Origin of the sequence: Alienimonas chondri, assembly GCF_013036045.1 — a bacterium.
Taxonomy (GTDB): domain Bacteria; phylum Planctomycetota; class Planctomycetia; order Planctomycetales; family Planctomycetaceae; genus Alienimonas; species Alienimonas chondri.
The window spans coordinates 1-85,164 of the sequence record NZ_WTPX01000001.1 but is presented as its reverse complement, the minus strand read 5'-3'; the positions used below and the strand labels follow the sequence as shown (position 1 = coordinate 85,164).

Here is an 85,164-nt window from a genome sequence, read left to right as displayed (position 1 = left end):
ATTGGGTTCTGTGGGGTACGACGCGCTTCGGGCGCCAAGGGTCGTCCGCTTGGGGGCGGCGCGACGGACCTCTACCGTGCGTCGCCCCCCGCCGCCCGCCCCGTCGTCCTCTCCGACACGCCGCCCGTAGCCCGCCCAGAAAAGCGCCCGATGGCCGACCCCGAACGCAAGCTGCTGTATCTGATCGACACCTACTCGCTGGTGTTTCAGAACTACCACGGCATCCCGATGATGACGGGGCCAAAGGGTCAGCCGACGAACGCCGTGTTCGGCTTCACCCGCGACCTCCGGGCGCTGCTGGACCGCAAGCCGTCGCACCTCGTGATGTGTCTCGAAGGCGGGAAGACCGACCGCAGCACGCAGTTCGAGGCGTACAAGGCGACCCGCAAGGAGACGCCCGACGACCTTCAGACGCAGATCCCGCTGATCCTGGAGATGGCGGCCGGCCATGGCGTCCCCTGCGTCTCCTTCCCCGGGCAGGAAGCGGACGACGTGATGGCGACGCTCGCCGTGAAGGGCGCCGCGGCGGGGTTCGAGGTCCGCATCGTCACCACGGACAAGGATGCCCGGCAGGTCGTTTCGGAGAGCATCCGTCTGTTCAACTGCCGCAGCGGCAAGACGATCGGTCCGGAGGAACTCCTTGAGGAGTGGGGCGTGCGGCCCGATCAGGTCACGGACTTTCAGGGACTCGTCGGCGATACCTCCGACAACATCCCCGGCGTGCCCAAGGTCGGCCCGAAGGCGGCGACCGAACTGCTGACACGCTACGGCACGCTCGAGGGCGTTCTCGAAGCCGCGGCGCCGGGGCCGGACGCCATTGAGAAGAGCCGCGTGCTCAACAAGACGGTCCGCGCGAACCTCGCCGACCCGGAGCATCGCAAGAACGCCGTGCTCTCCAAGGAACTGGCGACCCTGCGGACGGATCTCGAACTCCCGATGACCTGGGAGGACGCCGAGATCAGCGTCCCCGACCACGATCGCCTGCTGACGCTCTATACGGAATTGGGTTTCAAGCGGCTCTCCGAGGAGGCCCGGGACAATTCGTCCGACGCCCCCAAACAGATCACCGGCGCCGGCGGATACGTCCGCCGCAAACGGGGCGAGCAGGACGACGGGGCGAAACTCGACGCGATTCTCGTGGACACGCCGGAGAAGTTCGACGCCTTCCTCGACGACCTCCGCGAACAGCCGGCGTTCTGCCTCGATCTCGAAACGACCAGCACCGACGCCTCCCGAGCCGACATCGTCGGCTGGGCCGTCTGCTGGGAGGATCACAAGGCCTACTACATCCCGGTGAACGCCCCGGAGGGCACGCCGGCCCTCGAACCGATCGCCGTGCTGGAGGCGATGCGGCCGATCCTCATGGACCCGGCGAAGACGGTTCACAACCAGAACCTGAAGTACGACCTCACCGTGCTGCTGCGGGCGGGCGCGGACGTCGCGACCGTGGGCGTCGATCCGATGGTCGCCGACTATCTGCTGGCCGCCGGCGAGCGCAGCCACAGCCTCGACGCCCTCGCCCGGCGTCATCTGGACCGCCGCACCACGCCGATCTCCGACCTCATCGGGAAGGGCAAGGACCAGAAGCTGATGTTCGAGGTCGAGGTGGAGGAGGTCACCGCCTATGCCGCGGAAGACGCCGACGTCGCCTGGCAACTCGCGAAGCTGATGCGGGAGAAGCTCGAAGCGGAGCACCTCTGGGAGCTGTATGAAACCGCGGAGCGGCCGCTGATCCCCATCCTCGCGCATATGGAGCACACCGGCATCGCCTTGGACGTGCCGGAGTTGGAACGCCAGTCCGCGGAGATCACGGCCCGGTTGGAACAACTGGAAGCGGAGATCCAGGATCTCGCCGGCCGGGAGTTCAACGTCCGCAGCAACAAGCAGTTGCAGGTGGTGCTGTTCGAGGAGTTGGGGCTGCCGATCGTGAAGCGGACGAAGACCGGCCCCAGCACGGATGCGGAGGTGCTCGAAAAGCTCGCCCCCAAGCACCCCTTGCCCGCGAAGGTGCAGGAGCACCGCGGGCTGACGAAGTTGCAGGGCACCTACGTCGACGCCTTGCCGAAACTCGTGCATCCGGACACGGGCCGCATTCACTGCTCCTTCAATCAGGTGGTCACCTCGACCGGCCGCCTGAGCAGCTCCGATCCGAACCTACAGAACATCCCGATCCGCACCGAGGAGGGCCGCCGCGTCCGTAAAGCGTTCGTGCCCGGCGAACCGGGTTGGAAGCTGCTGGCGGCGGACTATTCGCAAATCGAACTCCGCTTCCTCGCCCACTACAGCGGTGACGCGGCGTTGGTGGACGCCTTCACGGAAGACCGCGACGTGCACGCCTCCGTCGCTGCGGAGATCTTCGGCGTGCCGCTCGACGAGGTCACGAAGGAGCAGCGGGCGATCGCCAAGACCACGAATTTCGGCGTGATCTACGGCCAGAGTTCGTACGGTCTGAGCGCCACTTTGGGCATCCCGCAAGACGAGGCTCAAACGTTTATCGACGCCTACCTCGCCACCTATCCGGGCGTGCGGACGTTAATCGAGAAGACGCTGTCGAACGTCCGCAACAGCGGCTACGCCTATACGATTCTCGGTCGGCGGCGCGAGGTGACGGGCCTACGCCCCAAATACATCGGCCAGATGAACCTCGCGGAGCGCACGGCGTTCAATGCGGTCATTCAGGGGTCCGCGGCGGACCTGATCAAACTGGCGATGATCGCCGTGTCGAATCGTCTCAGCCAGGAAGGGCACCCGGCGAGACTGTTGTTGCAGATCCACGACGAATTGCTGTTCGAGACCCCCGCAGATCGCGTGGACGACTTGGCGGCGCTGGTGACCGAGGAGATGACCGCCGCGATGAGCCTCGACGTCCCGCTGCGGGTCGACGTGAATATTGGGGAGAATTGGCTCGACGCGAAGTGACCCGAGGTTCCTCGTCAGCGGACTGATTAGGCCGTTGACAGGGTGGATGGGCGGCAGGACGATGGGCCGCGCCCGTTTCGGGTTCCCTCCCTGCCGCAGCCCGCGGCCCCCTCCACCCCTGCCCACCCTGTGTCTACTTCTGCGCCTGCCCCCGTGTTCGGGGTCGTCGGCGGCGTCGGATCCGGTAAGAGCGCCCTCTGTTCCGCGGTGGCGGAGCGATGGGATCTTGCCGTGCTCGACGGCGACGCCGCCGGCCACGAGGCGCTGCGCGAGGATGCGGTGAAGATCGCTCTGCATGATCGATTCGGCGCGGAGATCTTCTTCGCCCACGGCGATCTCGCACATCGTGAGATCGATCGATCCAAGCTCGCGGCGAAAGTGTTCGGCCCCGGCAAGCAGGCGGCGCTCGCAGCCCTCGAAGCGATCGTGCACCCGGTGATCCGACGCCGCTTGCTGAGCGAGGCCGAGGATCTGCTCGCCTCTGGATACGAGGCGGTCTTGCTGGATGCCGCGGTCCTGCTGGAGACCGGCTGGCGGGATCTCTGTGAGAAGGTCGTCTTCGTGGACGTGCCCCGGTCCGAACGGCTGCGACGGGTCGCCTCGCGCGGCTGGGATGCGGCGGAGTTAGACCGGCGGGAAACGAGTCAGTGGTCGCTGGACCGCAAACGGGCCGCCGCCGATGCGACGGTCGACAACGGCGGCTTGCTCGCTGATGCCGTTCGCTCCTTCGACGACCTCCTTCAGGCATGGGGCGTCGAACCCTCGCCCGCCGCTCCGGTGCGTGCCGCCCGGCCGGATCTGTTCGCCCAGCCCGCCGCCGCGGTCACGAATTGACGTGTCATTGATGCCCGTACCCTCCCCCACCCCCCGCCCCGCGCCCGCGATGTCTTCCTCGTCCAATTCGTCGAAGAAGAAGCGGGCCAGCGTCCGCGACCGGATGGCGAAGAGCCAGGCGACGCTCAATCCGCCCAGCGGGACCGCCCCGTCGGAAGTGCCCGTCAACGCCGCGGAGGAGTCCAACCCGCTCCCCGTCCCGCCCCCTTCGGCGCCGAAGCCGAAGGCCGAGGAGCCGCGGACGTTGTCGATGCTGACCGAGGAGGACGATCCGCCCTCCCTGGGGCCGCGCCCGGCGGAGCAGATTCACATCTCCGAATTGCAGCGGATGAGCATGCGTGAGCTGCTCGCCATGGCGGCGGAAGCCAGTCTTGAAGAGTACGGCGGACTGAAGAAGCAGGATCTGATCTTCAAGATCCTCAAGGAGCGAACCAAGCTCTCCGGCTTGATGTTCGGCGAGGGCACGCTGGAAATCCTCCCGGACGGGTTCGGCTTTCTCCGCAGCCCGGACTACCACTACCTGCCCTGCCCGGACGACATCTACGTCTCGCCGAGCCAGATCCGCCGATTCGGTCTGAAGACCGGCGCCACCGTCGCCGGTCAGATCCGCCCGCCGAAGGAGAACGAACGCTACTTCGCCCTGTTGCGGGTCGAGGCCGTCGGCGGGAAAGACCCCGCGGCGGTGCATGGGATGGTGCCGTTCGACGATCTAACCCCCCTGCATCCGCAGGAGCGCTTGCAACTGGCCGCGGACGCCCAGCAACTCAGCACGCGGGTCGTGGATCTCGTCGCCCCGATCGGGCTGGGCCAACGCGGTTTGATCGTCAGCCCGCCCCGGGCCGGGAAGACGGTGCTCCTGCAACAACTCGCCCAGGCGACGATCGCCGGGCACCCGGACGCCTACGTGATCGTCCTCCTGATCGACGAACGGCCGGAGGAGGTCACGGAAATGGAGCGACAGGTGAAGGGTCGGAACTGCGAGGTCGTCTCCAGCACCTTCGACGAGCCGCCCAGTCGGCACATTCAGGTGTCTGAGATGGTGATCGAGAAGGCCAAACGATTGGTCGAGTTCGGGCAGGACGTGGTGATCTTCCTCGACTCGATCACCCGCCTGGCTCGCGCCTGGAACACGGAGACGCCCCACAGCGGCAAGGTGCTGACCGGCGGCGTCGACGCCGGCGCCCTGCAACACCCGAAGCGCTTCTTCGGCGCCGCCCGCAATGTCGAGGAAGGCGGCAGCCTGACGATCGTCGCCACCGCGCTGGTCGAGACCGGCTCGAAGATGGACGAGGTGATTTTCGAAGAGTTCAAAGGCACCGGCAACACGGAGCTGCATCTGGACCGCAAACTGGTCGAGAAGCGCATCTGGCCCGCGATCGACGTGAACAAGTCCGGCACCCGTCGTGAAGAACTGCTCCGCGAGCCGGAGGAACAGCGCCAGGTCGATCGGATGCGCCGCACGCTTTCCGGCATGAACCCGACGGACGCCATGGACCTGCTCGTCAATCGGCTGTCGAAGTCGAAATCCAACGCGGAGTTCCTCGACGCGATGTCGCTAAACTGACCTCGCTCGATTCCAGGCCCAGCGACGCGATGCACAGCCCCTTCCCCGGCATGGACCCGTTCCTGGAAAGGAGTTGGTCGAATTTCCATGGTTCCTTCTCCGCATACGCGATTGGGGCGCTGAACCCATCGATGCCGCCGGGATTCGTCGCTGAGGTCGAGACGGACATCTACATCCACGAGCTGTCCGCTGAAGCGCGAGAGATCGGTCGACGGAGGAAGATCGCTGAGGGGGACGCGGCGATTTACGTGACGAACGTGGACGGAGATCGGGGAGAGGGCGAATCGGGCCAGGTCGTCGCCAAGCCGACGGCGGTGGGCATCCTCCCCGGGGTCGTCGAGGAACGCGTTCGTAGAGTGGCGATTCGCACGGTGGAGGGCGCAGAACTCGTCACCGTCATCGAATTACTCAGCCCGACGAACAAGATCCGACATCGTGACGCCTACTTGGTAAAAAGAGCGGCGCTCCTGGACTCGCCGGCCCATCTCGTCGAGATCGACCTGCTGCGGGCGGGGCGGCGGCTTCCCGTGGACGACGAGCCGGACAGCGACTTCTTCGTCACGGTCAGTGTCGCTGAACGCAGGCCGACCGTGGACCTGTTCGCCTTTTCGCTGCACGACCGAATGCCGACGCTGCCGATTCCTTTGCGGGACGGGGATTTCGTGCCGTTGGACCTGCGTCTCGTGACGGACCGAGTGTTCGAAGCATCCGCCTACCATCCTCGAATCTACGCTCGCCCGCCGGAACCGCCGCTCTCTCCCGAGGACTCGGTGTGGGCCGCTGACCTGCTGGAAAACGCCGGCATCCCCCTTCCCCCGCAGTTCCCGACCGCTGAATGATCGAACACGACGCCCCCCCCGTGCTGCCCGGCGGCCGCTACGCGGTCGCGTGCGCCCGCTGGAATCCGCTGATTACCGATCGACTGCTCGAAGGGGCGCTGGGGACGTTGCGACGGCTCGGCGCCGACGAGGAGGCGCTGACCGTGGTGCGGGTGCCGGGGACGTTCGAGTTGGGCGGCGTCTGTCACGAACTCGCCAAGAGCGGCGGGTTCGACGCCGTGCTGGGTCTGGGCTGTGTGGTGAAGGGCGAGACGGAACATGACCGCTTCATCAACGCCTCCGTGGCGAGCAGCTTTCAGTCCAGCAGTCGCGAAACCGGGACGCCCGTGCTGTTCGGGGTCGTGACGACGAATGATTTTGAGCAGGCCTTGAGCCGCGCCGGGGGCAAACACGGCAACAAGGGCGCGGAGACCGCCGCCGCCGCCGTTGAAACGGCGGGCCTACTGCGTAGCATCCGGGCCGGGGCGAGCTGATTCGCGGTCCGTCCCCGCCGCCCCGTCCTTCACGATGCAAGCTCTTCCGGTAAGGAATGGGCGGGCGTGTTCACTCTCTCCCACGGCGATTGCTCCGCCGTCTTCCGCGACGGCTTCCGTTTCATGTCCCGCCGCAGTCATCAGGATTCCTCCGCCGCTCGCGGCGACGGCCGCGCCGCTCGGGAGATCGCGCTTCAACTCTTGTACGAAGCCGACCTGAACCCCGCCCTCGACCGCCAGCACGCGAAGTCCGCGTTGGAAGAACGCACCGAGGACGTCGAGCTGCGCCGCCGCGCGTGGCGGCTGTACACCCGAGTAATGGAGGTCCGGGACGATCTCGATGCGAAGCTCTCCGGCGTCGCGCGGAACTGGTCGCTGAAGCGGATGGCGGCGACGGACCGCAACGCCCTGCGGCTCGGTCTATTCGAACTGTTGCACACCGACCTTCCCCCGAAGATCGTGTTGAACGAAGCGATCGAACTGGCCCGGACGTTCGGCGACAAGAACAGCCCGCAGTTCGTCAACGGCTTGCTCGACCGACTCCTGCCCGAAACGAAACGCCCCGACCGTTCGTCTGAAGACGCCGCGCCGGTCTCCTAACAGGATTCGGGCGTCAGGAAGGACGGACCCGCGGCGGCCGGGCGGCGATCTGAGCCGCGGCGGCGTCAATCGAGAGGCGGGCACCCTTCATTTCGGCCAGCCGGGCGGCGAAGTTCTCGACGTACGGGATGCCACGGAGCGTCAGCAGCCGCGTGCCGGCGCCGTCTCGAAGCGTCAGATCCCCCGCGCGGAACCAACGCGAGACGGCCGGCAGCGACACGTCTGCCGCAGCGACGTCGCTCAGCAGCGCCGCATCCAATTGGCGACCGGTCAGCGGGGTCTCCGCGATCAGTCGGCGATCCGTCAGTCGGTAGCGGATGCCGAACGCCTTCTGCCACAGGTAGACCGCGGCGCCGAGCGGTGCGAGCGGTAGCCCGAGGACCCATTGCGACAGCGTCGCGGGGCCGATCGGAATCGGCACGCAATTCAAAACGCGGCCCAGCAGCCGGCCCGGACCGGTCGCCGAGACGCCCGGGTAGGCTACGAGCACGTCGCGTTCGGAGTCCTTCTCCGCCGGGTCCGTCGCCGGGTCCGTCATCGTCCGGCGCCGCCCCCGACGCTCGGCAGCGGATCGCCGCCGGGCGTGCCGTCCACGGTCAGGCGAAACACGCATCGGAAGCCGACCTGCTTCACCTCCTCTGTTCCTTCGAGCCCTGCCCGACGGTCGGCGTTCCACCCCTCGCCGAGTCCACGCACGGCCTTCGTTCCCCCGGCCCCGCTCCCGCGATCCGGATTACGATAGACGCCGGCCGCATCGGTTCGCTCTCCGCGGAGCGGATCCTCCGCGAAGGTCTGAACCGTCCACTCTCCGGCGTTCCCGGCCAAGTCGTAGATGCCGAACGGGCTGCGATCGATCCGAAAACTCATCACGGGATCGATCTGTCCCGGCTCACGGGAGACCCCAAACACCGCTTGAGCGTTGCCCCACGGGTACTGGAAGTCGTCGTCGCCGCGGGCGGCTCGCACCCATTCGGCCTCGGTCGGCAGCGACCGCCCGGCCCATTTGGCGTAGAGGAACGCGCTCCGCCACGGAACGCCGAGGGCGGGCAGGTCGTCGTCCCCGTCGATGTTGATCGGCGGCGCGGTCCGCTCGCCGCTTTCCTCAAGGAACCGACGGAACTGGCCGACGGTCACCTCGTGCTGATCCATATAGAACGCGCCCACATAGACTTCGGGCCGCTGCTCGTCGTCGGGTGAACCAAGACGCACGATCCCGGCCGGAACGAGGCAGACCGGCATGTCATCCTGCACGTCGCGCATGCGCCGCGGGAGTCCGCCCGGTCCGGCGCCGCGGGCAGGGATCGCTTCGAATCCCTCGGGCGTGCTGCCCGGGGCGCCGCCGGGGGGCGCGGGGATCGACTCGATCGGAAACCGACCGTCGGGGCCGGCCGTCTCCGCTAACACCGGTCGACGGACGGCGTCGACCGGTCCGCGGACGGCGCCGGTCACGACGAAGTTCGCGCGATCGGCAGGAGTTTCGTCGGCCCCTTCCGCAGGCGGAATGATTGCATAGCGGGCGGCGCCCTCCGGCAGCGCCCGCAACGGGGCGGGGCTGCGGGTCGGTTTCCGGCGTGACGGAGCGTTATTCCGGGCCGGCGCCGCGGGAGCCGGTCTTGCCGGAGCACGATTGATGCTCGGAGCGGCGGGCGCGGCGACGGTTTGGGGGTCTTCTCCCCCGCAACCGGACGTCGAGATCGCCCCCGCTCCCACGGCGCACGCGGCAAGCAGTGCGCAAAGTGGTTGGCGGCGAGGGGCGCGGCGCGTCATCGTGGCCGATCGTACAGCGGTTCCCGCGGCCCCGTCTACCGGCACAGCGGCCCGCCGATCCGAACCGGTCGGAGAGTTCCTGCAGAATCTCTCTTCCGCCGGCCGCGTATTCTGTGCGAGAACCGCCCTGTCCCCTCCCCTCGGCCCCCGCCCGCAGGTCCGCGCGATGATGTTCGGCGCCCACGTCTCCCCGCGCGATTACCTCACCCGCATCAGCGAGGTGCAGGATCAGCTTGATTTGTCCGAGACGGAAGCCCTCGCCGATGCCGTGCATCGGGCTTACGAGAACGGCAATTTCGTCTTCATTTGCGGCAACGGCGGCAGCGGCTCGAACGCCAGCCACCTTTGCGAAGACCTCGGCAAGAGCAGCCTGACCCGCGATAAGTTCACGGACGACTCCGTGAAGCGGCTCAAGGTGCTCAGCCTGACGGATAACACCCCCTACATCCTCGCCTGGGGCAACGACGAGGGGTTCGACCGCATCTTCGTCGAGCAGCTCAAGAATCTCGCCTCCCCCGGCGACGTGCTGATCGCTATCAGCGGCTCCGGCAACAGCCCAAACATCCTGAACGCAGTCGAGTGGTCGAACCGGAAGGGTCTCGAAACCTACGGCATCACCGGCTTCACCGGCGGCAAGCTGCGGGTGCTCGCCCAGAACAACGTCCACATCCCCTGCGATGACATGGGGATCGTGGAATGCCTGCACCTCCAACTGTTCCACTGGGTGCTGGACGACTTGCACGGCCGCATCAACGAAGTCGGCCGCTACGCGGCGAAGGGTGAATTGCGCAAGGCGGCCTGAAGTTGATGCGAGCCGACAGCCAGGGATTGGCTAAGCTGGTCCCATGGCTTATGGCAAAAAACAGTTCCGTTATATCCGCGTTGGGGAGCGGACCTACGCTTGGCAGGTCTGCTTCTCCGACGATTACTGTCATCTGTGGCTTGTTGTTACGGAGAAGGACGGGTGCTTTGAAGCTGCCTACCGTCTCCGTCAGCGTGACGATCGTCGCTGGATTGCGTTAGGCGGCGATGGTTTCGGCAAAGTTTTGAAGCTGTTTGGCGGTGGAACCTTCCGGTGCCCAGAATTTGCTCCGGGCGGAATTGCGAAACCTAGTGGCGTCCGTGAGTTGATCGAATGGTGTTTGAGGCCAAACCCGTACTGGGAATGGGTCGATCGAGACGGTCTGCCGATCCCACCCGGAGAGATCTGTCCGCAGTGCGGAGAGCGTGTCAGTTTCTACCCTTTCTCCAATCACACGACGGACTGCAAAAACTGCGGACATTATTTCGCCGTCCGAGCCGCCGCTATCGAAAGTACGAGTCCGCGCTAACGCATATTCAGCGGGTCCATGTCGACGACGAAGTCGACGTCCCCGCCGGTGGGGAACTCCGGTTCGACCGTTCGCCACAGACTGCGAACGTCGGCCGGGTTCTCGGCGCTCAGTTGAAAGTGAAAGCGCCAGTTCTTCTGCAAGCGGGCCACGGCACAGGGGGCCGGGCCGAGGATCTGCACGGGCAGATTGCGTGATTTCGCGGCGGCCGAGAGCGCATTGGCCATCTCATTCGCCCGCCGCTTCACCGCCGCTTCGTCCGGACCGCGGAGGATCACCCGGCAGAGCCGACGATACGGCGGGTAGCTCATGTCCCAGCGGTCGCGGAGTTCGTCCGCGACGAACCCCAGATAGTCGTGCCCCGCCGCCCGGCGGATCGCCGGCTCGGCCGGGTTGCTGCTTTGCACGTAGACGCGTCCGCCGCGGGAACTGCGGCCGGTCCGGCCGGCGACCTGAGCGATCAGTTGGAAGGTCCGTTCGCCGGCCCGCGGGTCGGGCTGGTGCAACTGGGTGTCGGCGTCGACCACGCCCACCAGCGTGACGTTGGGGAAGTCGAGACCCTTCGCGATCATCTGCGTGCCCAGCAGGATGTCGATCTCGCTGTGACGGAAGCGGGTCAGCACTTCGTCGTGGCTGCCGGGTTTGCGCATCGAATCGCTGTCCATGCGGGCGATCGTCGCGTCGGGGAACACCTGCTTCACTTCTTCTTCCAGCTTCTGCGTGCCCACGCCCACGTACTTCAATTCGTGGGCGCCGCAGCCGGGACAGGCCCGCGGGACGGTCTGCTCGTGGGCGCAGCTGTGGCAGACAGCCCGGCCCTTGTCGCGATGCCAGGTGAGGGAGACGTCGCAGTCCGGACACATCAGGCTCGCCCCGCAGGCCCGGCACCAGACCGCGGGCGAGAAACCGCGGAGATTCAGGAACAGGATCACCTGTCCGCCGTCCTCGATCGCCGCCTTCACCGCGTTCGAGAGCTGCCGGCCGATCGCCCTCCCCTTCCTCACCTGGGGGTCGTTGCGCACGTCCACCGTCACCACCGGCGGCAACGGCAGTTTGCCCACGCGACGAAGCAGCGAGAGCAGCCGGTAACGCCCCTCCTGAGCGGCGTGCCAGCTTTCGAGCGTCGGCGTCGCCGAACCGAGAATCAACGGCACGCCGGCTTCGCGGCACCGCTTCTCCGCCACTTCCCGGGCGTGGTAACGGGGCACGCTGTCCTGCTTGAAGGTCGACTCGTGCTCCTCGTCGATGATGACGAGGCCGAGGTGCTGACAGGGGGCGAAGATCGCGCTGCGGGCGCCGACCACCACCTCGACTCGCCCCGCGGCGATGTCCCGCCAGTGCTTGCTGCGTTCGGCGTCGGAGAGGTGCGAATGCAGCACCGCGACCCGCTCGAAGCGTTGGCGGAACCGACGGATTGTCTGCGGAGTGAGAGCGATCTCCGGCACCAGCACGATCGCCTGACGGCCGTACTCGACGACCTCTTTGATCGCCCGAATGTAGACCTCCGTCTTCCCGCTGCCGGTCACGCCGTGCAGCAAGAACGTCGCATATTCCTGTCCACGTAGGGCGGCGAGGATCGTGTCGAGCGCCGCCTGCTGCTCGTCCGTCGCCACCAACTCTTCCCAGGGTTCGATCGCCACGTCGTCGAACTCCGTCACGTCGGTCCGTTTGCGGACCTGCTCCGCAAAACCCTTGTGCTTGAGGGAAGTCACGACGCCCACGCCGCAGTCCGCTTTGCTCGCGACGTAATCGGCCCGGACCGGCTCGCCGGCGTCGATGATCGCCGCCATCGCGGCCCGCTGCTTCTTCGTGAGGCTGCCGGCGTCCAGCGCCGCCCGGCCGGTCTCGGTGGGGCGGTAGAAGACGAGTTCGCGGGTGCCGGCGTTCCGCTTCACGCCGGCGGGAACGACCGACGAGAGGACCTGCCCCCAGCCGCAGAGGTAGTACTCCGCGATCCACCGCGACAGTTCGAGCATCTTCGCGTCGACCAGCGGCGCCTCGTCCAGCACGCGATCGATCGTCTTCAGCCGCTCCGGCTTCGAGCCGCGTTCGTTGGCGTACTCCTCCACCGGCCGCACGGCGACGACGAACCCGGTCTCGCTCCGCCCGCCCCGCGGCCCGCGGCCGAACGGCACCCGGACGCGGCGGCCCGGCGCGATCTCATCCCGCAGGTTCTCCGGGACGAGGTACGTGTAAGCGTCCATCAGCGGTTTGTTGAGGACGACATCCGCGACGACGCGATCCTCCGCAGCGGCGATCTCCCACGCCATCGCGGCGCCGGCGGCGATCTCCTCGGCGGTCGGCTCCGGCGGGTCGAACAGTGCCCCCTGCTCCTTCCCGGCAGACGAGCCGGTCTCGAGAGGCGAGCCGGGGGCGTCAGCCTCCGGAGGGTGCGGCGGGGACGGCTCCATGCGGTCCATCTTGGCGTCCGCGGCGTCAGTCGAAAGCGTGGCGGTGCGGGCGACCATCTCGAAGATCTCGGCGAGCGGCGGGGCGTCAGCCCCCCGAGCCTTCAGGCTCGAAGCGCCAACAGAATAAGTGTACACGTAGACATCATTCGATCAATCCGTGTTTGCACGGTTGACGGAAGGGATGCGGGCGACAGGATTTGCGACGACGTCGTTCCCCCGTCCCCGCGCCCGTTCCGACTCGGAGGGCTGACGCCCCCGCTCGCCTGCCCTGATTGTCATGAAGCTTGGACTGTTCGGCGGCACCTTCGATCCGGTCCATCTGGGGCATCTGCTGCTCGCGGAGCGGTGCCGGGAGGAGCTCGACCTCGATGAAGTGCGGTTCCTCCCCGCGGCTTCGAACCCGCTGAAGGAGAACGGCCCCGTCGCGGACGGCAAGCAGCGCTGCGAGATGGCGCAGTTCGCGATCAGCGGTCACCCGCAGTTCAAGGTCGATCGGCGGGAGGTCAAACGCGGCGGGCCGAGCTACGCCGTCGACACCCTCGCCGAGATCGCCGCGGAGAACCCCGGCGCCGAACTGTTCTTCCTGATGGGAGCCGACGCGCTCGCCGACCTGCCCGATTGGAAGGAGCCGCAGCGGGTGCTGGAACTCGCGACCGTCGTCGCCGTCAATCGCGGGGACGATACGGCGGTGGTCCCCGCCGCCCTGAACTTAGGGAACGCGAGCCAGGTGCGGTTCGTCGCGATGCCGGCGTGCGACTACTCCGCCACCGACCTGCGACGCCGAGCCGGCGCGGGGATGAGCCTGCGCTACCGGACGCCCGCGGCGGTGATTGCTTACTTATACGATAAGAACCTTTATCGCGCCGACGAAGGCGCCTGACTTATGGCCGAAACGCACGAGTTCCAATCCGATATCGCCAAGCTGCTGCGGCTGCTGTCGCAGAGCCTTTACCAAAACCGCGAAGTCGCGGTGCGGGAGTTGGTCTCCAACGCCAGCGACGCCCTCGACAAATATCGCCTGCTGAGTCTCCGCGAAGAGGACGTGCCGACGGCGGATGATCTCCAGATCGTCGTTACGCCGGACGCCGAGGCGAAGACGCTCACGATCGCGGACAACGGCGTCGGCATGACGCACGACGACCTGATCGAGAATCTCGGCACGATCGCCCACAGCGGAACCGAGGGGTTTTCGCAGGGGCTGGAAGGGAATGACGCGGACTCCCTCATCGGGCAGTTCGGCGTCGGGTTCTACGCGGCGTTCATGCTGGCGGAGTCAGTCGAGGTGCGGACGCGGTCTTACCGGGAAGAGGGCGGCTGGAAGTGGACCAGCGCCGGGACCGGTTCGTTTGAAATCGATCAGATCGCCATGCCGGAGCACGGCACGGAGGTCGTCCTGCACCTCCGCGACGACGCCAAGGACTTTGCCGATCCGCAGCGGGTCGAATACGTCCTCAAGCGGTACAGCAGCTTCGTCCCGCATCCGATTCGCTTGGCGGGCCTGTCGTCCGACGGGGAGCCCGGGGAGACGCTGCACGTCAACGATCAGCCGCCGATCTGGGTCGAGCCGAAGGGGAGCGTCACGCCGGAACAGCACCGGCAGTTCTTCGGATATCTGTCCGGGCAGGTCGGGGCGAACCCCCTGTGGAACCTACATCTGTCGCTCGATTCGCCGCTGGAGATCAAATCGATCCTCTATTGCCCCCCGATGAACCCGGAGCTGATGGGTCTCGGCCGGGCGGAGCACGGCCTGCACCTGTGCGCCCGGCGGGTGCTCGTGCAGAGCGACTGCGACAAGCTGCTGCCGGAGTACCTGCGGTTTCTGTACGGCTTGGTCGACAGCAGCGATCTGCCGCTGAACGTGTCCCGGCAGGCGCTGCAGGACGACACGGTTTTTCGCAAAATCCGTCAGGTGCTCACCGGCAAGGTGCTCAGCCGGTTGTCGAAGCTCGCTGAGAACGAGCCGAAGACCTATCAGGAGTTCTACGAGCAGTTCGGCACGACGCTTCGCGAAGGCGTCGCGACGGACAACGTGAACCGGGACAAGATCGCCGAGCTCTTGCGGTTCCGCACGATCGACGCCCCGGATGAGATGTCCGGCCTGAAGGCGTACGTCGAGGGAATGAAAGAGGGTCAAACGCAGATCTTTCACGTCGGCGGCCGCGACGCGGAGGCGGTCAAACGGCGGCCGACGCTCGAAGCGTTCACCGCCCGCGGGCTGAACGTCCTGCTGCTGACGGACCCCGTGGACGAGATCGTGCTCAGCACGTTGGACGAATACGACGGCAAGAAATTCGTCTCCGTGGAGAGCGCCGAGGCCGACCTGCCGCCCCTGCCGGAGTCGGACGACGAGAAAGACGACCGGCCCGAACCTGCCGCCCCGGCGGGACTCGAAGCGGTTCTGGGCCTCTTCCGCGAAGCCCTCGGCGACGAGACGGAGGAGATTCGCCAGACCGACAAGCTGACCGGCAGCCCCTGCCGGCTGGTCACCCCCGGCGGCGGTTTGAGTCCACAACTTCAAAGCGTGTTGGGGGCGAACGACAAGAACTTCAAGCCGCCCAAGCGGATCTTGGAAGTGAACCCCCGGCACCCGCTTGTTCGACGGCTCGCGGACCTGTCGGTAAACGCCCAAAACGGCGACTTCATCAAGTCCTGCGGCCGTCAGTTGTTCGACAACGCCCTGTTGATGAGCGGCATGGTCCCCGATCCGACGGAACTCGCCGCACGGGCGGAGCGGTTCATGACGGATGCCGCCGGGGCGAAATCGAGCGTGATCCTCTGATGTCGACCCGCAACGCAAAACCTCCCGCGACCCACACCGACCTTGCTGAACACCTCTGCTGGAGCCTCCGCGGCGGGTACGCCCACTGCGGCGTCGAAACGGCGTTCCGCGAAGTCGATGGCGGCGTGCAGGGGCGACTGCTCGACCGGTTCGAGCATTCGCTCTGGCAGTTGCTGGAACACCTGCGGCTCTGCCAGCGAGACCTGATCGACTACAGCGTGCGGCCTGACCACGTCTCGCCGGAGCATCCGGTCGGCTACTGGCCGGCGACGCCGGAGCCCCCGAGCCTCGTCGCCTACGACGAGGCGCTGGCCGCCTATCTCGCCGACCGCGAGGAATTGTGCGGCTCGATCGCTGGCGGGGATCTGCTGACGCCGTTCCCCCATGCGGCGGGGCCGGATGGGGAGCCGCGCACGCTGCTCCGCACGGCGACGATCGCGCTGGACCATCAGGCCTATCACATCGGCCAAGCGGTGACGCTGCGGAAGGCCCTCGGCTGCTGGCCCGGCTGACGTGTTCCGACGAAGGCGTCGCCGCGGACGGCGGGGCCGAGAGTTGTTCCGGGGGCGGCGTCGCCTACTCTTCCGGCTCTCCCGTTCCGCTTTCGCCGCCCTTTCGAGCGACCCCCGCCCGCGTGTTCGGCTTCGCCTTTCGCAATTTGCTCAGCCGTCCGGCCCGCTCCGCGCTGGCGCTGGCGGGGTTGACCGTGGCGATCGCCGGGATGGTCGGCCTCTTCGCGGTCAAAGGCGGGTTGGAATCGGCGGCGGAGGACGCGTTCGGCAAGGTGACCGGCCTGACGGCGATTCAGCCCGGCGCCCCGGTGCCGCTGCTCTCCCGCCTGCCGGCCGATTGGGAAGCGAAGATCGACGCCGTCGAGGGCGTGGAAACGACCGTCACCGACGTCTGGAATCGGGCGAACGTCATCGAAGGCAAGACGGTCGTCTCCCCGCCGCGGTTCCTGCTCGGCACCAGCATCCTGGAGCGAGCACGACTGCGGAACGGCGTGTATCGCGAGGCGTTGAAGCAGGGGCGGTTTCTCGACGAAACGGATCTCGGCACGACGAACGTCTACGCCGCCGTGTCGATCCTGGAGGAGCACGAGAAACAGGTCGGCGACTCCCTGACGATCGACGGCGTGGAGTGCAAAGTCGTCGGCGCCTACGAGGTCGGCAGCTTGTTTCTCGATGCCGCCATCCTGATGGATCTGCCGACGATGCGGCAGATCACGCGGTTCGATCCGAACACGGTGTCGAACTACTACATCGAAGGCGATCCGTCCGTTTCGCAGGAGGTCTTGAAGGAACGCATCCTCGAGGTGTTGCGGGACGAAACGACGACGGACTGGAAGCCGACGAACATGGCGCTACTCGGGCAGTCGGAGCCGCCGTTCGCGGCGCTGTTCAACGCCCTCGACGCCGCCGCCCGCGGAGGCGAACCGCCGGCGCCGGCGCCGGACACGAGAGCCAAGCCGGCGCCCGCAGCCGCCCCGCTCGGCGACGACGGCAAGCCTCGCGATCCGGTCGAATTGCGCACGATGGAGGAGTGGCTCGACCAGTTCGCCACCTTCACCGCAGACCTCGACCTGTTCCTCCAGATCCTCGGGGCGACCGGCGTGTTGATCGCCGTGTTCGGCGTGGTGAACACCATGCTGATGAGCGTTTCCGAACGGATCATCGAGTTCGGCATCCTTAAGGCGAACGGGTGGAGCAAAGGCGACGTGCTGCGGCTCATCTGCTCCGAAAGCCTGATCCTCGGCATTGTCGGCGGCCTGCTGGGCGCGGCGATCGGGTGGGCCGCGACGGGGGTGTTGAACGCCCTGTTCCCGGATCGACTCAACCTGTATGCCGGCCCCGGCCTGCTGGGCTTCGCCGTGGCGTTCAGCACGTGCGTCGGCACGCTCGGCGGACTCTATCCGGCGTTGTGGGCGATGCGGATGCAGCCGATGGACGCGATTCGCCGTGGATGATTCCCTGCCCCCCGCATCGCCCGGCCACGCCGGCGCCATCGCCCTCCACGAGGTGACGAAGACCCACCAGCGTGGGCAAACGGAGGTGCACGCCCTCCGCGGCGTCACGGCGGAGATCCCCGCGGGGTCGTTCGCCTTCCTGCTCGGCCCGTCCGGCAGCGGGAAAAGTTCGCTGCTCTATCTGATGGGCGGCTTGGACGACGTCACCGGCGGAGAGATCGCCATCGACGGCCGACGGCTCTCCGCATTCACCGATGCGGAGCGAGACGCCTTCCGCCGCGAGCGCGTCGGCTTCATCTTTCAGGCCTTCAACCTGCTGGGGAACCTCGACGCCGTCGACAACGTGCTCGTCCCCTTCCTCCCGAAGGGCGTGCCGGCGGAACTGCGGGCGCGGGCCGTGGCGTTGCTGGAACAAGTGGGGCTGGGCGATCGGCTCGACCATCGGCCGCATCAGCTCTCCGGCGGGGAGCAGCAGCGAGTCGCGATCGCGCGGGCCTTGTTGAAGAACCCGCAGATCGTGCTCGCCGATGAACCGACCGGCGAACTGGACACCGAAACCGGCGCCGAGATCTTCGCGGAACTGCGTCGCCTCCACGCCGCAGGCGGGACCACCGTCGTCGTCGTCACGCACGATCGCGCGTTAGTCACCGAGGGCGATCTCGTGTTCAACATCCGCGACGGCCGGATCATCGATCCGTAGGCCGGCCGTGCGTCAGCGGGCGCCGTTCCGGCGGCCCGGCTCGTTCGGGCCCCAGCGCGGCTCTTCCATCTCGGACTCCCATTCATCCAGCGCAGCGATCATTGAGGCCACCCGGTCGGGATGACCCGCGGCGAGATCGCTCGACTCGGAGATGTCGGCGTCGAGGTCGTAGAGGGCCGCCGCGGCGCCGGGCGAACGTTCGTCGTACAGCTTCCATTGGCCCAGTCGCATCGCGCGAGGGCCGTTTCCCCCGTGGTGGCGCCAGTAGAGCGGCCGCAGCGGAGCGGAGTCGTCGCCGCCGGTCATCGTGGAGAGGAAGCTGCGCCCGTCGAGCTTCCAAGCGGGATCGACCGCGGCCCCGGCCGCTTCGACCACCGTGGGCAGGAGATCGAGCGCGATCACCGGCTCCTCCACCACCGATCCGGCGGGCGCCCGCCCCGGCCATCGCACGGCCCACGGCACTCGGATCCCGCCCTCGTGCAATTGCCCCTTCCGGCCCCGCAGCGGCGTGTTGACGGCGCCGGTTTGGGTCTGGCCGCCATTATCGTTCGTGAACAGCACCAGCGTGTCGTCCGTCAGTCCCTGCTCCTCCAGGCAGTCCAGGATGCGGCCGACGTTGTCGTCCAACGAGACCACCAGTCCCGCGTACTTCCGCCGCCGATCATTTTTAATATGCGCGATGCGGGCGGCGTCTGCCTCCTTCGGCTGCAGCGGACCGTGCGGGGCCGTGAATGAGACAAACAGATAGAACGGCTCCTCGTCTCGCTCCTCGATAAAGCGACAGGCCGCGGCACCGAGTCGGTCGGTGACGTAGCCGGACTCCGGCGTCGGTTCGCCGTTCTTCTGGATCACCCGATGTTCGGAGGGCTTCTCAATGGGGTAGTACGGGCGCGATCCCTGCAGCAGACCGTAGAAGTGATCGAAGCCGCGTTTGTTCGGATGGTAGGCGGACGGGTAGCCGAGGTGCCACTTGCCGATCAATCCGGTGCGATAGCCGAGCGATTGGAGCCGCTTCACGCCGAACGTCTCCGTCAGCTCCAATCCGTCCTGCCGACCGGGCGGGAGGTTGTCGTCGAACCCGAAGCGTTGCTGATACCGGCCCGTCATCAGGCCGGCTCGCGACGGGGAGCAGACGCAGCCGCTCATGTAGGCGTTCGTGAAGCGGGCGCCGTCGCGGGCGATCGAGTCGATTCGCGGCGTGAGGTTCCGCATCTCCTCGGTGCAGTTCGGCTGGAAACCGAAGTCGGCGTACCCGGCGTCGTCGGCGTAGAGAACGACCACGTTCGGCTTCTCCCCCGCCGAGGCGGCAGCGGTCAGCAGGACAAGCGATGCGAGGCTGAAGAACGAGCGCATACCGGCGAAGCGGATGGGGGAGGGAGCGTGGGGACGGTGAAGCGACCGAGGTATCGCGGCGCTTAGCGTTGCGAATGGGGGCCGAGCTTCCAGATCGGATGCGGGCTGTGCTCTCGCCGCATCACGGCTTCCATCTCCTCGACCAGTTCGGGGTGGGCGGCGGCCAGGTCGTCGGACTCGTCAACGTCCTTCGACAGATCGTACAGCTCCGTGGTGCCGTTCCATCCGCCGCGGCGATAGGCCTTCCAGTCGCCCTTGCGGACGGACTGTTGCGCCCCGGTTTCGTAGAACTCGAAGTAGAGATACTCGCGTTTAGTCTGTGCCTCGGGGCGTCCCCGCAACGTGGGGGCGATCGAGAGGCCGTCCATCGCCTCGGTGACGGGCTGCCCGCCCAAGTCGGCGAGCGTCGGCATCAGGTCCCACTGCGTCGTTTGCAGGTCGGACGTCGACCCGGGCGGGATCGTCCCGGGCCAGCAGGCGATCAAAGGGACGCGGATCCCTCCCTCGTAGAGCGAACGTTTTACGCCGCGGAACGGACCGTTGCCGTCGAAGGTGTCCGTCCGCTTGTAATAGGAATCTTCGTCGCCGTTGTCCGAGGTCCACACGATGATCGTGTCGTTCTCCAGCCCCAGCTCTCGCACCGCCTCCCGAATGCGGCCGACGTTGCGATCGTGACGGGCCAGCAGGGCGCAATACACCTGCTCGTACCGCGTGAGGCCTGGGACCTCGTCGTAGCCTTCGAGACTGGGGACCCGCATCCCGCCCGGCGGTCCGCCATGGGGCACCGTGCTGGCGTAGTAAACGAAGAAGGGCCGGTCCTGCCGCTCCGTCATGAACTCGATAATCCGGTCGGCATAAAGATCTTCGATAAACGTGCCTTCGCCTTCTCCGACGACCCCCGTGCCTCCCTTGCTGAGGACCGTGCCCTTCAACGTCTCCGGATCGTTCGCCGGCAGCGTGATGCGCTCGCCGTCCTTCCAAATATAGTTGGAGTAATAGTCCCGGCAGTCGACGTGGCCGAGGAACCCGAGCCAGCGGTCCCACCCGCAGGCGGTGATTTCTTCCGGCGTCGCATGGCCGCCGAAGCTGACCTTTCCGAACGCCGCGGTCGCATAGCCGGCCGAGCGGGCGACTTCGCCCAGCAGCGGGGATTCCGGCGGCCAGACCCCCTCCGGCATCGCTCCCCGGTTCGCCCGCCACGCGGCGTGCCCCGGGTGCTTCCCGCTGATGAGAGAACAACGCGACGGTCCGCACACCGCATTGCCGGCATAGGCGTTCGTGAATCGCATCCCGTCCCGCATCAATTGATCGAGGTGCGGAGTGCGGATGATCCGTTCCGACGCCTCGTCCATCCCGTACGGAGGCACCTTCCCCATGCCCCAATCGTCCGTATTGATATAGATGACGTTCGGCGCCCGACGCGTCGCCACGCCAGTCTCCTCATCGCCCAGTGGATCGTCGCCGCGAGTTGACGGAACGGCGACGAGCAGCGTCGCGACGAGGGACAGAAACGCAGTGGGGCGGACGATCCAGTTCATTCGCAGACTCTGGCCTTCCGTCCCTCTCAGTTCAAACGGCCTCAACGTCCGTCGGCGGCATCAACGTTCATTCGTCACCGCTTTCCGGCGGGCTGTCGCTGCGGAGATAGGCGACGAGGTTCCGCACCTGCTCGGTCGACAGCGGCGTGAGCAAGCCGTCCGGCATCATCGAGGTGTCGCTCTCCGTGCGTTCGAGGATGTCCGCGACCGGCACGATCGCTTCGCCGTCCGCGGTGGCGAGCGTCACGACGGCGTCGGTTTTGGCCTGAATCAAACCGGTCAGCACGCGACCGTCGGCAAGCAGGAACACGGTCGGCCGGTAGTCCTTTGCCATCACGGCGGACGGGGCGAGGATGTTGGACAGCAGGTAATCGAGGTCTCTGCGGTTCGATCCGGTCAAGCCGGGGCCGACCTTCTCCCCCTCGCCGTACAACTCGTGGCACTGCCCGCAGGTCTTCTTGAACAGCGCCCGGCCGGCGACGAGGTCCGGCGTCACGTCGCTGTCGTTGTTGCCCGCGGCGACCTTTCGCTTCCACGAGTCGATCAGACGAAGGCGGTCCGCATCCGTCTCCGCGACCGTGCCCCAAACGTCTCGCAACCGGGCGGTCAGCCCCTCATCGTTCAAGCTGCGAATCTGTCGAGCCAGGTCGGCGGTGAGGTCGACCGTGGGAATCTCTTCGTTCGCCATGGCGGTCAGAAGCAGGTCGGCGCCGACGGGGCGAGCGACCAATACCGCGAGCGCCGCCCGTTTCGCGGCGGGGGCGAAGCGGGGGTAATACTGCCTCAGGAACGGAGCGTTCGCCGGGTCGTTCGTGCGGCCCAATCCGCGAATCAGATCCGCCGCGAACGGGCTGGCCGGCTCGGCGCTGATCAGGCGCCGTAGGAAAATCGGTAACTCCCGGGGCGATACGTCCAGCAGGTCCGCCAGCGCCCCGCGGCGACGTTCGAGGGAAGCGGCCTCATCGGCGAGGACCGCCTGCCGTTCCTGTCCCGCCTCCGCGGTGCCGAAGCGGTAATCCAGTCCCTGCGCGCGATCCAGAACTCGCAGATCGTCGCTGAGCGCCAGAGCCGTGAGCGCCGCATCCCAGCCGGCCGGCCGCTCGACGTCACGACCGGCGATCGCGGATCTCAGCCCCGCCAGCGCTTCGAGGGCGCGCTCGGGGCGCTCGGCCGAATCGGAAATCACCGACACGATCGCTGCACGCGATTCCGCCGTGCCCAATTCGCCCACCCGCCGCAACGCCAGCCGCCGGACAGTCGGGATCTCGCCCGCCAACGCGACCGACAACGCGCGTTCAGCGTCCGCCGGCACCAACGGTTCGAAGGCGTACCACAGCATCAGCGGCAAGTTGTGATCGTCCGCGTCTTCGCCCCGCGCCAGCAGCGCTTCAAGCAGTCCCCACCGCTGGTCGACCGGCAACCGCTGAGCCAGGGAGGCGAGTTCCAGCCGTACCGAAGCGTCGTCGTCCGACTTCGCCATCTCAACCAAGACGTCCAGCCGATCGCCGAACGCCGGCAGCGGGGGCAAGTCGCCGATCGCGCGGGGGATGCCGCCGCTCATCGGCAGCGCCGGGAGCGATTGGCCGGTCAGCCGGACGCCCCACAGTCGGACGTCAGCGTCTTCGTCGCCCAAGGCCGCGTCCAGTTGTTCGCCGGTCAGCGTCGCGGTCGCGGTCAGCGCCCACAGGGCCCGCAGACGGTCGAGGGAGTCGGCGGAAGAGTACATTTTGCCTAACGCTTCGACCGCGGCTTCGTCCGGGCCGCGTTCTTGAAGCAACCGCTGAGCCTGTCGGCGTTGGAAGACGTTCTCGTGCGTCAGGAGATCGACCAGTTCCTCGCTCGTCCCCTGTAACGCCGAGGCCCCGCGGGGCCTCGGCGTTACAGGGTTCTCGTGGACAATCTTCCAGATCCGGCCGTTCGAGCGGTCGTGGTTTTCGATCCCGCGGTGGTGGCACTGGTTCGTGTCGTACCAGTCGATTACGAACACGTTCCCGTCCGGGCCGGTTCGCAGGTAGAGCATCTGACTGGCGAGATCGTCCGTCAGGCAGAAGTCCGGCAGGCGATCGCCGACGAATCCGCTGCCGGACGGCGTGAGCGAATCGGCGTTCAGCCGCGCGCCGTGAATGTTATTCATCAGCAGTTGGCCACGAAACTCGGCCGGCCAGGCGTCCCCCTGATAGATCATCGCTCCCGCGTGGGCGTGTCCGCCGCCGAAGTCGAGGCTGGCCTCCCTGTCCGCCTGCGTCCACTGGTGCCCGACGAAGTGTCGGTGTTTGGCGATCGTGGGGATGTCTTCGTAGACGTGCGGATCGAAATGCCGGCCCGCCTGACGGAAGTAGCGGGCCCCGGGGATCACGTGGAACAGGTGCGGGATCACGCAGCAGGTCAGAAAGCTCTGGCCGCGTTCGTCGAAGTCCACGCCCCACGGGTTGCTGGTGCCGTGGGCGAAGACCTCGAACGCCCGGCTGGTCGGGTGATACCGCCAGATGCCGGCGTTAATCGGCACCCGCTGATCGTCCGGCGTGCCTGGCGGGCCGACCCGCGAGTGGGTGAACACGCCGTGGCAGCCGTAGAGCCAGCCGTCCGGTCCCCAGATGAAGGAGTTCAGCGTTTCGTGGGTGTCTTCGTCGTGCCAGCCGTCGAGCAGCACCTCCGGCGGGCCGTCCGGCACGTCGTCGCCGTCGGCGTCCGGGATGAACAGCAGGTGCGGCGCCTGCCCGACGAACACCCCGCCGAAGCCGACTTCCAAGCCGCTGACGAGGTTCAGCCCCTCCGCGAAGACCTTCCGCACGTCATGCCGGCCGTCGCCGTCGGTGTCCTCGAAAATCAGGATGCGGTCCTTCCCCTCGCCCTCCGGCCGTTTGACCGGGTAGCTGTGCCCCTCGGCGACCCACAGCCGGCCGCGGTGGTCGATCGTCATCGCGATCGGCTGCACCACGTCCGGTTCCGCCGCGAACGGCACGACCCGGAAGCCGTCCGGCAACCGCATGACCGCCGCCGCCTCTTCGGCCGGCAAGCCGGCGTATTTCAACTCCCCGGCCGGCAAGAACGCCGGGCCAGCTAACAAGATCAGGGCGAACGACAGACGACGGAGAGACATAGCGGCTACGATGGATGCGTACGACGGCCGGCAGCCTACGCACCCGCGTCAGTCGATCCCACCGTCGCCCGCCCCGGGGCCGATCCCCTCAGCGCTGGGGGACCGCAGAAACTCGTAGCTCAGGGCGCCCAACAAGCGACCCTCCTCGACGGCGTGACAGTCCGCGCAGGCGGTCGCGGCGGTGAGGGCGCCGACGGCCCGGAATCGTTCGGCATCGGCCTCGGCGTAGACCCACTCGCCCATCGCGAGCCGGGCCAGCCCCTTCGCTTCAAAGTCGGTCAGCGGTCGGATGTTGTGCGGGGCGTTCGGCCCGGCGATCGGCAGGTAGTCGGACTGATAGGCGACCGGTTCGTCGTGGAGGATCAGACCGATCAACTCGAACCCGGTCAGCGACCATCCCGGTAACGGTTCCTCGTCGGCCGCGGTTTGTGCGGCGTGCGATTCGAAGCCGATCAGGAACGGTCCCTCGCCGCTGGCGGGATCGAAGTCTTTCGGGAGCAAGTCCCCGTATCCCGGTCCTCGATCGCCGAACGCGCCGAAGCCGGCTTCGTTCGCGAAGTCGATCCCCCGCTCCCTGTGCCACGCGGCGATCGCCGCCCGCTCCGTGCCGATGACCGCCGTCGCAGCCTTCGGGTCTTCACCGCTCACGCCACTCGGCTGCCGGATGCGTTCGCTGCCCGTCGGGGCGGCGGGGAAGGTTTTGAACTCGCGTAGCTCCCATTGCACCTGGGGCATGCGGTGGATGCCAAACCCCATTCGCTGGGCGAAGCGATCGGCGAAATCGGTGTGCACTGAGTGCAACCGCCCCATCACCCGCCGGAAGCCGTCGCCGGGGCGTTCATCGCTGTGCCACGACGGTTCAGTTTCAGAGAAATACTGGTCCCACTTCTCGTCGCTGCGGTAGGGAGCCGATTGTGCGACGACCGGTTCCGTCCGCGGCAGCCGGGTCGATCGGGGGACGGCGGGGTGGGCCTCACGCTGTTCCGTCACCTCCGCCAGCCAAGGTCGATATTCCGACGCGTAGAAGCGTCCCGCGTCGACGGCGCAGGCTGCCATGAACGTCGCGCCGACGCCCGCCGCGGCCCATTTTGGCTTCACCCCGCAGGCCCGCAACATCGCAACGGCGAACCCGCACGACAGCGCCCCTAACGTGTGGGGGATCGCGCCGAGACCCGGATTGAAGCCGCAGAGGAGCAGCGCCACGCCGAACGTCGTCGCTGCCGTCCAGCCGAAGTACGCCGACCTCACCCGGGCCGCAATCCAGATCAAGACGACCGCGGCGATGCCGGCGGGCAGATACAGCAGGAACGCGGACATCGGTGAGCCTTCGACGCAGGCAAGCAGGGCGACCGTAGTCTACTCCCCCGCGCCGCCGGGCGGCGGATCGAGCGTCGCGATGAATTCGTACGGAAACACGCGGCCCTGCCCCGGGATGTCGCGGCCGCGGATCGTGAAGCCGGCGGCGGTCCGGGGGATGCAGAACAGCAGGTCGCCCGACTCGGTCTCCCGACAGCAGGGGACGACGCGGCCGTCGGCGACCGCCTCGACGCTCCAGCCCAACGCCTCCGTCGCCACGTTCAAGGCGACGGAATTGCGGTACTCCGCGGTCTGCTTCCCCGCCGGGACGGCGGCGAAGAACTCCCCGCGGGCCTTCACGAACGCGAGCTGTTTTTCGCCGTACAGCCCAGTGTTCGCTTCGATCCATGCCGCGACCTCCGGGCGCTCGCGGGGGGAGACCCGAACCAATCGGCCGGCGGATCCGGGGCGGATCTCCACTCGGATCGATCCCTCTTCGATCGACGGCGCCCCCGCCGGCGGATCGGCGTTCGGCTCAGCCGCGTCGTCCCTGTCCGCGGCCATCTCGCCGTCGCTGGCCTCTTCGTCCGCGGGGTCGTCGTCCGGTTCTCCGTCCATGGGAGCGGCGTCGGACATACCGCCGCGGTCCGTCATGCCGCCCGCGTCAGGTTCCGGTTGTCGGCCACCGCCGCCGCCGGACCGGGATCGCGTCCCGGTCAGCAGCACTTCGAGGACCGGGCTGTTGAACGGCACGCCGGCTTCGACCTTCCGCAGCGCCTCCTGATCGACGCCGGCGGGGGGGCGGAAGGAAGCGGGCGGAACGGCGTCCGCGGAGAGTTCCGTCGCCGCCAACCCGACCGGCGGGGGCCCGGCGAGCCGGTCGTACATCACCCACCCGGCCGCCCCGATTCCGCCGAGCAGCAGGAGCAACACCACGCTCGCCAAGACCGGATTCCCCCGCTTCCGGCGGCGCGTCCCACGTCTCGGCGCCGGCCCCCTGGCGGCCGCGGGGGCGTACTCGTCGTCATATTTGTCCGGCGCCGCGTCGTCGCCCGGCAGGCCGTCCGAGTCGTCAGCGGATTCGAACGTGACAGGCGCCGCGTCGTCCCCGTCGGCCGGTGCGAACACCACTCCGCCGTCAGGCGCCGCGGCGTCGGGCGAGCGCTCCGCGGTCGCGATCGGCGTCTTGGCCGGTTCGCCCTCCTCCTTCGCGGAGCCGGACTTTGCCGAGTCGGAGACATCGGGCGTGCGCTCCGGCGCCGACTGCTCGATGGCGGCCTGCACCGCCTCGTGATCGAGGGGGGCGCCGACGGGAATGAACGCCAGCGGATCCGCGGCCTCCGGCGCCGCGCCACCGGGGATGCGGGCTTCCTTTTCGCAGTGGGGGCAGTCGCCGAGGGCGCCGGCGGCGTCATGCGGCGCGCGCAGAATGGCCCGGCAATGCGGACAGGCGAACTCGATCGGGGCGGGGCGGGCGATCGACCGCGGGCGTGTGAGCGGAACGGCGGAAGCGAAGTCCAAAATGGACCGGGCAGGGTGCCCCCCCGAGGCCCCGGACGCAAACGGTCGGGGAGCGATCAGCGGCTCGCGGGACGTTCCCCGGGAGGATCATCCGGGTCAGACTGGGATCGGGTGTCAATCCGTGGCCGGACGACGCGGCTTGCCCCGGGAGCGGTCGGCCCCACGCTCCTGCGATCTAGGATACCCGCCGGCATTCGCCGCTCCGCCGCAGTTCGTCTCGTTCGCCCCCCATGCAGCCTCGCCGCGACGTCTTTCCGCACGTCCTTGAACTCAACAATCAAGCCGGCCGTCGACTGGGCTGCGCCGTTTATGTCGTGCACGACGGGGCCGACTGGCTGATGATCGACGTCGGGTATGAAGACACCGTCGCGGAGGTCATCGACATCGTCCGGTCGGTCGACTTGCCGCTGGCGAACTGCCGGGCGCTGGTCGCCACGCATGCCGACGCCGACCACGTGCAGGGGCTCGCCGCGGCGAAGGCATTGTTGCCCAATGCGGAAGTGATCGGCCACCCCCGGACCAAGGCGGTGCTGGAAGCGGACGATCGGATTACCAGCTATGCGCTGATCCCGGCTCAGGGGATCGACGAACCGATGCCGGCGGTCACGTTCGACCGCACGATCGACGAGGGCGACGAACTGACGGTCGGTTCTCAGACGTTGACCGTCTGGAGCACCCCCGGCCACACCGACGGGCAGCTGTCGTTTCGCATGAACGACCTGCTGTTCAGCGGCGACAACATCTACCGGGACGGCGGAGTCGGCAACATCGACGCCCACCACGGCAGCGAACTGCCCGCGTTCATCCAGAGCTTGGAACGCATCCGCGACTGCGACGCCGCCTGGCTGCTGCCGAGCCACGGCCCCATCTTCCGCAACGATCCGAAGGTCTTGCAGGGAGCGATCGACCGGCTGCGCGGTTATCTGCACCTCTCGGACTTCGGCACCTGCGCCGTCGATTGGCCGCTGCTGGAAGAATGGGACGACGAACTGGCCCGCGGGTTCGATCCGAAACGGGCTGCTTAGCACCGGTCGTCTGCAATCGTCGCCGGGCGATTACGAGGCGAATTGATGCTCGTAGCCGGCCGTGCGGAACGACAGCGGTTCTCCCGTAGCGTCACGGACCGTCACGCCGGCGCCTGCGCCGATGCGACCGACTCGGGTTAACCCGCAGTCGACAGGGGGATCGGCCAGGAGACGCACCGCATCGGTCTCCGCGACGGCGAACAGCAATTCGAAATCTTCGCCGTCCGTCAGAGCCGCCCGTAGCCCCGCGGCGCCCTCGGCGACGGGGATCGCCTCCGCTGTCAGCTCTGCGGACACGCCCGACGCTTCGCAGAGCCGTCCGCAGTCAGCGAGGAGACCGTCCGAGAGATCGATCATGGCGTGCAGGTTCGCCGCCGCGACCAACGCCTGGGCTTCGGCGACCCTCGGTGGGAACGTCAGATGGCGACCGGACGGCAAACTGCCGCCGAGCGAACCGGTGACCAGGAGGGCGTCGCCCGGCCTGGCCCCGGTGCGTCGCACTTCCCGTTCGCACGTTCCGACGACCGTCACGCACACGCTGGTCGGCCCGTCGTGCGTGGCCGTATCGCCCCCGGCGAGCGTCACGTCGAACTGCTCGGCCAGCTCGGTCAGCCCTCCCATGATCGCTTCGGCATAGGCGAAGCCGCGGCGACGATCCACGAGCAGTCCGACGAACGCCGCCGTCGGCGTTGCCGCCATCGCGGCACAGTCCGACAGGTTCACGGCCAATGCCTTCCGACCGACGAGGTCCGGCGGGGTCTCCGCCGGGAAGTGCGTCCCCTCGGCGATCAGATCGCAGCAGACGACGGGACGTCCGGCGAGGTTCAGGACCGCCGCGTCGTCGCCGATTCCCAACGGCGTCCGCGAGTCCGGTCGAGCGGCGCGTTGGAGCGAGCGGATCAGGTCGAACTCGGCGGACATCTCCGCACCGTAACGCAAGCACGGCGGCGAGACTCTCGTCCCGCCGCCGTGCTTCGTTTTGAACCTGCGGGGTCTCGCATCGAACCTGCAATCCCCCCCGGGAGCCTCAAGCAGCCTTCCGTTCAGTCATCTTCGAGGATGGTCGAGATCTCCACCGAGGCGTTCACACGCTCGTAGCCGATCGCGCGAACGACCTCCAGCACTTCGCTCCAGGTCGGGAACTGTCGGCCGGCGAGGCGTTTGTATTCGTCCATCGCCCGCATGAAGTCGACTTCGTCATCGCTGTAGTCGCGTTCGCAGGTCGTCGGATCGATCTGCTTCCGACGTTCGACCGTGCGGCGTTCGACCGGCGGCGGGGTGTCTTCGGCGAGCGCTTGGCGGCGGGCGCGGGCCCGCCGATCGACGACCGCCAATCGATTGACGTGTGCGGTTCGCTTCTTGGAAGAGGCGGGAGCGTTCAAGGTGGCGGACATCGGGCTGTTCACTGGGGGGAAGAAAACCGAGTCCGTCCGGTCGCGGCGGCCTCCCGCCGCACAAACTTCATCGGCCCCCAACCACCGTGAACCTGACCGTTCGGGCAAGAAGTTCCGGCTCGCGAAGGGGCGCCGGTCCGGTCGCGCCGGCCGATCCGGTTCTGCCTGCGGATCGCTTCGAATATGACGACGGCGTCGCCCTGACGGGCGCTGCCCCGCCCCGCCGCCGCTCGATCAGTACGGCCGGCGGGCCGGCGGGAGCGCTTCGGCGAACAACGTCGCGACGGTCTGGGCGCCGTCGCGGAAAGGCTGCACGCCGTCCCGAACTTCGTCCCGCCACGTCCTGTTCGGGTCCGGCAGGGCGGCCCACGCCCCCGCTAACCGATCCGCGGAGAAGAGATCCTTGGGGAGCAAGTTTTCTCGCAATGTGAGCCGATCTGCCGGGAAGGCGCGCGGCTCGCGAATGTTCTCGTCCGTATCTTCGGGCGGCGTCTCCACCCGAACGACCGTTGTTTCGGAACCGTCCAGCGGCTGCAAGTTCGTGCCTGAGGGCGCCGATATCGGCTGCGCTTCCACGATCGCGGATTCCGCATCTTGATCGACGCCTTGGCGGAAAGCGTTCGGCACAAACGACGAGGCGATCAACAGCCCTGCCGCAAGCGTCGCCCAGCCGACGTGCGCCCAATTCCGCGGCGGCGGTTCGACGGTCGGGGTCGACCTCAGACGACGGACGACGCCCGGCGCAAGATCCGGCACGTCCAGGTCCGCCCGCCACGCCGGCAGCGTCAGACGGAGCGACTCGGGAAGCGGTTCGATCTCCGGGGGGGAATTAGGCACGGATAGGCTCCCGGGTCAGGGAACGGGGGGAATCAGAGCGACGTTGGTCCGGCTGGATACCGCGCCGGGAGAGCGTTTCGGAGAGCTGTTTGCGGGCACGATGCAGCCAGGTCTTAATCGTCCCGTCCGGGCGTTCAAGCGCTTCGCCGACCTCCTGCAAGCTCATTTCCTCGTAATGAAACAACACGAACGCGGCCCGATGATCGTCACGCAAACCGTCGACGGCCCGTTGCAGCTCCTCCGCGAGCGCCGCGTCCGTCAGCGGCACGGACGTGTCTGTCGGATCCAGATCGCCCGGCAGCAGCGGCTGCTTTCTCGCCCGGCGGCTGAGAGCCGTACGACAGCGGTTCACGGTGATCGTCATGAGCCAGGGGCGAAGCGGGCGGGACGCATCCCAGCGATGGAGGTGCTTGAACAGCCGCAGAAAAGCTTCCTGGGCGACATCTTCGGCGTCCTCCCGACGCCCCAGCATCCGTAGGCAGACCCCGAAAACCGACCGCTGATACCGTCGCACGAGGGCGGCGGCAGCGGCGTCGTCTCCGTCGATGGCGCGACGGGCGAGGGCGGCGTCCGAGTCGTCGCTCATGCGGGTTGTGTGCGGGAGGCCGAACGGAGGTCCGGTCACGGGGATATACCCGCCCGGCCACGAACGGGTTTCGACGACGTGCGAAAAATCTTCGCTCGTTCCTCGGTCCGGCGAAAAACTACTTCTGCAGACACTCCCGCGTGGTCTGCCGGGCGAGACGCCAGGCGGATTTGATCGTGAACGCGCGGCTTTCGATCTGCTCCTCCGTGTAATAGCGACCCGATTCGCTGGTCGGCAGGCCGGCGAGCGACAGCGTCAGCGGAAGCAGATCGAGGAACTCCCGGTAACGACGCTTCACGTCCTCCGGATTAGCGCCGGCGGGTTTGACGGGGTTGGCGGGGTCGGCCATCGGGCGGTTCGGGGGCAAACGAAAGGCGAACGGAACGCCGCGAGTATGCGATCCCCGTCGGACGCCCACAAACGCCTGCCGCCGACGGCAGCCGACTCAATCGCGTTTCGGCGGGGGCGGAAGCTTCACGGGGGGCGCCGAGGACTTGGAGTCGCCTCCCTCCTGCTGCGGCGCCGGCGTCGGGCCGCCCTGGGGCGGATATTGCGGGTACTGAGGCGGATACCCCGGATACTGCGGCGGATATCCCGGATACTGCGGCGGATAGCCGTATCCCGGCGGCGGATAGCCCGGGTTCGCCGGGAACATCGCCGTATCGTTCGGGTTCGGCCCGGGGACCGGCATCGTCGCTCCCTCGGCCTGAGAATCGGACTGACCGGGATTCACCGGTAGTTCATAGGACGTATCCGCGCCGTCGGTCGGCAGGGACATCTCTTCGGACGGCCCCTGCTCGGCCGCGGCCTGCTCGTCTGCGACCTCTTTGAGCGCGACCTCGAAGGTCAGTTTCCCCACCGTCACGCGGTCGCCCGCGACCAGGGTTCGTTCCCCGCTGAGCCGTTCGCCGTTGACCAACGTCCCGTTCGTACTGCCGAGATCTCGCAGCCGGACCGTAAAGTCGTCGACGTGGAAGACACAGTGATGCCGACTGACGAGATCGCTGCTGGGACGCAGATTGCAGTCCTGTTCCCGGCCGATGAGGAATCGACCGCGTTCCAGGACGATGCGTTTCCCCTCATGCTTGCCCCCACGGACGACCAGTTGGGCGGACAGCATGTTCGTTCAATCTTAGTTGAGAAGCGGAATACCGCTCGTCGGGCGCTTCCGGGGCCCATGAAATCTAGAGCGGCTTCGGGAGGTCGTCAATAAGGCTCGGACCCCCGAACGGTCCGCTCGCGGAGCCGGCCGTGAGTAACCGGCCGAAGCGGACGGCGGCGTCCCGCACGATCGCTGCCGCCCGGGCGTCCGTTATCCCTTGCGTCTCACGAAGCCCCGGCACATGCGGAGCGTACGGCGAGGCTGTGATCAGCAGCGAGCCGTGCTGCAGGACCGCCCCCTTGCGCCGGCGCTGGGCGCTCCCGACGATCTTCCGCTCCACGCCGTCGGCGTCCGTAATCACCACGTCCCGTGGGTCGCTACGGCGGAAGCAAAGCGCCGGATCCGGTCCTTCCGTCGGCCGCTCGCCCCGCAATCGGGCCGCGACTCCGGATGTGCCGAGCGCCGCGATTAATTCTCCGTGAACCGCTTCGTAAAACTGTTCCGGCCGCGCGGCGAGGGCATGACCGCGGGGCACCGCGAGCGCATACGTCCACTCGTGATGGTGCACGATCGCCCCGCCCCCTGAGAGTCGCCGGACTAGCGGCAGGTCTGGGGGAACGACGCAGTCGAGATCGGTTTCCTCCTGAAAGTGGCCGAGCGAGACGGTCGCCTCCGTCCACCGATACCAACGCCCCGCGGCGACGCCGTTTGCGGCGGCGTCCAGCATCGCGGCGTCCGCGGCCATGTTCGCCGCCCCGCTCCGCGGAGTCGTTTCGATGGGAACCGAAATCACGCGGAGACCGTGACCTCGTCCACCGGCACCGTTCCGCACCCCTTCGCGACGCCGCACAGGACCGGCTGGCGGGCGGCCTTCACCTCGTCCGGCCGCCGGACCGGCGTCGTGTGGGGAGCGGTCTTCACCGTCTCGGCGTCCTCCTTGGTCAGGATGTCCCGGACGATGTCGGCGAACTGATCGAGCGTCGCCTTGGACTCCGTTTCGGTCGGCTCGATCATCAACGCCTCCGGCACGTCGAGCGGGAAGTAGACCGTGGGGGCGTGCACGCCGTAGTCGAGCAACCGCTTCGCGACGTCCATCGCGGAGATCTGTCGGTTCTTCTTGCTCCGCGAGGCGCTCGCGACGAATTCATGCATGCAGGGCGCCGGATGCGGGATCTCCAGCACGTCCTTCAGCTTGCTCCGCAGGTAATTGGCATTGAGAACGGCCCGCTCCGAGACGTCGCGCATGCCCGCCGCAGCTAACGTCCGCAGATAGAAATAGCCCCGCAGCAGGATGCCGACGTTCCCGAAGTGGCTGCGGACGCGGCCGATGCTTTTGGAGGGCGTGTGCAGGGCGAATTCCGGCCGCTCCGGCGTGCCGCCGACCTTCTTCACGACCGGACCGGGCAGGTACGGACCGAGGAAATCCCGGACCGCGATCGGCCCGGCGCCGGGGCCGCCGCCGCCATGGGGGCCGGTAAATGTCTTATGCACGTTGTAGTGCATCATGTCGCCGCCGAAATCGCCCGGCCGGGTCAGACCGAGGATCGCGTTCATATTCGCCCCGTCGATGTAGACCAGCGCGCCATGATCGTGCAGCAGGGCAGTGATCGCCTCGATGTCCTTCTCGAACAGGCCCAGCGTGTTCGGGTTGGTGATCATGAAGACGGCGGTGTCCTCGCCGACCTTCGACGCCAGCTCGTCCAGGTCCGTCAGGCCGGTCTTCGTCGGCTTGAGCTGGACCGTGTCGAACCCCGCGAGCGCCGCGCTGGCCGGGTTCGTACCGTGCGCGGAGCTGGGGAAGATCACTTTGCGACGCTGCTCCCCCTCGCCGCGGTCGCGGAAGTAGGCCGCGGCCGTCAGCAGCGCCGTCAGCTCGCCCTGAGCGCCGGCCGCCGGCTGCAAGCTGACCGCGGGGAGGCCGCTGATCTCCGCCAGCATCCCCTGCAATTCATGCAGGATCTGCAGCATCCCCTGCAGGTCCGCCTCATCCCGATAAGGGTGCGGGTCGCCAATGCCCGGCAGCCCCGCGAGGCGTTCGTGCCGCTTGGGGTTGTACTTCATCGTACAACTGCCGAGCGGATAGAAGTGGGTGTCGACGCTCATGTTAAGCGTCGACAGATTCGTGAAATGACGAATCACGTCCGGCTCCGTCAGCTCCGGCAACTCGGGCGGAGCCGCGGCGAGGGCGCCGGCCGGCAGGACGTCGGCGGGGGCGTGGTCGGGCACGTCCGGGGTCGGGAACCGCGCGGCGCGGTAGCCGGGCCGGGACATCTCCGTCAGGGGACGGATGGCGAGAGTATTCCGCATGGCAAGCTCGGGGTGAGGCCGAAAACGTCGTCGGCCGGGCGCTGTTCGGGGGAGGTGCGAAGCGAGTCAGGCGACGGCGAGCACGGGTTCGCCGCGGTCGAGCGGAGTCGCGGCCGGATCGTCGGAGAGCGCGGCGGCGAGCAGGTCGATCTCCTGCTTCGTCCGCCGTTCCGTCGCCGCGACGAGCACCAGCTCCTCCGCCCGCATCTCCGCGGGGAACAACTCGGCCGGGAATCGAGACAGCGCCGGCCCCAAATCGAATCCGGCCGCCCTCGCGGTTCCCAACAAGCCTCGCGCCCCGCCCTCCACGCGCAGACAGACCTCGCGAACGAACGGAGCGTCGAACGCCTTCGTCACCCCGGGCGTTTCGCACAGACGATCGGCGAGGTAATGCGTCTTCCGCACGGACAGATCCGCGACCTCGCGCAGCCCCTGCGGGCCGAGCAACGCCAGATGCACCGTCGCCCTCAGCGCCAGCAACCCTTGGTTCGAGCAAATATTGCTGGTCGCCTTTCCGCGGCGGATGTGCTGCTCGCGGGTTTGCAGGGCGAGGACGTAACACTCGCGTCCGTCGGCGTCCTCCGTGCGACCGATCAAGCGCCCCGGCGTCTTGCGGAGGAACTCCTCACGACAGGCGAACAGCCCGAGGTAGGGGCCGCCGTACTGCATCGGAATGCCCAGCCCCTGCCCCTCGCCGACGGCAATGTCCGCGCCCAATTCTGCCGGAGACTTCAACAGGCCCAGCGTGACCGGGTCGAAGACCTGCACGGAGATCACGCCCTTCGCCTTCGCGGCGGCGAACAGGCGTTCCGCGTCTTCCAGATTCCCGAAGAAGTTCGGGTGCTGGACGATCAGCGCCGCGGTGTCGTCCGTCAGGGCCGCCTCGACCGCGGCGACGTCCGTCACGCCGTTCGGGCAATCGACCGTCACCACGTCCGCGGGCAGGTATTCCAGCAGCGTGGAGAGCGTCTGGCGGTACTCCGGGTGCACGGACCCGAGGACCACCACGCGGCCCTCCCGTTTCGTCTCCCGAATGGCCAGCAGCGCCGCCTCGGCCGCCGCGGTGCCGCCATCGTACAGGCTGGCGTTGGCGACGGTGAAGCCGGTCAGGCGGCAGACGAGCGTTTGAAACTCGAAGAACGCCTGCAGACTGCCCTGCGACGCTTCCGCCTGATAGGGGGTGTAGGCCGTGTAGAATTCGCCGCGGCCGGCGATTTCATCGACCGCGGCCGGAACGAAGTGGTCGTAGACGCCGCCGCCGAGAAAGCAGACGCGGTCTCCTCCGCCGTGCACGAAGTTCGCCGCGTCGCGGGGACGGTTCCGCTCCGCGAGCGCCGCGACGTGCCGTTGCAACTCCGACTCGCACAGCCCCTCGGGGAGGTTCAGGGGGCGATCGAGCCGGACGGACGCGGGGATCTGCGCGAGGAGATCCTCGACGGACTCCGCCCCGACCTCCGCCAACATCGCGGAGACGTCGTCGGGTGAATCAAAGAGGTACGCCAAGACGCTGCGGGGGGATGTGGTGCTGAAGGGAGGCGGCGAGCCGTCGCAGTGTAGCCACGACGGATCGTCTCGCCCGGCGTCAGACCGACGCGGCCGGGTCGTTCGCCGGACTCACTGGTCCGATGTCTTACAAAACTCGCGATACGCGGGACCGTCCATCAACCCCTCGACGCTGTCGTCGGACGGCTTCACCTTCATCAACCAGCCCTTGCCGAACGGATCTTCGGACAGCGGGCTGGTGTCGTCTTCCAAACCGGAGTTCACCTCCAGCACCTCGCCGGTGACCGGCGAGTAGAGATCGGAGACCGCTTTGACGCTTTCGACTTCGCCGAAGGTCTCGCCGCGGGTCACGGTGTCGCCGACCTTCGGCAGGTCGACGTAGACAAGATCGGTCAGTTGGTTGACGGCGAACTCGCTGATGCCGACCACCGCGACGTCGCCGTCGCGGCCGACCCATTCGTGGCTCTCAAGGTAGTGCAGTTCGTCGGGCGACATCGTGGAAACGATCTGGGGGCGGAGTCGAAATCGGGACCATAGCCCCCCGCGACGCTGCGGGCGAGCTAATCCTCGGGCGGAAGACCGGCGACCTTGCGTTCCAATGCGGCGATCTTCTCCAGCCGACGGGCGTGCCGGCCGCCTTCGAAGCCGGTCGACAGCCAGAGCTCCAGCATGCGGTCGATCAACCGCTCGCCGAGCAGATCCGCCGACAGGCACAGCACGTTGGCGTCGTTGTGCAGCCGGGAGACTTCCGCGCTGAGGTCGTCGTGACAGGGGACGGCCCGGACGCCGGGAAACTTGTTCGCGACGATGCACATCCCCAGCCCGGACCCGCAGATCAGGATCCCGCGATCGAACTTGCCGGAGCCGATCGCTTCCGCGACCCGGGCGGCGAAGTCCGGATAGTCGACGCTCGTCTCGTCGCCGGGGCCGAAGTCTTCGGTCGTGTGCCCCAACTCCCGGATTCGATCCAGGATGCGGCCCTTCACGTGCTGACCGCGGTGGTCGCTCGCGACGGCGATTCGCCAGGGCCCTTCGTGGCCGCTGGCCACGTGGCCCGGGATGGGGTGCAGCATCGTGTCCGACTCCGATAGGTCGTCGGCGCCGGATGATTCGTCATTTTTGGAGGGATTGGACATCGTATGATCCCGATCCTTGGGGAGGATGTGAGTAGGAATCCGGCGGTCGGGCTAGCTGCGACCGGGCGGCGGATCGTCCGGTTCGGGGGCGAGTCCGAGGTCGGCCATCAATCGATCGAGGCCCCGATCGATTGCCAGCCGGCAGGCCTCGTAGTCCGCCATCTCTCCACCAATCGGGTCCGGAATATCGTAGCCGGCGGCGTCCAGCAGCGTGACGCGATCCCGCACGTCCGGCCGATGCCGCAGGATGGCGTCGCGGTGCCCCCTGGTCATGCACATCACGCGATCCGCGGAGTCCAGCAGGTCTTCGGTGAGGGGTTGTGAACGGTGGGCGTCCAGATCGGCCCCGGCTCTCCTCGCCAGATCGACGGATTCCGGGCTCGCCGCGGAGCCGTATCCGGCGGAGAGTCCCGCGGAGACGACGCGGACGGCCGGGGCTTCAACCTGCGAGAGACGATGTCGAAGCAATGCCTCGGCCAGAGGGCTTCGGCAGGTGTTGCCGGTGCACACGAAGACGATCGTCTCGCCCTGCCTTTCCGCGAGATCCCGCTGGCTCATCGTGCCTTCCACAAGAATCTCCCAGCGGCCGTCGTCGTCGAGGCGAACGAGCGTCTCCGTCGCCTGTCCGCCGACCTGCACCAGCGGCGTCGGACTAAGTTCCAGAACCGCGGCGACGGCCGGATCGTCTGGACAACGGGTGCGGGTGCGAGCGGCGGATTCGGGAGTCTGGCCGTAGAGCGAACGGGCGAGCCCTTCCGCGGAGCCGCTGACTTCGACCGTCACGGCCCCCGGCCACCAGCGGGCCGTGGTGCGGGACGCCGCCGCCGCCAGACGCGGGAAGTAGTCGAGGAACTCCGATGGATCGCGGAGCAGCAGGATCGGCCCCGTCTCTCCGTCGCTCCAGTCGGGCCGCGTGAGTAAAGAAACGACCCGCACCGGCCCCTCGGCCGTGTCAATCTCCGCGGCGCCGCCGGCCGCGAGGGTGCGGACCTGCTCGTGGATGCGATCCCTGGCCGCGCCGGGCGAGGCTGGAGTGGTCATACGGGGGATCGGGCCGGGTGGGAGACCGAGCGAGTATCGTGCGGCCGGCGCCGCGCTTCAACCCTTACCCCATCGGTCGAACCGTCCCCGGGTCGGCCCCAACCGCAGACACGGGCATCGGTTACGTTGCCCCGCTCCCCCCGCCCCGTCATAACGGTGCAGTTCCGTCGGTTGAGGTACGCCTTGCTTCCCCCCCCGCTCCCCGTCGCTCCGCCGCCTGGTCAGTCCGGACTCGACAACGAAGCCGATCGTATCGGACCTCCGAGTCCGGCGGACCGCGTCGTTCGTCAACTGCGGCGGCTCCCTCGTCGGTTCGCGGCCCGGCGGCGCCTCGCCAATCGGGATCGGCGTGCGGGGCAGGCTCCGGTCGTGGAGCGTTCGGAAGGTCAGAACCGCGATCTCACGCGTCGCTTGTACGACGGACCGGCCGGCGCCGTGCTGGCGTTGGCGAGCGCCGTCAGCCTGCACGAGCCGTTGATCGGCCAACTGCTCAAGGCTCCTCCCCCGGGGCGTGGCGAAGAGCGGCGGCCGCCCCGATTTGACGTGACGCGGTTCCGCGACGTGCTGGACGTGGGCAGCGGGGCCGGGCAGATCCTCGGCCATCTCATTCGCGAAGCCTCGCCGGACGCCCGCTTGACGGCGTTCGATCTCTCCAAGCAGATGCTGCGACGGTCGCGGCGTCGGATGGAGGCTCGCTCCGTCCGCCACGGTCACGAGCCGGGGTACGTCGCCGGCGATATGCTGCGGATGCCGTTCGTCGACGGGGCGTTCGATTGCGTTACGGCCGGATGGGTGTTGGAACACCTCCCCGATCCGGCGCCGGGGTTGGAAGAGATGGCCCGCGTGCTGCGTCCGGGCGGTCGCCTGCTGCTGCTTTGCACGGCGGACAACGTCACCGGTCAATGGAACAGCCGGACCTGGAAGTGCCGGACCTACAACCCGGACGAACTCGCGGCGGCGTGTGCCGCCGCCGGGCTGCCGTGGGTGCGGCGCCACCACCTCAGCCCCGTCCACAAGGCGTTGAAGTTCGGCGGGATCATCGTCGAGTGTGAACGCGTCGCCGATGAACCGAGTCCGCCCCAACCGCGGTAGCAGCCGGACCGAGACACGAGACCTCCCGCCACAACGCCGCCTCAGTTGCGGTATTCGCCGTGACAGTCGGAGCAGGTCTGCGATAGGCGTCGACGGGCCGCGTCGAACGTGTCGAAGTCCTGGCCGACCGCTGCGGCCGTTTCCGAGGCGGCCTTCGTCATCTTTTTTGAGAGCGCGACGAATTCCTGCTCGAAGCCCCAGCCGTGCGATTCGTCGGCGCTGACTTCGCTCAGCACCGACAGAACCCGCGCCTCGCGCTCGACGGCCTCCTTATTCGCCTCCATCAGCTGGGCGGAGGACGCCAGCGCCTTGAGCGAGTCGACGCCCACCTGAAAACGCTTCATGATCAGGTTGAAGTCGGCAGCCTCCGCGAAGTCCACCACCTCGCCGCCGCCGGCCCCGCCGCCGTTGAGCAGCGCATCCAGCGTCCGCAGCGGATCGGCCACCTGCTTCTGACCGCCGGCGCCGCGGCGAAGCTGGGTCTCGTTGATCTCGGCGGCCTTTCGAGCCAGCGCCGCGGCGTTGTCCGACCACGCCACGCCTTTGTCGTAGCGGGATCCGACCGCGAAGAGCGAACCGAGTTCCGCGGCCGCCGGCGGGATCGACAGGTAGGCGTTGTTGTAGGTCTGCACGTCGCGGCTGTTTCTGGCCAGTTCCTCCATGACGGCGCGGACCTGGGCGTCGAGCGCATCCGGCGGAAGCAGCGCCGCCCAATCGACGGCGGCGGTCTCCGGCTCGTCCGAACCGCCGACCGCGACCGCATCGACCGGCCCGCCCGTGACCGGCGCTTCCGCCGGATTCATCACCGCGGAGGGCGCAACCGGGGCGGCGCCGGGCACGGGCGTCTGGTCTTCGAATACAGCAAACGGGTCCGGGAAGAACACGTCCGCCGGCACCTCCGGGAACTTCGGTTTCGCACTCCCGTCGCCCTGCTGGGCGACGGCCAGCGCCGGAATGCTCGCCGCGAGGAGACAGCCGCTGGTGAGGCGGAACGGCAGGCGGAGTGTCATTTCGTCGTTCCTTCGGGGTGATAGAACCGCAGCGTGTGCTCCGTCCGCAGCACGAGTCCGCCGCCGGCGAGCGCGGGCGTCGCCCACACGCCCTCGTCCAAGCTCGTTTTCTCTTCGACCTTCAATTCGATCGGGGCGCCGGCCCTGCCGCGGAAGATGCCGGTGCTCAGCGTCGCGGCCGTTCCTTCCTTGCCGAACGTGAAGATCGCGCCGGCCATGACCGGCGAGGACCAGTAGGAATCGCCCAGGCGAACGCGCGATTCGACCTCGCCTCCAGCGGCAGGCTCGGAACGGCCCAGGTGAATGAGCGATGCAACGCCGCCGTCGTCGACCGTGAGGACATGGTCGGAGTCCAGCCTGAGCGGCGACGTGCGCTTCGGGGCCGACTTGTTCGAAGACCAGACGAGCTTCGGAGGACTCGCCTTCGACGTGCCGGCCTGAGCGGATTCGGCGTCCAGAGCGTCCTCCACAGTCAGCATCGCCATCGAGGTCGGCGCATCTCCGGTGGTGACGAGGATCGCAGGTCCGCCCTGAAATGGATCCGGTTCGTCCATCACCTGCGGAGCGCTCCCGGAGTTCATCCCGCCGTGCTTGATTCGCCAGACGCGCTCCCCGGTGGCAGGATCGAGGAAGTCCGTCGCGATGGCGCCGGTCGTCACGACCAGGGTGCGGCCGCCGATCTCGGCCAAGACCGGAGTCCCGTACGCCTTCCGCAGGTCCGGCACGACTTCCTGCACCTCCGGGTTGCGATTCGTCCGCCACAACGTCTCGCCGGTCGCCGCGTCCAGCGCGACGACGTACTGGTCGTCCTCCCCCACGCCGTCGAACGGCACGATCAGCCGCGGACTCAAACCGTCGACCTGCACCAGCAGCGGGGAGGACGCCGGGCCGCGGAAGTGATCGCATTCAAAGTCGCGACGCTCCCACACCACATGCCCGTTCGCGGGATCGAGGCGGGCGGTGCCGTACTTGCCGAAATGCACGAAGACCGCTTCGTTCGTCGCGACCGGCGTGCAGCTGGCGTAGGTGTTGGTGGGGTGGGTGAAGTCCGGCTCGGCGACGCGAAACAGCTTTCGCAGCCAGCGGCGCTCGCCGGTGGCGAGGTCGTAGGCCAGCACGTCCATCTGCGTGCCGTCGGGCATCGCCGTGGGGACGTAAATCGTCGGTCCTTCCGGGCCGTCCGCGACGACCGGGCTGCCCCAACCGCGGCCCGGTACGTCCACCTGCCAGCGGAGATACTTCGATTGGATGAGATCCGCCGGCAGCGGGTCGGTTCCCACGCCGCTGCCGTTCGGACCGCGGAACATCGGCCATTCGCCGGGCGTGAGCGTCTCGCCGGCGTCCGCGGGTCCGGCGAACACGACGGCCGCAGCGATCAACAGGGCGGAAGACATCGGCAGTCAGGCATACGGGGGCGGAGCGGTGTCGATCATCCACGGAGGCGGCTAGGATCGGCAACCGTACACCTGCATTCACGCCCGCGTCCTCGCCCACTCCGATGTCCCAGTCGCACAACCCCTTCGGCGCCCGCCAATCGTTTGCCACGGCCGGCGGTTCGATGGACTACTACAGCCTGCCGAAACTGGCCGAGGCGGGGATGTGCGACCTCGATTCGATCCCCTTCAGCGTCCGAGTGCTGCTGGAGAGCCTGCTGCGAAACGTGGACGGGTTCGCCGTCACCGAGGACGACGTCGCCGGGTTGGCGAAGTACGACGCGGCGAACGTGAACCGGACGGAGATCCCCTTCAAGCCCGGCCGGGTCGTCCTGCAGGACTTCACCGGCGTGCCCGCGGTGGTGGACCTGGCGGCGCTCCGCAGCGCGATGGTGCGGATGGGCGGCGACCCGGCGAAGATCAACCCGCTGGTGCCCTGCGACCTCGTCGTCGACCACAGCGTGCAGGTGGACGCCTTCGCAACCAAGTTCGCCCTCGCCACGAACGTCGAACGGGAGTTCGAGCGCAACAACGAGCGCTACGAACTGCTGCACTGGGCACAGAAAGCGTTCGACAACTTCCGGGTCGTCCCCCCCGCGACGGGTATCGTCCACCAGGTGAATCTGGAGTACCTCGCGGACGTGGTGCTGACGAAGGACGGGGTCGCCTACCCGGACAGCCTCGTCGGGACTGACAGCCACACAACGATGATCAACGGCCTCGGCGTGGTCGGCTGGGGCGTGGGCGGCATCGAAGCGGAGGCCGTCATGCTCGGCCAGCCGATCTACATGCTGACGCCCGAAGTCGTCGGCTTTGAGCTGACCGGGACGCTGCCGGAAGGCGCCACCGCGACGGACCTCGTGTTGACCGTGGTCCAGATGCTCCGCGAGCACGGCGTGGTGGGGAAATTCGTCGAGTTCCACGGCTCGGCCTTGGCTTCGATGAGCCTCGCGGACCGGGCGACGATCGCCAACATGGCCCCCGAGTACGGGGCGACGATGGGCTTCTTCCCCGTCGACGGCGAGACTCTGGACTACCTCCGCCGCACCGGCCGCCCGGCGGAACTGGTGGACACCGTCGAGCGGTACACCAAGGAGAACGGGCTGTTCCTCGGCTCGAACGCCAAGACGCCCACCTACTCCAGCCACCTGACGCTGGATATCGGCACGGTGGTCCCCTGCCTCGCCGGCCCGAAGCGGCCGCAGGACCGCATTCCGCTGAACGAGATGAAGGACACCTGGGCGACGGCGCTCAAGCAGACCTTCGCCAAGTCGAGCACGACCATTGAGGACAACCCGGTCGGCGGCTGGACCGAGGAGGGCGGCCAGCCCGCCGGACAGGTCGGCAACCACCCGAACGGCAAGGACGGCGGATCGCCCGTTCAGCCGACCGCGGGAGCGACGTTGGAAGCGGTCGCCGCCCCGGACGGTTCCGTGGTGAAGGAGGCGGTCGTGGACCCCGGGTTCGACGGCGTCGAAGTGTTCCTTGAGGACGAGACGTTCAAATTGAAGCACGGCAGCGTCGTGATCGCCGCGATCACCTCCTGCACGAACACGTCCAACCCCTCCGTGATGGTCGGCGCCGGGCTGCTCGCTCGGAAAGCCCGGCAGCGCGGACTCACCCGCAAGCCCTGGGTAAAGACCTCGCTGGCCCCGGGGAGCCGTGTCGTCACGGACTACCTCGACAAGAGCGGCCTGAGCGAAGACCTCAACGCCCTCGGCTTCCAGACGGTCGGCTACGGCTGCACGACCTGCATCGGCAACTCCGGCCCGCTGCCGGCGCCGATCAGCGAGGCGATCAACAAGCACGACCTCGTCGCCACCTCGGTCCTCTCCGGGAACCGTAACTTCGAGGGGCGCATCAGCCCGGACGTGAAGGCGAACTACCTCGCCTCGCCCCCGCTGGTGGTCGCCTACGCCATCGCCGGGACGACGGATATCGACCTCACCGCCCAGCCGCTGGGCGACGACGCCGACGGCAACCCGGTCTATCTGTCGGACCTGTGGCCGGACGCGCAGGAGATCAAGGACACCATCGCCGCCAGCAGCTCCCCGGACGATTACCGGGAGCAGTACGCCAAGGCGACCGAAGGTCCGGAGGAATGGCGGAGCATTCAAAGCCCCGACGGGCAGATCTACGACTGGGAGGACAGCAGCACCTATATTCAGGAGCCGCCCTTCTTCGTCGACATGCCGGAGACGCCCGCGGACACCGCCAGCATCAACGGCGCCCGCTGTCTCGTGAAGGTCGGCGACAGCGTCACGACCGACCACATCTCCCCCGCCGGCGCCATCAAGCCGAGCAGTCCGGCCGGCGAATACCTTCAGGAACGCGGCGTGCCGGTGGCGGAGTTCAACTCTTACGGCTCTCGCCGCGGCAACGATCGCGTGATGACCCGCGGCACGTTCGCCAACATCCGCCTGCGGAACGAAATGGCCCCCGGTACCGAGGGCTCCGTCACCACGCACCTGCCGACGGGCGAGCAGACCAGCATTTACGAAGCCTCCCGCCGGTACATCGAGGCCGGCACCCCGTTGATCGTGCTGGCCGGCAAAGAGTACGGCACCGGTTCCTCCCGCGACTGGGCCGCCAAGGGCACCAACCTGCTCGGCATTCAGGCCGTCATCGCGGAGAGCTACGAGCGGATTCACCGCAGCAACCTCGTCGGTATGGGCGTGCTCCCGTTGCAGTACCGCGAGGGCGAATCCGCCGAGGCGCTCGGCCTGACCGGGAAAGAAACCTTCGACCTGCACCTCGAAGCGGAGCTGAAGCCCGGCCAGCCGGTGGAGGTGATCGCGCGGGGCGACGACGGCGAGGAGACGATGTTCACCGTCGCCTGTCGGATCGATACCCCGGTCGAAGTGGACTACCACAAGCACGGGGGCATCCTGCACTACGTGCTGCGGCAGTTGGCGAAGGGCGAGGGATGACCTCCCCCGCGGAAGGCGACGCCCCGCCGCCCGTGACGGCGGGCGACGTGCTGGACGCCGTACTCCGGGAGCCGTTCGAGCCGTTCCTGCTCAGAACCGCGGCGGGCGAGTCGCTCGCCGTGCTCGACCCCGGGGACGCGACGTTCAGCGCGACGACCGCGTGCGTACGGGAGGGACTTTCGAGCTATCGCTCCGTCCGGTTCGCCGACGTCGCCGCGATCGAGTTGCTTCCGAACCGGACGATTTTGGATCAGCCGGTCCGCAGGGATCGGATTTCAAGCCTCCCCCCCGGGTGGATTTTTGGCTTGCGGATCGCGGCGGCCACGCTCGTCCCCCTGTGGCTCGCGGCCCCGCTGCTGATGGGCTTTATCGCCGTCGCCGACGCGATGAACCCCGAATGGCTCGTCGTCTGGTTCTGGATCCTCGCGTTCGGCTTTCCGCTTGTACTGGGCGCCGTGGCGGCGCCCCTGCCACAGCCCTGGCTGTGGCGAATCCCGGCAGCGATCGCCTACGTCATGGTCGAATCGGGGTTGATGTCAGCTTGGCTCCTGCTCCTGGAGTACCTCGAAGTGATCGGCGGGCTGTAGCCGAGATCGCCGGCCATGCTCCAGTACGCGGACGGTCGCGGCCCGAGTTTGCGGATTGAATCGTTCGCGCCCACGGCTCTCGCGCGGTTCACGAAAACCTGCTCGATTGTCCGATCCTTCACAATTGCCCGGCGGTCGGTCGCTTGGCGGATCCTAGAGTTGACGACCGGGGATTTTCCCGGGCAAACTTTGCGTCCCTTGCCTAATTCCTACGGAGGATTCCTCGGTGTTTATCCCGACCCTCCCCCCCCCTGCACCCAACGTGCACATCACCGCTGCGGACTGGGATCACGCCCGCTCGACCGAAGAACGGGAAGGTTGGTCGGCCGAACGGCTGATGGCCTTGCCGGTGCCGGAGGACAGCCTGCAGTCCTGCCGCGAGGCCCTGGTGCGGAGCTGCCGGGACTGCCCGGACTTTCAAGCGGCCGTGAGCAGCCTCATGGAAGCCGGCCCGTCGGAGATCGCCGCGATGGCGGGGTTACTGCACGAGGAACGTTTCGGCCTGATGTTGCAGGAACTCGCCGCGACGGCTCGAACCTGCGGCATGGGCCAGGCGGGCGAACTGCAGATGATCCCCCGAACCGTCGAGGTCTCGGAGAACCCGCTGCGTCCCGTGGTGAAGCGGCTCAGCAAACAGGCGAAGCTCCGCGATTCCGGCGGGGTGACCCTCCCGCTGATCGTGGGCCGCAGCCTCGTCGAATGGTCGCAGATCTGCACCGGCACGGCGTAGCCGCGATCGGGCTGACTCACGTAGCTTCGATCACATCGCCGATCCGCAACGTCCCGGGTTCGAGTACACGGGCCGTGATGCCGCCGTGCCCGCGGACGGCGTTGTACCCGCCGGGGCCGAAGTAGTACTCCATCCGGCTGCATGGGTGACACAAGCCGGTGCCCTCCAGCAACACATCGCCCACCCGGAACCGCCGGTTCTTCACCGCCAGCAAGGGGAACCCGGCGACGCACAGATTCCGCCGGAGTTTGGCCGGGGTGACGATTCTCGCTGAACCGTCCGCAGTCGGGGTGAGCATCGCGGCGATCGCCGGGAGATGTTCGGCCTGAATCAACGTCACCTGCCGCTTGCCGGTCCCGCGAAGACTGTGGTGGTCGCCGTCGAGGCCGGTGCCGACCCGGCAGATCGCGTCGGCCGGTTCGAGCAGCGTCATTCGGCGGCCCGGCGACAGGCCGATCCATTCCAGCCGGCCGACCTGCGGGATCGAAGCGAGCAGATCGGGTACGGTCTGCATGAACAATGCTCCCGGCACAGTTGTACGAACGGCATCGGCCCCCCTTGGCGAAACGCAAGAAACAGTCCCCTTCCCCCGGCCGCAAGGCGGCGGGCGCCAAACCCGGCGGCGGCAGTCCGCCCGGCGGGTTGCTGAACCGCCGCGCCGCCCGGTTGGCGGACTTCACGATGAAGCGGCTGGACGACCTCGGCGTCGACCTGCTGCGGCTCTCGACCGGCACCACGGTCCTCGACTTCGGCGCCCACGCCCCCGGCGGGTTGGAGGCCGGCATCGTGCTGGCCCGACTCTCCTCGGCGGACCTGTTGGACGTGTCGATCGATTCGGGGACGCTCGCCGGTCGCCCATGGCCGCACGCGGCGGTGCGGACGGACGATCCTATCTCGGCCTGCCTGCGTTGTCAGTACGCGGGTCGGAAGGTGGAGCTGGCCGACTCCAGCGGCGGGCAGTTCTTCGCGATGGCCTCCGGCCCGCTGCGGGCGGCCTGCGACGAAGAAGAACTGATTCGCAAACTCGGCGGCTCGGAAGAGGCCCGCCGAGCGGTCGGCGTGCTGGAGACCCGCCAAATCCCGCCGCCGAACGTCGCCGCCCATCTTGCGGAGTCCGCCGGCCTCGCCCCGGACAAACTCATCCTCTGTATCGCTCCCACGGCGAGCCTCGCCGGCACGGTGCAGATCGCCGCCCGCAGCGTGGAGACGGCGCTGCACAAGCTCGACGCCCTCGGCTTCGACGTCGGCCGGGTGCGCAGCGGCGTCGGCTCCGCCCCGCTGGCCCCCGCCGGCGGCGAAGACTCGGTTGCGTTGGGACGAACGAACGATTCGATCCTCTACGGCGCCCGCGTCACGTTGTGGATCGAAGCGGATCAGGCGGAACTGCGCGATCTCGTGTCCAAGGTTCCGTCCGAGTCCAGCCCGCAACACGGCCGCCCGTTCGCCGAGTTGCTCGCCGAAGCCGGCGGGAACTTCTACGACTTGGACCCGCTGCTGTTCAGCCCGGCGCAGGTCACCCTGATCGGCCTCCGCGACGGCTCCGCCGTGTCCGCGGGCACGCTAAGGGAGGATCTTCTGGCGCGTTCCTTCGGCTTGTAGTCGGCCGGGTTCGTTGCGAGTTGATAGGTTGAGCCGCCCTACCGCTCGCCTTCCGGCGTCCGTCGCAGCCGATGTCGAAGTTTTCGTTCGCCTATCTCCTGTGTGCGGCGCTGGTCCCGTCCGCCGCCGCCCAACCGCTGTCTCCCCAGACTGACAGCGTGGAGGCGGCCGTCATCAACGCCGACTACGTGTTCGTCGCGCGGGTGATCCGGGACGACCTCCCCGAGCAGGACGGGGAACCGGATTATGGCCGCAACACCGTGGTCCTCGTGGAAGAGACGCTCAAGCAGCCCTTTCGCGAGGATACGCCATATACCCAGGTCCAGCAGTTTCTCCGCTATCCCGATGCCGTCGTCGCCCGGTGGAAGAAGCAACAGACCCGACTGCTGCTGACGAGTTCGGACGAAACACATAAGGTAAGCGTTATCTCGCTGAAACCGGGCGACGTCGAGGCGATGACCGCAGACCTCACGCTGCTCAGGGATCCGGCGGAGGTGCTTCGGGTCGCCCGCACCGCGATTCGTGAGACGCCGCCGGGCGTGCGGCGGGTTCACACGTTCGGTCTGCAAGCGCCTCGGGAGACGGTTCAAAACACGGACTGGGAGCCGTTCTACGACGCAGGGGGACGCCTGAGCGTGAACGTGCCGGTGGACGATCGGCTGAGAGACCGTGCCTTTCGCAACCTCAATTCCGACGACCCGCAGACGCGGGCGGAAGCCGCACGGGCGCTACGGTACTTTGATTCCGAGGAAGCGGCCGCACGGCTCCGCGCGCTGCTGGATGACGCCGCCGGTGAGATCCCCGCCGCTCGCCGCGAGGCGGTCGCGACGCTCCGGCGGTGGGGGGAGTCCTTGGAATCGCGAGGCGAGGACGCCCCCGTCGAGTAGGAGTCGCGCACGCGGGATTAGGAGCCGCCGAACCGGCCACCGGGGTCATCGGCGAGCGAGCGTTCGGACGCGGCCCGCTCTACTATCTTCGCATGAATCAGCCAGTTCCTGCCGAAGTCGCCGCGGCCCTGCATGCCCATCTGCCCGCCGTCTTCCGCTGGGCGGGACGGGTGGCGTCGCGGATGCGGCAGTTCGACATCGCCGTCGCCGGCAAGATCAGCGGATCCAGTAACACCGACGCCCTCACCCTCGCCGATCTGACGGTGCAGGAATTGGTCGTCACGGCCCTCCGCGATCTCGATCCACGGTTTCTGGCCTGTCGCATCGAGGCGGAGGAAGCGACCGGCCCGCTGGAGGCGTTCGCGACCGATTCGCCGCTGACGCTGTGCCTCGATCCGATCGACGGCACGAAGCAGTACCGCGATCACGCCGGCGACGGCTGGGCGGTGATGCTCAATCTGCGGACCGAGGACGCGGTCCACTATTCCCTCACCTTCGTGCCGGATGCGGGAGCACACGGTCGATGGGTCGAGTGCGTCGGCGCCGGTCCCGGCGCCAAAGTGCGCTGCGGGGACGACGATCCCTCCCGCCCCGCCGGAGCGGCGCTTGCTTCGTTCGCTCCCCGGCCCACGCCGGCCGCGCCGCCGTCGGGGTCAAAGAAGATCTACGTCATCGGCTTCCAACACCGCGATCCCGCCGCCGCGGCGGCGATCACCGCGGCGGGCTTGGAGGGCGTCGTCGCCGACGAAACTCCCGGCAGCATCTACGACCTGATGGCGACCGGCGCCTTCGCCGGGTCGTTAATTCATTCCCCCAACGTCTACGACTATCCCGCCGCCGCCCAGATCGCCGCCGCCTTCGGCGGCGGCAGCGTCTGGTGCGACACCGGCGAACCGGTTCATTACCGGGAGCTGTGGATGGACGACCGAGCGGACATGCTCCGTCTCCCCCGCGTCGTCGCTACTGCCAACGATCCGGCGACGTTAGCGACGCTTCAGGCAGTCGGCCGGGACTGGCATCCGGAGCGCTACCGCGACGGCGAAGCGTTGTGAAATCTCAAGACCAAGAAATCAAGATCCCAAAGCGATCGACTGCTCGTCATTTGGTTCTTGAGTTCTTGGTCTTGGAGCTTCGCTGACTTCAGCCGACGACTTCGGCGGACGCCTTTTCGATCTTCACTTCGTCCAGCGGGCGATCGCCGGTGTTGGTCTCGACGGCGCCGATCTTGGCGACCGTCGCCATGCTCTCCTCGTCCGCGACCTTGCCGAACGCGGTGTATTGGTTGTTGAGGAAGCTGGTGTCGCCCGGCAAGCAGATGAAGAACTGGCTGCCGGCGCTGTTCGGATCCTGGCTGCGGGCCATGCTGAGCACGCCCGGCTCGTGCGGGAGGTCGTTGAACTCCGCGTCGATCTGATAGCCCGGGCCGCCGGTGCCGGTGCCGGTCGGGTCGCCGCCCTGGATCATGAACCCGTCGATCACCCGGTGAAAGATGCAGTCGTCGTAGAAGCCGACCTTCGCCAGGCCGACCATGTTCTTGCAGTGACCGGGCGCCTTGTCGGACCGCAGGTCGAGGCGGATCGGACCGGCGGTGGTGTTGAGGGTGACTCGGTACTGCTTGGCGGGATCGAAGTCGGCGGTGTGCTTTTCGACGTCGGACTTGTAGTTCTTGGCCACGGTGCGGATCAGCTGCAGGTTTGAGGGTTTGTCCCCCCAGCCTACCGGTCCAGGCCGACGCCCCCAACCGCCCCGAGCGCGTCTTGGGTCGTTTCCTGCTGGACCCGCCGGTCAATGCGACGGACACTTCCCTCACGGAATCATCCCCCACCTGTCTCGAGATCCCTCCGATGAGCTTCGGCGGCGCCGCTGACGATTACGAACTGTCCTCCGGCTACGGCTTCGCGGCGGACGCCGCGCGGTCGGAGCGGGCGACGTTCATCCGCCGGACCTACGCCCACTTGCTGACCGCGGTGCTGATCTTCTGCGGGATCGAGGGCATCTTTCAGACCGTCGAGCCGTTGGAACGGCTCCTCGTCGGTTTGATCGGCGGACACTGGTACATCGCGTTCTTCCTGTTCATGGGCGCCTCCTGGCTCGCCCAGTCCTGGGCCAGTTCGGACGCCTCCTCCACCGGCAAGCAGTATCTCGGCCTCGGTCTCTACGTCCTCGCGGAAGCGCTGATCTTCGTGCCGTTGCTGTGGTACGCGAAGCAACTGGACGGCAACGTGCTGCCGATGGCCGGACTGATTACGGCGGTGATCTTCGGCGGACTATCGGCCGCGGTGTTCGTATCGGGGGCGGACTTCTCGTTTCTCCGCGGCGCCTTGGCGATCGGCAGCTTCGCGGCGTTCGGGGTCATCATCGCCGGCTGGCTGTTCGGGTTCAGTCTGGGCCTGTGGTTCAGCGTCGGGATGATCGTGCTGATGAGCGGATCGATCCTCTACAACACCTCGAACGTGCTGCATCACTACCGCACGCACCAGCATGTCGCCGCCAGCCTCGCGCTGTTCGCCAGCGTCGCGACGCTGTTCTACTACGTGGTGATGCTGCTCGGCTTCGCCGGCGACGACTGATCGCCAGGGAGGCGAGCGGGGGGCGTCAGCCCCCTGAGCCTTTGAGTTTGGTACAAAGCAAAGCGACCCGGACGCTCGGAGCGTCCGGGTCGCTTTTTATTTGCCTGTCGAACGATTCAGGGCACGGGGGGCTGACGCCCCGCCGCTCGCCTTGGCTCGCTCAGATGCGTTCCAGCACCGCGTCGGCGGCTTCGGTGGTGGTCACGGACGCGGCGCCGGCGGCGATGTCGGCGGTGCGAACGCCGGAGCCGACGGCGTCATGCACGGCCCCCTCAACCGCGGCCGCTTCGTCCGGCAAGCCGAGGCCGTCGCGCAGCAGCATCGCCGTGCACAGAATCGTCGCCAGCGGATTGGCCTTACCGGTGCCGGCGATGTCCGGGGCGGAGCCGTGAATCGGCTCGAACAGCCCCGGGCCGCCGCCCTCGCTCTTCGGAGCGCCCAGCGAGGCGCTCGGCAGCAGGCCCAATGACCCGGGCAGCATGCTGGCTTCGTCGGTAAGAATGTCGCCGAACAGGTTGCCGGTGACGACGACGTCGAAGTCCCGCGGTCGCACCAGCAGATGCATCGCCATCGCATCGACCAGCACGTGCTCCAGCGTCACGTCCGGGAACTCGTCGGCCAGCACGCGGGTCGTCACGCTCCGCCACAAGCGGGAGGGTTCGAGGACGTTCGCTTTGTCGACGCTGGTCAGGCGACCGCCGCGGCCTTGGGCGAGCCTGGCGGCCAGACGGACGATCCGTTCGACCTCCGCCTCGGAGTAGACCATCTCCTGATAGGCCGTCTTGCCGTCGTCGCGGCGGCCGCTGTCGCCGAAATACACGCCGCCGGTCAGCTCGCGGACGAACAGGATGTCTGTCCCGCGGACGATGTCCGTCTTCAGCGGCGAGGCGTCGACGAGGGCGTCCAGCGGCTTGATCGGCCGCAGGTTGGCGAACAGGCCGAGCTCCTTCCGAATCCTCAGCAGCCCCTGCTCCGGACGCACTGCGGCGTTCGGATCGTCCCACTTCGGTCCGCCGACGGCGCCGAGCAGAATCGCGTCGGCCTGTTTGCAGGCCTTGAGCGTGTCCGGGGGGAGAGGATCGCCGACCGCGTCGATTGCGGCGCCGCCGATCAGATGTTCGGACAACTCGAACGTGTGACTGAACCGGTCCGCGACGGCCTGCAACACGCGGACGGCTTCGGCGACGATCTCCGGGCCGATGCCGTCACCGGGGAGTAGAGCGATTCGGGCGTGCATCAGGCGGGGGGCGGGTCGAACGCGGAGAGGGAGGGGACGTGCGGATCGCGCCGGCAGGACCGGCGGGCGGTTCGGGGCCGAAGGGTGGGCCTGCGGCCGGTCGATGTCCACCGCACGGACCGCCCCCTTCGCCCGCCCCCCGCCGAAAGCCGACGCCGTGCTCCGCGCTTGTTTCTTCGCCGTCGGCCTGTGGGTGCTGCTGGGCGGACTCTCCCTGGCGTTCGTCGAGCGCTGCTCGCTGCGGCTCGGACCGGACTGGGACGGCGATCTGCCGTTCACGAGCGTCGAAGACGAGACGCTCTGGCTCGACCCGCCGCTGTGGGCGTCCTTCGCCGCGACCTCGCTGGGCGCCGTGATGACGCTCTACGCCGCCGCGTTGCCCTGGCGGCCCCACGACGACGAGCACTTCGACCACTTCAATTCGAGAGGGCCGCACGGGTCCAGAGGCTGGGGTCGTGGGCGGTGGGGAACGCCTCACTGACCGTCAACGGCTGCGAACCGAGTTCCCCGTCCGTCACGACCGTGTGCAACGCGATCGTCGTACTTCGGGACGGATCAAACCCGGGGAGCTGCTCCGCGGGGAGAAACGCCGCGAGTTCGTAGTCTCCGCCGCGTTCGACCGTCGCCTGCAGCGGAATCGGCAGCGGCTCAGCAACGGACGCGTCCCCCGTCTTCATGATCGGCGACTCGTAAACGCCCGGCTTGCCGACGCGGCCGACCCGAGGCAGCAGAGCAAAGCGACGGCAATATTTGCCGGCGCGATGCGACGTGCCGGTGGGGCGGGTATCGATCCACAGGTGCAGCCCGTCGCCGCCGCTGACCGCTTTCGCCGACGCCTCCGGCTTGCGGGACTTGCCTTCGACCCGACAGGCGATCGCCAGTCCGGCCGGCGTCCAACCGACCTTCACCACCGCAAACCGCGGCAAATCGTCCAACCCGCCGAAGTGCGGCAATTCCGCCGCGGGGGGCAGATCGAACGGCGGTTCGAGCAGGTCGTCCCCCACACGCGGGAGATCGACCTCGAATCGCGCGAGGAACGCGGCGGGCACGGGACGATCCGCTCCGCTGGCGGCGGGAGCGGTCGGAACGGCGGGGGCGGGGACGGCGGCGGGCATGCCGCTATCGTACCGATCGCCCCTCATCCGTCTTCGATTGTTCCGCCCCGCCATGCACGAGCGTCCGCCGATCCGCGTCGTCGGCGCCCGCGTCCACAATCTGCGGAACGTTTCCGTCGAGTTCCCCGCCGGCGAACTGACCGTCCTCTCGGGCGTCAGCGGCAGCGGTAAGAGCTCCCTCGCCTTCGATACGGTCCACGCCGAAGGCCAGCGCCGGTTTCTCGCCACGGCTTCCCCCAAGGCTCGGGCCGCCGTGGCGAAGCTGGATCGCCCGGAGGTCGATGCGGTCGAGAACCTCCCGCCGGTGATCGCGATCGGGCAATCCGATCCCACTGCCGGGCCGCGGACCACGCTGGCGACGCTCGTCGGTCTGCACGATCTGTTTCGCCTGCTCTGGGCCGGCGCCGGCGTTCCGCACGACCCCGAGACCGGCGATCCGCTCGTCCGACACACGGTCCGGCAGGTCGTCGATCGGATCTTCGCGTTGCCGGAACGTACGAAGCTGATGGTCCTCGCCCCGGCCGGCGAAGCGGTCGGCGCCGAAGACGATCGCGTAATCTATGAACAGGCGTTAAAGGAGGGGTTCGTACGCTGCGACGTGGGCGGCGAGTCCTTCGAGACGGCGGAACTGGCTGCCGGCGAAGCCACGCCGAGCGGCGCCGTGGGCGTCGTGATCGACCGCGCGATCGTGAAACCGGGCGCCGAGGACCGGGTGCGGGAGAGCGTCGATCTGGCGGCGTCCCGATCCGGTGGAGCGGTCTCGTTGCGATTCACCGACGCCGACGCCCCCGGCGGCTGGCAGACCGAGGACTATCGCACCCGCCTGATCGATCCGGCGACCGGCGGGGAGCGGCGGCCGCTGACGCCGCAGTCGTTCAGCTTCCACTCCCCCCGCGGCGCCTGTCCGGCGTGCGGCGGCACAGGACTCGCCGATCCCGACGCCCAGGCGAGCCGCCTCGGCCTCCCGGCGCCCTGCCCGGCGTGCGACGGCCAGCGGCTCAACCCAGAGTCCTTGGCGACGCGGTTGGACGGCCTGACGATCGGCGGAGCGGCCCGCCTCTCCGTCGATGCGGCGGCGGAGCGATTCGCGGCGCTGGAGGCCCGTGCAACTGACGGTAAGGCGGAGCTATCGGCCGGCGGAGACGAGGTCGTCGCCCGTCTGCTGCCTGAAGTGAGCCGCCTGTTCACCGGACTGCGGAAAGTGGGGCTGGGATATCTCACGCTCGACCGGCGGGCCGGGACGCTGTCCGGCGGGGAATATCGCCGCTCGCGGCTGGCCGGGGCCCTGGGCGAACGCACGAGCGGGGGATGCTTCGTGCTGGACGAGCCGACCGTCGGCCTACACCCCGCCGATGCGGATCGCCTGTGGGAGGCGCTCGTCGAACTGCGCGACGCCGGCAACACGGTGCTGCTCGTGGAGCACGACCCGGACCTCATTCGGCGTGCCGACCGTTTGATCGACCTCGGCCCCGGCGCCGGTGCCGAAGGCGGCACGATCTGCGACACGGGAACGCCCGCGGAGGTCTTCGCTCGCGGCGACTCCCCCACCGCCCTCGCCGTAGCCGGAGAGTCCGGGACTCCCGCCCGAAACACCCTGACTCCGCCAAGGGAGTCGTTGACTCTCGCAGACGCCCGGCTGCACTCGCTTCAGGGAGTCACGCTGCGCGTGCCGCACGGCCGGCTGACGGCGGTGACGGGCGTGAGCGGTTCGGGAAAGTCGTCGCTGGTGGCCGGGTTGCTCGTGCCGGCGGTGCGGGCGGCGCTGTCCCCGTCGGCTCATCCGCCGCCCGCTTCGTTCTACGGATCGCTCCTCGGTTTGGAGCCGATCGGACGACTCGCGGAGGTGGACCAATCGCGCCTGGGGGGTTCGGCTCGAAGCTGCCCCGCGACGGCGAGCGGCGTGTGGACGGAAATCCGCAAGCTGTTGGCCCGCACGCGGGACGCCCGGCGACTCGGTTTTACCGCGAGCCGCTTCAGCCCCGCCAATCGTGCGGGGCGCTGCCCGGAGTGTCGTGGCCGCGGCTTTCGCACGCTGAAAATGGACTTCCTGCCCTCCTCCACGACCGTGTGCGGCGCCTGCCGCGGGGCGCGATTCAATCCGCAAACCCTCGCCGTGCGATGGAAGGGCCGGACGGCCGGGGATCTGCTGGCGATGCGGGCTGGCGAGGCGGCCGAGACGTTCGCGGAGGTCACGCCGATCGCGCGCGTGCTCGAGACGTTCGTGGAGGTCGGGCTGGGCTATCTGCCGTTAGGACAGCCCGCCAGCACGCTCTCCGGCGGGGAGGCCCAGCGGGTGCGACTGGCCGCCGCGCTCGCCGACCCGGGGGCGACGCCGACGTTATTCGTGCTGGACGAACCGACGGCGGGCCTGCATCCGCTCGACGTGGCCAGGTTGACGGAACTGTTGCTGCGGTTGGTCGAACGGGGACACACGGCCCTGTGCGTCGAACACGACCCCGACCTGATTGCCCGCTGCGATCACATCGTGGAACTCGGCCCGGGCGCCGGACCGGCCGGCGGGCGACTGATCGCAGAGGGAACTCCGCGGGAGATCGCCGAACGGGAAACGCCGACAGGTGCGGCGCTGGCGGCCCGATTCGCACGCACCGATCGCTAGGATGGTCCGCCCTTCCCCGATTCGAATGCTCCCCCGCCGTGATGAGTCCCGACGAGTCCGCCGACGGCCTGCCCGCCGCCCCGCCCGTCCCCGTGCCCGAGGGATGGACCGCGGAGCGGGACGGCGGGACGCTGACGCTGATTACGCCGGACACCTGCTTCTGGACCTTCACCGCGATCCCGGGCGGCCCGGACCCCGCCGACGCGGTGGACAGCGCCGTCGCTGGATTGCGGGACGAGTACGAAGATTTTGAAAGCGAGCCGCTGCCGGCTCCTCCGCTGGTCGAAGGGGAGTCCGGGCTGGACACCGCATTCTTCTGTCTGGACAGCACCGTCGCGGCGCGAGTCCGGGCGTTCCGCGATGCCGGCGTGACGTACGTTCTGTTCTACCAGGGAGTCGACCGCGAGATTGAGGAGCGGCGGCGGGAACTCGAAGCCCTCAGCCGACGGGCGGTGCGCGCGGTCACCGGTTCCTCGCTCACGGAGATGGCCGGCCCCGGATCGGACGAATCCGGGGCGTCGTCCGCCCCCTTTAAGTTGCCTCGCTAGCCGCTTTTCTTCCCAAGGGTGAGTCCGGGGGGCTGCGCCGCTTTCGCGGGGGTGTGAAGAGGTCTAGGCTGCGGCGTCGTCGATTCTTCCCATCGGACGTTCGCCATGTCTGCTCCGTCTGCCTCAGAGCTGTCGTCCGCTGCGAAGGCTCACGCTGCGGCGGGGCGGCGAGACGAGGCCGCCGACACCTACGAGGCCGCCGCGGCCGCGGCTCCGATGGACGTCGAGTTGCACATGGCCGCGGGCGGATCGGCCTTCGCAGCCGGGCGATTCGAGCGGGCCGTCGAATTATTCGAGAAAGTCACGCGGCTCACACCGGCCCACTGCCGGGCACTGATCAACATCGGGGCGATCCACAATCGCACCAAGGAGTACAAGCAGGCGGAGAAGGTGCTGCTCAAGGCGATTGCCGTGGATCACACGGTCGCCGAAGCGTTCTACAATCTCGGCATCGCGCGGCGGAAACTCAGTCGCAACAAGCTCGCTGCGGAGGCGTACCGGGAGGCGGTTCGACTGGACCCGTCGTTCGCGGAGGCTCATCAGAATCTCGGCAACACGTTGCTCGATCTCGGCCGCGCGCGGGCGGCGGCGGCGGCGTTCCGCGAAGCCCTCCGTATTCGACCGGACTTCCCGAAGGCCAGCGCGGGGTTGCGGCGAGCCGAGTCCGACGCCGCGGAGAAGAAGGCCTCTTTGGCCTCGCTGGATCGGCTGGCGTCGCCCTCCGTGACGGCCGATCTCGCTCGCAAGGCGAAGGCCAACGCCCGCTGCTATCCGGAACTCTCCGCCAGCCGTCGCGCCATGGATCGGTTGCAGCTTCTCAAGCTGTCCGCCGCCGTCGAAACCGCGGCGGCAAGTTGGGGCGAGTGTTTGAAGGGCGATCTCCCGGGATCGCTCGCGAAGATGGAACATGCGATCGCCGGCTCTACAGGCACCACGCTCTCCGCCGCCTACGACGCCTTTGAACAGGCCGGGGAACAAGCCGAGACCGCAGCCACGGCCTATCGGGCGGAGATCGTCCAGGTTCGAGCCCATGAAGAACTGATCCGGGCGCCCAAGCTCCCCGCAGCGGCGGCGGCCGCTCCGGAATCTGAGGAACCGCCCTCCTCCGCCTCATCTCCGGCACTGATGGCGGGCGGCTCGGCCGCCCCGGAGGTCAACGGTTGAGGAACGACTCCGTTTTGACCGCCCCGTCCGGCGTGATCGTCACGGTGACGGCGCCGACCTCGGAGGTGAGGAACAGGTCGGCGGCGGGATAGACGCCGCGCAGGAACTCGGCATCCGCATGCTGAGCGCCGCTGACGGCCACGATCTTCGGTTCCAGTCGCTGCGCGAGCGATTGCGGATTCGCCCGCTTTCCGCCGTGGTGCGGAGCGAGCAAAAGATCGAGGCCCGGGCCAAAGCGATTGATGAAATCCGCAGCCAGTTCGTCCTGCGGACCGCCCTCTAGATCGCCGGGAAGCAGGAGGCGGCGACCGGCAAACTCGATCAGCAGGACGACGCTGCGTGCGTTGTCCGACTCTGCGGGTTTCATCTCCCGCTGCGGATGCAAAATGGTGAGAACCGCCGCGCCGGCGTCGCGCGTCAGTCCCCGTGCCAGCGCCGCGGTCGGCCAGTCCTTCGCAGCATCAAACGCCACTGCCGCGTCCGTCTGCCCGGACGCCGTGAAGTTCGGGCCGAAGGACACCCCGCCGACCGCCACGCCGCTCCACGCGGCCCCGTCCAAGAGTTCGGAGAGGCCGTTGAAGTGGTCGGCGTCCGCGTGGGAGATCACGATTTCATCAAGCCGCGTCCGGCCGCGGGCGCGCAACGCCGCGGCGACGGCGTCGGCGGCTCGCTCGCCCCCGGAGAGACTGCCGCAGTCGTACAGCAGCGTGTGTCCGTCGGGCAGTTCGATCAACGTCGCCGAACCGTGGCCGACGTCGAGAACCGTCACCCGCAATGATCCCGGCGGCAGATCGCCCGGCGCCAGGTACAGCGCCATCGCCCACCCGGCCCCGCCGAGAAACAACGCCGCGCGACCGATCGACGTGCGGACCGCAGCGATCGGAACCAGCAGCGACGCAGTCAGGCCCACGTACCACCCCGCCAGCCACCACCCCGGCGGCGGCGGCACGGCCGCGTGCCCGCCGGGGAGCGCCGCGGCGGCGTCTACGATCCACAGCAACGCCGTCAGGCCCGCGCCGAACGACACGCCCGGTCCCCAGGCCAGCGACGGAGCGACGATCAGCAGGCCGAGCGTCACGAATCCGCAGGCCAACAGCACCCCGAACGCCGGGAGCAGCAGGACGTTCAGCAGATAGCCGATCGGCGTCACCAAGCCGAAGTTTGCGGCGACCAGCGGTCCCGTCCACAGCGCGATGCCGGCCGTCAGGCGATAGCCGTCCCACAAGCGCTCTCCCAGTCCATACGGTCCGGCCGGCCAGAAGTGCGGACGGGTTGGAAAGACCCGGCGCCCCCATTCCAACCCGGCCACAGCGACGAACGACAGTTGCGTCCCCGCTTCGAACAGCGATGCCGGGGTGATCAGCAGCACGATGGCGACGGCGGCGCACAGCGTGTTGAACAGATCAAGCGTGCGGCGGGACCACCACGCCAGCGCCGCCAATAGCACGAACAGGACGGCCCGCAGGACCGGGGGGCGGAACTCCGCCAGCGTCGCGAACGCCCCGACGACGGCGACGCACGCCACGGCGGTGAGCGTCGGCCCGAACCCGATCAGCCGGCACAGCACCGCGGCGAACGCCGCCAGCATGCCGACGTGCAATCCGCTGATCGCGAGCAGGTGCATCGTGCCGCTGGCGACGAACCGCCGTCGGTCCTCCCGGCTGAGATCCGTCCGATCGCCTAATAGCAAGGCCTTCGCCGCCGCCGCGGCCCGCTCCGGCATCAGGCGTTCGATTTGACGGCCGCACCGCTTGCGGAGCCCGTCCAGTGGGGCGGAGAGGTTCCAGCCTTCAGAAAGCAACTCGACCGTCCCGGCGTCCGCGGACATCTCCCCCCGCACGCCCCGGCGCCGCAGTCCGGCACGGCGATCCCACTCGCCGGGGTTCCGCGGTCCGCGGACCGGTCCCAGCCATCCCAGAACCCGCACCCGGTCGCCCGCCCCGTACCCGGCCAGCGACCCTTCGACATAGAGGCGAACCGTCCCCGAACAGACGACCGGCCCCTCCTCGCCAAGCAACGATTCGCAGCGCACCTCCGCGATCGAGCGACGCGGATCCTCCCACGCGGGGCGGTCCGGGTCTTCGTACTCCCGCGGATCGGCCGCAAGCACGCCCGTGAGTCGGGCGAGTATCGCTTCCTCCCCCACACGTTTCGATACGTCGGTCTCCGGCACGGCGTACCACTGGAGATGATGGAGCGCCGCCCCGACTGCGACCAGTCCCAGCAGGACGGCCGCGCGTCGAGCCGCCGGCGCCGCGAGCGAAAACGCGATCGCCAGCCCGCCGACCGCGAGGACGACGGCAATCGGGGGCGCCAGCGCCCGATCCAAGCAGACGCCGACGGCCAGGGCCGCCGCAACGGCGACGGTGGGGCGCCGCGGTTCGCTCCGGGCGGCGGGGGCGTCGTTCGACCGGGGCACGTCGGATTGAAGCCGTCGCGCGCGGGGGGCCGCAAACGGAACCGGACGCGGCGGTCCGCTCCTGTCGATGAAGCGGGTCGAGCCGAAGTTTCGCCCCGATGACCGACCCGCCGGACCGACTGATGGACTTCGACCAGTTCCGCGGCGTGTTCAGCGCCGCCGCCCATGAGTTTCTGCTGTGGGTGGGCTTCGGCACGATCGTCGGCCTCTGCGCGAAGGCCGTGATGCCCGGCCGCGACCCCGGCGGGGCGATCGCCACGACGCTGATGGGCATCGCCGGCAGCGTGATCGGCTGCGGGGTGCTGATCTTCACGCTGGAACAACTCGGCCGCCGTCACGGACCAATCACGCCGATCAGCCCCGTCGGATTCGCTGCGGGGATCGCCGGAGCGTTCACGCTGCTGTTGTTCTACCGCCTGTTCTCCGGCCGGCTGTTGGTCGAAAGCGAAGACGGGGAGGAGTTGATGCACGACCGCGACCGCCGCCGCCGTCGGCGAAAACTGACGGCTTAGCAACGACTCGCGGCCCACCCCCTTGCACCCACGCGCGATCGGCGGTCCCGTACGTCGATGTCCCCCCAGACCCGTCCCGACGAGCCGACCGACGCCCCGGCCCGCACCGTGCTGCTCCTCGGGGCGAGCAACATCTCGCTGGGTCTGCGACCGATCCTCCGCTGCCTCCGGGGCGGACTGGAAGGCGAATTGAACGTCTTGGTCGCGGCCGGGCACGGCCGCAGCTACGCGGATCGCACGATCACTTTCGGGCGGAGCCTGCCGGGCCTGTTGCGATGCGGCGCCTGGTCGGCGTACGCGAACCGACCCGAGGGACCGCCGCCGCTGGTCTGCTTCACCGACGTCGGCAACGATCTGCTGTACGACACGCCGCCGGCGACGCTGGTCGGCTGGGTCGCCGCCTGTTTCGATCGCCTCGGCGGGTCCGCGGAGGTCGTCATGACGCTTCCGCCCAGCAAGCGAGCCGCGGCGCTGCCCGCGTGGGAATATCACATGGCTCGAGGGCTGCTCTTCCCCAGCCTGAATCCGCTGCCGTGGGATGAAATGCGCCGGCGGGCGGACGAGTTGCACGACCGGCTGTCCGCCTTGGCGGAGAGCCGGTCGGTCGCGCCGCTCGAACCGCCGGCGGAGTGGTACGGTTTCGACCCGATCCACATTCGCCGCAGTCGGCGACGCGAGGCTTGGGAACGCCTGTTTTCCGGCTGGGAGTCCTTCCAAACGAACGGCGAAGCCACTCTGCCCCGCGTGCCGGTGGTGTGGGGACGGGCGGAGAAGGTGCGGATTTTCGGCCGCTCCCGCCAGACGCCGCAGCCCGTGTGGCAAGGGGCCGGCATCAGTCTGTCGTTGTACTGACGGGTGCCCTGTTGCGGCGCGCGGCTGTCGCGGGGGCGCTCACATCAGTTCTTCGATCGTCGTCGGGCCGGCGGTCGGCACGGTCGGCCCGTCGATCCACACCCGACACCAGACCTCCAACATTAGCAAACACCACAGCCGGGCAGAGTGATCCCAGCGGCTGGCCGCGTGATCGTCGATCAGCCGACGGACGGCCTCCGGGCGGAACCATCCCCGGCCCAGGGCGCGATCGCTCAGCAGGATGCGATCGAGCAGAGGTCGCAGTTCGCCGCGGAACCACGGTCCCAGCGGCACGCCGAATCCGGTCTTTTTTCGATCCAGAAAGCCTTTCGGCAGGCGAGCGAAATCGTCCGACCAGGCCGTCGCTTTGAGCGGCCATTTGGCGGAACCGCCCCTCACCTTGATCGACTGCGGCATCTCCGCGGCGAGTTCCGCGACGCGGTGATCCAGCAACGGACTGCGCGCCTCCAGTCCCACCGCCATACTGGCTCGATCGACCTTCGTGAGGATGTCGCCGGCCAGATAGGTGGGCAGGTCGGCGCAGGTCGCGGCTCGAACCTGTTCCTCCGCCGAGTCCTCGCCGCAGCCGCAGTCCTCAAACGCGTCCAACAGGTCCGATGCGGCGTCGGCGTCGCCCATCGCGACACGGAACTCCGGCGTGTACAGCCCGCCGCGCGTTTCCCGGTCGAAGATCCCGACCCAACGCAGATACCGCTCGTGCGGCGGGTTCCCGAGCTCCTTCACGAACCGTTTCGCCCGCCGCATGAATCCCTTCTGCTCGACTCCGGAAGGCAATTTCTGCCAGAGATTCGCGGTCAGGAGCGACTTGAACGGCCCCGTCCGGTCCAGCCGGGCGGCCAACCTCACCGCCGCGTAACGTTCATAGCCGCAGAACAATTCGTCCCCGCCGTCGCCCGATATCGCCACCGTGACGTGCTCGCGGGTGTGCTCCGACAGCGCCAGCGTGGGGATTGCCGAGGAATCGCCGAACGGCTCGTCGAAGTGCCAGGCGAGACGCGGCAGCGCCGCGAGCGCATCGGGCGTCACGCGGAACTCGCGGTGCTCCGTCCCCAGCGTTTCCGCGGCGACGCGGGCGTGCTCGGATTCGTCGTACCGCTTCTCCGCGAAGCCGATGCTGAACGTCTTGAGCGAACCGGCGCCCTGCTCCTTCAAGATTCGCTGAGCGACCGCACAGATCACCGTGCTGTCGACGCCGCCGGAGAGGAACGCCCCCAGCGGCACGTCGCTGCGCAGGCGAAGCCGCACGGCCTCGGACAGCGTCTCACGGGTTTCCTCCAGCCATTCCGTCGGCGAGGCGTCGCGCGTCCCCGCGTCGTACCGCGGGCGCCAGTAGCGCTGAATCTCAACCGCCCCCCGACGCCAGCGGAGCCTGTGCCCGGGCGGCAGCTTTTCGTAACCGCGGAGGATGCAGTGCGGATCGGGAACGTATTGGTAAGCGAGGAACCGATCGACTGCCGCGGGGTCGACCTCCCGGGGCGCCCCGTCCACCTGCAGGAGCGACTTCAACTCGCTGGCGAACAGCACTCGCCCCGGCTCCCGCCTGAGGAACAACGGTTTCTGCCCGAGCCGATCGCGAGCGATCAGCAGCGTCTCGGATCGCGGATCGAACGCCGCGAAGCCAAACATCCCGCGCAATTCGTCGACGCAATCGGCCCCCCGCTCTCCGAACAGCCGCAGCAGGACTTCGGTGTCGGTTCCGGTGCGGAAGGTCCGATCGCCGGCATGCCGCTTCCGCAGCTCGCGGTAGTTGTAGATCTCCCCGTTGAAGGCGATGCGGCAGCCGGTCGCCTCGTCGGTCATCGGCTGCCGGCCGCAGGGCGTCGGATCGAGAATCGACAACCGCCGGTGGCCCAGCGCCACGCCGCCGCCGGAGGCCGTCTCGCCGATCCACACGTCGCCGTCGTCCGGGCCGCGATGCGTCAGCGCCTCGGTCATCGCGCGAAGTTCCCGCATCGTGACCGGCTTCGCGCCGGCCTCCCAGACGGCGCCGACGATTCCGCACATCAGGGCCCGGCCTTTTCGTCAAGAAGTTCTCGGTACAGCGCCTCGTATCGGTCCAACATCACGTCGACGGAGAACTCCTCCCGCATCCGATCTCCGGCCGCCGCCCCCATGCGGCTCCGCAGATCGCCCGCGCTGAGGAGCCGGTCCGCGAACTGACAGAAGCCCAACGAGTCGCCGACCTTCACCACGAAGCCGGTCTCCCCGTCGGCGACGAGTTCCCGATTGGAGGGGATGTCGCTGACGATCGGCACGACTCCGGCGCTCATCGCTTCCATCACGGTATTCGATTGACCCTCGTATTCGCTCGCGAGCCAGAGGACGTCGGCGGCGGCGATGATCTTCGCGGCGTCCTGCCGATGTCCCAGGAACCGACACCGATGGGCGTGCCCGAAGTGAAGCGCCTGCCGCTCGCATCGCTCCCGCAGCGGCCCTTCCCCGACGATCAGGTGTACCGCCGAGGGGTTCGCCTGGTGCAATAACTGAAAGGCCCAGATGAGGTCTTCCGGCCGCTTCTGCGACGCCAAGCGCCCGGCGAACACCACCGGCTGGGAGTCCGGCGGCAACTGGAGCGAACTGAGCAGATTCGCCCGAAACGACGGATCGGGCGTCAGCGGTTCCACGCCGTTGGGGATGACGGTGAGGAGGTCCGCCGGGGCGCCGCGTTCGATCGCAAAGTCCGCCACCGCCTGACTGTTCCCCACCACACGGGCCGTCCGGCCGATCAACCGCCGATCGACGGCGTGCTGCCAGCCGCCCTTCCACCGATCGACGCAGCGTTCCCCCGTCACGACCGGGCGTCCGCCGCTCGCCATGCGGGCGTAGGCGTTCGCGGTGAACATCCAGCTGTGGATGACGTCCGGCTTCAGCTTCGCCACGATCCGCCGCAGTCGCGCCAGACAGAGCGGGTCGAACTTCAACGCCTTATGTAGGACCGTCAAGGGGACGCCGGCCGCGTCCAGCGGTTGCGAGTTGGGGCCGCCGCGGGTCAGCGCGACCGCGTGCATGTCCCAGCCGCGCGCCTGCAAACCGGCGTTCAGCAGGGCGAACTGCTTCTCGGCGCCGCTGCCGTCGAGGGTGGCGATGACGGACAGGACGCGTGGCACGGTGCGATCAATTCCCGCGGCGAAGCGGCGTTCAGGACGTAGGCTGTCGAAACAATAGCCGAATCCCCCGCTCTCCCCGAACCCGCCTTGCCCGCGCCCGTCCACGATCAGGAATCGCCGGCCGTGCAGGCGTCGCGATCGGCGCTGGAGTCCGCCGCGTGCCTGCGGATCGTCGCCTCGGACGGAGTGCCGCTGTTTTGTCGACGGTTCGATCCGAGCGGCGCCGTGAAGGGATCGGTCGTGCTCTGTCCCGGGGTGCGAAGCCACTCCGGCTGGTACGGGTGGAGCGGTCGCAGGTTGGCGGAGGCGGGCTGGCGGGTCTGGTTCGCCGATCGCCGGGGGACCGGTGCGAACGGCGGCCCCCGGGGCGACGCGCCGCACGCGGACCGGTTGCTCGCAGACGTGCGGCATGTGGTGCGGCTCGCACGCCGTCGCGATCCCGAAACGCCGGTGACGCTCGGCGGGATCAGTTGGGGGGGGAAGCTGGCGGCCACGCTCGCGGCGGAGGACGGCCTCTGTGATGCGTTGCTCCTGCTGACGCCGGGGCTGCGCGCCCGGGTGCGGGTCGGTCCGGTGCAGGCCGCCGCTGTTCGCGCCGCGGTGCGAAGCGGGCGGGGGCGAACGCTGGTGCGCGTGCCGCTCGAAGACGCCCGATTGTTCACCGCGGAAAACGACTTCGTCCGTTTTATCGAAGACGATCCGCTGACGCTCGATGCGGTCACGCTGCGATTCACCGCGGCGTCGCTGGATCTCGATCAGCGGGCGAAAGCCGCCGTCGAGCGGCTCTCCGTTCCCACTTACACAGCGCTCGCCGGTCGGGACGAGATCGTCGATAATCCGGCGACGCGTCGGCTGTTGGGGCGCTGCGGAACCGAGGATCTGACGATTCGGACCTTTCCGGCCGCTCGGCACACTTTGGAGTTCGAGCCGAACCGGGAGGCGATCTTCGACCTCCTGATCGACTGGTTGAATCGTCTGCCGCAAGGGGCAATGCGTTAGACTGCCCCGGACCCTTTGCCCCGGCCGATCGCCCCGGACACCCCGATGCCCACGTTGCTGCTCGCCGCCCTCCTCGCCCAGCCGGCTCCCCCGACGCCCGCCGCCCCGCCGGGTCCCGCGACCGTTCCGACCGCCGCGGAACTGACGGAGGGAACGCACCCGCTGAACGAAGCGGGCACCGTGCTGCTGGATCGGGCGAAGAAACGCGTCGTGGTGAAGGGCGAGGTCTGTCTCCGCCGCGGGCCGCTGGAGATGCTGGTCTGTCTGCCGCAGACGAAGGAGCACGAATCGATTTTGAAGTTCGAGGGCGACGCCCGCTCCCTGCACGCCGGGTTGGTGGCCGCGGGCCTCGAACCGGGCCAGCCGGTGTCGTTCAGCCCGGCGTTCGTCCCGCCGAAAGGGCCGATCCTCGATATCACGCTGCATTGGACGGATAAAGAGGGCGTCGCCCGCTCCGCCCCGGGGCAGGACTGGGTGCGGACCAGCACGGACAAGTGGTACGAACGCGACCTCGCCGCGCTGCCCAAAAGCGTTTCCCTGCCGGAGGATCTCGAGGTGCGTTACGACCCCGGCAATAAGGAACTGCTGTGGTACGGACGGATGAGCGAAGAGGACCGCGATCGCGCCCTCGCCCTTTCGACGGACGCAACGTTCCGCGAGCACATTCTCTCCTTCTACGACGAGAGCCAGCCGCGGCCGCTCACCGCGAATTTCGTGTTCGCCGGCAGCTTCGTCTACGACAAACCGGTGGCGTACGACGCGGAGGGCGAGGTGATGGAGACCGTGCGTTCGTACGCGGCGGAGGGAGGAGAAGTCGTGTGCGTGGCGAACTTCCCCGCCGCGACGATCGACATCGCCGAACGCAGTTCCGCGGAGGCGGAGGGCGTGTTGTACGAGGCCGCCACGGAGCTGATCCCGCCGATGGGCACCGAAGTGCTGATCACCTTCTCCGCGAAAGCCGCGGAGAACCCGGAGAAGCGGCCCGCGGCCGATCCGTCGCCCGCTGCGGGCGGTCGAAGCGGCGAGGCGGTCGATGAGGCGTTTGAAGACGCCGCCGCCGTCGGGGACGGGTCGTAGCGATTAGGGTTCCCGGCCGGTTCTCAAGGTGACGCGGGGGCGAGGCGGAAAGCTGGAGGGCGGGATGCGCTTCGCCGATCTTCGGGCGAGCCGCGTCGTTTGGTCGCGGCCCGTCCGCCGCCCCCGTCGTTCGAGCGCTCATGCTTCGCCCATTGCCCGTGCTCGGTTCGTCGTTGCTGCTTTGCGGGGCGTGGGCGTTCGTGGGCGGCGTCGCCCCGGAAGCGCCGGCCGCTCCGAATAACGGAACGGTCGAGGCGAATCGCGCGGGCACTGTCGAACTGCTGCGGGTCGCCTCCGCGGATTCGTCGCTCATACTGGCCAAGCCCAGCGACGGCCCTTCCACCCGGGCGTTGCGCCGCAGCGTGGAACTGCTCCGCGACGGCCTCGAACGCCTCGACGCGGTGCCCGCCTACACCGCGACCTTCCAGAAGCGGGAAGCGGTCGACGGCGTGCTGCTCGATCCGCAGACGATGGCGCTCACGCTGCGGCACGAACCGTTCGGCGTGCATCTGTCATGGCTGGAGGGCCAGCGGGGACGCACCCTGCTCTATGAAGCCGGGCGGCACGACGGCCGGATGTTGGTGAACCCCGGCGGCTGGAAAGGCCGACTGACCGGCACGCTGCGGCTCGATCCGGAGGGCTCGCTCGCCAAAAGCGAAGCCCGTCAGCCGGTGACGATGATCGGACTTGAGCGCCTGGCCGAGACATTGTTGAGCCACCGGGTGAAGGAACTCGCTTCCGGCGAAGACTTCGTTTGCACGCTGTCCGACGGGCACGAGCACGACGGGCGGCCGGCCTGGAAGCACGTCCTGGACTACAGCACGCCGCAGGTCGGCGGGGAGTTCCGCCGATCCGTCGTGCTGATCGATCGCGAATGGAACCTGCCCGTCCGGCTCGAGACCTACGGCTGGCCGGCCGGCGACGTGCCCGCGGACGAACTCGACGCCCGCACCCTGACCGGCCGCTACAGCTACACCGCGATCGACTTGGACAGCCTGACGGACGCCGAGTCCGTCGACGACCTGGTCGAGTTCACCGGATTCCACGTCAAATGACGCACGGTCCGGGGGGAGCCGTCACAGCCGCAGGTGGTTCAGGCACTCGGCGGCGGGCATGACGTAGCCGACGTAGAACTCGCCGAACTCCGCGTAGTTGGCGCTCGCGGCGTCGAATCGCATCGTGTAGACGATCTCCTTCACGTCCTCCGGCGAGCGCGCCCACAGGGTGACGCCCCACTCCCAATCATCGAAGCCGGTGCTGGCGGTGATGAGCTGCGAGACCCGCCCGGCGAACTTGATGCCGCTGGTGGCGTGTTCTGCCATCAACTCGCTGCGACGCGAGAACGGCAGCGTGTACCAGTTCGCGTTCGGGTCGCGGATCTTGTTCATCGGGTAGAAGCAGTGCACCGGCAACTCCGGGATATCCGGCGTCAGCCGTTGCACGTTCATCGCCGGCAGGCGCTTTTCGTACCCGGCGAGGCGGGCCTTGAAACCGGGGCTGTCCTCGCCCATCCCTTCTCTCTTCAGGCGCTCGGCGAACTGCTCCAGGCTGGGCACGTATTCGCTGACCTCCGTGATGGAGACGAACGAATAGACCGGCTTGAGCGCGTGCCCCGCGGCGGCCCGGACCTCTTGCAGCACGGCGTCGAGTCGGAGCGGGTCCGGGTCCATCGCCATCACGCCGAGGTCCGCCCGGTGGCCGGTGACGGCGAACGTTTGCAGGCGCTGCGGAGCGTACTCCCGGTCAGGGTCCAACGCGGCGAGCAACCGGTCGCGATCGATTTCGTGCTGGCCCGGCTGCGCCTGAAAATAGGCATGCAGACAGTGCCAGCCGTCGGTGGTACGGATCGTCGGCGGGGGCAGTTCGCGAGCGGGGGGACGGCCGGACATAGACTGATTTCTGGTTGATCGAGATTGTCCCGGACGCCTGAAGCGTCCGGGACAATTGGCTTTCAGGAACCGTAGCTTATTCCGCGTGCTGCTTCATGAAGGCGAGGCCGTTCACGGCGAGATGCTCCTCGGTGGGATACATCCGCCGCCAGATCTTCGTCGGCTCCGCCAGTTCCGGCATCGCCAGGCCGAACGCTTCGATGACCATCCAGCCGTCGTAGCCAATCTCCTTCAGCGCGGCGAATGTCTCGTCCCAGTGCACCTGACCCTCGCCGGGGGTGCTGCGGTCGTTCTCGGAGATGTGAACGTGCCGCAGTTGGTCCTTCACGTGCCGGATCGCGGCGGGGACGTTCTTTTCTTCGAGGTTCGCGTGGAAGGTGTCGTACATGCAGCCGAGCGCCGGCTTGTTCACGGCGGCGGCGAAGTCGGCGACGTCCGTCTGGGCGTTCAGGAAGTAGCACTCGAAGCGGTTGATCGCCTCGACGGCGACGGTCACGCCGACGCTCTGGGCGTGATCGGCGACCTCGGCGAGGACGTCGACGGCCCGCTTCCATTCCTCCTCGGTGCGCCCCGAGCCGCTGAACTTGCCGAGGGCGGAATGTAATGGTCCACAAAGCGTTTCGACGCCCGCCGCGGCGCAGCAATCGAGGATCTGCTTGAGGTGATCCGCCGCCGCGGCCCGCACGGCGGCGTCCGTGGAGATCGGATCGTGGTCCGCGTCGCAGACGGTCACGGCGGTCCGAGCGAGGCCGGCGTCGTCGCACATCTTGCCGAGCGCCGCGCCGGTCGATCCGTCGCCGGCGAACAGCGGCAGCTCCGCCCCGTCGTAGCCCCACTTCTTCACGTCCGCCAGCAGCGGAGCGTGCTCCGCAGTGACTTCGGGCGTCCAGAGCAGCAGGTTCAGTCCGTATTTCATCGGTGTCAGGGGACGTCGGAGAGCGGCGGGAGCGCGACCGCCGGCCAGTCGTAGCGGGCCGGGGGCAGCAGATCGAACCGCCGATCATCCACCATCGTCCGCGCCTCCGCCAACACGCCCGACGCCTCCTCCGGCAGCGGCGTCAGCTTCACCCGCTTGCAGACCTGATTCATGCGAAACAACAAGCGGCTCGGGTCGGCGTAGTCTTCGAGGAAGCGTGCCTCGCGGAAGCCGCGGATCAGCTTCGCCAGTCGGTCGGTGCCGGTCGGATGCAGGCGATCGACGAGCGCCTGAACCTCCTCCGGATCGACCGCGTCAACGGCGTCGTAGTAGCGGTCCAGGCAGCCGGGGATGCGCTCGCGGAGAACGTCGTCCAGCAGCATCTCCATGCCGATATGGCCCAGAAACCCGCTGCGAAACCCGTCGCCAGGGCCGAACGTCTCCCGCAGCGTCACGCCGAGGTGCGCGGTCACTTCGGCGAAGGCTCGGGTCGAGTGGAACCAGCCGTCGTCATGGAGGTGGCGACGCACGCCGTCGCAGAACGCGGCGAGGCGTGGGTCGGCGTCGTCATGCTTCAACATCCGTTCCCGCAGCCGCACCCGGCGATCGGCGACGCTGAGCATGTCCGGGGTTCCCGTCCCCGCGACGCGCAGCGCCAAGTGACCATCGATGCCGTGGGCGTCGTCCGTCCCGAGCAGGGGAACGGCGTGTGCAAGAAAATTCAGAACGGGCGATCCGACGGGCGTGACGGCAATGCGTGGGCATTCCGGGAGAGGCATTGTTGAGGGTTCGCCCCCCGCGGTCCACAATCGGGAGTCGTTTCCCCCCTCGTTCTCGAACTGCCCGTGCCCCCCGCCGATCCCCTCCGGCTGGTCGTGCTGGCCCGCGACGGCAGCGACCGCGTTCGCTCCGCGTGGCGGGAGGTGAATCGTTTCCTGCAGGACCGGGCCGACGTGGAACTGCTCGCCGCGGCGCTGGACGACGATCTCCACGTCGCGCCGCAGGGGACTGAGATGGCCGTGGTCCTGGGCGGGGACGGGGCGATCCTGCGGGCCTGCCGCATGTTCGGCACGAAACAGGTGCCGCTGCTGGGGGTCAACCTCGGGCGCCTGGGGTTTCTGGCGGACCTTGCCCCGGATGAGTTCTTCGATCGCTTCGACGAGTTGATCGAGCGCCGCTACGAAATCCGCGAGCACCTGATGTTCCGCGTGCGGCTGCGGCGCGGCGGAGAATATGTGGATGTCGACGGCGCTCCCGGCGGGAACGAAGGTTTCCTCGGGCTGAACGAACTCGCCGTGACGAGCCGCACGCTGCACATGATCGAGGTGCGGCTGGAAATCGGCGGCGTCCCCGTCACCACCTACAATGGCGACGGGCTGATCGTCAGCACGCCGGTCGGCAGCACGGCCCACAACCTCTCCGCCGGCGGGCCGATTTTGCGGCAGGACTTGCGGGCCTTCGTGGTCACCCCCATCTGCCCGCACACGCTCACGGTGCGTCCGTTGGTCGACGTGGCGGACGCGACCTACACGCTGGCGCTGCAGAACGAATGCGACGGCGCCACCGCCACGATCGACGGCCGCACCCGCCTCCCGATGACCTGCGGCGACGTGCTGGAACTGACCGCCGCGGAAGTGACCTGCCCGCTGGTGAAGCTCCCCGGGGCCAGCTTCTACGCGGCGCTGCACAACAAGCTCGGCTGGGGCGGCCAGCCGCGGTATCGCCGGTAGAACCAGGTGGAAGGTGTCAGGTGGAAGGTCGTAGAACGAGGCGGCCGGGTCAGCGGCGTTCCGTATCGGGTGACTCGCTGTTCAGGTCGTCCCTCCTTTCCACCTTCAACCTTTCCACCTTCAACCTTTCCACCTTCAACCTTTCCACCTTCAACCTTTCCACCTTCAACCTTTCCACCTTCAACCTCGATCTGCTACGCCCCGCGGCACGTCTTCCTTCGCGCCCGGAGCCTCCGCCGTGACCCCGTTGCTGCTCGTCGCCCTCGCCCTGTCCCCGTTCGGGGAAACCGCCGACGGCGACGCGGGCGCTCATCTGCTTCGCTATCAATTCGCGCCGGGCGAGAGCCTGCGGCACGAGATCACGACGGCCGTCACGATCGACAGCCTGATGCAGGGCAACGCCCAGATCGTCCGGAACGGCGGGACGACCGTGCAGCGGATCGACGTGCTGCCGCTGCCCGCCGACGCCAAACCCGGCACGGCCGGCGTGCTCCGCGTCACCAGCGAAAAGGTGAAGCTGTCCGCCCAGTTCAATCTTGAGCCGCCGACCGGCTACGACAGCGAGTCGACCGAACCCGTCGCGGACGGCTACCAAGCGGTCGACGCCGTCGCCAAGGCGCCGTTGGGAGAGTTGACGGTCTCCGAACTCGGCGAGGTCACCCACGCCAAGAGCCTGCTGCCCGGCATGGAGGATCTGGATGCCGAAAAAGCGACCGACGCCTACCGCGATCTGTATCCCCATATGCCGGTCGAGCCGGTGACCGTGGGCGAAACGTGGACCGAAATGCTCACCGTCCGCGTGCAGGAAGGGCAGCTGCTCAAGCCCTGGAAACTGCGGCGCCTGTCCACGCTGACGAAGGTCGAAGACGGCATCGCCACGATCACGGTGAAGGTCACCCCCCTGCCCCCGCCGGTCGATCCGGCGTTTCAGGAACAGCTGGCGATGAAATGCCCCGCGGGGCTGATGGAGTTCGACATCGCGAAGGGTCGCATCCTTTCCCTGCGGGCGGACGTCGATGCGGAAATCATCGGTTTCCGCGGCCCCGGCGGCCTGCTCAAACTGAAGAGCACGCATGTCCAACGCCTCATCGAGAGCGGCCCGACGAGTGAACTGCGAGTCTCCCGCACCGCCGCCGCGAGTGTTCGCTGAAAGCCTGTCGGGGGAGAACGGCACGCGGCTTGCAGCATGTTGCGGGCGTCGTAGACTGACGATCAGCCCGCCGTGCCGCCCGTCGCTTCGCTCGATGCCCCCGTCCCCTACGCAGGAACGCGATCTCAGTCTCATCAAGGCGGCGAAACGGGCGGCGTTAGACGCCGGCGGCGCCCCGGTCCTGGTGCTGGCCGACGTGGCCCCGGATTTCGCCGCGTGGACGGATCTGCTCAAGCGAACCCGACTGATCGTCGCGTCCGATCGGCCTGCGGTGCAACGCGCCGCCAAGGAGGCCGGGCTGCCGGTCGTCGTGCTGCAACACGAACCGCAGACCCGACAGACGCAGCTTTCCCAGGCGCTTCTCGAAGCGATCGCGGACGACCTGTTCGCCAGCGGCGACAACGTCGTCTGCCTGTACTCGTTGTTCGAGAAGCACGGCGTCGATTCGCTGTCGGTCGTCAGCCTCGCGGATCACCTATCCCGGCTGACCTCCCGCGATCTGCGGCGGCTCGACACGCAGGTGCCGCTGGAGACGCTGCGTCAGGTCGTCGATCTTGCCGTGGAGATCGGCCGCGAAGGGCGTGAGGGGAAAAAAGTCGGCGCCCTGTTCGCCGTCGGGGATCACGAACGCGTGATGACGCTCAGCCATGAGCAGGTGCACGATCCGTTCCGCGGCTACGCCCGCAAGGACTGCCTGATTCGCAATCCCCGCGTGCAGGAGTCGGTCAAGGAGATCGCTCAGATGGACGGGGCGTTCGTGATCGCCTCGGACGGTTTGGTGCACGGCGCCGGGCGGAACCTCAACGCCCCGGCCGAGGGGCTGACGCTGTCCAAGGGACTGGGCGCCCGGCACTGGGCGGCGGCCGCGATGTCCAAGGTGACGGACGCGATCCTCGTCGCCGTCAGCGAGTCTACAGGCACGGTGCGGGTGTTTCAGAACGGCCGCGTCGTCTTGCGTATCGAACCGGTCGAACGCGGACTGCGGTGGAGCGAACTCCACACCGAGCCGCCCGCCGAGTGACTCGGACTGCCGCGGGACGGACAGAAAACCGGGTTCCACCCGAGCGCCGATCGATGTTATTGCGAGCGCGAAGTTTCTTTCTCGGTCCGGCCGAACGGCACGACACATGGGCGCGGCGATCCTCAAAGCGGGCGGCATGGCGACAGCCCTGCTAGGCGGGGCGTTCGCCCTGTTGCAAGCCAACGACGCCGTCGAAGGCTCCCTCGCGGCCGCCGCCGTCGCGCAAGCGGCCCCGGACGGCGCAGACGATTTCGGCGAGGACTTCGGCGAGAACCCCGGCGACGTCGATCTCGACACCGGCTGGTTCGACGACGCCCCCGCGACCGAACCGACCGCCGTCGAACCGAGCGACGACGCCTCTTGGCCGGAGGAAACCCCGGCGTTCGAAGCCGGTGCGGCCTTCGACGAAGCCCCGGTTCGCGACGCCACGACCGAGCCGCGGCGGATCGAACCGACGCCGGAGTGGCCAGCCGAAGAACCGGCCGTTTCGCCCGGCGTGGAGGTCGATTTCGATAGCTGGACCGACCCGCCGACCGCCGCCCCCGTTCGCCCCGCTCCCGCCGAGCGCGAATCCGTTTCGGACGATTTCGACGACCCGGACTTCGGCGAGAGCGGCGCCGGCATGCCGATGAATCCGAGGACGCCGGTTCCGGCACAGCCCGTCCCGGCCCAACTTGAGTTCGACGACCGCCGCCCCGCGGACGCGGCCGTCCAATTGAGCGTCGTCAAGAACGCCCCCGCGGAAGCAAAACCGGGAGAGTCCTTCGTTTACACGATTACCGTGACCAACGACGGCCGCACGCCGGCGAAGTCCGTCTCCGTCGAGGAACCGGTGCCGGCCGGCGTGACGTTGGAAGGCACCGATCCCCGGGCGGATCTCGACGGTCGCACGCTCCGCTGGGCGCTGGGTGACTTGCAGCCGGGCGGAACGCGGGAATTCAGCATCAAAGTGGTCCCCGACGCCGCCGGAACCGTCGGCAGCGTCACGGTGGTTCGCTGCGATCTCTCCGCCGCGGCACGGACGGCCGTGCTGGCCCCGCGGTTGACGCTCAGCGCGGCGCCGAACGGCTCAGTCCGCGCAGGTCGTCCATTCGATCTGAATCTGACGGTCACGAACGCCGGCACCGCGAACGCCCCTGACGCCGCCGTTCGCACGCTGTTGCCGGCGGGCGTAACCCACGCCAGCGGGGAGCAAGATCTCGTCTACGACCTCGGCGCCCTGCGGGCCGGGGAAACGCGCGATGTTTCGCTAACGGTCGTCGCCAAGGCGGCGGGTCCGGTTCAATTCTCCTGTGAAGTCACGGCCGCGGGCGCCGCCCCGGCGGCCTCGACGGCGAACGTCGAAGTGGGCCGGCGCCAACTCACGCTGACCCGCAGCGGCCCGCGGACCCGGTTCCTCGGTCGCACGGGGACGTTCGAGAACGTGGTCACGAACGCCTCGAACGCCGCGGCGCCCCCGGCCCGGGTCGTCGAAGCCGTGCCGCTCGGGATGACCTTCGCCTCCGCCACGAACGGAGGGACGTTCGATCCCTCTTCCCGCCAAGTCTCCTGGGAAGTGCCCGCATTGGACCCCGGCCGTTCCGCGACGCTGGGCGTGGAGTTGAAAGCGGAGGAAGCGGGTCAGTGGGAAAGCGTCGTCGCGCTGCAATCGGACGGTCGCACGGAGGCCGAACTCATCGCCGCCACGCAGGTTCGCGGCTACACCGCCGTCGCCCCGCGCATCGGCGGGTTGAACGGTCCGCTGGCGGTCGGCGAGCGTGTCGCGGTGCTGGTCACGCTGCAAAACACGGGCACCGAGACGACCTCGGCCCTGTTCGCCGACGTGCACCTGCCCCCCTCGATGCGGGCGCTGATGTGCGCCAGCGAAGACTTTGAGGCGGTCGAGATCGACGACGGCGTCCGCTTGAACCCCAAACGGCAGGTCGCCCCGGGCGAGACGGTCACCGCGGAGGTGTTGGTCGAAGGCGCCGCCGCCGGCGGCGGGGCGATCGAGTTGAGCGTCTCCGCCGATCATCTCCCGGAACCGGCGAAACGCTCCGAGCCGGTCCGCGTTTACGCTGACGCGGAATGACCGACGCTGCCCCGCCCCCGCCGCCCGCCTCTCCTCGTTCCCCCTCGTCGCCCGTGTCCCGTCTCGCCCGCGTTACCGCCGCGCGGGTCTGCGTGATCAAACCGAGCGCCCTGGGCGACGTGGTGCAGGCGATGCCGCTGCTCCGCGTGTTGCGGCGGCGTTTTCCGGGAGCGGAGATCACCTGGGTGATCGCCTCCGGCCTGTCCGACCTCGTCGCCCCGCATCCGATGGTCGATCGGGTGATTCGCTTCGAACGTCGCGGCGGTTGGCGGGAATGGCGCACGTTGCTGGGCGAACTGCGGACGGCCCGATTCGATCTGGTATTCGATCTGCAGGGGTTGGCCCGCACCGGACTGATGACGGCGGCCACCGGCGCCCCGATGCGGATCGGACTGGAAAGCGCCCGCGAAGGCGCTTCGCTGGCCGTGCACCGCACGCTGCCGGATAGCGGCCGCATGATGCCCGCCCATGCCCGCTACTGGCGCGTCGCGGAGGAACTGGGGATGGGCGGACTGGATCGGTCCACGCCGATCGCCGTGTCGCGGTCGGACGCCGCGTTCGCCCAGACGCTCCTTCCGGCGGGCCGGTTGAAGCTCGCGCTCGTGCCCGGGGCGCGGTGGGACACGAAGCGCTGGCCGCCGGAGAAGTTCGCCCGGCTGGCCGTGAAAGCCTTCCGCAAGACGGGAGCACTGCCGGTCGTGGTCGGAGCGCCGGACGAAGTCGACCTGTGCGGACAGGTCACGCAGGCGATCCTCCGCTTCGCCCCCGGCTGCGGAGCGATCAATCTCGCGGGCGGGACGACGTTGCGACAGCTGGCCGCGGTGTTGGCCGGCTGCGATCTGGCGCTCTCGAACGACACCGGTCCGATGCACCTCGCCGCGGCGGTCAACACCCCGGTCGTCGGCGTCTTCACCTGTACCGATCCGGTGCGAAGCGGCCCCCCGGGCGATCAGCACGAATTGCTGCAAACCGAGGTCGCCTGCGCCGGCAGCTACAAAAAAACGTGCCCGATCCCCGGCGCGGGGCACTGCGGCTGTCTGGAAGACGTGCAGGTCTCGACCGTTTGGGAGGCGATGAAACGCTGCCTGACGAAGAACGGCCTGATCCGCCGTCCGGCCGAGCGGACGGATGCGCAGGGTCCGGTGCTGCTCCCGTTCCGTCACGCGGCCTGACCGACGCAGCGCCCGCTATTCCGGCTTCGAGGCCTGATCATCGGCGCAGCGGAAGACGCTGGACCAGTCGCCGCACCCGGGCGGCGGCGGGAAGGCTGAGACGGCTGGTCGGGAAGTCTCTTGGAAACAGGCGCCGCACGACCCAGGTGCGATCAAACGTGAACGCCGACGGACCGCACCGACGACCCAACGGATCACGCCCCTCACGGGACTTTCTTCAAGCCGCCGAGGGGGCGAGCGGGGCCGGGGCGGATTTGCCAGGATCGTCGACGGGCGTGTCCTCGACCCCGGCCCAGTGGCGGTCGGCGAGACCGGCCCGCAGCTTAAATTCCTTGAACCCGCAGAACAGCACCGGGACGACGAACAGCGTCACCAGTTCGACGGTCATCCCGCCGAACACTGGCAGAGCCATCGCCCGGGCGACGTCCGCTCCGCGGCCGTCCGACAGCAGCACGGGAACCAACGCCAGCACGGTTGTCGCCGTCGTCATCAGGCAGGGTCGGATGCGGCGGGCGCCGGCGGCCACGGTCGCGGCCCGGATATCCTCCACGGTCCGCAGTCGGCGGCGGGTGAAGACTTGGTCGAGGTAGGTGGCGATCACCACCCCGTCGTCCACGGCGATGCCGAACAGGGCGATGAACCCCACCCAAACCGCCGTGTTCATCTCCGTGCCGGCCAGCGCCAGACAGATCATCCCGCCGCCGAACGCCACCGGGATGCCCGCGAACACCGCCAACGTCAGCGGCACGGCACGGAACTGGAAGTAAATCAGCAGCAGATTTATCGCGATTACCAGCGGGACGAGCCACATCAGCCGGCGGTTGGCTTCGATCTGGTTGCGAAAACTGCCGACCAATTCGAACGAATAGCCCGCCGGCAGGGTCAAGGCGTCCGGATCGCCCGCCGGCTTCGCGGCGGCGTCCCGGAGGGACTCTTCGATCGCGGCCACGGCTTCGAGGTCGCCGACGGCCCCGCTCGTCGCAAACGCCACGTGCGCGGCCAGGCGGGCGTTCTCGCTGGAGATCGCCCCCGGCCCCCAGGTGGTCGTCAGCGTCGCCAATTCCGACAGCGGGACCGTCTGCCCGCTGTGGGCGACGACCGGCAACTCGCCCAGGTCGTCGATGCGCTCCCGCAGGTCGCGACGGTAGCGAACGCGGACGGGGTAACGCTCCCGGCCTTCGACGGTGCGGTCGACGTTCATACCGCCCAAGGCCGTCTCGATGACGCCGTTCACCATCTCCACGCTCATGCCGTAGCGGGCGGCGGCCTCGCGGTTCACGGCGAATTCCACGTACGGCTTGCCGAGCACGATGTCCGGGTTCACCGTGCCGGCGTTGACGTACGGGGAGTCCTTCAGCTTCGCCGCGACGGAGCGGGCGGCGGCGGCCAGTTCGCCGAGGTCGTCGCCGTAGATCCGCACCGCGGTGGGCGCCTTGATGCCGCTTTGCAGCATCACCACGCGGCCCTCGATCGGTTGCAGGGGGGACGCCGGGGTGACGCCCGGCAGGGTGGCGACGGCGTTGATCTCCTCCCACACGTCCCTGCTCGTCACGCCGGGCCGCCACTGGTCGCAGGGTTTGAGCATCACGTAGGTTTCCACCATCGCCGCCGGGGCGGGGTCCAGGGCGCTGTCCACCCGGCCGATCTTCCCCAGCACGTCTTCCACCTCGGGGATCTGACTGATCAGCACGTCCTGCGTTTGCAGGACCCGCATCGCTTCGCTGAAGCTCGCGGCGGGATAGAGCGTCGGCATATAGAACCAACTGCCCTCGTCCAGCGCGATCCAGTCGTCGCCCGGCAGTCCCATAAACTGCCTTTTTGCGTCCAGATATCCGGGCACTGCGTTGAGGTCGGCCCCGACCAGTGCGGCGCCCTGTTCGACCGGCCGCAGCACTCTGCCGAGGCCCTTCCACGCCCCCAGACCCAGCAGGACGATCAGGGCCGGGACCGTCAGGAACGCGATCTTATGCCGCAGGAAGAAGCGCAGCGTCGGCTCGTAAATCCAGACGATGAAGCGGCTGACGGGGTTTTCATCGACCGGGCGGAGCCGCTCGCGGGCGATCTGGTAGCCGACTGCAAAGCCGATCGCCGCCGCCGCGAGGGCGACGTGCACCGGGAGCACGGCGTACCCGCCGCCGGGGAACAGCCACCCGCTCAGCGCCGCCGCGGCCCGTTCGCCCCAGACGAGGGCGCTGCCCGCAAAGACCGCCGCCCCGGCCAACCCGGCCCACGCCGCCGTCCACCGCGACCGCCGTTTGCCGCCCAGCAGCAACCGGCAGGCGGGCGGCACCAAGCAGACCGCCACGATCAGCGCCGCCACGATGCTGAAGGTCTTCGTCCAGGCCAGCGGGGCGAACAGCTTGTGGTCGCGGCCGGTGAGGAAGAAGACCGGCAGGAAGCTGACCACGGTCGTCATGACTGCCGTGAACACCGCCGGGGCGACCTCGCCGGCGGCCTCCTCGATCACCTCCACGCGGGTGCGATCGTCGTCGCCCGCGTCACCACCGCCGGCCGTCCACGACGCGAGGTGCTGATAGATATTCTCCGAGACGATAATGCCCATATCGACCATCGTGCCGATCGCGATCGCGATGCCGGCCAGCGACATGATGTTCGCGTCGACTCCGCCGACGCGCATCGCCCCGAAGGCCAGCAGCACGGCGACCGGCAGCGTGGCGGCGACCGTCAGGCTGCTGCGAATGTGCAGTAAAAACAGCAGGATGACGGCGGCGGTGATGAGAATCTCCTCCCACAGGGCCGTGGCGAGGGTGGCGATCGTCTCGTCGATCAGGCCGCTGCGGTCGTACACGCCGCGGATCGTCACGCCGTTCAGCGACGGTTCGATCTGGCGAATCTTCGCCTTGATCCGCTCGATGACGGCCCGCGGGTTCTCCCCGTACCGCATGACGACCACCCCGCCGACGGCTTCCGCTCCGTTCAGATCCAGGGCGCCGCGGCGGAAGTCCGGGCCGAGCTGCACGTCGGCCACGTCCTTCAGCCGCACCGGCACGCCGCCGCGCTCCGCGACGACGGTTTCTTCCAGGTCCCGCACGGCGTCGCCGTCGTCCCCGCCCCCGCCCGGTCCGTCACCAAGCCGGCCGCGGCCGCGGACGATGTATTCCATCCCGCCGCTCTCGACCGTCTTGGCGCCGACGTCCCGGCCGGCGGCCTGTACCGCCGCCGTCACCCGGTCCAGCGGGAGTTGATGAAACCGGAGGCGGTCCGGGTCCACGTCCACCTGATATTGGCGAACGTATCCGCCGATGCCGGCGACCTCGCTGACCCCCTCCACGGCCTGCAGCTCGTAGCGGACGACGAAGTCCTGCAACGACCGCAGTTCCGCGAGGTTTACGCCCCCGCCGGGCGGCGGCCGGAGGACGTAGTAATAGATTTGTCCCAAGCCGGTGGCGTCCGGCCCCATCCGGGGGGTGACGCCGTCCGGCAGGCTTGCCGCGGCCACGCCCAGTTGTTCGCTCACCCGGCTGCGGGCCCAATAAAAATCGACCGAGTCCGCGAACGTCACCTGCACGAAGCTGACCCCGAACAGGCTCTTTCCGCGGACGCTCTCCGCCCCCGGCACCGCCAGCAGATTTACGCTCAGCGGGTAGGTGATCTGATCCTCCACGTCCTTCGGCGACCGGCCGGGCCAGTCGGTGAGGACGATCACCTGGTTCTCCCCGATGTCCGGGATCGCGTCGATCGGGACCGTATTGACGCTATAGACGCCGAAGCCGATCAGCCCCGCCGTGAGCAGCAGGACGATCAGCGGTTCGCGGACGCAAAAGCGAACGAGGGCGGCGAGCATCAAACGCCCCCCGACGAGCCGCCGTCAGCCGACGCGGCGTTCGCGGCGACCTCGCGTACCTTCTCCCCGCACTTCAACATCTGGGCGCCCCAGTAGGGGTTCCGCAGGGCGTCCCGGGGCAGGCCGCCGGGCTGGAGCCAATCGCCCCCCCCGCCCTTCACCATGGGGCAGAAGAAGTGGGTGAAGGCCGCGTTCGAGTCCGGCCCCCGCACCGCCGCGGACAGCTGCAACACCGCATGGCTGAGCGGTTTGAAGGCGACCCGGGCGGCCTCGATCTCGTCGGTGCGCAGTTCCGCCGCGTGCCGTTCGATCACGACGATCTGGTCGGCGACGGAGGCGAGGTCCGCGGCGTCCAGCCGATCCGCCGCGGCTGCGAGGGCCCGGACGGCCCCGGCCGGCGGGGGTTCGTCCGCGGCCAACGCCGTCTGCACGTCAAAATAGGCGGCGAACAGGGCGTCCAACGCCGCGCCGGTCTCCCCCTCCACGATCAGCACGGGCTCGTCCGGCAGGGTCAGCGGGCCGTCGGCCGGCTCCGTCCGGGGCTTGGCCCGGGTGGGGTCGATCAGCGACGGGTTGCCGGCGAGCTGCATCTGGGAGTCGATCAGGAAGTTCCCGCCGGACGCCACCGCCTCCCCCGCCTTCACGCCGCCGAGGATCACGGTGCGGCCGTTCGCGGTGGGGCCCAGTTCCACGTCCCGGAGCTCGAATCGGCCGGGGTCGGTTTCGACGTACACCACGCTGTGCCCGCCGGCCCGCAGCACGGCGTCGCGGGGGACGGTGAGGACTTGGCGGTCGGCGGTGCGGCTCTCGGCGAAGCCCAGCTCGCTCGCCGGCACCAGGTCCATGCCGCACACCGGGCACTCGCCCGGCTCGTCCCGCACGATCTGCGGGTGCATCGGGCTGACGTACTTCATGGCGAGCTCCGGGTCGTAGACCGGCTCGCCCGGCGGGGGCGGGACCGCGGGCACCTCGACGACGGCGGTCGCCAGATCGCCGGGGCGAAGGCGGCCGTCGGGATTGAGCATCTCCACCCGCACGCCCACGGTGCGGGTGTTCGGGTCGACGGTGGGGTCCACGAAGGCGACCCGGCCGACGAACTCCTCGCCCGGCAGGCTCCGCAGCGTCGCCCGCACCTTGGTCCCGAACCGCACCCCGGCGGCGTCCTCCGGGAATAATTCTAGCATTAACCAGACCGCCGACAGATCCGCGATCTTCAGAATCGGTTCGCCCCGGGAGACGTACTGCCCCTCCGTCTTCAGCTTCTCCACCACCGTGCCGCCCAGCGGAGAGCGAATCCGCAATCGGGTCTCAGCCGTTCCGCTCTCCCGCAACGCGACGATCTGATCGGCCGTCATGCCCAGTTCGATCAGCTTATCGCGGGCGGCGAGAGCCAATTCCCGCGTGACCTGTTCGTCGGCGTTGGCCCCCGCGGCGAGGGAAGAACGGGCCGAGAGGTACTCCCGCTGAGCGGTATAGAGCTCCGGGCTATACAGCACCGCGAGGTCGTCGCCCTCCTGCACCGGCACGCCGACATAATCAGCGAAGAGCCGCTCGAGCCGCCCGTCGACATAAGCGGCGATTGTGGCGTCGCGGCCCTCGTCGAACGACAGTTCGCCGACGGTGCGAATCTGCCGATCCAGGGCTTCGAGCGTCGCCTCGGCCGTTTCGATCCCGGCCACCCGGCGGGCCGCCGGATCGAGCGTGACGGAGACCCCGTCGCCCCCCCCGCCGCCGGCCGATTTCACCAGTTCCATCCCGCAGACCGGGCAACGCCCGGGTTCCGATGACGGCGGGGTGCACATCATCGGGCAGATCCACTGCACCCCGTCTTCCACGGCGTCCACGCCGGCCGCGGCGACCGACGCCGCCCCGTCCAGGAGGCCGAACCGCTGGGCGACGCCCACGCCGACCAACAGACCGACAAGGGCGATCAAAAACGCCGCCGTCCGCACCGCCGTGCCGACCCACCACCGCCCGCCGGACCGCGTCGCGGGATCCGGCGCGCCGTCGTCTCCGAGAGACTGGTGCGGGGCCGGAGCCGGCGGGGCGGTGTCGGACGCGGGGGAAACCTGCGTCCCGTCGCCCGAGGGCGGAGGGGACGCGGCGGATCGGGACAGGCGGCGGCGGAGGGCGGCTAGCATCGATTGGCTCCTGAAGAAACCGGTGAAGAAACCGGACGGGAGCGACGGCTCAGGCGTCGCCGTGCTCATGACCGTGCTCGTGTCCGTCGCCGTGGTCGTGCATTTCGTTCTCCGTCTCGCCGGCCTCGGCGGCGGCGAGCTTCTCGGCCTTCTGCTCGTCGGTCAGTTCGTTCCATTCAGGAATGCAACTGGCGCAGCAGAAGCCGACGGTTTGGCCGTTCCATTCCGTCGTGACGGCCGGATCGGACGCCCCGCCCATCAGCGGGCAGGTTTCGTTGACCAAGACGACGGGCGCGGCCTGCGGGGCGTCGGCGGAGGTCAGTTCGGCGGAGTCGTCGGGGGAGGATTCGACCGCACAACCGACCGCGAGAGCGACAAGAGCGGCGGCGGGAACGGAGAGCAGTGCGCGGAACGTCATCGAAGCGTCTTTCAAGACAGGGGGGGAAAGAAGAAGGCCGGAAGCGGCCGATCCGAACGCCGCCCGCGGCGGGGCGGTATCGGAGATGGCAGAGTCCCTGAGGACTTGCCGACTGATACGGCGTATTGCGTCTATAGGACGCGAAAGAGAGCGGCGCCGGCGGCGCACTGCGCCGCCCGATCACGCCGGGAAACCGCGGCTACGTCAGCCAAACGCTGAGCACGTGCTGCGCAAATCCTTGGGGCCTAACGAGGCCGTTGACTGAGTCGCCCGCCGTCTCCGGACGGGCGGCCGCGGGTTCCACCGACCAGACGACCGAAAAGCCCTCTCCCAGCGGCGATTCTTGCCGCGGGGACGGTTCGGGAGCGGTCGGAGCCGGATGCTCCGAGCTGCAGCGACAACTGGCGGATGATCCGTCCCGCTCGCCGCTCTTGGAAGAACCGCATTGACAGTCCTCCCCGCAGCGAACGCATGCCGCCGGGGTCGCTTCCACCGCGACGATTGCCCCGCAGCAGGAATGACCGCCGGAGCCGGAGTCTGTCGAGGAAACGGCACTCCCCTCCTCGATGCATCCGCCCGCGAGCGCGATCGGCGCCGGGCCGCCGACGAGACAGACCGCCAGAATCAGGCAAGCTGTAACGGCGGTACGGAAAGCGCTCAAAGCGACGGTCGGCCGGGGTCGAAGTACCCACAGAGGGTATCTTCAAGTGTGGCAGACCGGGCGGACAATGCAAGATCAATTCCGTCGCCGACCGTCGCTCGCCTTGGCCGCAGCCTTTCCGCTGGCGGGCTTCGTCTCGCTCGCCGGCGGTTGCGCCGCCGACGGCGATTGCTGCCGGCAAACGGCGACGCGTCAGACAGCCACGCGGCAGATCGGGACGTCGCCGGTCCTCGCGGAAGTGCCGCCTCACGCGGAGCGTTCGGCAACCGCGTCTTCCGGCCGGCAACGCTCCTCCCATCAACTCGCCTCCTATCAGGAAGAGACGGGCGAACCGGCCGGAGAATCATTCTTCGATCCGCTGCTGGACAGCCCGCAGGCTGACTCAGCGAACCTCCCCGGCGAACGCCCTTCGCCCGAGAACGGCGGGCGGGACGATGAGTTTGCCGATCCACTGCTGGACGCCCCCGTCGGAGACCGGCCGGCTTCGGAGGGCACGGCCGAATCGCTCCCGGGCGGCAGTTCCTTCCTGCCCGAAGACGCTTCCGCCATTGAACTGGCGGAGGCCGTCGCCCTCGCCGTCGCCCGGTCGCCGCGGGCGCAAGCCGCCCGGAATCGGGCGGCCGCGACCGCCGCCCGCATTCCGCAGGTGACGGCGCTGGACGACCCGACGCTGATGAGCACCAGCTACCCGATCCGCGATCAGGCCCTGCAAACCGCCGCCGGTCGCATTCAGACCGGCGTGCATGTGACCCAACGCATTCCCTGGTTGGCGAAACTCGGCGCGCGGGGCGAAGTCGTCCGGCGGGAGGCGCAGGCGGCGCGAACGGAGGCGACGACCGCCGAACTGGACGCCGCCCTCGCCGCCCGGACCGCCTGGTTCGAAGCGTGGTTCGCCGACCGGGCCGTTGAGGTGACGCTGCGGAACCGCGAGCTCCTCGCACAGCTCCTCGACGTCGCCGTGGCCCGGGTGCGGACGGGGGGCGGGCAGACGGACGTGTTGCGGACGCAGCTTGAAATCGACCGCCTCGACGATCGCATGCTGACGCTCCGTCGGCAGCGGGACCTGGCCCGGGCGGACCTCGCCGCGACGCTCCGGTTGCCGCCGGGGGCGGCGCTGCCGACGGCCGCGGAGGAACTGCCGCCGCTCAACGCCGCTGCGGAGGTCGACGCCCTCTTCGCCGCGGCCAAGCGGTGTCGGCCGGAGTTGCAGCGGATCGGCTGGGAGATCGCCCGCGACCGGGCGCAACGGCAGGTCGCCTGCCTCGCCGCCAAGCCGGACTTCACCGCGGGCCTCGGCTACGCCGTGGTGACGGAGGAAGACGCCCTCGCCGGCAACGCCAACGGCCGCGACAACGTCTCCGTACAGTTCGGCCTGACCCTGCCGATCTATCGCGACAAGATCCGCGCCGGCGTGGCGGAGGCGGACCGACGCATCGCCGCGGACTCCCGCGCCCTCGACGCCGAACAGGACGACACGCTCCGGCAGATCCGCCGGCTGGGCTTTCGGCTGGAAACTCTCGCGGACCAACTCGTCCTCTTGAACGACCGCATCCTCCCCCGGGCGGAGCAGACGCTGGACGTGAGTCTGGCGGACTATCGGGGCGAACGGGTCGGCTTCACTGAAGTCTCGAACAGTTATGGGGACCTGTTGCAGTTGGAGGTTCAACAGGCCCGGCTGCGTGCGGACGTCGGGACGGCCCTCGCCGAGCTGGAGCGGGCCGTCGGCTGCGACCTCGCCTCGATGACCCCAGAGCCCGTCCTC

General features: G+C 68.4%; 72 protein-coding genes. 37 read left to right on the top strand and 35 right to left on the bottom strand.

Annotated elements, in window-relative coordinates:
• Positions 1-150: 150 nt before the first annotated feature.
• From polA to nusB, 6 genes are all read left to right on the top strand, one after another.
• Positions 151-2,919: a DNA polymerase I gene (gene polA, locus LzC2_RS00360; protein ID WP_171182507.1), complete on the top strand. Its 2,769-nt coding sequence runs from the start codon at positions 151-153 to the stop codon at positions 2,917-2,919.
• A 153-nt stretch (positions 2,920-3,072) separates the two neighbouring features.
• Positions 3,073-3,753, top strand: coding sequence for a dephospho-CoA kinase (coaE, locus tag LzC2_RS00355; RefSeq protein ID WP_171182505.1), 681 nt, complete (start codon positions 3,073-3,075; stop codon positions 3,751-3,753).
• A gap of 250 nt (positions 3,754-4,003) precedes the next feature.
• A complete protein-coding gene (gene rho / locus LzC2_RS00350; RefSeq protein ID WP_246254602.1) occupies positions 4,004-5,317 on the top strand; it encodes a transcription termination factor Rho in 1,314 nt (437 codons plus the stop codon).
• A gap of 29 nt (positions 5,318-5,346) precedes the next feature.
• Positions 5,347-6,156: a DUF4058 family protein gene (locus LzC2_RS00345; protein ID WP_171182501.1), complete on the top strand. Its 810-nt coding sequence runs from the start codon at positions 5,347-5,349 to the stop codon at positions 6,154-6,156.
• Positions 6,153-6,629 carry a 6,7-dimethyl-8-ribityllumazine synthase gene (ribH, locus tag LzC2_RS00340; protein WP_171182498.1) on the top strand — a complete coding sequence of 159 codons (477 nt, stop codon included), beginning with the start codon at positions 6,153-6,155 and terminating at the stop codon, positions 6,627-6,629. Before LzC2_RS00345 ends, ribH begins: the two co-directional genes overlap by 4 nt.
• Before the next feature lie 66 nt (positions 6,630-6,695).
• Positions 6,696-7,229: a transcription antitermination factor NusB gene (nusB, locus tag LzC2_RS00335; protein ID WP_206678503.1), complete on the top strand. Its 534-nt coding sequence runs from the start codon at positions 6,696-6,698 to the stop codon at positions 7,227-7,229.
• Between the two features lie 13 nt (positions 7,230-7,242).
• Here nusB and LzC2_RS00330 read toward each other — a convergent pair whose 3' ends face one another.
• Together LzC2_RS00330 and LzC2_RS00325 are read right to left on the bottom strand one after the other, a co-directional pair.
• Entirely contained in the window at positions 7,243-7,767 is a 525-nt protein-coding gene (locus LzC2_RS00330; protein ID WP_171182496.1) for a PH domain-containing protein, read from the bottom strand.
• The gene (locus LzC2_RS00325) at positions 7,764-8,996 is read right to left on the bottom strand and encodes a formylglycine-generating enzyme family protein (protein WP_171182494.1); all 1,233 of its coding nucleotides are present in this window, start codon (positions 8,994-8,996) and stop codon (positions 7,764-7,766) included. Before LzC2_RS00325 ends, LzC2_RS00330 begins: the two co-directional genes overlap by 4 nt.
• A 169-nt stretch (positions 8,997-9,165) precedes the next feature.
• Here LzC2_RS00325 and LzC2_RS00320 point away from each other — a divergent pair, with 169 nt between their 5' ends.
• Both LzC2_RS00320 and LzC2_RS00315 read left to right on the top strand, forming a co-directional pair.
• Complete coding sequence (locus LzC2_RS00320) at positions 9,166-9,798, top strand: D-sedoheptulose-7-phosphate isomerase (protein WP_171182519.1); 633 nt, start codon at positions 9,166-9,168, stop codon at positions 9,796-9,798.
• Between the two features lie 43 nt (positions 9,799-9,841).
• Positions 9,842-10,327: a hypothetical protein gene (locus tag LzC2_RS00315; protein ID WP_171182490.1), complete on the top strand. Its 486-nt coding sequence runs from the start codon at positions 9,842-9,844 to the stop codon at positions 10,325-10,327.
• Here the strand turns inward: LzC2_RS00315 and priA are convergent.
• The gene (priA, locus tag LzC2_RS00310; RefSeq protein ID WP_315854469.1) at positions 10,324-12,873 is read right to left on the bottom strand and encodes a replication restart helicase PriA; all 2,550 of its coding nucleotides are present in this window, start codon (positions 12,871-12,873) and stop codon (positions 10,324-10,326) included. The genes LzC2_RS00315 and priA overlap by 4 nt on opposite strands.
• Positions 12,874-13,015: 142 nt before the next feature.
• Between priA and nadD the strand changes: the two genes are divergently transcribed.
• The 5 genes from nadD (at position 13,016) to LzC2_RS00285 (ending at position 18,183) form a co-directional block, all read left to right on the top strand.
• Positions 13,016-13,618, top strand: coding sequence for a nicotinate-nucleotide adenylyltransferase (gene nadD, locus LzC2_RS00305; protein ID WP_171182489.1), 603 nt, complete (start codon positions 13,016-13,018; stop codon positions 13,616-13,618).
• Between the two features lie 3 nt (positions 13,619-13,621).
• The gene (gene htpG / locus LzC2_RS00300) at positions 13,622-15,517 is read left to right on the top strand and encodes a molecular chaperone HtpG (protein WP_171182488.1); all 1,896 of its coding nucleotides are present in this window, start codon (positions 13,622-13,624) and stop codon (positions 15,515-15,517) included.
• Entirely contained in the window at positions 15,517-16,029 is a 513-nt protein-coding gene (locus LzC2_RS00295; RefSeq protein ID WP_171182487.1) for a DinB family protein, read from the top strand. Before htpG ends, LzC2_RS00295 begins: the two co-directional genes overlap by 1 nt.
• Positions 16,030-16,151: 122 nt before the next feature.
• The gene (locus LzC2_RS00290) at positions 16,152-17,483 is read left to right on the top strand and encodes an ABC transporter permease (protein WP_171182486.1); all 1,332 of its coding nucleotides are present in this window, start codon (positions 16,152-16,154) and stop codon (positions 17,481-17,483) included.
• Positions 17,476-18,183, top strand: a complete 708-nt coding sequence (locus tag LzC2_RS00285) for an ABC transporter ATP-binding protein (protein WP_171182433.1) — start codon at positions 17,476-17,478, stop codon at positions 18,181-18,183. The genes LzC2_RS00290 and LzC2_RS00285 overlap by 8 nt, the downstream gene beginning before the upstream one ends.
• A 12-nt stretch (positions 18,184-18,195) precedes the next feature.
• Here the strand turns inward: LzC2_RS00285 and LzC2_RS00280 are convergent, their stop codons facing one another.
• The 5 genes from LzC2_RS00280 to LzC2_RS00260 all read right to left on the bottom strand — a co-directional run bounded on the left by LzC2_RS00280 (position 18,196) and on the right by LzC2_RS00260 (position 26,991).
• A complete protein-coding gene (locus LzC2_RS00280) occupies positions 18,196-19,536 on the bottom strand; it encodes a sulfatase-like hydrolase/transferase (RefSeq protein ID WP_171182485.1) in 1,341 nt (446 codons plus the stop codon).
• A 62-nt stretch (positions 19,537-19,598) separates the two neighbouring features.
• Positions 19,599-21,074 (bottom strand): arylsulfatase, encoded by a 1,476-nt coding sequence (locus tag LzC2_RS00275; protein ID WP_171182484.1) that lies wholly within the window; start codon positions 21,072-21,074, stop codon positions 19,599-19,601.
• 67 nt (positions 21,075-21,141) lie between these two features.
• A complete protein-coding gene (locus LzC2_RS00270; protein ID WP_171182483.1) occupies positions 21,142-24,174 on the bottom strand; it encodes a PVC-type heme-binding CxxCH protein in 3,033 nt (1,010 codons plus the stop codon).
• A gap of 48 nt (positions 24,175-24,222) precedes the next feature.
• Positions 24,223-25,491, bottom strand: coding sequence for a hypothetical protein (locus tag LzC2_RS00265; RefSeq protein ID WP_171182482.1), 1,269 nt, complete (start codon positions 25,489-25,491; stop codon positions 24,223-24,225).
• Positions 25,492-25,530: 39 nt separating this feature from the next.
• Positions 25,531-26,991 carry a hypothetical protein gene (locus LzC2_RS00260; protein WP_171182481.1) on the bottom strand — a complete coding sequence of 487 codons (1,461 nt, stop codon included), beginning with the start codon at positions 26,989-26,991 and terminating at the stop codon, positions 25,531-25,533.
• Positions 26,992-27,221: 230 nt separating this feature from the next.
• Here LzC2_RS00260 and LzC2_RS00255 point away from each other — a divergent pair, with 230 nt between their 5' ends.
• Positions 27,222-28,016: an MBL fold metallo-hydrolase gene (locus tag LzC2_RS00255; RefSeq protein ID WP_171182480.1), complete on the top strand. Its 795-nt coding sequence runs from the start codon at positions 27,222-27,224 to the stop codon at positions 28,014-28,016.
• A gap of 30 nt (positions 28,017-28,046) precedes the next feature.
• Here LzC2_RS00255 and LzC2_RS00250 read toward each other — a convergent pair whose 3' ends face one another.
• From LzC2_RS00250 to LzC2_RS00195, 12 genes are all read right to left on the bottom strand, one after another.
• On the bottom strand, positions 28,047-28,937 hold the full coding sequence (locus LzC2_RS00250) for a thiamine-phosphate kinase (RefSeq protein WP_171182479.1): 891 nt from the start codon (positions 28,935-28,937) through the stop codon (positions 28,047-28,049).
• 122 nt (positions 28,938-29,059) lie between these two features.
• Positions 29,060-29,410 carry a hypothetical protein gene (locus LzC2_RS00245; RefSeq protein WP_246254591.1) on the bottom strand — a complete coding sequence of 117 codons (351 nt, stop codon included), beginning with the start codon at positions 29,408-29,410 and terminating at the stop codon, positions 29,060-29,062.
• Positions 29,411-29,644: 234 nt separating this feature from the next.
• Positions 29,645-30,247 (bottom strand): hypothetical protein, encoded by a 603-nt coding sequence (locus LzC2_RS00240; protein ID WP_171182478.1) that lies wholly within the window; start codon positions 30,245-30,247, stop codon positions 29,645-29,647.
• On the bottom strand, positions 30,240-30,833 hold the full coding sequence (locus LzC2_RS00235; protein ID WP_171182477.1) for an RNA polymerase sigma factor: 594 nt from the start codon (positions 30,831-30,833) through the stop codon (positions 30,240-30,242). Before LzC2_RS00235 ends, LzC2_RS00240 begins: the two co-directional genes overlap by 8 nt.
• A 118-nt stretch (positions 30,834-30,951) precedes the next feature.
• Entirely contained in the window at positions 30,952-31,182 is a 231-nt protein-coding gene (locus LzC2_RS00230) for a hypothetical protein (RefSeq protein WP_171182476.1), read from the bottom strand.
• Positions 31,183-31,278: 96 nt separating this feature from the next.
• A complete protein-coding gene (locus tag LzC2_RS00225; RefSeq protein WP_171182475.1) occupies positions 31,279-31,953 on the bottom strand; it encodes an FHA domain-containing protein in 675 nt (224 codons plus the stop codon).
• 64 nt (positions 31,954-32,017) lie between these two features.
• Positions 32,018-32,728 (bottom strand): lipoate--protein ligase family protein, encoded by a 711-nt coding sequence (locus LzC2_RS00220; RefSeq protein WP_171182474.1) that lies wholly within the window; start codon positions 32,726-32,728, stop codon positions 32,018-32,020.
• Positions 32,725-34,242: an aminomethyl-transferring glycine dehydrogenase subunit GcvPB gene (gene gcvPB, locus LzC2_RS00215; protein ID WP_171182473.1), complete on the bottom strand. Its 1,518-nt coding sequence runs from the start codon at positions 34,240-34,242 to the stop codon at positions 32,725-32,727. Before gcvPB ends, LzC2_RS00220 begins: the two co-directional genes overlap by 4 nt.
• A 66-nt stretch (positions 34,243-34,308) precedes the next feature.
• Entirely contained in the window at positions 34,309-35,745 is a 1,437-nt protein-coding gene (gene gcvPA, locus LzC2_RS00210; protein WP_171182472.1) for an aminomethyl-transferring glycine dehydrogenase subunit GcvPA, read from the bottom strand.
• Positions 35,746-35,856: 111 nt separating this feature from the next.
• Positions 35,857-36,240 (bottom strand): glycine cleavage system protein GcvH, encoded by a 384-nt coding sequence (gene gcvH, locus LzC2_RS00205; RefSeq protein WP_171182471.1) that lies wholly within the window; start codon positions 36,238-36,240, stop codon positions 35,857-35,859.
• 65 nt (positions 36,241-36,305) lie between these two features.
• Entirely contained in the window at positions 36,306-36,818 is a 513-nt protein-coding gene (rpiB, locus tag LzC2_RS00200; protein WP_171182513.1) for a ribose 5-phosphate isomerase B, read from the bottom strand.
• 114 nt (positions 36,819-36,932) lie between these two features.
• Positions 36,933-37,922: a low molecular weight protein arginine phosphatase gene (locus tag LzC2_RS00195; protein ID WP_171182470.1), complete on the bottom strand. Its 990-nt coding sequence runs from the start codon at positions 37,920-37,922 to the stop codon at positions 36,933-36,935.
• A gap of 369 nt (positions 37,923-38,291) precedes the next feature.
• Here LzC2_RS00195 and LzC2_RS00190 point away from each other — a divergent pair, with 369 nt between their 5' ends.
• Positions 38,292-39,014: a class I SAM-dependent methyltransferase gene (locus tag LzC2_RS00190; RefSeq protein ID WP_171182469.1), complete on the top strand. Its 723-nt coding sequence runs from the start codon at positions 38,292-38,294 to the stop codon at positions 39,012-39,014.
• 41 nt (positions 39,015-39,055) lie between these two features.
• On the opposite strand, the gene LzC2_RS00185 is transcribed toward LzC2_RS00190, so the two are convergent.
• Together LzC2_RS00185 and LzC2_RS00180 are read right to left on the bottom strand one after the other, a co-directional pair.
• Positions 39,056-40,024, bottom strand: coding sequence for a cytochrome c (locus LzC2_RS00185; RefSeq protein WP_171182468.1), 969 nt, complete (start codon positions 40,022-40,024; stop codon positions 39,056-39,058).
• Positions 40,021-41,418, bottom strand: a complete 1,398-nt coding sequence (locus LzC2_RS00180; RefSeq protein ID WP_171182467.1) for an outer membrane protein assembly factor BamB family protein — start codon at positions 41,416-41,418, stop codon at positions 40,021-40,023. Before LzC2_RS00180 ends, LzC2_RS00185 begins: the two co-directional genes overlap by 4 nt.
• Before the next feature lie 104 nt (positions 41,419-41,522).
• Between LzC2_RS00180 and LzC2_RS00175 the strand changes: the two genes are divergently transcribed.
• The 3 genes from LzC2_RS00175 (at position 41,523) to LzC2_RS00165 (ending at position 45,704) form a co-directional block, all read left to right on the top strand.
• Positions 41,523-44,387, top strand: a complete 2,865-nt coding sequence (locus tag LzC2_RS00175) for an aconitate hydratase (RefSeq protein WP_171182466.1) — start codon at positions 41,523-41,525, stop codon at positions 44,385-44,387.
• Positions 44,384-44,974 (top strand): hypothetical protein, encoded by a 591-nt coding sequence (locus LzC2_RS00170; RefSeq protein ID WP_171182465.1) that lies wholly within the window; start codon positions 44,384-44,386, stop codon positions 44,972-44,974. Before LzC2_RS00175 ends, LzC2_RS00170 begins: the two co-directional genes overlap by 4 nt.
• 226 nt (positions 44,975-45,200) lie before the next feature.
• Complete coding sequence (locus LzC2_RS00165; protein WP_171182464.1) at positions 45,201-45,704, top strand: hypothetical protein; 504 nt, start codon at positions 45,201-45,203, stop codon at positions 45,702-45,704.
• 16 nt (positions 45,705-45,720) lie between these two features.
• Here the strand turns inward: LzC2_RS00165 and LzC2_RS00160 are convergent, their stop codons facing one another.
• Complete coding sequence (locus LzC2_RS00160) at positions 45,721-46,218, bottom strand: MOSC domain-containing protein (RefSeq protein WP_171182463.1); 498 nt, start codon at positions 46,216-46,218, stop codon at positions 45,721-45,723.
• 5 nt (positions 46,219-46,223) lie between these two features.
• Between LzC2_RS00160 and mch the strand changes: the two genes are divergently transcribed.
• From mch to LzC2_RS00145, 3 genes are all read left to right on the top strand, one after another.
• The gene (gene mch, locus LzC2_RS00155) at positions 46,224-47,303 is read left to right on the top strand and encodes a methenyltetrahydromethanopterin cyclohydrolase (RefSeq protein WP_246254589.1); all 1,080 of its coding nucleotides are present in this window, start codon (positions 46,224-46,226) and stop codon (positions 47,301-47,303) included.
• A 71-nt stretch (positions 47,304-47,374) separates the two neighbouring features.
• The gene (locus LzC2_RS00150; RefSeq protein WP_171182461.1) at positions 47,375-48,190 is read left to right on the top strand and encodes a HEAT repeat domain-containing protein; all 816 of its coding nucleotides are present in this window, start codon (positions 47,375-47,377) and stop codon (positions 48,188-48,190) included.
• Between the two features lie 92 nt (positions 48,191-48,282).
• A complete protein-coding gene (locus LzC2_RS00145) occupies positions 48,283-49,242 on the top strand; it encodes an inositol monophosphatase family protein (protein ID WP_171182460.1) in 960 nt (319 codons plus the stop codon).
• A gap of 88 nt (positions 49,243-49,330) precedes the next feature.
• Here LzC2_RS00145 and LzC2_RS00140 read toward each other — a convergent pair whose 3' ends face one another.
• A complete protein-coding gene (locus LzC2_RS00140; RefSeq protein WP_171182459.1) occupies positions 49,331-49,864 on the bottom strand; it encodes a peptidylprolyl isomerase in 534 nt (177 codons plus the stop codon).
• 83 nt (positions 49,865-49,947) lie between these two features.
• Between LzC2_RS00140 and LzC2_RS00135 the strand changes: the two genes are divergently transcribed.
• A complete protein-coding gene (locus LzC2_RS00135; protein WP_246254588.1) occupies positions 49,948-50,760 on the top strand; it encodes a Bax inhibitor-1/YccA family protein in 813 nt (270 codons plus the stop codon).
• Between the two features lie 160 nt (positions 50,761-50,920).
• Here the strand turns inward: LzC2_RS00135 and leuB are convergent, their stop codons facing one another.
• On the bottom strand, positions 50,921-51,997 hold the full coding sequence (gene leuB, locus LzC2_RS00130) for a 3-isopropylmalate dehydrogenase (protein ID WP_171182458.1): 1,077 nt from the start codon (positions 51,995-51,997) through the stop codon (positions 50,921-50,923).
• A gap of 103 nt (positions 51,998-52,100) precedes the next feature.
• Here leuB and LzC2_RS00125 point away from each other — a divergent pair, with 103 nt between their 5' ends.
• Positions 52,101-52,478 carry a hypothetical protein gene (locus LzC2_RS00125; RefSeq protein WP_171182457.1) on the top strand — a complete coding sequence of 126 codons (378 nt, stop codon included), beginning with the start codon at positions 52,101-52,103 and terminating at the stop codon, positions 52,476-52,478.
• On the opposite strand, the gene LzC2_RS00120 is transcribed toward LzC2_RS00125, so the two are convergent.
• Complete coding sequence (locus LzC2_RS00120) at positions 52,414-53,112, bottom strand: DOMON domain-containing protein (protein WP_171182456.1); 699 nt, start codon at positions 53,110-53,112, stop codon at positions 52,414-52,416. The two genes, LzC2_RS00125 and LzC2_RS00120, sit on opposite strands and share 65 nt — an antisense overlap.
• Positions 53,113-53,149: 37 nt before the next feature.
• Here LzC2_RS00120 and LzC2_RS00115 point away from each other — a divergent pair, with 37 nt between their 5' ends.
• The 3 genes from LzC2_RS00115 (at position 53,150) to LzC2_RS00105 (ending at position 57,441) form a co-directional block, all read left to right on the top strand.
• Positions 53,150-55,729, top strand: a complete 2,580-nt coding sequence (locus LzC2_RS00115) for an AAA family ATPase (protein ID WP_171182455.1) — start codon at positions 53,150-53,152, stop codon at positions 55,727-55,729.
• Between the two features lie 38 nt (positions 55,730-55,767).
• Entirely contained in the window at positions 55,768-56,277 is a 510-nt protein-coding gene (locus LzC2_RS00110) for a hypothetical protein (protein ID WP_206678502.1), read from the top strand.
• 105 nt (positions 56,278-56,382) lie between these two features.
• A complete protein-coding gene (locus LzC2_RS00105) occupies positions 56,383-57,441 on the top strand; it encodes a tetratricopeptide repeat protein (protein ID WP_171182453.1) in 1,059 nt (352 codons plus the stop codon).
• Here the strand turns inward: LzC2_RS00105 and LzC2_RS00100 are convergent.
• Positions 57,431-59,860, bottom strand: coding sequence for a ComEC/Rec2 family competence protein (locus LzC2_RS00100; protein WP_171182452.1), 2,430 nt, complete (start codon positions 59,858-59,860; stop codon positions 57,431-57,433). The two genes, LzC2_RS00105 and LzC2_RS00100, sit on opposite strands and share 11 nt — an antisense overlap.
• A gap of 98 nt (positions 59,861-59,958) precedes the next feature.
• Between LzC2_RS00100 and LzC2_RS00095 the strand changes: the two genes are divergently transcribed.
• Positions 59,959-60,372, top strand: coding sequence for a GlsB/YeaQ/YmgE family stress response membrane protein (locus LzC2_RS00095; RefSeq protein ID WP_246254587.1), 414 nt, complete (start codon positions 59,959-59,961; stop codon positions 60,370-60,372).
• A 57-nt stretch (positions 60,373-60,429) separates the two neighbouring features.
• The gene (locus tag LzC2_RS00090) at positions 60,430-61,224 is read left to right on the top strand and encodes a hypothetical protein (protein WP_171182451.1); all 795 of its coding nucleotides are present in this window, start codon (positions 60,430-60,432) and stop codon (positions 61,222-61,224) included.
• Positions 61,225-61,263: 39 nt separating this feature from the next.
• Here LzC2_RS00090 and asnB read toward each other — a convergent pair whose 3' ends face one another.
• Both asnB and LzC2_RS00080 read right to left on the bottom strand, forming a co-directional pair.
• Complete coding sequence (gene asnB / locus LzC2_RS00085; RefSeq protein WP_171182450.1) at positions 61,264-63,249, bottom strand: asparagine synthase (glutamine-hydrolyzing); 1,986 nt, start codon at positions 63,247-63,249, stop codon at positions 61,264-61,266.
• Positions 63,249-64,352 (bottom strand): glycosyltransferase, encoded by a 1,104-nt coding sequence (locus LzC2_RS00080; protein ID WP_171182449.1) that lies wholly within the window; start codon positions 64,350-64,352, stop codon positions 63,249-63,251. The genes asnB and LzC2_RS00080 overlap by 1 nt, the downstream gene beginning before the upstream one ends.
• A gap of 87 nt (positions 64,353-64,439) precedes the next feature.
• Here LzC2_RS00080 and LzC2_RS00075 point away from each other — a divergent pair, with 87 nt between their 5' ends.
• The 3 genes from LzC2_RS00075 to LzC2_RS00065 all read left to right on the top strand — a co-directional run bounded on the left by LzC2_RS00075 (position 64,440) and on the right by LzC2_RS00065 (position 67,483).
• The gene (locus LzC2_RS00075; protein WP_171182448.1) at positions 64,440-65,351 is read left to right on the top strand and encodes an alpha/beta fold hydrolase; all 912 of its coding nucleotides are present in this window, start codon (positions 64,440-64,442) and stop codon (positions 65,349-65,351) included.
• 45 nt (positions 65,352-65,396) lie between these two features.
• Positions 65,397-66,428: a YdjY domain-containing protein gene (locus tag LzC2_RS00070; protein ID WP_171182447.1), complete on the top strand. Its 1,032-nt coding sequence runs from the start codon at positions 65,397-65,399 to the stop codon at positions 66,426-66,428.
• Positions 66,429-66,568: 140 nt separating this feature from the next.
• Complete coding sequence (locus LzC2_RS00065) at positions 66,569-67,483, top strand: DUF1571 domain-containing protein (protein ID WP_171182446.1); 915 nt, start codon at positions 66,569-66,571, stop codon at positions 67,481-67,483.
• Positions 67,484-67,504: 21 nt separating this feature from the next.
• Here the strand turns inward: LzC2_RS00065 and hemQ are convergent, their stop codons facing one another.
• The 3 genes from hemQ to LzC2_RS00050 all read right to left on the bottom strand — a co-directional run bounded on the left by hemQ (position 67,505) and on the right by LzC2_RS00050 (position 69,892).
• The gene (gene hemQ / locus LzC2_RS00060; protein WP_171182445.1) at positions 67,505-68,317 is read right to left on the bottom strand and encodes a hydrogen peroxide-dependent heme synthase; all 813 of its coding nucleotides are present in this window, start codon (positions 68,315-68,317) and stop codon (positions 67,505-67,507) included.
• A 76-nt stretch (positions 68,318-68,393) separates the two neighbouring features.
• On the bottom strand, positions 68,394-69,233 hold the full coding sequence (locus tag LzC2_RS00055; RefSeq protein ID WP_171182444.1) for a sugar phosphate isomerase/epimerase family protein: 840 nt from the start codon (positions 69,231-69,233) through the stop codon (positions 68,394-68,396).
• Positions 69,234-69,238: 5 nt separating this feature from the next.
• On the bottom strand, positions 69,239-69,892 hold the full coding sequence (locus LzC2_RS00050) for a hypothetical protein (RefSeq protein ID WP_171182443.1): 654 nt from the start codon (positions 69,890-69,892) through the stop codon (positions 69,239-69,241).
• 186 nt (positions 69,893-70,078) lie between these two features.
• Between LzC2_RS00050 and LzC2_RS00045 the strand changes: the two genes are divergently transcribed.
• The 5 genes from LzC2_RS00045 (at position 70,079) to LzC2_RS00025 (ending at position 76,377) form a co-directional block, all read left to right on the top strand.
• Positions 70,079-70,963: an NAD(+)/NADH kinase gene (locus LzC2_RS00045; RefSeq protein WP_171182442.1), complete on the top strand. Its 885-nt coding sequence runs from the start codon at positions 70,079-70,081 to the stop codon at positions 70,961-70,963.
• Positions 70,964-71,201: 238 nt separating this feature from the next.
• Positions 71,202-72,113, top strand: a complete 912-nt coding sequence (locus LzC2_RS00040) for a hypothetical protein (RefSeq protein ID WP_171182441.1) — start codon at positions 71,202-71,204, stop codon at positions 72,111-72,113.
• A gap of 94 nt (positions 72,114-72,207) precedes the next feature.
• Positions 72,208-73,134: a DNA integrity scanning protein DisA nucleotide-binding domain protein gene (locus LzC2_RS00035; RefSeq protein WP_171182440.1), complete on the top strand. Its 927-nt coding sequence runs from the start codon at positions 72,208-72,210 to the stop codon at positions 73,132-73,134.
• A 106-nt stretch (positions 73,135-73,240) separates the two neighbouring features.
• Complete coding sequence (locus LzC2_RS00030) at positions 73,241-75,205, top strand: COG1361 family protein (protein ID WP_171182439.1); 1,965 nt, start codon at positions 73,241-73,243, stop codon at positions 75,203-75,205.
• 53 nt (positions 75,206-75,258) lie between these two features.
• Positions 75,259-76,377, top strand: a complete 1,119-nt coding sequence (locus LzC2_RS00025) for a glycosyltransferase family 9 protein (RefSeq protein ID WP_315854467.1) — start codon at positions 75,259-75,261, stop codon at positions 76,375-76,377.
• A gap of 217 nt (positions 76,378-76,594) precedes the next feature.
• On the opposite strand, the gene LzC2_RS00020 is transcribed toward LzC2_RS00025, so the two are convergent.
• The 3 genes from LzC2_RS00020 to LzC2_RS00010 are packed head-to-tail and all read right to left on the bottom strand — an operon-like array spanning position 76,595 to position 82,741.
• Positions 76,595-80,182, bottom strand: a complete 3,588-nt coding sequence (locus LzC2_RS00020; protein ID WP_171182437.1) for an efflux RND transporter permease subunit — start codon at positions 80,180-80,182, stop codon at positions 76,595-76,597.
• Positions 80,182-82,323 (bottom strand): heavy metal-binding domain-containing protein, encoded by a 2,142-nt coding sequence (locus tag LzC2_RS00015; protein WP_171182436.1) that lies wholly within the window; start codon positions 82,321-82,323, stop codon positions 80,182-80,184. The genes LzC2_RS00020 and LzC2_RS00015 overlap by 1 nt, the downstream gene beginning before the upstream one ends.
• Before the next feature lie 49 nt (positions 82,324-82,372).
• A complete protein-coding gene (locus LzC2_RS00010) occupies positions 82,373-82,741 on the bottom strand; it encodes a hypothetical protein (protein ID WP_171182435.1) in 369 nt (122 codons plus the stop codon).
• 728 nt (positions 82,742-83,469) lie between these two features.
• On the opposite strand from LzC2_RS00010, the gene LzC2_RS00005 reads away from it, so the two are divergent.
• A partial coding sequence (locus LzC2_RS00005) for a TolC family protein (RefSeq protein WP_206678501.1) occupies positions 83,470-85,164 on the top strand: 1,695 nt, incomplete at its 3' end.

Excerpts from the sequence above, each read along its gene's own strand:
- LzC2_RS00330 (WP_171182496.1), bottom strand. The coding sequence starts at position 7,767 with ATGACGGACCCGGCGACGGACCCGGCGGAGAAGGACTCCGAACGCGAC.
- LzC2_RS00255 (WP_171182480.1), top strand. The coding sequence starts at position 27,222 with ATGCAGCCTCGCCGCGACGTCTTTCCGCACGTCCTTGAACTCAACAAT.
- LzC2_RS00020 (WP_171182437.1), bottom strand. The coding sequence starts at position 80,182 with ATGCTCGCCGCCCTCGTTCGCTTTTGCGTCCGCGAACCGCTGATCGTC.
- LzC2_RS00035 (WP_171182440.1), top strand. The coding sequence starts at position 72,208 with ATGCCCCCGTCCCCTACGCAGGAACGCGATCTCAGTCTCATCAAGGCG.
- gcvH (WP_171182471.1), bottom strand. The coding sequence starts at position 36,240 with ATGTCGCCCGACGAACTGCACTACCTTGAGAGCCACGAATGGGTCGGC.
- gcvPB (WP_171182473.1), bottom strand. The coding sequence starts at position 34,242 with ATGCGGAATACTCTCGCCATCCGTCCCCTGACGGAGATGTCCCGGCCC.
- nadD (WP_171182489.1), top strand. The coding sequence starts at position 13,016 with ATGAAGCTTGGACTGTTCGGCGGCACCTTCGATCCGGTCCATCTGGGG.
- hemQ (WP_171182445.1), bottom strand. The coding sequence starts at position 68,317 with ATGTCCGGCCGTCCCCCCGCTCGCGAACTGCCCCCGCCGACGATCCGT.
- LzC2_RS00265 (WP_171182482.1), bottom strand. The coding sequence starts at position 25,491 with ATGTCCGCGTTCCTGCTGTATCTGCCCGCCGGCATCGCCGCGGTCGTC.
- LzC2_RS00180 (WP_171182467.1), bottom strand. The coding sequence starts at position 41,418 with ATGTCTTCCGCCCTGTTGATCGCTGCGGCCGTCGTGTTCGCCGGACCC.
- LzC2_RS00015 (WP_171182436.1), bottom strand. The coding sequence starts at position 82,323 with ATGCTAGCCGCCCTCCGCCGCCGCCTGTCCCGATCCGCCGCGTCCCCT.
- LzC2_RS00125 (WP_171182457.1), top strand. The coding sequence starts at position 52,101 with ATGTCCACCGCACGGACCGCCCCCTTCGCCCGCCCCCCGCCGAAAGCC.
- LzC2_RS00295 (WP_171182487.1), top strand. The coding sequence starts at position 15,517 with ATGTCGACCCGCAACGCAAAACCTCCCGCGACCCACACCGACCTTGCT.
- LzC2_RS00345 (WP_171182501.1), top strand. The coding sequence starts at position 5,347 with ATGCACAGCCCCTTCCCCGGCATGGACCCGTTCCTGGAAAGGAGTTGG.
- polA (WP_171182507.1), top strand. The coding sequence starts at position 151 with ATGGCCGACCCCGAACGCAAGCTGCTGTATCTGATCGACACCTACTCG.
- LzC2_RS00275 (WP_171182484.1), bottom strand. The coding sequence starts at position 21,074 with ATGAACTGGATCGTCCGCCCCACTGCGTTTCTGTCCCTCGTCGCGACG.
- LzC2_RS00090 (WP_171182451.1), top strand. The coding sequence starts at position 60,430 with ATGTCCCCCCAGACCCGTCCCGACGAGCCGACCGACGCCCCGGCCCGC.
- LzC2_RS00325 (WP_171182494.1), bottom strand. The coding sequence starts at position 8,996 with ATGACGCGCCGCGCCCCTCGCCGCCAACCACTTTGCGCACTGCTTGCC.
- LzC2_RS00175 (WP_171182466.1), top strand. The coding sequence starts at position 41,523 with ATGTCCCAGTCGCACAACCCCTTCGGCGCCCGCCAATCGTTTGCCACG.
- LzC2_RS00280 (WP_171182485.1), bottom strand. The coding sequence starts at position 19,536 with ATGCGCTCGTTCTTCAGCCTCGCATCGCTTGTCCTGCTGACCGCTGCC.
- LzC2_RS00235 (WP_171182477.1), bottom strand. The coding sequence starts at position 30,833 with ATGAGCGACGACTCGGACGCCGCCCTCGCCCGTCGCGCCATCGACGGA.
- LzC2_RS00250 (WP_171182479.1), bottom strand. The coding sequence starts at position 28,937 with ATGTCCGCCGAGTTCGACCTGATCCGCTCGCTCCAACGCGCCGCTCGA.
- LzC2_RS00160 (WP_171182463.1), bottom strand. The coding sequence starts at position 46,218 with ATGCAGACCGTACCCGATCTGCTCGCTTCGATCCCGCAGGTCGGCCGG.
- LzC2_RS00195 (WP_171182470.1), bottom strand. The coding sequence starts at position 37,922 with ATGACCACTCCAGCCTCGCCCGGCGCGGCCAGGGATCGCATCCACGAG.
- LzC2_RS00170 (WP_171182465.1), top strand. The coding sequence starts at position 44,384 with ATGACCTCCCCCGCGGAAGGCGACGCCCCGCCGCCCGTGACGGCGGGC.
- LzC2_RS00010 (WP_171182435.1), bottom strand. The coding sequence starts at position 82,741 with ATGACGTTCCGCGCACTGCTCTCCGTTCCCGCCGCCGCTCTTGTCGCT.
- LzC2_RS00270 (WP_171182483.1), bottom strand. The coding sequence starts at position 24,174 with ATGTCTCTCCGTCGTCTGTCGTTCGCCCTGATCTTGTTAGCTGGCCCG.
- mch (WP_246254589.1), top strand. The coding sequence starts at position 46,224 with ATGCTCCCGGCACAGTTGTACGAACGGCATCGGCCCCCCTTGGCGAAA.
- leuB (WP_171182458.1), bottom strand. The coding sequence starts at position 51,997 with ATGCACGCCCGAATCGCTCTACTCCCCGGTGACGGCATCGGCCCGGAG.
- htpG (WP_171182488.1), top strand. The coding sequence starts at position 13,622 with ATGGCCGAAACGCACGAGTTCCAATCCGATATCGCCAAGCTGCTGCGG.
- rho (WP_246254602.1), top strand. The coding sequence starts at position 4,004 with ATGCTGACCGAGGAGGACGATCCGCCCTCCCTGGGGCCGCGCCCGGCG.
- LzC2_RS00150 (WP_171182461.1), top strand. The coding sequence starts at position 47,375 with ATGTCGAAGTTTTCGTTCGCCTATCTCCTGTGTGCGGCGCTGGTCCCG.
- LzC2_RS00225 (WP_171182475.1), bottom strand. The coding sequence starts at position 31,953 with ATGCTGTCCGCCCAACTGGTCGTCCGTGGGGGCAAGCATGAGGGGAAA.
- LzC2_RS00070 (WP_171182447.1), top strand. The coding sequence starts at position 65,397 with ATGCCCACGTTGCTGCTCGCCGCCCTCCTCGCCCAGCCGGCTCCCCCG.
- LzC2_RS00185 (WP_171182468.1), bottom strand. The coding sequence starts at position 40,024 with ATGACACTCCGCCTGCCGTTCCGCCTCACCAGCGGCTGTCTCCTCGCG.
- LzC2_RS00055 (WP_171182444.1), bottom strand. The coding sequence starts at position 69,233 with ATGAAATACGGACTGAACCTGCTGCTCTGGACGCCCGAAGTCACTGCG.
- LzC2_RS00245 (WP_246254591.1), bottom strand. The coding sequence starts at position 29,410 with ATGTCCGCCACCTTGAACGCTCCCGCCTCTTCCAAGAAGCGAACCGCA.
- ribH (WP_171182498.1), top strand. The coding sequence starts at position 6,153 with ATGATCGAACACGACGCCCCCCCCGTGCTGCCCGGCGGCCGCTACGCG.
- LzC2_RS00095 (WP_246254587.1), top strand. The coding sequence starts at position 59,959 with ATGACCGACCCGCCGGACCGACTGATGGACTTCGACCAGTTCCGCGGC.
- LzC2_RS00315 (WP_171182490.1), top strand. The coding sequence starts at position 9,842 with ATGGCTTATGGCAAAAAACAGTTCCGTTATATCCGCGTTGGGGAGCGG.
- LzC2_RS00230 (WP_171182476.1), bottom strand. The coding sequence starts at position 31,182 with ATGGCCGACCCCGCCAACCCCGTCAAACCCGCCGGCGCTAATCCGGAG.
- LzC2_RS00320 (WP_171182519.1), top strand. The coding sequence starts at position 9,166 with ATGTTCGGCGCCCACGTCTCCCCGCGCGATTACCTCACCCGCATCAGC.
- LzC2_RS00105 (WP_171182453.1), top strand. The coding sequence starts at position 56,383 with ATGTCTGCTCCGTCTGCCTCAGAGCTGTCGTCCGCTGCGAAGGCTCAC.
- LzC2_RS00120 (WP_171182456.1), bottom strand. The coding sequence starts at position 53,112 with ATGCCCGCCGCCGTCCCCGCCCCCGCCGTTCCGACCGCTCCCGCCGCC.
- LzC2_RS00030 (WP_171182439.1), top strand. The coding sequence starts at position 73,241 with ATGGGCGCGGCGATCCTCAAAGCGGGCGGCATGGCGACAGCCCTGCTA.
- rpiB (WP_171182513.1), bottom strand. The coding sequence starts at position 36,818 with ATGCTGCACCCCATCCCGGGCCACGTGGCCAGCGGCCACGAAGGGCCC.
- LzC2_RS00065 (WP_171182446.1), top strand. The coding sequence starts at position 66,569 with ATGCTTCGCCCATTGCCCGTGCTCGGTTCGTCGTTGCTGCTTTGCGGG.
- LzC2_RS00145 (WP_171182460.1), top strand. The coding sequence starts at position 48,283 with ATGAATCAGCCAGTTCCTGCCGAAGTCGCCGCGGCCCTGCATGCCCAT.
- asnB (WP_171182450.1), bottom strand. The coding sequence starts at position 63,249 with ATGTGCGGAATCGTCGGCGCCGTCTGGGAGGCCGGCGCGAAGCCGGTC.